A 114906-nucleotide genomic window follows, 5' to 3' on the forward strand; every position below is an offset into this window, starting at 1 on the left:
TTGCCGTATTAGCCTCTGGGCACAGCTTGGATTAGGCCGATCGGAGGTCAAGGACGTCCCTACCCGTTTGCAGCAACCGACAAAAAAAGATGCTTCCTCCTGTCATGTTTAGACAGACTTTGGAATACCATTGCTATATACTTGTCTCATTCGCAAAAAAGCATGGTGGCGGTAAAGAGAGGTGACGGAAAATGGTCGTTTATATCGATATCATTTTCCTCATCAATGTGTTGATCGACGGCACTTTGATTTGGATGACCGGGTGGTCGCGCAAGCTGCGACTACGTCCGTGGAGGCTTGTACTATCCGCCGTGATCGGCGGCAGTTATGCGGTTTTTTTGTTTTTTCCGTCGCTTGGTTTTATGTACACCTTTGTCGCCAAGATGGCGTTTTCCTTCGCGATGATGCTGACAGCGTTCGGCTTCGGAGGGATGGTGCACTTTTTACGCAACCTGGGCACGTTTTATGTAATCAATTTCGTAGCGGCCGGATGCGTCGTCGGATGCATGTATGTGCTGCAGTCGTCGCACGACATCTTGAACGGGGTCATGTTCGGTCGCGGATTGACGGGAACGCTTCCGCCCCTCATTATCGCGATTCCGCTAGCCATGTGGATCTACAAGCGGGTCGTGCTGGCGTTAAAGCAAAAGCAAGAAATCGCTTCCTTCATGGCTAAAGTGGATGTGTACATTGATGCGATCGCCTCCAGCTGCACCGGTCTGATCGACACGGGCAATCAACTGTACGACCCGCTGACGAAGACGCCGGTGATGGTGATGGAAGCCTCGCAGTGGGGGGAGTGGATCCCCGAGACGTGGATGGCCAAAATCAGGCGGGCTGAAGTCGACCAGATCGTAGGCGCCATCGGTACCGAACCTTTCATCTGGCAGGACCGGCTGCGGCTGGTGCCTTACCGGGGCGTGAATCGAAGCACGCAGTTTATGCTGGCGCTCAAACCTGACAAAGTGGTCATTACGACGGAAAGCGGACAAATCGAAACGATCAAGGTGCTCATCGGACTTGACGGCGGGCGCTTAAGCTCGGATAACGCTTACCAGGCCATTATTCACCCTTCATTGGTGCAAAGCCACAGCGGTTAGCGTCAAACCAACAGCGGTCAACATACCGGAATAGGAGGTAGTCGAACATGTTAGTCAAGTGGAAGCTAATGCTGCAAATCATGTATTTTCGTCTTTTGCTGCTGCTCGGGCTTAAGGGAGAAGAGATTTATTACATCGGAGGAAGCGAAGCGCTGCCGCCCCCGCTCACCCGCGAAGAGGAAGAATATTTGCTGGAGAAGCTTCCGTCGGGCGATGCGGCCATCCGGGGGATGCTGATCGAACGAAATCTCAGATTAGTCGTATACATTGCGCGTAAATTTGAGAATACCGGCATCAATATCGAGGATCTGGTGTCGATCGGAGCAATCGGTCTTATTAAAGCGGTGAACACCTTCGATCCGGAGAAAAAGATCAAGCTTGCCACGTACGCTTCCCGCTGCATTGAGAACGAAATATTAATGTATTTACGCCGAAACAGCAAAATCCGTACGGAAGTCTCGTTCGATGAGCCGCTTAATATCGATTGGGACGGCAACGAGCTGCTGCTGTCGGATGTTCTCGGCACGGAGAACGATACGATATACCGGAACATTGAGGAGCAGGTGGACCGGAAGCTGCTGCATAAGGCTTTAGATAAATTGTCCGAACGCGAGCGCATCATCATGGAACTGCGTTTCGGGCTGCGGAACGGCGAAGAGAAGACGCAAAAAGATGTGGCCGACATGCTCGGTATTTCGCAATCGTACATCTCCCGCTTAGAGAAGCGAATTATTAAGCGGCTTCGCAAAGAATTTAACAAGATGGTGTAAAATCCGGAGGGTGAAGAAAAAAGCTGCAGTTCGTTCTGTAGCTTTTCCGCGTTCCAGCAGGCCATTCGCGGGTGCTGCGGCGAGTTGGAAAAAAACGCATAAAAAAAATGTCCAGGGGGATAATGTACATTAATGTTTCTCCTTGGGAGGTAATCACGAATGACCCGAAACAAAGTCGAAATTTGCGGCGTCGATACGGCAAAGCTACCGGTTTTGACCAATGCGGAAATGCGTGAACTGTTCGTCGGTTTGCAAACGAAGAATGAACGATCTGCAAGAGAGAAATTAGTAAACGGCAACCTCCGGCTGGTGCTATCCGTTATTCAACGCTTTAACAACCGGGGGGAATACGTGGACGATCTGTTTCAAGTCGGTTGTATCGGACTGATGAAAGCCATTGATAATTTTGATTTAAGCCAAAATGTAAAGTTTTCGACGTACGCCGTTCCGATGATTATCGGGGAAATTCGCAGGTACCTGCGGGATAACAACCCGATTCGGGTATCGCGTTCGCTGCGGGACATCGCTTATAAGGCGCTCCAGGTCCGCGACCAACTGACGAACCAAAACTCGCGCGAGCCCACGATTTACGAAATTTCCGAAGCGCTGAACGTTCCTAGGGAAGATGTCGTATTCGCGCTCGATGCGATCCAGGATCCGGTGTCGCTGTTCGAGCCGATTTATCACGACGGGGGCGACCCGATTTACGTAATGGATCAAATTAGCGACGATCGCAACAAGGATGTGTCGTGGATCGAAGGAATCGCCTTGCGGGAAGCGATGCGCAAGCTGAACGACCGGGAGAAAATGATTTTATCCATGCGGTTTTTTGACGGAAAAACGCAAATGGAAGTCGCCGATGAGATCGGCATTTCGCAAGCGCAAGTCTCTCGTCTGGAAAAATCGGCCATCTCGCAAATGCAAAAGCACGTAAAAAACTGAAACAGCCGCACCTCAACCGTGAAAATCCGACCCGAACCGCAGGCCAAGCCCGTGGGAAAGGTCTTTTTTTATATGGAAAACGGTACACGCATGGACATTTTGCCCAACTTTCACATACACATAAAGTATCAACTAAAGCTCGGTGGTGAGGGCAGCTTGAAAATATCCGATTTTCAAACGAAGGACGTCATCAATATCGTGGACGGCAAGAAGCTGGGGCAAATCAGCGATCTGGAGCTCGACCTGCGGAACGGGCGAATCGAGGCGATTGTCGTTCCGAACTCGCCGCGTTTCTTCGGATTGTTCGGGGGCGCGACGGACGTTATTATCCCATGGCGCAATATTGTGAAGATCGGGATGGACGTCGTGCTTGTGAAAATCGAAGATATGCGCAGCGTCCGGCAGGAGGAGACCGAGGTCTCCTACGAATACAACCGCAATTACCGCGAAGGGAATTAAGCGCCGAATGGGGTGTTCTTTTCAGGCGTATCGTGTATACTGAATGGTAAACGATGACAGGGGGCGCAAGGGGAATGGAACCTTTTGTTCTCGAGAAAGCCGATAACGGCTGCGAGTTGTTAGCCTTGGCGCCTTTCACGCGCGCCTATCCGCAGCTGTCCGCCGGATTTACGACACGGCTTGGCGGCGTTAGTCGAGGCGATTTCAGCAGCTTGAACTGCGGGCTTCACGTTGCGGACGAACCCGGCGATGTCGTGCGCAACCGGCGTCTGTTGGCCGAGGCGCTGGAGTTTCCGTTCGACGCCTGTACGTATGCCGAACAGGTGCACGGCAACGAGATTCAAGTGGTAACGAAAGCATGGCGCGGAGCGGGCAACGACTCGCGCGAGAAGGCGCTGCAGGCGAAGGACGGGTTCGTGACGAACGAACGCGGGGTTTACTTGCATGCGCTGTTCGCGGACTGCGTGCCGCTTTACTTTTACGATCCGATCCGTCAAGCGGTCGGGCTGGCGCATGCCGGCTGGAAGGGCACCGCACTCCAAATCGCCAAGGCGCTGCTGGAGACGATGAGCGCCGCGTACGGCACGAAGCCGCGCGATGTGAGAGCGGCGATCGGGCCTTCGATCGGTGCCTGCTGTTACGAGGTGGACGACACCGTCATCGGGCGGATCGACCGGGCGCTTCGCGAGGCGGATGAGGAAGCAACCGTTCAACCGGTCGACGTACTGTGTTACGAGCAGCAGCCGAACGGCAAATATAAGTTAAACTTGCAACAAGTCAACCGACAAATTATGATAAAAGCAGGAATATTGCCGTCTCATATCGAAATAACAGGTTTATGCACAAGCTGTCATACGGATCTGTTCTTTTCGCATCGGAAGGAAGGCGGCAGGACGGGCCGAATGGCAGCTTGGATCGGGCTCCGGGAAGCGTAGAGGCTTCCCGCGTTAGAAGCCGTTCGCTGTCTCGAACGCGGTCGATCGTAAATGGGGTGAATAATGAAGTTGAACAATCAATTGGCAGATCGCATACAGCACGTGCAGGAACGAGTGGCAGCCGCTTGCGCCCGCTCGGGCCGCGACCCGAAAGAGGTGCGGACGATTGCCGTTACGAAATACGTTTCGCTGGTGAAGACCGGACAAGTTCTCGAAGCCGGACTTACGCATATCGGCGAGAACCGCTGGCAGGATGCGGCGGCCAAGTGGGAAGCGTTCGGATCGAAGGGCACGTGGCATTTTATCGGACATTTGCAAACGAACAAAGTAAAGGACGTCATCGGCAAGTTCGCCTATATTCATTCCTTGGACAGGCTGTCGCTCGCCAAGGAGATTGAGAAGAAAGCTTCCGGGCTGCAGCTGCAGGTGCCTTGCTTCATCCAGCTGAACGTATCCGGTGAGGAGTCGAAATACGGATTGGAGCCGGAATCGCTGATCTCGTTCGTTAGAGAAATACGGGGAATGGATTCGATTCGGATTGCCGGGTTGATGACCATGGCGCCGTACGAAGCGGAAGCTGAGGAAACCAGGCCTGTATTTCGGGGGCTTCGGGAGTGGCGCGACCGCTTGAACGACGCCGGCGTACTTGATTACGAAGTGTCGGAATTGTCCATGGGCATGTCGAACGATTACGAAGTGGCAATCGAGGAAGGCGCGACTTGGGTGAGGCTCGGCTCTATTTTGGTGGGTAAAGAATAAAGCGTCACCAAACAAAAGGAGGGAACGGATATGGGCGTTTATAACAAGTTTATGAATTTGATCGGCCTGCAGGAAGAGGAAGAGCTCGTCGAGCGCGAGCGCAGCTTGGAGCAGCATGAAGAAAATGAAACTCCGGCGCAGGAAGTGCGTAAAACTAAAGGGAACATTGTGAGCATTCATTCGCAAAAAAATATTCGGGTCGTCCTGCACGAGCCGCGTTCTTACGAGGAAACGCAGGAAATCGCCGATCATCTGCGTTCCCGCCGCCCGGTTGTCGTCAACCTGCACCGCGTTCGTACCGATCAGGCGACGCGGATCGTCGATTTCCTGAGCGGTACGGTGTACGCTTTGAACGGCTCGATCTCCAAGATAGGTCCGAATATTTTTCTGTGCACGCCGGATACGGTTGAAATTCACGGTTCCATCTCGGAATTGCTCAACCAGGATGAACAAGCTTGACTACAAAAACGAGGTGAACGTATTTGAGCTCTATTGAAGGTTTCATATCCACACTCGTCAACATTTATCAATACGTGCTTATCGCTTACGTGCTGCTTTCCTGGCTGCCTAACGCGAGGGAGAGCTTCATCGGCGAAATACTGGCTAAGCTGTGCGAGCCGTATTTGGGTCTGTTTCGCCGCTTCATCCCGCCGATCGGAGGCATGATCGACATTTCGCCGATCGTCGCCTTAATTGCGCTACGTTTTATCGGCATGGGATTGGCCGTCGTCATCGGCTACATCATCCCTTAATTGAAGGTGATTTCAACTGACGCAGGATAACATTTACGCTCACTTTCACCCGGATGAGCATCGTTTCGTCGATCAAGCCGCCGAATGGGTGGCCAGGGCCGAGCAGCATGAAGTGAAACGGACCGATTTTTTAGACCCAAGACAAGCGTTCATCTTAACGAGTCTCGTGAATCGAAGCGCAGACGTGCAGGTTCGCTTCGAGGGAGGTCACCCGAACGCCGAGCGGAAGCGGGCGATTGTCGCCCCGGATTACCGCGTACTGGATGATGAAGAGATGGGCATCCGGCTAATCGAAGTGTCTTCCACAGACGACAGCCTGGGCGATTTGGACCATGGCGACTATATGGGCGCAATACTCGGTTTGGGCATTAAACGGGATAAAGTCGGCGACATCTATGTGCTGCCGACCGGATGCCACTTTCTTGCCGCCGCAGAGATCGCCGATTATATCGTGCTTCACTTGAACCAGGTGCATCGTGTGCACGTGCATACGGGCACGCTGCCGCTGGACAAGCTGCAGGCCACGGAAACGAAGCTCGACGACATGAACTTGACCGTCGCTTCCCTCCGCTTGGACGGGATTGTCAGCGACGTGTACCGGCTCAGCCGCGCGAAGGTGCTTGTTCCGATCAAAGCGGGCCGCTGCAAAGTGAATTGGAAGCAGGAAGAGGATCCGAGCAAGCCGCTGAAGCAGGGTGACGTCGTGTCGCTGAAGGGGTTCGGCAGGTTCAAAGTGTTGGAAGTCGAAGGGCTGACCAAAAAAGGCAGGTATCGCATTCGAATCGGCAAATATGCATAAATTGCCGATTTTTTTGATTTATGCAGGCAGGAAAAATCTAAGTATTGTCGAAATATACCAATACGCATGGATGTCGAACATCATCGGCGCACGTTGCTCAAATATGCAGGAGGTGCAAGAATGGCTTTAACACCGCTCGATATACATAATAAGGAATTTAGTCGTTCGTTCCGAGGATATGACGAGGATCAGGTCAATGAATTTTTGGATCAGGTTATTAAAGACTACGAGGCGTTAATTCGTGAAAATAAAGAGATGCAAAATCAATTGATTACGATTCAAGAGCGGCTGGATCACTTTGCAAACATTGAGGAAACGCTGAGCAAGACGATCATCGTCGCTCAGGAAGCTGCGGATGAGGTAAAAACGAACGCGAAGAAAGAAGCACAGCTCATCATCAAGGAAGCGGAGAAAAACGCTGATCGGATTATTAACGAATCGCTTTCGAAGGCGCGCAAAATCTCGGTTGAGATCGAGGAGCTGAAGAAACAGGCATCGATCTACCGTACCCGTTTCCGGACGTTAATCGAAGCGCAGCTCGAACTGCTCAGCAAGGAAGATTGGAACTCGCTTGAGCGCACGGAAGTGGAGCAGCCGTAAACCGGACAAGCCCGGATATTCATACAAGCCGTGTCAGTTGACGATGCGCGCAATTTTCGATATACTCCTGTTAAGTTACCATATGTGAAAGCGAAGACTGGGACGAGTACTTGGCGTACGGCTGAAGCAAGCGATTCGGGGGTTGGTGCGAGCCCGGACTTCGGCGGCTTAGGAATATCACCCAGGAGCGTCTCTTGAACCGATGCGTAAGTAAAGAGCAACGGATGATCCCGTTATCGATCATGGAGCGAAGATTATAAGCCAATTGATTCATCCGGTCGGGCGTCAGCCGCGGATGGGGTTGGCTATTGTCTTAATCAGGGTGGTACCGCGAGACTTCTCGTCCCTATGGGATGCGAGGTCTTTTTTTTGTTTGGTTTGAATCAAGTCAGGAGCGTGGGTAAATATGTCAAACGTAGATTATGGAAAAACGTTAAACCTGCTGCAAACCGAGTTTCCGATGCGCGGGAACTTGCCGCAGGCCGAACCGAAAATGCAGCAGCACTGGGAAGAGATTGACATCTACCGTCTCGTGCAAGAAAGCCGCAAAGGCAAGCCGAAATTTATACTGCATGACGGTCCTCCGTATGCAAACGGGGATATTCATATCGGCCATGCGCTGAACAAAGTATTGAAAGATATTATCGTCCGCTTCAAAACGATGCAGGGCTACGACGCCCCGTACGTGCCGGGCTGGGATACGCACGGCTTGCCGATCGAGCAGGCCATCGCCAACGGCGGCAAGGTCGACCGTAAAAAAATGAGCGTTCCGGAATTCCGCGATTACTGTAAAGCCTACGCCCTCGAGTGGGTCGAGAAACAAAAGAAACAGTTCAAGCGGCTAGGTATCCGCGGCGATTGGGAGAACCCGTACGTAACCCTGCAGCCAAAATACGAAGCCCAGCAAATCCGCGTGTTCGGCGGCATGGTGAACAAAGGTTACATCTACAAAGGGCTGAAGCCGGTCTATTGGTCTCCGTCCTCGGAGAGCGCGCTGGCCGAAGCGGAAATCGAATATAAAGACAAAACTTCAACCTCGATCTATGTGGCGTTTCAAGTGAAAGACGGAAAAGGCAAGCTGCCCGAGGATGCCGCGATCGTCATCTGGACGACGACGCCTTGGACGCTTCCTGCCAACCTCGGGATCAGTCTGCATCCGGAATTTGACTACCTGCTGGTAGAGGCGGCCGGCCGCAAGTTTGTGCTTGCGCAAGGGCTGCTCGAAGCGGCGGCGAAGGAAATCGGCTGGACAGACGTGAAGGTGCTGTCTGCCTACAAAGGCGCCGAGCTGGAGCATGTGCTCTGCCAGCATCCGTTCTACGACCGCACGTCCCTCGTGATGGTCGGCGAGCATGTCACGCTGGAAGCGGGTACGGGCTGCGTTCATACCGCGCCGGGTCACGGGGAAGATGACTTTGTCATCGGGCAACGTTATAACATCGGCGTGTTGTGTCCGGTGGACGATCAGGGGCATTTTACGGCGGAAGCGCCGGGCTTTGAAGGCATGTTCTACGATAAGGGAAACAAGGTGATCACGGAGATGCTGCAAGCTTCCGGCCACCTGCTGCATATGAACACGATCCAGCATCAATACCCGCATGACTGGCGGACGAAGAAGCCCGTTATCTTCCGTGCGACCGAGCAATGGTTCGCTTCCGTCGATAAATTCCGTCAAGCGATGCTGGACGAAATCAAACGCATCGACTGGACGCCGGAGTGGGGCGAGACCCGTCTGCACAACATGATCGCCGAGCGCGGCGACTGGTGTATTTCCCGGCAACGGGCATGGGGCGTTCCGATTCCGATCTTCTATTGCCGCAGCTGCAACGAGCCGCTCGTGAATGAGTCGACGATCGAGCATGTTGCGGGCATCTTCGAGCAGGAGGGCTCGAATGCATGGTTCTTGAAGGATGAGAAAGAGCTGCTGCCGGCAGGTACCGTGTGCCCGTCCTGCGGACACGACCATTTCCGCAAAGAAACGGATATTATGGACGTATGGTTCGATTCCGGCTCCAGCCATGTAGCGGTATTGGAGACGCGCGAGGAACTGCAATGGCCGGCTGACTTGTATTTGGAAGGATCGGACCAATATCGCGGCTGGTTCAACTCCTCGTTGATCACGGGTGTTGCGGTGAAGGGGCAAGCGCCTTACAAAGGTATCCTGTCCCACGGCTTCACGCTGGACGGCGAAGGACGGAAAATGTCCAAGTCACTCGGCAATACGATCGATCCGAAGCAAGTGGCAGACAAGCTGGGCGCTGAAATTTTGCGTCTGTGGGTGTCCTCAACCGACTTTCAGGCGGATCAACGCATCTCGGATAACATCTTGACCCAAACGTCCGAGGGTTACCGGAAGATCCGCAACACGCTGCGCTTCCTGCTCGGCAACCTGTCGGATTTCGACCCGGCTCGCGATCGCGTCGACGTGTCTGCCCTGAACGAGCTTGACCGATTCGCCATGATTCGTCTGCACCGGATGGCCGACAAAGTAATTAAAGCTTACGACAAGTATGAGTTCCATGTCGTTTATCAAGCGGTGCATCATTATTGCGCCGTCGAAATGAGCGCGTTCTACCTGGATATTCTGAAAGATCGGCTGTACGCCAGCGCGGCGGCGGATCCGGAGCGAAAAGCGGCACAAACCGTATTGTACGACACGCTAACGGTTATAACTAAACTGATCGCGCCGATCCTGCCGCATACCGCGGACGAAGTGTGGAAATATATCCCGGGCACAGAACTGGCCAGCGTGCAGCTCGCCTATTTGCCGGAAGTGAATGCGGACTTGTTCGATGAAGCGTTGGAGCAGAAGTGGGAATCGTTCATCTCGCTGCGTGACGATGTGCTGAAGGCGCTGGAAGAAGCGCGCAAGGAGAAGCTCATCGGGAACTCGCTCAGCGCTTGCGTGCATCTGTATCCGAATGCGGAAGCCGCGAAGCTGCTTGCCGGCTTTGACAGGCTAGATCTGCTCTTCATCGTGTCGGGTGTCGTCGTGCACGAAGCGGGAGAGACGGTGCCTGCCGGGGCGCATGCATTCAAGGAAATGGCGGTGTCCATCGCTGTAGCAGACGGTGAGAAGTGCGAGCGCTGCTGGATCGTCACGCCGGAGGTTGGACACGATCCGGAGCATCCTACGTTGTGCAAACGGTGCTCAGGCGTCTTGAAAGAAGGCGCTGCGGTTTAACCCGGTGTATCCGCGCAAACAAGTAACGAGCGATCTCCGGCTGAGGCCGGAACGCTCGTTACTTGTTGCGTTGATTCCGTATTCCGCACGCAACGTTCAGTCGTAGCTGTCCTCCACGGAAGATTCTTGTTCCAGTAAGCCGTAGCCTTCGCCATTGCGCATATAATCGCGGTAAGCCTGGTTGCGGACGACGGTGACCTGTTGGCCGTACAGATCGGTCGCGACGAAGCTTTCGAACGATTCGACGTAACCGACATTCTCTTCGGCTTCGATCTCCATATCGTTGTAGTTGTTGGATATATCCGGATCTTCCGCCATCGCCGGGGAATTGGATGTGCCCCAGCTCTCCACGATTTGCCAAGCGTCTTCGCCGTCAAATTGATTTTGATCGGGGAGCTCGTCCAAGCTCGTACGTCCGAATGGCGGAGCCAGCAGCTGCTCTTCCACAGGTCTGCGCTCCGATTCGTTGGGGTCGGGCACATGCTTGACGCAGTACGCCGCGGTAGGCATAGCTTGCAGCCGTTCGAACGGTATCGGTTGCCCGCAAGCGCGGCACGTTCCGTATGCACCCGTTTCGATGCGTGCGAGCGCTTCGTTGATGTCGGTTAAGTGACGTTCCGCATTTTCAAGCAAAGCGATGTCTTTAGCCCGCTCGAACATTTCGCTGCCGAGGTCGGCCGGATGGTTGTCGTAAGCGGATAGTTCACCGGTTTGATCGCGGAGCGAATTTTCCAGGCCTTCGTGCTCTCGGTCGGTCAAGTGCGCTTGAAGCCACTGCTGCTCTTCCTGAAGCTTAGCGCTCAGCTCCTGCAGCTGTGCCCCGGATAACGCGTGATCCCGGGATGGAACGTTCGTCAAGATGATCGCCTCCTCGAGGTGGTTGCCTACCGTTAGTTTAAGCGGACCGGAATTTTTTTAGCTAGGTAAATCCTTGTAATGTCAGCTCGAATAAGGGGTTGTTCCATTGAAATATTTACAATACTACGTGTACGCCGTCATCGTGCTGCTTGTCGACCAAGCGACGAAATGGGTGATTGTCAACCGCTTGGTGATTGGAGAATCGCGTTCCGTTATCGGCGAGTTTTTCCAAATTACGTCACACCGGAATAAAGGAGCGGCCTTCGGCATCCTGCAAAACCAACGATGGTTTTTCATCGTTATCACGATCTTTGTCGTGATCGGTATCATCTGGTATTTGAAAAAGACGTTGGACGAAGGCAAGAAGCTGCTGCCGTTTGCGTTAAGCTTGCTGCTGGGCGGAGCGCTCGGCAATTTCATCGACCGGGCGAGAACGGGCGAGGTGGTTGACTTCTTCCAATTTACATTCGATTTCAGCTGGCTGCAGACGCCTTATATTTTCCCCATTTTCAATGTGGCGGATTCCGCAATCGTCTCCGGCGTCGCTTTGATCTTCCTGGACGCGTTAATCAGTTGGCGCCGCGAGGCGAAGCAGAACGTCAAGACCGGATCGGAAAGCGGGGATTTGCAGCCATGAGCGGAGTGCAGCAAGAAGTCTCCGGGGATTTGGATTCCCGCCAGGAATGGGTCATTGAAGCGACGGAAGCGGGCGAACGCATCGACAAGTTTCTAACCGAGGCGCTGGATGAGGAGGTGTCGCGGACGCAGGTGCAGCAATGGATCAAGGAAGGCCATGCAACTATCGACGGCCGCGTGGTCAAGCCGAACTACAAGCTGAACGAGGGCGAAACGCTGGCGCTGATCATCCCCGAGCCGCAGGAGCTGGAAGTGGCCGCGGAGCCGATTCCGCTCGATGTCGTCTACGAGGACTCGGACGTGATTGTCATCAATAAACCGCGCGGCCTTGTCGTGCACCCGGCGCCCGGCCATTACAGCGGCACGCTCGTGAACGGGCTGATGTACCACTGCCAGGACTTGTCCGGCATTAATGGGGTGATGCGTCCCGGCATCGTGCACCGGATCGACAAGGATACTTCGGGACTGCTGATGGCTGCGAAGAACGACCTGGCCCACAGCGGGCTGGCCGCGCAGCTGAAGGCGCACACGGTCAACCGCAAGTATATCGCCCTTGTGCACGGCAACGTGCCGCACGACAACGGAACGATCGATGCGCCGATCGGCCGCGATCCGAAGGACCGCAAGCTGTACACGGTCACAGAGAAGAACAGCAAGCGTGCCGTCACGCATTTTCTCGTATTGGAACGATTCGGCGACTACACGTTAGTCGAGCTGAAGCTGGAAACGGGACGAACGCACCAGATTCGCGTCCACATGAAGTTTATCGGGCATCCGCTGGTCGGCGACCCGGCCTACGGCCTGTCGAAGAGCAGGGGCGTCGTCATGGAAGGGCAAGCCTTGCATGCCGCCGTCCTCGGCTTCGAACACCCGCGCTCCGGAAAGTGGCTGGAGTTTGAAGCGCCGCTGCCGGACGATATGCTGCGATTGTTGGACGTACTAAAAACGCGATAAGGAATGAAAGCCGGACATGGAACAATTGGAGAGGCTCATTAATCCGCGGGTCAAAGACATTCAAATTTCAGGCATCCGTAAAATTTCGAATCTGGTCAGCGGATATAAGGATGCGATTACACTGACCATCGGGCAGCCGGATTTTCCGACGCCTGAACATATTTTGCACGCGGCGGAGCAGGCCATCGCCGACCACCGCACGACCTACACGCCGAATCCGGGGCTGCCGGAACTGCGGTCGGCCATCTCACAGTTCGTGAAGGGGAAGTACGGACTGGAGTATGCCGCAGCGGACGAAATCATCGTGACGACTGGCGCAAGCCAGGCGCTCGATATTACGCTGCGGACGCTGCTGACCGAAGGCAGCGAGGTTATTTTACCGGGTCCGATCTATCCCGGCTATGAGCCGCTTGTCCGATTGTGCGGAGGCGTACCGGTCTATGTGGATACGCGATCCAATGGCTTCAAGCTGACTGCAGAACTGCTTGAGCCGCATCTGACGGACCGGACCCGCTGCGTCGTTCTCTGTTACCCGTCAAACCCGACCGGTCGCGTCCTGGCGTCGGAAGAGCTGGCGGAGATCGGACAATTGCTGGCCGATCGGGAAGTGTTCGTCATCGCCGACGAAATTTACAGCGAGCTTATCTACGATGCGCCGCACCGCTCTTTCGCGGCCGTGCCGGGCATGCGTGAGCAAACGATCGTCATTAACGGCTTGTCGAAATCCCATTCCATGACAGGCTGGCGGATCGGCTTCACGCTTGCGCCCGCCTACTTGTCCCAGCATATGGTCAAGGTTCATCAGTACAACGTGACCTGCGCAAGCTCGATCAGTCAATATGCGGCGATTGAAGCGCTGACAGCGGGCGTGGATGACGCTGCCCCCATGAAAGCCGAGTACCGCAAGCGCCGCGATTTCGTATACGACCGGTTGACCGGCATGGGCTTTACGCTGGAGAAACCGGAAGGGGCGTTCTATATGTTCCCTTCGATCGAGCGGTTCGGGTTGACGTCGATGGAGTTCACGATGCGTCTGCTCGAGGAGCACCGCGTCGCGGTTGTTCCGGGGGATGCCTTCTCGCATTTCGGGGAAGGGTACGTGCGGCTTTCGTATGCATACGGGATGGATGTGCTGGAAGCCGGGATGGACCGGCTGGAGGCGTTCGTGAAGAAGCTGCCCCACCGTTGAATTTGGCGCCATGTTATCGAATTTTAACTGCGCAAACAGCCGTTCGGAATGATCCGGACGGCTGTTTGCATATCATTTCAGGCTATTGCTCCGACTTCCAGGTCAGAAAGCGGGTCATGAGGCCGATGGCCGTATCGATGGCCGCTTCGTCCGGCTCGATCTTCGCATGATGCAGCCCGTACGGGGTATTGACGCCGAGCCAGAACATGAAGCCGGGAATCGATTCGAGGAAATATCCGAAATCTTCGCCGGTCATCGCTTCCGTACATTCATGAAGCTTCACGCCGAACTCCGCCTGCGATTCGCTGAGCCAGCTCATAAACTCCGCGGTCACGGACTTTTCGTTATACACCTGCATGTAATTTGAACCGTAATCGATCTCGGCTTTACAGGCGAACGAAGCCTCTATGCCGTTCACGATCGCTTCTATGCGCGATTTAACGAGCTTCATCGTATCGGCGGATAAAGTGCGGATCGTTCCTTCGAGGCGCGCCCGCTCCGCGATGATGTTCTGCTTCGTGCCGCCGTCGATCTTGCCGATCGTGATCACGGCGGAGTCGAGCGGGTTCACATTGCGCGCGATGACGGTTTGCAGCTGGCCGACAAGCTGACAAGCGGCGACGACCATATCGTTGGCGTTGTGCGGGAAGGCGGCGTGCCCCCCGGTGCCCACAAGGTCGATAAAGAGCTCGGACGTGTTGGCGAACAGGATGCCGGGCTTCGTCGCAATCGTGCCGACCGGATATTCCGGGGCGATATGCAGCGCGAAGATCTCGTCCGGACGCCAAGCCTGAAACTCTTCGCTTTCGAGCATCGGAAGCGCGCCGCCCGGACCTTCCTCCGCCGGTTGAAAAATAAACGTCAAATCGTCGCGGATCGGATGAGAGGCAAAATGGGCCAAAATCCCGAGCCCGATGCTCATATGCAAATCGTGGCCGCACGCGTGCATGAAACCGGGATGCGTCGATTTGAACTCGTAACCGGTGTCCTCCTGAATGGGCAAGCCGTCCATATCGGCACGGTAGCCATACCTGCGCTTCGGCGCGGTTCCGCGAACGTTCACGAGAAGACCGGTCCGCCATTTGCGAACTTCGATGCGGTCCTGCGGCAGACGGGAAATAAAGTCAAGCAAATAAGCTTGCGTTTTGAATTCCTGGAAGCCCGGTTCGGGGATTTGGTGCAGCTCGCGGCGCACCTGAACGAACGGGCTGGGAATGACGGTTTTGCTCATAAGCGAACCAGAGCCTCCTATAAGAAAGCAATTTGGGCCGTGCACGGTTAACAGAAAGGCCCGGCGCCAGGCGCCGAGCCGCATCCATGCGCTATTTACAGGGTGCGCAGGTCTTTCAAAATTTCCGTTTTGGACTTTGTCTTGTCGTCCACTTTCTTGATCACGCGTGCTGGCGTACCCGCCACAACACTGAAAGGAGGCACATCTTCCACGACGACCGCGCCGGCCGCCACGACGGAACCTTCCCCTACGCGCACGCCTTCCAGAATAACTGCGTTCGCGCCGACGAGCACATCGTCTTCGATCACGACCGGCTGCGCCGAAGGCGGCTCGATGACACCCGCGAGGACGGAGCCTGCGCCGATGTGGCACATTTTACCGACTTTCACGCGGCCGCCGATGACGACGCCCATATCGATCATGGTGCCTTCGCCGATGGAAGCGCCGATGTTGATGACGGCACCCATCATAATGATGGCGTTGTCGCCGATGCCGACCATATCGCGGATGATGGCGCCCGGCTCGATGCGGGCGTTGATGCCTTTCAGGTCGAGCAGCGGAATGGCGGAGTTGCGGCGGTCGTTCTCGACGACGTAGTCTTCGATTTTCGCGCTTTGCTCGTCAAGCACCGCTTTAATATCGGTCCATTCGCCGAACAGGACGCCGCTTTTGCCGGATACGAACGCTTGGATCGTATCGCCGAAAGCGATGGATTCCAAATCGCCTTTTACATATACTTTCACCGGGGTTTTCTTTTTGCTTGTTTTGATAAGATTAATGACTTCTTCGGTATTCATTTCGATCGACATAATGTTTCACTTCCACTCCTTATGTAAGGTTGCCGCTCGGACAAGCGGACACGAACTACATCTTTTATAGCACAATCCACCGTTTCTAGCAATGTTTAAGACCCCGCATGCCGCAAAAGGAGACCGGGCCCGAACGCGATAACGCAACTGGCGGCCCTGACAGGAAAGGCAATGCCGATTCATCGTCCGCTTGTTCGGTTCGAACGATGAAGGCACCTCGACGTCTATTGACATCCGCTGTCGAACGTGGGATAATGCTCGTAACTGAAAAGCACCTTTAAAATGCAGTCCCGTGAGGCTGACAAGGTGAACGACGAATTGAACGGTCTACCCGGAACGGAACGACTTGGGTTGGTTATGTCCAGCTCATCTCGGTTCCTGCGGGCAGGTTCTATTTTCGCGCACGCTAACCTTGTCCACACGGCAAGGTTTTTTTATGTCTTGCGCAGTCGATCGCTTTGTGATGAAGGAATACAACGGTGAGGAGGTTCCGGTGTTCATGCAGCAAACCGAGCTTGTGCTAATGGACGATACGGCCATACGACGAGCATTGACGCGTATCGCCCATGAAATATTGGAACGAAACAAAGGCTTTGAAGATTGCGTACTCATCGGGATCCGCACCCGGGGCATTCATCTGGCCCGGCGGGTCGCTGAGAAAATTGTCGAAATCGAGGGAGCTAACGTACCGATCGGGGAAGTGGACGTCACGCGATATCGCGACGACAGGACCATCTCCGCACCCCCGCACGTAACCGCCTTGAGCGAAGAGGCGGCTGCGCTCGAAGCCGGACGGCAAAGCCTCGTGGTTCATAAGAAGAAAGTGATTTTGTTCGATGACGTATTGTACACGGGACGAACGGTGAGGGCGGCGATGGATGCGCTGATGGATCTCGGGCGGCCGCAATCGATACAACTGGCCGTGCTCGTCGACCGCGGACACCGGGAGCTGCCGATCCGGCCGGATTACGTGGGGAAGAACGTTCCGACCTCGCGAATGGAGAGCATTGAGGTGCACTTAACGGAATCGGACGGCGCGGACCAAGTGCTCATCACAGGACAGAGGAGGCAAGGCGAATGACACGAACTCAGCTTTTATCCGATAAACATCTGCTCGGAACGAAAGGGCTTAGCGCCGAAGAGCTGACATCCATTTTGGACCGCGCCGCTTACTGGGAGCAATATCCGGTGAAGGTGACCGGTCATTTGCAAGGCCGCTTCGTGGCCAACATGTTTTTTGAGAACAGTACGAGAACGAGATTTTCCTTTGAGGTTGCGGAAAAGCGGCTTGGCGCTGAAGTGCTCAATTTCACAGCCGCCGTATCCAGCGTTCAAAAAGGCGAATCGATTTACGATACGGTACGAACGCTGGAGTCCATGGGCATCGACGCCGGCGTCATCCGCATGAAGCCGAACGGTCTCTTGCCCGAGCTGGTGCAAAAAATCAAGGTGCCGCTGATCAACGCCGGCGACGGCAACAACGAGCACCCGACGCAGGCGCTGCTCGATCTGTATACGATCCGCCAAACATTCGGCGGCTTCAAAGGGCTGCACGTCGCCATCATCGGCGACATCCAGCACAGCCGGGTCGCCCGCTCGAACTTGTGGGCGCTGCAAACGCTTGGCGCGAGGGTCAGCTTCTGCGCGCCGCAAGGCATGCGTGCGGATGAGCTGGGCGAGCACGCGCCTTATGTTACGATCGACGAGGCGCTGTCGGCCGACGTCGTCATGATGCTGCGGGTGCAGCTGGAACGCCACGAAGGCACGCTGTTCGGGTCGGCGGAGGAATACCGCGCCGCCTACGGGCTGACGTCGGAGCGGGCTGCGCGAATGGCGCCGCACGCGATCATCATGCACCCGGCCCCGTTCAACCGGAACGTCGAAATCGACGACGAGCTGATCGAGTGCGAGAAGTCGAAAATTTTTACGCAAATGAGCAACGGCGTGCCGATTCGGATGGCCGTGATCGAGCGCGCGTTGAGCTAAGCGAAGGGGATTGCGCGAAACATTTTAACCATATGTGGAGGTTTTCATGGGAATTTGGATCTTGAACGCCCGCGTTGTCAGCGCAGGGAATGAAACACAAGCGAAGCACGTGCTGGTGGAGGGCGGTCTCGTGGCCCGTATTGCAGATGCGGACGGCACGTCGCCGGATATCGGCGGACATGAAGTGATCGATGCCAAGGGCAAGCTGCTGACACCGGGATTGATCGACATGCACGTGCACCTGCGCGAACCGGGCTTTGAACATAAAGAAACGATTGCGACCGGTACACGCTCGGCTGCCCGCGGAGGTTTCACAACCATCGCCTGCATGCCGAACACGAGGCCGGTCATCGACACGGTCGAGACCGTGAAGTACGTGCTGGACAAAGCGGAAACCGAAGGCGTCGTCCGCGTGCTTCCGTACGGCTGTATTACGAAAAACGAGCTCGGCCGCGAGCTGACCGACTTCGAAGCACTGAAGGAAGCGGGCGTAATCGGGTATACGGATGACGGGGTCGGCGTGCAAAGCGCTCAGATGATGAAAGACGCGATGGCTAAAGCGGCCTCGATCGGCATGCCGGTTATCGCGCACTGCGAAGACAACACGCTGGTAGAGGGCGCCGCCTTCTCGGAAGGCTCTTTCGCTCGCAAGCACGGGCTGAAGGGCATTCCGAACGAGTCGGAAGCGATTCATGTGGGCCGCGATATTTTGCTGGCTGAAGCGACGGGCGTCCATTATCATGTGTGCCACGTCAGCACGGAGCAATCGGTCCGGCTGATCCGGCAGGCGAAACAGATCGGCATCAAGGTGACGGCGGAGGTATGTCCGCACCATCTGCTGCTCTCGGACGAAGATATTCCCGGACTCGACGCCAACTGGAAAATGAATCCGCCGCTGCGCACGCCGCGAGACGTGCAGGCTTGTATCGAAGGTCTCATGGACGGTACGATTGATATCATCGTAACGGACCACGCGCCGCACAGCGAGGAAGAGAAGGCGCGCGGCGTACAGCTCGCTCCGTTCGGCATCGTCGGCTTCGAGACGGCCTTCCCGCTTCTGTACACGAAGTTCGTGGAAACGGGGGCCTGGAGTCTGGAGTTTCTGATCGACAAGATGACGAAGCTGCCGGCCGAAGTGTTCGGACTGCCGTGGGGAACGATAACTGAAGGTAAACCGGCGGATTTAACCTTGATCGACCTGGAGTCGGAGAAAGCGGTCGATCCGGCGGAATTCGCTTCGAAGGGACGCAACACCCCGTTTACAGGCTGGGTGCTTAAGGGCTGGCCGACGCTGACGATGGTGGAAGGCAAGGTTGTTTGGTCGGTATGATGTAAAGCTTGAAAACAACATTACATAAGGAGTGAGCATCGATGCAGGCAAGATTGTTGTTGGAAGACGGTACGTTGTTTACCGGCAAGGCGTTCGGAAGCACCGGCGACTCGGTGGGTGAGATCGTTTTTAATACAGGTATCACAGGTTATCAGGAGGTTCTCTCGGACCCGTCTTACTGCGGGCAAATCGTCACGATGACGTATCCGCTGATCGGCAACTACGGCATTGCGCGCGACGATTTCGAATCGATCCGTCCGTTCATTCACGGCTTTGTCGTGCGCGAGCACGAGATCGTGCCGAGCAACTGGAGAGCCGAGTATTCGCTGGACAACCTGTTGAAAGAATACGGCATTATCGGGATCAGCGGCATCGATACGCGGATGTTGACCCGCCGCATCCGCCATCTTGGCGTCATGAAAGGCATCTTGACCACATCGGATAAGCGCGTCGAAGAGCTGCTCGAGCAGTTGAACGGGACGCCGCTCATGACGGACCAAGTGTCCCGCGTCTCGACGAAAAGCGTGTTTAGCGCGCCGGGGACGAAAGAGCGCGTCGTGCTTGTCGATTACGGTTCCAAAAGCGGCATTCTGCGCGACCTGACGAAGCGCGGTTGTGATGTGGTCGTCGTTCCGCAGGATGCGACGGCCGAGCAAATCCGCCGCCTCTCGCCGGACGGCATTCTGCTGTCCAACGGCCCCGGGGATCCGAAAGACGTGCCGCATGCGGCGAAGATGATCGCCGAGCTGCTCGGCGAATTCCCGATCTTCGGCATCTGCCTCGGCCATCAATTGTTCGCCTTGGCGAGCGGAGCCGACACCGAGAAGCTGAAATTCGGTCATCGCGGAGGCAATCATCCGGTGAAAGAACTGAAATCCGGCCGCTGCTACATCACGTCCCAGAACCATGGGTACACCGTTAAGGAAGAATCGATCGCCGGCACGGAGCTGGAAGTGACGCACATCAACAACAACGACCGTACGATCGAAGGCTTGCGCCATAAGAAATACCCGGCTTTCTCCGTACAATATCATCCGGAGGCCGCACCGGGACCGTTCGATTCGAGCTATTTGTTCGACGAATTTCTGACCATGATCCGCGACCATCAAAAAAATACGCCGAAGATTTCGCGCCAAGCGCAACTCGCAGCGGCTTACGAACAGCAGGCGAACGGCGCCGCAGGATCCGTTTCGAAAGGGGAATTGACCTATGCCAAAAAATAATACACTTAAAAAGATTCTCGTTATCGGTTCGGGTCCGATCGTCATCGGCCAAGCGGCGGAATTTGACTACGCCGGGACGCAAGCTTGCCAAGCTTTGAAAGAAGAAGGCTACGAGGTCGTTCTGATCAACAGCAACCCGGCTACGATCATGACCGACACGAACATGGCTGATAAAGTATATATCGAGCCGATCACCCTGGATTTCGTCACGCAAATTATTCGTCAAGAACGTCCGGACGGCTTGCTGCCGACGCTCGGCGGTCAAACCGGTCTGAATATGGCCGTGGAGCTCGCTCGCGCGGGCGTGCTCGAACGCGAGAACGTGAAGCTGCTCGGTACGCAGCTGACCGCGATCGAGAAGGCGGAAGACCGCGACTTGTTCCGCGATCTGATGCGCGAATTGGAGCAGCCGGTGCCGGACAGCACGATCGTGACGACGGTACAGGAAGCGGTTGATTTTGCGAATGAGATCGGTTATCCGATCATCGTGCGTCCGGCCTATACGCTGGGCGGAACGGGCGGCGGGATTTGCGCAGACGAAGAAGAGCTGCTCGAAACGGTCGCATCCGGGATTCGTTACAGCCCGATTAACCAATGCTTGATCGAGAAAAGCATTGCCGGCATGAAGGAAGTCGAGTACGAGGTCATGCGCGATGCGAACGATAACTGTATCGTCGTCTGCAACATGGAGAACTTCGATCCGGTAGGCGTCCACACGGGCGATTCGATCGTCGTCGCTCCGAGCCAGACGCTGTCCGACCGCGAGTACCAAATGTTGCGTTCGGCCTCCTTAAAAATTATTCGCGCGTTGAATATCGAGGGCGGCTGCAACGTTCAGTTCGCGCTTGATCCGCACAGCTTCCAATACTACGTGATCGAGGTTAACCCTCGGGTGAGCCGTTCTTCCGCGCTGGCGTCCAAGGCTACAGGTTACCCGATCGCCAAAATGGCTGCAAAAATCGCGATCGGCTACACGCTTGACGAAATCGTCAACCCGGTCACGGGTCAAACATACGCCTGCTTCGAGCCGACGCTCGACTACATCGTGTCGAAAATTCCGCGCTGGCCGTTCGATAAATTCACCTCGGCCAACCGGAAGCTCGGGACGCAAATGAAGGCGACCGGCGAAGTCATGGCGATCGGCCGTACGTTCGAGGAATCGATCCATAAAGCGATCCGTTCGCTTGAAATCGGCGTCCACCGTCTGTTCTTGAAAGAAACCGATTTGCTGGACCAAGCGACGCTGGAGCAGCGTCTGGTGAAGCCGGACGACGAGCGGATGTTCCTGATCGCCGAAGCTTTGCGCCGCGGCTACACGGTGCAGCAGCTGCAGGACTTGACGAAGGTGGACTGGTGGTTCCTGCACAAGCTCGAGGGCATGATTAGATTCGAAGCCGAGCTCCAGCAGCCGGAACTGACGCCGGAATTGTTATATGAAGCGAAGCGCAAAGGGTTTACGGACCGCGCTATCGCCGAAATTCGCCAGTCGGCCGACAAAGGGCTGAACATGACGAAAGAAGCGGACGTTCGCGCTTACCGCCTCGGCCTGAACCTGAAGCCGGTGTACAAAATGGTCGACACGTGCGCAGCCGAATTCGAAGCTTCGACGCCTTACTATTACTCGACCTACGAAACCGAAGATGAAGTGAAAGAGACGACGAAACAGAAGGTCGTCGTGCTCGGTTCCGGACCGATCCGGATCGGACAAGGCATCGAGTTCGATTACTCGACCGTTCATGCGGTGTGGGCGATTCAGGCCGCCGGTTACGAAGCGGTCATCATCAACAACAACCCGGAAACCGTGTCGACGGACTTCAATACGTCCGACCGTCTGTACTTCGAGCCGTTGTTCTTCGAGGACGTCATGAACGTCATCGAGCGTGAGCAGCCGATCGGCGTCATCGTGCAGTTCGGCGGCCAAACGGCGATCAACCTGGCGGCACCGCTGTCCCAAGCCGGCGTACGCATTCTCGGTACGGATCTGGAGAACATCGATGCGGCCGAAGACCGCAAGAAGTTCGAAGCGCTGCTGCGCTCGCTCGATATCGCTCAGCCGCCGGGCGGCACCGTCACTTCGGTCGATCAAGCCGTTGGCATGGCTTCGAAGTTCGGTTATCCGGTGCTCGTGCGCCCGTCCTACGTATTGGGCGGCCGGGCGATGGAAATCGTCTACTCCGACGAAGAGCTGCTCAGCTACATGGAATACGCAGTGAAAATCAATCCGGAGCATCCGGTCCTGATCGACCGTTACATGCTCGGCAAAGAAGTTGAAGTCGACGCCATTTGCGACAAAGAAACCGTATTGATTCCGGGCATTATGGAACATATCGAGCGGGCGGGCGTTCACTCCGGCGACTCGATCGCGGTGTATCCGACGCAAACCGTATCGGAAGAGCTGAAGCAAAAAATTATCGACATCACGACGAAAATCGCCCGCGGCTTGCAAGTGGTCGGCCTCGTCAACATCCAGTTCGTCATTTATCAAGACGAAGTGTACGTGATCGAAGTCAATCCGCGTTCTTCCCGGACGGTTCCGTTCTTGAGCAAAGTCACGAAAATCCCGATGGCTAACGTGGCGACACGCGTCATCATGGGTGAGACGCTTGCGGATATGGGTTATGAGAACGGCTTGTGGCCGGAAGACAACTACGTTTCCGTTAAAGTGCCGGTGTTCTCCTTCGCCAAGCTGCGCCGCGTCGACACGACGCTCGGACCGGAGATGAAATCGACGGGCGAAGTCATGGGCCGCGATAAAACGTTCGCGAAGGCGCTCTACAAAGGCTTGATCGGCTCCGGCATGAAAGTGCCGCCGACCGGCGCCATCATCGCGACGATTGCGGACAAAGACAAGGCGGAAGCGACGGAAATTTTCCGCGGCTTCGACCGGTTGGGCTACCGCATCGTAGCGACAGGCGGTACGGCGGCGGCGCTTGAAAAAGCCGGGCTGAACGTAACCCGCGTCAACAAGCTGAGCGAAGGCTCGCCGAACATTCTGGATCTGATTCGCAACGGCGAAGCGCATTTCGTCGTCAACACGCTCACTAAAGGCAAAATGCCGGAGCGCGACGGCTTCCGGATTCGCCGCGAAGCGGTCGAGAACGGCGTCGTGTGCATGACCTCGCTCGATACCGTCAGCGCGCTGCTGCACGTGCTGGAATCGATTTACTTCCAATCGACGCCGATGCCTGCGCATCAAGCGTAACTATAAGCAGCAAACCCGAATTAGCACAGTGTCTCCGGCTTGACTGAGGAGCGCTGTGCTAATCCCTTGATGGGGCCCGAATGAGAAGGAAACGAGAAGGAGACGGACGAATGACAAAGAACGGCAGGTTGGCGGCGGAACGCATCATGGTAGCCTTGGACTACGCTTGCGAGGAGCAGGCGGAGACGCTTGTGAAGTCGCTCGAAGGCATTCCTTGTTACATGAAGGTGGGAATGCAGCTTTTCTACAGCGCAGGTTCCGCGTTCGTAGCGAGGCTGAAGGACAAGGGCTACAACGTTTTCCTGGATTTGAAGATGCACGATATCCCGAATACGGTTAAGGGCGGGGCCGAGAGCATCACGCGGCTCGGCGTGGACATGTTCAACGTGCATGCCGCGGGCGGAGTCCGGATGATGGAAGCGGCTCGGGAAGGCGTCGATAAAGCTGTGACCGGAGCGGGACAAGGCAGCAAGCCGCTGCTTATCGCCGTGACCCAATTGACAAGCACGAACCAGGCGACGCTGAACGACGAGATCGGTATTGCCGGCAGCGTGGAGGATGCGGTCATCCGGTATGCGAAGCTGGCGCGGCTTGCGGGCATGGCCGGCGTCGTCGCTTCGCCGCATGAAGTCGCGGGCATCAAAGAGGCATGCGGCACCGGCTTTGTCACCGTGACGCCGGGCATTCGTCCGGCGGGGGCCGACATCGGCGATCAATCGCGCGTCATGACGCCGCCTGAGGCGTTTGCGCAAGGCACCGATTATGTCGTCATCGGGCGTCCCATCACGGCTGCGCCGGACCCGAGAGCGGCGCTGGAAGCGATTATCGCTTCCGTCGAAACGGGCAGCTAAGCTGGAGCTGGCATGTAACCAGCCTGTAACTGGAATGGAGCACGAGCTTTTCAACCGATAATCCCCATAAAAGGAGCATACCCTAATGAGCGCCACAACGATTCGTACCAACCCGCAGCTTGCGGAACAAATCGCAGCCGATTTGCTGTCCATCGGCGCGGTCGCCCTGCGGCCGCAGCAGCCTTTTACCTGGACGTCGGGCTTGAAATCACCGATTTATTGCGACAACCGGCTGACCATCTCGTACCCGGAAGTCCGCGAACGGATCGCGGAAGGGTTCGTTTCGATCATCCGCGAATATTTTCCGGATGCCGAAGTGATTGCCGGAGCGGCGACGGGCGGTATTCCGCACGCGGCTTGGGTCGCGCAGAAACTTGGCCTGCCTATGGTATACGTACGCGATAAAGCGAAAGGCCACGGCAAAGAAAACCTGATCGAAGGCACGATCCGCCCGGGGCAGAAGACCGTCGTCATCGAGGATCTGATTTCCACCGGAGGCAGCTCGCTGAAGGTTGCGCTTGCCGTGAACGAAGCGGGTGCCGCTGCGCTTGGCGTACTGGGCATCTTCTCGTACCAGTTCGATAAGGCGAAAGAAGCGTTCGACGGCGCAGGCGTCCCGTTCGAGACGTTGACCAACTACACCACGCTGCTGCAGGTTGCCCTTGCGAAGGGCAGCATCCAGGAGCAGGATTTGGCTGCGCTGCAGGCATGGCGTGCGAACCCGAGCGAATACGGGAAATAAGTCGAGCAAGGCTTTTAGTTCCGATCGATTTGGAAGGTCAATATATGGAGAAAGCCCTCTGTCACCGTGTGACAGAGGGCTTTCTAATGGTACGCCCAGCATGGGCGTCATCTCTACGATGTAAGGTAAGTCCGCAACACGGGCCGGCAAGCGCCCTGCTTATTTCTTCAATACAGCAAGCCTATAGGCGTATTCGAACAAAAACTCGAATGCCTCCAGATGGCGCTTCGCCTCGAATGCATTGGCGCCCCAGGCGCAAATGCCGTGTTTGCGAATGAGGATGCCGGGAATGCGCGGGAGAATCGATCGTTCCACGAGCTCGGCGATTCGCGGAATGTCCGCATAGTTGGGCACAATCGGAATCTCAATCTGCGCTTCCTCGTCCCAGATATTGAACGCCTTGATGAGCTCCACGCCGTCGATCGGCACGCTGCCGCGTTCGGCGTACCACTCCGAGATCACATTGTTGAATACCGTATGCACATGGAAAATGGCGCCTGCTCCGGTTGCCCGATAAATCTCGCAGTGGATCAGCGTTTCCGCCGACGGCTTCAAGCTCGTCGCTTCGATCGCTTTCCCGTTCTGGTCGACGAGCAGGAAGTCGGACGGGGTATTGACCGATTTGTCCTTGCCGCTCGCCGTCACGGCGAAAGCGAACTGCTCGGGGGCGAACCCGCCCACGCGGATCGACAGGTTGCCGCTTGTTCCCGGGAACCATCCCCGTGAGGACAGCAAGGTTTTGATTTCCCGCAGCTCGGCGAACGCCTGCTGTTTCTCTTCTAGCGTAATGGCGCTGAAGCTCACCTTACGTTCAACTCCTCTATATGCTGGATCACATCATAAAAGTTTTCGAACGGCTTATAATTCAAGCCGAGTTCCTTGCACAAATCGATGAGGTGCGCGCGCGCATAAACCGTATCCACAAGCTTGGCCCCCTCGAAGTCGGTCACGCTGTCGCCGATCAGGATACGTTCGTATTCATCTGCGGGATAGGCGCGAATGATCGTCGTTTTGCACATCCCGCAATCGTTATGACAATGCTCGTCGCACGCGTGCGGCCACAAGATACGGAAATGCGAGCCGCTGAAATCGCTGGCGTTGCAGTATATATTGTCGCTCGGAATCGGGAACGCCGACAGTACGGGATACACGAAGAAGTCGATTCCCCCGCTGGTGACGAGAAACGTAATGCCTTCACGCTTGCAATAGTCGAGCAGCTCGGCGAACCCCGCACGAATCGTCACATTGCGGATCGCAAAGTCGATCACTTCCTCCTTGCGGGAGGTGGGAAGGAGGGCGAACATGCGTCCGACCCCTTCGCGAATCGTGATTTCTTTGTTAATCACCTGATCCACAAGCTTATCCCAGCCTTCCGGCTGAAAATGCTTCATAATGGCAACGATGTTGTCGTTGACGGTAATCGTGCCGTCGAAATCGCAAAAAATAACGCGCCGCTTGCTCATTCTTTAATCCCCCAAGCTTGAATTGCCGCCTGCAGTTCCGGGTGGGTTTCCGCATACGTTCTTAGCGGAATGCCGCTCAAGCAGCCGTCGATCGCTTGACGGAACGCGCGTCCTCCGGCCGCTGCGCCCATCGGGTGACCATGGACGCCGCCGCCGGCGTTCACCACGACGTCATGTCCGAAGTCGCGCAAGATCCACGGCACAAGTCCCGGATGAATGCCGGCGGACGGCACCGGGAAGCTGGTCCGCAGCGACAGCTGGTCCGCAGCGCGGCCGCCCGTCACATAGCCGGACGCTTCGGTTGTTAGGAGAGCATCCTTGATGGCCATGTTTTCCTCCAGCGGCATGACGACCGATCCGTACGGGGAAGGGAACAGAACGAGATCCGCGCCGGCCAGGCGCATCAGCTTGCCGAGCAGGACGTTAGCCGAAATGCCGTGGTACGCCGAGGGGTAGAAGGCGCCGGCGAGCGCCGGGTGCGCCATAATCGGCACGTTCACGTCGGGATGACGGCTCAGCTCGGCAAGCGCGTCGAATCCGTAGGCCAGCACGTTAAACAGCAGCGCATTGGCGCCGGCTCCGATGGCGCGCCTGGCTTGCTCAACCAAACCGAACGTCGGACCTGTCAGGTTAGCGGCATACAGCAGCTTTTGACCTGTTTCGCGTCCGGCCTGCTCCGCTGCCTCCATGCACACCTCAACGCGTCGTTCGATCGGCGTCAGCGGGTTCTCGAACAAGATCTCATCGTCCTTGATCAAATCGACGCCGCCAAGAGCCTGTTGGTAGAACTGCTCGCGCAGCGCCGGCAAATCGTGGCCGATTACCGATTTGAAGATGCTCATCAGCAGCGGTCTGTCTTGCACGCCGAGCAGGTCGCGTACGCCCTGCAGACCGAAACGAGGACCCGGGAAGGCGTCCAGGAACGAAGGCGAGAAGGTGAGATCGGTCAATTTAATACGGCCGTCCATCGACAGCTTGCCGAATACGGTGACCAGCAGCGCCGGAATGTCGCGGCTGAAGTTGACGTCCGGATAGGCGATCCGAATGTCGGCGTACCGTTCGCCGAGCGATTCGCCGGCAGCGGGTTCATGGACGTCGACGGAGACGACCCGGCCGAGGTGTTTCTCCATCTCGGCCTTCCGCGCTTCGGGCAAATCCGTCCAGCTGCCGACGGTCAGACCGACGGCGATACCGGTTGCTTTCTTATGAAAATCCGCTTTCTCGTCATAACAGCGGTATGTCGCTATGCAATAAGAAGCTGGCAAGGGCAAACTCACGATAATCCACCTCCTTTATTTGTTTTGGGACGTAACGGAATCGCTGATGGCGGCTCCGATTTCGGAAGCGCGCTCAGCCGAGCGAAGCACGGCTTGCGTGACCGTCTCGCTGAAGCCGCGACCGGCCATCAGCTCGAGCGCGGCTTGTGTCGTGCCGTTCGGCGACGTTACTTTGCGGCGCAGCTCGGCCGGCTCCTCGCCGGTCGTCTCAACCATGCGGGCGGCGCCAAGTACGGTTTGCACGGTCAGCCGGCGCGCTTCCTCGCGGTTGAGGCCGCCTTGGACGCCCCCCTCAATCATCGCTTCCATCATGAAATAGATGTAAGCGGGGCCGCTTCCCGACAGGCCGGTGACCGTATCGAGCAGCGGCTCGTCGACGATGCTGACGATGCCGGTCGACCGAAACATGTCGGTCGCGATTTGCCGCTGTTCGGCGTTGACGGCTGCGGAGAAGCTGATACCGGTTGCGCCGAGACCGATCGTGCTGGACGTGTTGGGCATCGTGCGCACAACCGGCATGCGCGGGTTCTCCAGCAGCCCGGATATCGTTTCAATGGATAGCCCGGCAATGACGGAGACGAGCAGCTGGCGCTCGTTCAACAGCCCGCGGAGAAGCCGCACGCCCTCTGCGGCATCCTTCGGCTTAAAGGCGATGACGACGACGTCCGCTTGGCGGATCGCCTGTTCTTTGGCGGCTTCGTCTTGCGTGTAACGAATGCCGTACGTCTGCTGAAGCTCCTGCAATCGAGCCGCATTCGAGCGGTTCGCGACGAAGATGCGCTCGCCTTGGACGCCCCCCTTGTCGATCAGGCCGCGAATGACGGCTTCGGCCATCGAGCCTGCGCCGATAAAGGCGATATTTATTGAAGCTAAAGTGTTGGACACGTTGAAGGACTCCTTTATATGTTCGTTATCCCCGGATTTGGCCGTTGCCGACGACACGGTATTTGCTCGATGTCAAGGCAGGCAGGCCCATCGGTCCGCGGACGTGAAGCTTTTGCGTGCTGATGCCGATTTCCGCCCCGAAGCCGAATTCGAACCCGTCGGTAAAACGGGTGGAGGCGTTGTGGTAAACGGCGGCGGCGTCGACTTCATTCAAGAAACGGGCGGCATGGTCGGCATTTTCGGTTACGATGCATTCGGAATGCATCGTCCCGTGAGCGGCGATATGCGCCAGCGCTTCGTCCAACCCATCCACGATACGTACGTTGAGAATGTAATCGTTATACTCGGTATCCCAATCCTGATCGGTGGCTTCATTCATGCCGGGGAAGATGCGGCGGGCCTGTTCGTCGCCGCGCAGTTCAACGTTCTGCTGTGCGAACTGGTGCAGGATCATCTCGAGATGCCGTTCGGCAAACGACTTGTGCACGAGCAGCGTTTCCATCGAGTTGCAGACGGAGGGGCGCTGCACTTTGGCGTTGATGGCGATTTGCAGCGCCATCTCCGGCTTCGCCGAATCATCGATGAACGTATGGCAAATGCCGGAGCCGGTTTCGATGACCGGTACGGAAGCGTTCTTCACGACATTCTGGATGAGCGAAGCGCCGCCGCGCGGAATGAGCACGTCAAGCAGGCCGTTCAGCTTGAGCATTTCTTGGGCCGAGGCGCGGCTCGGATCCAGCACGAGCTGCAGCGCATCGACGGGAACGTCGGTTTCGCGAAGCGCTTCGTGCAGTACCTCTACGATGCGTTTGTTCGATTCAAGAGCGGACGATCCGCCGCGCAGGACGACGGCGTTGCCGGTTTTCAAACACAGTCCGGCCGCATCGACCGTAACGTTCGGGCGGGCTTCGTAGATCATGCCGATCACGCCGAGCGGGACGCGCACCTTGCGGATCGACAGCCCGTTAGGCCGGTCGAACGCTTCGAGCACATCGCCGATCGGATCTGGCAGCTCCACGACTTGGCGCAAGCCTTCGGCCATCGCCGCGATGCGGGACTCGTTTAACGCGAGCCGGTCGAGCAGCGAGACCGAGATGCCGTTCTCGCGGCCGCGCTGCAGGTCGAGCGCGTTAGCGGCGATAATCGAAGAGGCTTCCTGAACCAGCGCTTCAGCCATGCGGAGCAGGGCGGCGTTCTTCTGCCCGGTGGAGAGCAAGCTAAGCTTCGGCGAGGCCGCTTTAGCCAGCTTCGCCTTTATCGTCACTTCAGAAGTATGGGTATCGTAAACAGTCGTCATTCGCCTGTTCCTCCTTTAAGTAAGTAAGCTGATCTTACAAATTTGCGCTATCTCTTGCTTTCGCCGTCGCGGCGAGGGTAATCCATTCGTCGCGGTGTATGACTTCGAGCCGCGGCACCTCGATGCGCTTCAGCACTTCGTCGGTGCTTAACCCGGCAACGGCTTGAAGCTGCCACGCCGCATAATTGACGACGCCCCGGCCGACCGTCTGCCCGCTCGCGTTCACAACCTCGATGACGTCGCCCGGGTGAAAGTCGCCGGAAACTTCCTTCACGCCGGCCGGCAGCAGACTTTTGCCGCCCTCGATGAGCGCCCGTTCCGCGCCGTCGTCGACGACGGCGCGGCCTTGCGGCTGTGAGTGGAAGCCGAGCCACTGCTTCTTCATCGGCAAATTGTGTTCGCTCGTATCGAAATACGTGCCTTTGCCGGAGCCGTCCACCGCAAGCGTCAAGTCGCCGGGTTCCATAACCCGGCCGACGAAGACGGGAATGCCGCCGCGCATCGCGATGCGGGCCGCTTCAACCTTGGAGCGCATGCCGCCGGTGCCGACGGAAGAGCCCGAGCCTCCGGCGATCCGGTAGAGCTCTTCGTCGATTTCGTTCACGCGGTCGATCCGTTTCGCTTCGGCGTTTTTCCGCGGATCTTCCGTGTAGAGCCCGTCGGTATCGGTCAGGATGACCAGCTTGCGCGCCCGTACCAGATTAGCGACCAGGGCGGATAACGTATCGTTGTCGCCGAATTTCAGCTCGTCGACCGAGACGGTGTCGTTCTCGTTAATGATCGGCACCATGCGCCTTCGAAGCAGCTCCTCCAGCGTCATCTGCGCGTTATGGATGCGTTTGCGGTTGGAAAAGTCGGAGCGGGTAAGCAAAATTTGACCGACGCCGACACCGTGGCGTCCGAATGCATCATGGTACGCCTGCATCAGCAGCGCTTGCCCGACGGACGCCGAAGCTTGCTTCTCATGCAGCGCTTTGGGACGGGATGCATAGCCGAGCTCGCGAAACCCGGCCGCGACCGCGCCGGAGGTGACGAGCAGCACCGGATAACCGGCGCGGTGCAGAGAAGCCAGTTCCGAGGCGAAGAACACGATTTTATCGCGGTTCAGCCCCCCTTCATCCGACGTGAGCGAGCTGCTTCCGATTTTGACGACAATGGCTTGCGACATATACTTCACTCTTTTCCGTTACGATTGGAGGAGGGTCCCGGTAAATGCAAAAAGGCCCCGTCCTCTAAGGACGAAAGCCATAACTTCCGCGGTACCACCTTACTTGATGAGCGTGCTCATCCGTCTTGATCCCTCATAACGGCGGGGAACGCCGTCCAACTCGTCGTTGGCCGTTCAGGGGCGGGTTCGGTAAGTCTTCACGGTAAATTCTCTCAGCCGTCGGAATTTACTCTCTGAGCGTGCAGGGGCTTCCTACTATTCCCATCATTACGTTTGGTTTCTTGTTTAGCATAGCACGCCCGGACGCGGTTTGTAAAGGAGAGGGCGCCGTCCGATACGGGTTGGATTTAGAGCTAGCCTGCGCAGGCGGTTCGGTTTTTGCCGGAATGTTTGGCCTCGTACAGCAGCATATCCGCTTTCTCGAACAATCGCTCTTTGTCTTCGTTGGCGCGATGCGCATACAGGCCGATACTGACTGTCACCGAGCTGCCGTCCAACTCAGGGTGCCGCATATTCGCAATGACGGTGCGAATGTCCTCAAGCATCGCATACGCTTCCTTGAACGACTTCTCGGTCATAATGACGGCGAATTCCTCACCGCCGTAACGGGCGGCGAAATCGTTAGGGGTAAGGGCTTCCTGGATGGCGGTTGCGACTGCCCGCAGCACGATGTCGCCGGCGCGGTGTCCGTACGTGTCGTTCACGGTCTTAAAATTATCAATGTCGAGAACGGCGAGGCAAAGCGGGAACGGCTGATGATTCCACAGCTCGAGCAATTTGTCCAAGTATTCGTGAAACGTCCGGTGATTGTAAAGTCCGGTAAGCGCGTCGGTTTTGATCAGCTTGTCCAACACGACATTTTGCACCAGAAGCTCCTGTTTGGCGTCGATGACCGATTGCAAATAGCGGGCCAATTGCCGTCCGCGGGCCACGATCGTTAAGGCGATCAGGAGCACGGCGACTAGCAACAGATGTATCAGGATGATTTGATCCCGGGTTGTCTGTACGCGAATCGCTTCGTTGGCGAACGTCGTGACGTAAAAGCAGGATAAGTTCAGGCCGAAGGCATAGAACGCGATTTGGCGCCGCATGTAGATAACCGAAATCAGCAACGGCAGCACAAACAGCGATTGGATAAACGTGATCATCGAGATCGAGGAGACGAGCACGGCACACATGGCGGTCGCGGTCGTGATCATGAAGAAATCTTGATAAGCCTTCATTCTCGGCAGCGTCAACTCAGCGACGATGGCGACTGCAGACAAGCCCGCCGTCGGAAACAGGATACATGGGTACAAGGCGCTCTCTTCGCTTACGGAGCGAAACGGGTACCCGACGCATGCCACCGCTAACGACAGAACGATCATGCACCAATACGCATTTAAATAGATACGATGCCAACGATTCATTTGCAGGCTGGAGATCGTGTCGTAGTCCATAGGCATCACCTTAAACGGTAGAATAAGACTTCGGAATGATGGATGCAATGAGCTTATTCTACCATAGTCCTAAGGTTTGGTATATATGAATGATCCCCTTGGCGGTCTTAAAATAAACCGAGCGCTTCAACCCGGCGCACCGCTTCCTGCAGTCTCGATTCCGGACTTAGCAAGCCGAGCCGTACGTAACCTTCGCCGTGCTCCCCGAAGCCGATACCGGGCGCAACGACGATTTTGGCTTCGTTCAGCAGCCGATCGGCCAGCGTTTCGGAGGTGTATCCCTTCGGAACCGGCAGCCATGTAAAGAAAGAGCCTTGCGACCGTTTCGCTTGCCAGCCGATCCGGTCCAGCTCGGTAAACAGCGCATGACGGCGGGATTGATAAACCGCGACAAGCTCGTCCACGCACGATTGCGGTCCGGTGAGCGCTACCGCCGCCGCCGCTTGAATGCCTCCGAACAGGCTGCAGTAATAATGATCCTGTATCAGGTTGATCATGCGCACAACTTCTTTATTTCCGAGGCAAAAGCCGACCCGCCATCCGGCCATATTGTACGTTTTGGACAGCGTGTAAAATTCGACGCCGACTTCCTTGGCGCCCGGCACCTGCAAGAAGCTGACGGGCTTCGTCTCTTCGAACCCGATTGCGCCGTAAGCGAAATCGCTGGCGACGACGATGCCGTGCTTGGCGGCGAACCGCACGGTTTCCTCGTAGAAGGAGTAAGGAGCCGAGACAGCGGTCGGGTTGTTCGGGTAGTTCATGAACATCAGCTTCGCTTTGTTGAGATCGTCGGCCGCCAGTGAGTCGTAATCCGGCAGGAACGCATTCGACTCCCGCAGCGGCATGAACGCCATGCGGGCTCCGGACAATGCGACGCCGGACCAATAATCCGGATAGCCCGGATCCGGGACGAGGCACACGTCGCCCGGATTGAGCAGACATTGGGCGATTTCGACGAGCCCGGTTTTGCCGCCGAACAAGATGGCGACCTCCGTTTCGGGATCGAGCTCGACGCCGTAATCTTCACGATACCGCTGGGCGACCGCTTCCTTCAGGAACATATAGCCGTTGAACGGCGGATATCTGTGGTATTGGGGGTTCTCCGCCGCTTCCTGCAGCGCCTGTACGATATGCGGCGGCGTCGGACGGTCCGGGTTGCCTTGGCCGAGATTGATGACATCGTGTCCGGCAGCGATTTGCTCGTTCGCTTTGCGCACGAGTTTGGCGAAAAATTGGGTAGGCAGCTCCTGCAGGCGCTGCGCGGGCTGAATGGGAAAAGCGCTGACGGCGCTGGGCGAAGTTGGGTTCATGTTCGTCTCACTCCATTGCTTAGTATCGGTATGCGGGCTGATGCCGCTTTAGTTGAATACGATTAATGTAACATGAATTCCGACCTGTGTACATGGGAATGGCTTTCGCATGGAGGATCCGTTGAAGTTGTCGGCCTCATGCTCTATAGTTAAGGAAATGTCGATTTTACGAAGTAAAGGATGGGGAACATGACACAAGGCACCTGGAACGTCGCGCTGCTGCAGATGGACATAGCCATCGGCGAGCCGGAGCGCAATTACGCCAAGTTGGAAGAAATGCTGAATGAAGCGGTCACGAATGAAGTGAAGCCGGATGTGATCGTCATTCCGGAGATGTGGAACACCGGGTATGCGCTGGACCGCATTCAGGAATTGGCCGACCCGGCCGGAGAACGGACGCGGGCGCTGCTGTCCGGGTTTAGCCGGGAACACGGGGTGAACGTCGTGGGCGGATCGATCGCGGAGAAGCGGGAAGGCGGGGTTTTCAATACGATCTATGCGTTCGATCGTGAAGGGAACGAAGCCGGCGACTATTCGAAAATTCATCTGTTCCGGTTGATGGACGAGGAGAAGTTTTTGCAAAGCGGAGACAAGCTGGGAAGGCTTGAGCTCGACGGCGTTCCGGCGGGGATGATGATTTGTTACGACATCCGCTTCCCGGAATTGTCGCGCAAGCTGGCGCTCGGCGGCGCCCAGGTGCTGTTCGTGCCGGCGGAATGGCCGAATCCGCGCCTGCACCATTGGCGAACGCTGCTGATGGCGCGCGCGATTGAGAATCAGATGTTCGTCATTTCGTGCAACCGTGTCGGCATAAGCGGAACGACGGAATTTTTCGGTCATTCCATGGTCATCGACCCGTGGGGCGAGGTGCTCGCGGAAGGGGACGAAAGCGAGCGCATCGTGCGGGCCACGATCGATCTCGGGCTTGTGAAGGACGTTCGCCGGCGCATTCCGATCTTCGAGGATCGACGTCCGTCGTTGTACGCGGAATAAGCGGGGCTATCCCCGCGCCATGCCGTCATCGCATGGCGAAGGGACACCATTAATGGCAGGCTGGAGTCAGGTCGGCGTGCGCATGACGTCGCGGAACGTCTCCATGAACGCTTCGACCGCCTTGGACAAGTAGCGTCCTTTGCGGTAAGCGACTACGAGCGTTCGCGTCGGACGGCTTTGCAGCGGCAGGTAGGCAGGCGCCAGCTTGCTCCAGCGGCCGCGGGATACCATGTGCGGCACGAAGGCGATGCCCATGCCGGCGGCGACGAGCGACTGCACCGTCTCGATGTTGCTGCTTTCGAACACAATGTTCGGCGAGAAGCCTGCGCTGCCGCACAGCTCGATGGCGATTTGCCGGAAGCCCTGGCCCTTCTTCAGCGCGATGAACGGCTCGTTCCGCAGCAGCCCGATGTCGACCGGCTGCACCGAGCGGTCTGCGCCTGATAGCGGACGGAGCGGATCCGTCCACGCATCGCCTCCTTCACCGGGGGCCGCTTCTGCGGCCTTGGCGGCGAGCGGATGCTGCGGCGGCACCGCCAGCACGATTTCTTCCTCGATCACCGGCTCGTAAGCGAGCGCGTCGTCAAACAGCGGCAGCGACAGCAGCGATATGTCCGCCTGGCCGCTGGCGGTCAAATGCTCGAGGTTCCTCGTCGTCTCCTCGACAAGCACGACGTCGATCTCGGGGTAGCGCTCCTGAAAAACGGGAAGCACGAGCGGCAGGACGTGCGCGCCGGTGATCGGCAGGCTGCCGACGACAAGCCGGCCCTTGCGCATCTGTGAAATATCTTCCATTTCCTTCTTCAGCTGCTCGACGGTGTCGAGTATTTTTTGTGCCTTCTCCACGAAGAGCGACCCGGCATACGTGACCTCCACCGAGTTTGTCGTGCGTTGAAACAAGAGTACGCCGATTTCTTTCTCCAGCTTGGACAGCTGCTGGCTGAGGGAGGGCTGGGCGATGTGCAGCTTTTCTGCGGCGCGGGAAAAGTTTTTGTCGATAGCGATTTGCAAAGCGTATTGCAGCTGACGCAGTTCCATGATCGTTCAAACGGCTCCTTTGGTTCATAATTGATTTATGATGCATTATTATCGAAACCTATCAATGTTATAGCTATTATATCTTGGAACAATGAAGTTGAACATGGTACGATGTAACACATAGAGCAGTACATTCCAAGGATTCATTCATACACAACCCGAGGTGGAACCGATGGCAAAAACAATGTTTGAGAAAATTTGGGATAACCATGTCATTCAATCCGAAGCAGGCAAACCGAGCATCATCTATATCGACCTGCATTTGGTGCATGAAGTGACAAGCCCGCAAGCTTTCGAAGGACTTCGCTTGAGCGGCCGCAAAGTGCGCCGTCCGGACCTGACGTTCGCGACGATGGATCACAACGTGCCGACGAAAGACCGTTTCAACATCACCGATCCGATTTCGAAGCAGCAGATCGATACGCTTTCGAAAAACTGCGCTGACTTCGGGATCAAGCTGTTTGACCTGGACAGCATCGACCAAGGTGTCGTGCACGTTATGGGACCGGAAGTCGGCTTGACGCATCCGGGCAAAACGATCGTCTGCGGCGACAGCCACACGTCGACTCACGGCGCTTTCGGCGCATTGGCGTTCGGCATCGGGACGAGCGAAGTCGAGCACGTGCTCGCGACGCAATGCTTGCAGCAATCCAAAGCCAAAACGCTTGAAGTGCGCATCAACGGCCGCTTGCAGCCGGGCGTCACGGCGAAAGACTTGATCCTCGGCGTGATCGCGAAATACGGTACGGATTTCGCCACCGGTTACGTCATCGAGTATACGGGCGAAGCGATCCGCAACTTGTCGATGGAAGAGCGCATGACCGTATGTAACATGTCGATCGAAGCGGGCGCAAGAGCCGGTTTGATCGCGCCTGACCAAACGACATTCGATTACTTGCGCGGACGCGAGTATGTGCCGCAAGGCGAAGCGTTCGACAGAGCGGTAGCCGAATGGAGCAAGCTGACGACAGACGAAGGCGCTGTATACGACCGTGTGGTTGAATTCGACGCCGAGAGCCTGATCCCGCAAGTGACCTGGGGCACGAGCCCGGGCATGGGTACCGACATTACCGGCGTTGTGCCGAATCCGGCGGACTTCACGACCGAGAACGAGCGCAAAGCTGCTGAGAAAGCCCTGGAGTACATGGGCTTGACGCCGGGAACGCCGATGTCCGAAATCGCGATCGATTATGTGTTTATCGGTTCCTGTACGAACGGCCGGATCGAAGACCTGCGCGCCGCCGCAGCTGTCGCTCAAGGTCATAAAGTGGCTCCGAACGTCACGGCGATTGTCGTACCGGGATCGGGCCGCGTGAAGATCCAGGCCGAGAAGGAAGGTCTGGACAAAATCTTCACCGAAGCCGGATTCGAATGGCGCGACGCGGGCTGCTCGATGTGTCTGGCAATGAACCCGGACGTGCTCCAACCGGGACAACGCTGTGCGTCGACGTCCAACCGGAACTTCGAAGGCCGTCAAGGCCGCGACGGACGCACGCATCTCGTATCGCCGGCGATGGCTGCCGCTGCAGCGGTCAAAGGGCGTTTTACAGATGTGCGCGATTGGGAATTTAAAGTGAAGCAGGAAGCTTAAGCATACACCACATGAGAAATAAGGAGTAGAACGACATGGAAGCCTTTAAAAAGCATACCGGCATCGTCGGCCCGGTCGACCGCGTGAACGTCGATACGGACGCCATCATCCCTAAACAATTCCTGAAACGCATCGAGCGTTCCGGCTTCGGCCAGTTCCTCTTCTTCGAATGGCGATTTGACCCGAAAGGGAACGTCATTCCCGAGTTCAGCTTGAACCAGCCGCGTTACCAAGGCGCTTCGGTGCTGATCTCCCGCGCCAACTTCGGCTGCGGTTCATCCCGCGAGCACGCGCCATGGGCGATTCAAGACTACGGCTTCCGCGTCGTCATTGCGCCGTCGTTCGCCGACATTTTCTACAATAACTGCTTCAAGAACGGCATCCTGCCGATCACGCTCAGCGAAGAGCAAGTGGAAGAACTGTTCCAGCGCACAGCCGCTCAAGAAGGCTATAAGCTGACCGTCGATCTCGAGAACAATACGATCACCGACGACCAAGGGCTGAACATCGTGTTTAACCTCGACGAGCATCGCCGTCAATTTCTGCTGCTCGGTCTTGACGATATCGGCTTAACGCTGCAGCATGAAGACAAAATTGCCGCGTACGAAGCGGCTCATGAAGCCCGCCTTGCCAACAAATAAGCTTGTGTCAAAGTCCGCCGCCCGATAAACCGGGTTTGGCGGACTTTTTTTGCGAAAAGTGTGACAAATGATTTATGAAAATTTCTTCCGCTTGTGTATAATATCACTGGATCGATATGGAGGGGGGACGCCATCATGGTATTTAACAAAATAGGAGTCGTCGGAGCGGGCACAATGGGCCAAGGCATCGCGGAAATGTTAGCCTCCCGCGGGCTTGAGGTGCTGCTGATCGAACGAACGCCGGAGCGTCTGGACCAGGCTTGGGAACAAATGGAGATTAGCCTAGACAAGCAGATCGAGAAATGGGCGATTACGATCCCGGAGAAAAAATTGATTTTATCGCGTATTCATAAGATGACGGACTGGAGCCGGTTGTCCGAGTGCGACATGGTGATCGAATCGATCAGCGAAGATCTGGATTTGAAAAAACAAGTGTTCGCGCGGCTTGACGACCTGTGCCCGCCCCCGATCATTCTCGCAAGCAATACGTCGACGCTCAGCTTAACCGAGATAGCGGCCGCAACGAAGGTGCCGGAGCGGGTGATCGGGCTGCATTTTTTGTACCCGGTATCGAAAATTCATCTCGTGGAAATTATTCGGGCGGTTAAAACGAGCGAGGATACGTTCGAACAAACGCGCCGTTTCGTGGAACAAACGATTCAAAAACGCGGCATTCAAGTGTACGAATCACCGGGCTTCGTGACGACGCGGTTGATCTGCATCCTGATTAACGAAGCGATGCATGCGCTTTCCGAACGGGTGGCGACGGCCGACGATATCGATAGCGCGATGCGGATCGGGTACGATTTTCGTTACGGACCGCTGGAGATGGCTGACCGGTTCGGACTCGATTCGGTGCTGGCGGCGATGGAGCGAATGTTCCGCGAGTTCGGCGAGCTGAAGTACCGGCCTTCGTTCCTGCTCAAACAAATGGTTCGGGCGGGGCATCTCGGGACGAAAACGGGACAAGGCTTTTTTACCTACGATAAGGACGGTGACCGACTATGATTATTCTCGTCATCAACGCCGGGAGCTCGTCATTGAAATTTCAACTGTATCAAATGACGGATGAATCGGTGCTGGCCAAAGGCAAGGTGGAGCGGATCGGCATGGAATCGGCGATTCTCACTTACGAACCGGAAGGGAAGCAGGACATTCGCGAGGTGCGGGAAATTTTGGAGCATACGACGGCGATTCGCCGGGTGCTCGATATGCTGGTCCATCCGGAATTCGGCGTGCTGCAATCCGCAGCGCAAATCGAAGCCGTCGGGCACCGGGTCGTGCATGGCGGCGAGTCGTTCTCCAGCTCGGTGAGGGTGAACGAAGAGGTGAAGCGCGAGATCAAGCGGCTGTTCGACCTTGCGCCGCTGCACAACCCGGCACATATGCTGGGCATTCAAGCGGTCGAGGCGAACATGCCGAATACGCCGCAGGCGGTCGTATTTGATACGGCGTTCCACCAGACGATGCCCGAGACGTCCTATTTATACCCCATTCCGATGGTGCTCTACAAAAAGCACAAAATTCGCCGTTACGGGTTTCACGGCATGTCGCACGCTTATGTCAGCGAGCGGGCGGCTTCGTTTCTCGGCAGGCCGCTTTCGGAGCTGAAGCTGGTGACGTGCCATATCGGCAACGGCGCCAGCTGCGCAGCGGTGCTGCACGGCCAGTCGCTCGACACGAGCATGGGCTTAACGCCGCTGGAAGGGCTGATGATGGGGACGCGCAGCGGGGACATCGATCCGGCGATCGTTCCGTTCACGATGGGCAAGGAAGACCTGACACTGTCGGAGGTCAACTCCATGCTGAACAAGCACAGCGGGCTGATGGCGATCTCCGGCATCAGCAGCGACATGCGGGAGATTACGCAGGCGATGGAGGCGGGCGACCGGAACGCGACGCTCGCGTTCAAGATGTATGAATACCGGCTGCGCAAATACATCGGCGCTTACGCCGCCGCCATGAACGGCATCGATGCTATCGTGTTTACCGCCGGCGTAGGGGAAAACTCGGCCGTGCTGCGCGACGCCGTCTGCCGTAACCTGACGTTCCTCGGCCTAGAGCTCGACGAAGCGGCCAATATGCGCCGCGACGGCGGGGAACGGGTCATCACCAAGCCCGGTTCGCGCGTTCAGGCGCTCGTCATTCCGACGAATGAGGAGCTGGTCATCGCGCGGGATACGCACCGTTTGATTTTCAAATCCAATCATGTAGAATAAGGATAAAGAGCGCCGGTCGAACATCTGTTCACCGGCGTCCCGGATTCGATCAAGCAAGGAGGATGGCTGATGAATCGCAATTTGGTTACGATTCGCCAAGCGGGCGGGCACGTGGAACAAACGGTTACCATCGGTTGTTGGTTACATAATATCCGCTCGAGCGGAAAAATAAGGTTTTTGCAGCTGCGGGACGGTTCCGGATTTATGCAGGGCGTCGTTGTGAAAAGCGAAGTTTCCGAGCAAGTGTGGGAGGACGCAGGCAAGCTGACGCAGGAAAGCTCCTTATACGTTACGGGCGTCGTACGTGAGGATTCGCGAAGCAAGGGCGGCTTCGAGCTCACGGTCACAGGCATCGAGATCATTCAGCTCGCGACCGATTATCCGATTACACCGAAGGAGCACGGCGTCGATTATTTGATGGATCACCGTCACTTGTGGATTCGTACGCCGCGGCAGCGGGCAATTTTGGTCATTCGTTCGCAAATCATCCGGGCGATTCAGCAGTTTTTTGACGAACGCGGATTTCATTTGGTAGATCCGCCAATCTTGACGCCTTCTTCCTGCGAAGGGACGACCAATCTGTTCCATACGAAATATTTTGACGAGGACGCTTACTTGACGCAAAGCGGACAGCTTTACATGGAAGCGGCGGCGATGGCGCTCGGCCGGGTGTATTCGTTCGGGCCGACGTTCCGCGCCGAGAAGTCGAAGACGCGCCGTCACTTGATCGAGTTTTGGATGATTGAGCCGGAGATGGCTTTCGTCACGCATGAAGAGAATCTGGAAGTACAGGAGCAGTTCGTTTCGTATGTCGTGCAGTCGGTGCTGGCGAACTGCCGCAAGGAGCTTGAGGTGCTGGAACGGGATGTGACGAAGCTGGAGCGCATTCAAGCCCCGTTTCCGCGCATTACGTACGACGAAGCGGTCAAGTTTCTGCAGGACAACGGGCACGAGTTTGAGTGGGGCGAAGATTTCGGCGCTCCTCACGAGACGGCGATCGCGGAAAGCTATGACAAGCCGGTGTTCATCACGCATTACCCGACGGAAATCAAAGCGTTCTATATGAAGCCGGATCCGTCTCGTCCGGAAGTCGTGCTGTGTGCGGATATGATTGCGCCCGAAGGGTACGGCGAAATTATCGGGGGCAGCCAGCGCATCGACGATCCGGAGCTGATGGAGGAACGCTTCAAGGAGCACGAGCTATCGAAGGAAGCGTACCAGTGGTATCTGGATCTGCGCAAATACGGCTCCGTGCCGCATTCGGGCTTCGGTCTGGGGCTGGAGCGGACGGTCGCCTGGATTTGCGGCCTTGACCACGTCCGGGAGACGATTCCGTTCCCGCGTTTGCTCTATCGTTTGTATCCGTAAGGCCGGCCGGCGGTTCAGTTGCTCGGGTAAGGATACGTTACGGAAAGAGGGGTTGGCATGAGGGGGAACGGGCAAGAAGCGGGGGACTTTGCTGCCTTGCTGCTGGAAGGACTGCAAAGCGGCAGCGTCGAGGTGCCGTACTGGCTGCTGCAATATTATCCCCAGCTGCGTTTAGGGGAACATGAAGTGATGCTGCTGATTCATCTCATGGCGTTCAAGCAGAAGGAAGGCAAGGACTTTCCGACGCCTGAGGAGCTGTGCGCGCGGATGTCGATTGCACAAGACAAAGTGATCACAGTGCTGCAGAAGCTGATGCGGGAAGGATTCCTGCTGATCGATGAAACGAAGGATCCGGTGACGGGGGTACACAGCGAAGCCTACAACTGGTCGCCGCTGCTCAACAGGCTCGCGGCGATTCGCGCGGACGAATGGGAGGCTGCGCGCAGAGCGCAGATCGTTTCGGAGAGCGCGCGCGGGGAGCGGAAAGATATTTTTTCGATTTTCGAGAAGGAGTTCGGCCGGCCGTTGACCCCGATGGAGTTCGAATCGATCACAGGCTGGTTAGACAAGGACGGCCATCCGGAGGCATTGATCTTGGCCGGCTTGAAGGAAGCGGTGTTCGCCGGGAAAGTGCATTTCCGCTACATTGACCGCATTCTGCTCGAATGGCAGCGTAACCGGATTACATCGGTGGAACAGGCGAAGGAACATTCGCAGAAGTTCCGATCCCGGTAAGCTTTATGCAAGAAGTGCACTATCGTACAGATTCCGGTCGAGTTCAACGTGGAATTTGCGAAATATCGAGACATTCGTCCCCGGGGCGAATGTCTTTTTTCGCTTCTCGCCAAAAACACCATGGAGCCCGCCCCGAAGTACCCCTAACCTCCTTCAAGCCGTTTTGCGCCCTAACTTGCGCCCTAACCCCTCCCCGGCTTCTTAACGATTTCTTCATATTATCTTCATATCATTTATAATTTTGTCCGGCATCATGAATGAGATATTGCCGTTTTGCGGCGCTCGCAACCCGTGGAACCCGTGCCGCAGAAACCGGAAACATGGATTGTTAATTTGGTAAATATTTTTATTTTGTTGCTGCGTGATGTGTAACCTTTTTTCCAGTTCTGTCGTCTATTTCATGTGTTCCATCAATTCTGACCGGTGGTCGAAATTGTAAAAAAAAGGAGGGTCAACATGTTTCCAGGCTTGCGCAGAAACAAAAAACAAGCGCAGAAGCCAAGTCCCGGCGTGCCGGAGGAACCGCAATTCGGCGTCTCCTCCGAAGGCGAGCAAGTTCCCGAAGCGGCGTCCGCAGCCGAACTGGCTGCGCTAGAGCAATCGCTGCCTGCGGCGATCGATACAAGCAAGCCCTTGCTGACGGTGACCGGCGTCGAAAGGTCGTTTCCGGTTGGCGGTCAGCAGCTTCATGTCCTGAAAGGGATTGATATGTCGTTGTATCCGCTGCAGCTTGTAATGCTGAAAGGCCGGTCCGGTTCCGGCAAAACGACGCTGCTGAATTTGATCGGCGGCTTGGATCAGCCGAACCGTGGCGAGATCCGGTTCAAGGAACATCTGTTTCACCAATGCGGTGACGATGAGCGCACCTACATACGAAGAAAAGAAATCGGTTTTATATTCCAATCCTTTGCTCTAATGCCGCTCTTGTCCGCTTGGGAAAATGTGGAACTTTCCTTGCGCATGGCCGGGGTTCCCCGGGCTCAGTGGAAACCTCGCGTGACGCATTGCCTGGAGCTGGTCGGGCTTGTCAGACGGATGCACCACCGTCCCTTCGAACTGTCCGGGGGCGAGCAGCAGCGGGTGGCGATCGCCAAGGCGATTGCGCATAAGCCGAGCTTGCTGCTGGCCGACGAACCGACCGCCGAGCTGGATTCCCAGATGGGCGCTCAAGTCATGAACGTGTTCCGGGATATTATCCGCACCGAACGCATGACGATCTGCATGACCACGCACGATCCGACAATAATGGAGGTAGCCGACCGTGTTTTCGAAATGGTGGATGGGAAATTTATTAATGCTTAAAAAGGCGGCCAAGCCGGCGGCCATCGCCTGCCTCGCCGTATCGCTAGCCGTTACGGCGGGCTGCTCGGTGCTTCCGAAAGAGGAGGAAGAAGAAACGCTGCCTGCCATCCAGCCGCCGAAGCTGTCGAAGAAGCCGGAGTACGTCGTCAAGACCGATACGCTTGAAACGAAGGTTCGCGGCTCCGGAAAGCTGATGGCGACGGTGGAGGAGGACTTATATTTTACTGATGAAACGAGCCGCCGCATTAAAAATCTGTATGTCAAAACCGGTGACACGGTAGAAAAAGGTCAAATCATCGCCGAGCTCGACGTCACCGAGCAGGAGAGCCAGCTCAAGAAGACAAGGCTGCAGACGCGCAAGGATGAGCTGGTCATGATCGAGACGCTGCGCAATGCCGACGGCAAGAGCGCCGAAGAGGTCGAGCAGGCGAAGATCGATTTCGAGCTGAAGCGCGAGGAATTGAATAAGCTGGAGAGCACGATTGCCAATGCGAAGCTGACGGCCCCATTCTCCGGTACGATTGTGTCGGTGTATGTGAAGAAGGGCGATACGGCGAAGGCGTATGATGCGATCGTCACCATCGCCGATCTGTCACAGCTCACCGTTGCCGCAACGCTCAGCCAGGACGACCTGAAGAAGGTCGCCGTCGGGATGGAGGTTGTGGTCGACGTCAACGCGGCCGGACAGTATAAAGGGACGGTGCAGCAGCTGCCGAATCCGAAAGATCCGAACAGCGGGGGTGGCGGCAGCGGATTCCCCGGCGAAGGGCAGAAACAGCCTGACTCTATCGAAAATTACATGATTGTCAAGCTCGATCCGTTTCCGGAGGGGCTGAACCGGGGCACGATGTTAGGCGTCTCGGTCATTACGCAGCGCAAAGAGAATGCGGTGATCATTCCGCTGGCGGCGCTTCGTTCGTATTCGGGACGCAACTATGTGCAGGTCGTAGACGATAAAGGCAACAAGCGCGAGGTGGACGTGGAGCTCGGCCAGCAAACCTCCACCGATGTGGAAATTGTGAAAGGCTTGACGCCGGGACAGAAAGTAGTGGGTCGCTGATGCTGATGTTCCGTTTCTTGTTTCGCAAAATGTGGAACACCCGCTGGCTGACGTTAAGCACGTTGATCGGCTTGATCATGGCGGTCGCCTTCACGACCAGCATCCCGATGTACGCGGACGGTTCGCTGAAGCGCGTCGTCGCCAAATCGCTGGAAGAAAAAAGCGGCGGTTTGCCGGCAGGCTCGGTCATGATCCGTTATCAAGCGAGCGGCAGCGACCGTGCCGAGCTTAGCGATTTGAACGGTGTCGATGCGTTTATTCGGGAGGACCTGCCGAAGGACATCGCGTTTCCGCACCAGGCTTTCGTACGGACGTATTCGATTCGCGGCTCGCAGGTGTCGCCCGACGATCCGTCGAAGGTCGATCCGAGCAAGCGCAGACAGCTGACGCTGATGGCGCAGACCGGACTGAAGGAGCAGGTGGAGCTGACGCAAGGCACGTGGTTTGCGGAGCAGCCCCAAGGCGGGGCGGTCGAAGTCGTCATGTTCGAGGAGGCGCTCTACCGGGGCGATATGCATGTGGGGGACGTCTTCACATACCCGATCTCCGGAGGGCTCGGCATCGCTCCGCTCAAGATTAAGATCGTCGGCGCGTTCAAACCGCTCTCCGGCTCTGATCCCTACTGGTACCAAGGACTGGAAGGCTTGCTCAGCTCCACGTTCATGAGCGAAGCTGGTTTTCAGGATTATATATTGAACAATAAAAAGATTCCGCTGAACTTGGCGAACTGGTATTATGCGTTCGATTTACGCGACATCCAAACGAGCCAGCTGGCGGGTTTGGAGCGGAAGCTGGAGCGTCTTGACATCACGCTGTTCCAGATGCTCAAAAACACGAGAGTGGACATCTCGTTCATCCCGCTGCTGCAGGAATTTAAAGTGCAGAGCTTGCAGCTGCAAATCTTGCTGTTCACGCTGGCGGCGCCCATGATCGCCATGGTGTTCTATTACATCGTCATGAACGCGAGGCAGTCGCTCGACCGGCAGCGAACCGTAATCGCGGTCATTCGCAGCCGGGGCGGCAGCACAGGGCAAATTATATGGATCTATTTGCTGGAAGGACTGCTTCTCGGCGCAGCCGCTCTGCTTCTTGGACCGCTGCTCGGCTGGTTGATGGCCAAGAGCATCGGCTCCTCCAGCGGTTTTCTCACGTTCGTCGACCGCAAGGCCGTGCCGGTCGGCGTCTCGATGGAAGCGCTGCTGTACGGTGCGGCGGCCGTCGTCATTGCGATACTGGCCAGCGTTATACCGGCCATCGTGTTTGCACGGGCGTCGATCGTCAGCTATAAGCAGAAGCTGGCGCGCTCCGATCGGCGGCCGTTTTGGCAAAAGTGGTTTCTCGACGTGCTGCTGCTTGGTCTTGTGGGCTACGGCTACTACTTGTTCGGGCAGAGGCAGGATTTGTTCAGCCGCACGGGCATGACCACCGATCAGCTGCAGGTGCATCCGCTGTTGTTTTTTATCCCGGCTTTGTCGATTATTGCGCTCGGTCTGTTTTTCCTGCGCCTCTTCCCGTGGCTGCTGCGCTTCGGCAATTGGCTGGGCAAACGGGTACTGCCGGTTCCCGTCTACTTGACGCTGACGCAGCTGTCCCGCTCGTCGACGGCCTATTACCCGTTAATGATCTTGCTTATTCTTACCCTTGGACTCGGCGTGTATAACGCCTCGGCTGCGCGAACGATCGACTTGAACTCGACCGACCGCATCTTGTACGCCTACGGTACCGATGTCGTCATGCGCGCCGATTGGCAGGCCGTCTCCGACGAGCTGCCGAGTCCGCAGCAAGGAGGCGGTCAAGGCGGTCAAGGCCAGGGCGGTCAGGGCCAAGGCCAGGGCGGTCAGGGTCAGGGCCAAGGCCAGGGCGGTCAAGGGCAGGGCCAAGGCGGCCAAGGACAGCCCGGCGCACCAGGCAGCGGCAATGAGCCCCCTCCGAAGCTGCGCTACATCGAGCCTCCTTTCGAAGTGTTCCGCGAGCTGGAGGGCGTCGAGCATGCGGCTCGGGTCTTGACGGCCAAGAGCAACGTCGTCGTTTCCGGCAAGTCGCTCGGCCAAGGCATGCTCATGGGCATCGACAATGTAGACTTCGCCCATGTCGGCTGGTTCCGTAAAGATTTGTTCCCGATTCATCAAAATCTGTATTTAAACCTGCTCGGTCAGTATGAACAGGCAGTGATCATCCCGACTTCGTTCGCCGAGAAGCATCACATCAAACCCGGCGACCTGATGAATATTACCGTTTCCGGCCAACCGGTCGAATTCGTCGTCGTTGCGGCCGTCCCTTACTGGCCGAGTCAATATCCGGATGAAATGCCATTCTTTATCGCCAATCTGGAATACGTATACGATCAGGCGCCGATTACGCCGTACGACGTGTGGCTGAAGATGAAGGACGGGGCGAAGGTGGCTCCGCTGCTCGAGTCGCTGGCGGCGAAGAACGTCGATATCGCAACCGTGAAGGATGTGCGCAACGAACTGATCACCCAGAAGAAGCATCCGGCAAGGGGCGGGGTATTCGGCATATTGAGCCTTGGGTTTCTCGTGTCCGTGTTCGTTTCCTTGATCGGGTACATTCTTTACTGGTTCTTCAACCTATCGAGCCGTGTTGTCCAGTTCGGCGTGCTGCGCGCGATGGGGCTGTCCCGCAGGCAGTTAACCGGGATGCTGCTGCTGGAGCAGGCGTTTACGGCAGGTCTGGCGATTGCGCTCGGTTTCGGCATCGGCAAGCTGACGAGTTATTTGTTCCTGCCTTTTCTGCAAACCGCTGAGAACGTCAAGACGCAAGTTCCGCCGTTTCGCGTTATCTTCGATTCGCGCGATACAGGCCAGCTGTACGTCGTCGTCGGCGTCATGATGCTGACGGGTGCGGCGCTGCTGTTCCTGCACATCCGGCGTTTGCGTGTGCATCAAGCCGTGAAGCTCGGAGAGGAGAAGTGAGGCTGCAGTGATTCATTGCGAAGGACTCGTCAAAATCTACAAGACCGACGATCTCGAGGTCGTCGCCCTGCAAGGCTTGAATATCGAGGTCGCTCCGGGCGAGATGATGGCGATTATCGGCAACAGCGGAAGCGGGAAATCGACGCTGCTCAACATATTGGGCGGCTTGGACCGTCCTTCCGCGGGACAGGTGAGGGTCGGCGAATGGAATTTGCTGAAAATTACCGATGACGAGCTTGTGAAGTACAAGCGGAAAACGGTTGGTTTCATCTGGCAAAACAATGCGCGCAATTTGATTCCGTACTTAACCGCGCTGGAGAACGTAGAGATGCCGATGATGCTGAGCGGTACCTACGACCGCGCTTACGCGCGTCAGCTGCTCGAGTGGGTCGGCTTGAAGGAACGCATTCATAACAAGCTGCAGCAGCTTTCCGGCGGAGAACAGCAGCGGGTGGCGATCGCCATAGCGTTGGCGAACCGGCCGTCGCTGCTGCTTGCGGACGAACCGACCGGTTCTGTCGATACGCGAACGTCCGATATGATCATGGATATTTTTCGCCGGCTGAATACGGAGCTTGGGGTCACCATTGTGATCGTCACGCACGATATGACGCTGGCGGGTAAAGTGGACCGTGTCGTGGCGATTCGCGACGGCATGACGAGCACCGAGTTTATTAAACGCAACCCGGACCTCGATCGGGCGGGAGCGGAGTCGGCTGCCTCGCTGGGGGGCGTACATGAGGAGTATGTCGTGCTCGACCGCGCGGGCCGGCTGCAAATTCCCGCCTCGTACTTGAAGTCGCTTGGGATCGAGGGCAAAGCGTCTATGGAATTCGATGGAGAGAAAATCATTATCAAAACGCCGAAGCTGCTGGATGATGTTCAGGCACCGTCAAACTTCGGAGAGAAGAAACCAATCGGAGGGGTAAAACGATGAATAAACGACTGAAACAAACGATGCTGCTTTCGCTCGGCGTCGGCTTAATGGTACCGATGCTGCAGGCTTGTACGAAAGCGGGCGGCTCCGACGACAATACGGAGAAGGTGCTGCGCATCGCGACGACGATGTACAGCGGGCCGGACGGCGAATATTTCCGCCAGCGGTTTACCGAGCTTTACGAATTCGCCAACAAGAACGTCAAAATCGAAGTGATTCCGACCTACGATGAGAAGTACATGTATGGGTATGTCCAGCCTGACCCGAAAGAAAAGCCGGAGGACCCGTTAGCCAAGCTAAAGGAGCTTATGCAGGGCGACAATCCGCCGGACGTCGTCGTGTTCGGCTACGAGCAGCTGGAAGACTTGATAGCCGACAACCTGCTTACGCAGCTTGACCCGATGATAACGAAGGACAAATTCGACACGAGCGACATCGTGCCTGCTGTTATTGACGGCATCAAGAAGCTTGGCGACGGTAAAATTTACGGCTTGTCCCCGACGTTCAACTCTTCGGCGGTCATCTACAACAAGAAGATATTCGACGAAGCGGGTGTCGAGTACCCGACGGACAAGATGACCTGGCAGCAAATGTTTGACCTGTCCCGCCGGGTAGCCAAAGGCGAAGGCGCGGACCGCAAATACGGCTTCTCGTTCTCGACCTACAACATGGGCGGTGATATGACCTACGCGACGCAAATGTACACGGCTCCGCTGCAGCTGCGCATGTTCGACGAGCAGGGCGAGAAGATGACGGTGAACACCGACCAATGGGAGAACGTCTGGAAAACGATGCTGCAGCTCAAAACCGAGAAGCTCCTGCCGGAGCAGCTCGATATGTCGCAAATGAGACAGATGGATCAGCAGCAAACGTATAATCCGTTCCAGCACGACGACTTTTTATCCGGCCGTGTAGCGATGTCGATCATCAACTACGGCGAACTGGATCGCGTCATCAATGCGATGAAGAACGCGGAGGGCATTAAAGGCTTTACTCCGTTCGATTGGGACGTGGTAACGCTGCCGGTGCATGAAGAGGCGCCGGACGTCGGCGGGTTCATGGGTATGGAAGGCGTCATGGCGATCAATTCGAAGGCGCAAAATGCAGCCGAAGCCTGGAAGTTCATCCAGTTCGTGAACGGCGAAGACTGGGCCAAGTTGAAAGCAAGCAGCAATCATAATATCGTCTCCCGTCAGAAGTACATTAAGAAGAAAGACGGCATCGAATTTAACCTGAAGGCGTTCACGACGCTGACGCCGGCGCTGATGCTTGACAACAAGCTGTACCGCGAGCGACAAAACCTGTATCGCGTGAACGAAATCGGCTCCCGCCTGCTCCAGGAAGTCTCGCAGGGCAAACTGCAGGTTCGTGACGCGTTAAAGCAATGGGAGACGGAAGGCAACCAGCTGCTGCAAAAAATTAAAGAAAACCCGAACGGTCCGATCGACATGCCGATGCCGATGGCGGGGTGAGGGTTTTATTGGGCAAGCGACTTCACCTTAGAGGAGGAAAGCAACGAACATGAATCAAAGACGTAAACGTGTCAACAGGGCTTGCTTGTGGTTTCTAGCTTCCGCCTTGACGCTGGGCAGCGCCGTTCCCGCTTTTGCGGCGGACGGCCCGGCCGGCGGAACATCCAGCTCCACCGTGCTTTCGACGGGCAATGCGCCGTCGATCGGGCAAGTGAGCGTGAACGGCAACAGCACGTTCGAGGTGAAAAACTTATCGATGCTGCCGGAACAGGGCAGCAAGACTGTCATTTTCACCTTAACGGTCCATAACAACGGGACGAGCGACTTGCAGTTCATCGATTATTGGGTCCGGCTGCGTACGGCTTCCGGCAACCAGATTACGGTGAAGGTGCTCCCGCAGGATAAGGACAAAAACCGGATTACCCCGAAATCGAGTCAGGATATCGGGTTTTATGCGACGGTCAATGAAACGACACAGTTGAATGACCTTATTTTTGAGATTATCCAATGGGATTTCAGTCAAGCGAACTTCGAACGCAAGCTTGGGGAGGTGCAGGTGCCGGACGACTACAGCATCGTGACCCCGGCAGGCGCTCCTCGAACGATTCAAATGAACGGAAACCCGGTCAAGACGCAAATTGAGAAAGTGTATGTCGGAAAAAACGAGAAAAACTACACGCCGACGATCGTGCTGAATATGGCCAATACAGGCAGTCGAAGCGTGGCCGTGCCGACCTATCAATATTTAATTCGAACGAGCGAAGGCTACATGTACCCGCTGAATCCGAAGGGCGCGAAAGAGCTGACCATCCTTCCGCAGACGGATAAGGATATCGAACTGACGGGATCGGTGCCTGTTTCCTTATCGAAGGAAGGGTGGCAGCTGGTGATCGTCCAGAATGCGGCCGATCTCAAGCTGAACCTTCCTGTCGCGTATTACACGCTACCTGCCGTATCGGAACCCGACAGCGTCGGTACGGGCGTCGCGTACGATTTCACCAACAAGGACGGTACGTATTCGGCGGAGCTGAATGCGGTTCAAAGAATGCCGTGGGAAGATCAGGACATTCTGGCAGCGAAGCTGCTGCTCGGCAACAAAGGAACGGAATCGCTGCCATTACCGGACCTAACCGGGTATTTTATGCTGGACGACAACATCAAAGTGGAAGCCAAGCTGATTCGTACGGATAAGGTCATTGGTCTGGCGGCCGGCGGGAGTGCGCAGTACCAGTTTATCGGGAAAATTCCGTACACGTACGAGTTCGCAAAAGCGAAGCTCGTTCTCCAGGAAAAGGCTGCAGTCGGCGGCGGCTCCGGGGGAACCGGCGGCACGGACGGGGGCGGCTCGACGGACAGCGCGAGCTCGGAGGATTTGCTCGAATTCGAGCACAGCTCGGAGCTGATGAGCATCCCGCTTAACAACGTCGGCGAAACGTACAAAGTGACGAGCGTTGGGCGCAGCGCCAGCTACAAGGTGCGCAAGCTGACGACATACACCGGCGACACGGCCGATACGATCGCCGTCCAGCTGGAAGCGGTCAATGAAGAGAAGCGGTATAACAGCGTGTCGAAGCTGGTCGGATACTTCAAAACAGCGGACGGCACCGTTCTCCCGGCGACCTTCGGCGAGATCAAGAACAAGATCAGCCCGGGAGGAACGGCCCTGCTGCTCATGTCGAGCGTCATTCCGAAAGGGATGGATACGAATGGGCTGCAGCTGATGATCGGCGATGCGGTCACGCAAGACAAGCTGACCGAAGGCGAGAACAAGCCGGACGCTTACGTGAACGCCGCGTCGTTCTGGCTGCCGGCCGAGCAGAAGGAAGTGCAGCCGAAGCTGCTGAACATCGATCTGGCGCCGTATAAGCTGTCGATGAGTAAGATTCATACGCGCGGAGACCAAGAGGGCATTCACTTGTTTTTCGATTATGAGCTGAGCAAGAACCTGCTGAACGAAACGAACGTCGAGGGGCGCAAACTCGTTATTTCCTTGGAAGATCGTGAAGATCGCGTTAAGTTCAGCTGGGATTTCGATTTTAAAGACTTTGAGAATTCGGATACGTCGAATGGCAGCGACCCTTCGCAAAATATAACAGGCAAACTGCTGCTCGGCAAGAAAGAAAAGTTTAGATTGGATAAAAATGACAGTAATTTCATTTATTTGGTCTCGTACCTCAAAGATTACGATCTGAAGGTATACGAATCGATCAACGGTCATAAGAAGCTGCTAGCCTCTCAAAAAATTACCTGGTTTGAAACGACGGACTAATTCATCGTAACCGTGCTTGCTCAGTTTCGTATAACTGACAGGCGCGGTTTTTTTAACATAATGCTCACAGAATTGAACACTTGGTTAATTTTATGTGGAACATATTGACAGAGGGGGTTGTTGCACAGTAAGTTATTATCGTTAACAATTTTGTTAACGGCGGAAACATACATAACCCTGAGGAGTCTATGTAAGATGAATTCACCACCTGTTTCGTTCTCAGACCTGAAGCGTTCGGAAAGCAACGTGATGTCTCTATCCTTCGAATCTGAGGGCTATAGTCCGCTGGTCGGTAAAATTTTCTCGCTGCTGCTGTTCGCATCCGAGCCGGTCAGTCTGCAGGAAATGGCCGATCAATTGGGTGTGACGAAAGCGGCCGTCAGCGTGCAGGTGCGCACCCTGGAGAAAAACGCGCTATGCACCAAGCTTGCCACCAGCAGCGACCGTAAAGATTATTACTACATCTCAGATGACGTCAACATCATCACGCTTCGAGGGACGAGGCAAAAGATTGAAATTTATAATCGCCACGTTCAAACGACGCTGGAGACGATGGAAACCATCGGGGATCTCCCGCCCGAAGAACGCGCCTCCTACGAGGCTGCCAAGCGGAGGTACAAGGAAGCAGTGGCGATGTATCAGCTTATTTTATCGCGGCTGGAAGGCATCGAAGAGGAGTGGCAGCTCGTGAAACAAAAGCTTGAAGAAGAAGCTTGACGAAAAAGTTTGACGAAGGATCGCCTTCTAGCCGAAAAACATTTTCAAAAAAATGAAGGGGACCCTCCGAAAGCTGCGTCTAAGTTGTCAGCATTTCTAATGGAGGAGTAGAGAGATGAATCAATTAACAAGTTTTTCCATGAAGAACATCACGGCCGTTATCATCATTGTTCTTCTCTTATTCGGAGGCGGGGCCTACGCGGCGACGACGCTGAAAGTAGAAAGCATGCCGGATATCTCGTTTCCGGTCGTCCTCGTCAACACGCAATATACGGCGCCCCCGAAGGACGTGCTCGAAGACGTCACGAAACCGCTGGAGAAGGCGGTCGCGAGTCTCGAAGGGATTAAAAATTTGAAGTCCACGTCCAGCGATAATTTTTCGCAAATCGTGATCGAGCTTGAACAGAGCATCAAGGCAGACGACGCCAAGAAGGACGTAGAGAGCTTGATCGCCAACGTCAAGCTGCCTTCCGCCTCGGAAAAGCCGAAAGTGCAAACGTTTGGTTTCGCTTCTGAGCCCGTATACTACTTGTCGGTTTACGCCAAGAACGGGATGAGTCAGCAAGAGCTTGACAAAGTGTACAAAGACGTCATTTTGCCGGGCTTCAACGCCATGAAAGGGATCGACCACGTAGATTCGATCGGCAACCAGGAATCCGTGCTGACGATGAAGCTGAACGCGAACGCGATCCAGAACTATGGCCTGACCCCGTCGCAGGTGTCGCAAAACATTCGGGCCGCTTTGATGACGAGTCCTGCGGGAACGGTCGACTTTAACGGGAACGAGCAGATGGTTCGCGTGAAGAGCGATTTGAACACGATTTACAATTTGGAGAATATGAAAATTACCGCCCCTGCCGGTACGACCTTGCTGCTGAAGGATATCGCGAAAGTGGAAGCAATCACGGAATCCACCTTCTTGTCCCGTCTTAACGGTCAACCGGCGATCGGCGTGCGCTTGTTCAAGACGAAAAATGCCAATGCCGTCGAGTTTGGCAACGAAGCCGATAAGCTGATGGAAGGCTGGAAGAAGGATTACCCGAACATCACCTTCCAAGCGATCTACAACGGCGCGCTTGACATTAAAGAGTCGATCAACGGGATGTTGAAGGAGGGAGCGCTCGGTGCGATTTTGGCTTCGGTCATGATCCTGCTCTTCCTTAGAAATGTTCGGATGACCATTATCGTTTTAGTCTCAATCCCGTTATCAACTTTAATTACATTGCTTATCATGGCGCCGCTCGGCATCTCGTTGAACATTATGACACTGGGCGGCATGGCGATCGCCATCGGCCGGGTCGTCGACGACAGTATCGTCGTTATCGAGAATATATACAGCCAGCTGCAAAAGGCGCAGGAGCGAAACGAGTCGGTCATCAAGCTGGCCACCGCCCAAGTTTCGTCGGCCATTACCTCGTCGACGATTACGACGGTAGGGGTATTCGGACCGATCGCATTCGTCAGCGGCGTACTGGGCGAAGTGTTCCGCCCGTTCGCGATTACGCTGTCCGTGGCGCTGTTGTCCTCGCTCTTGGTTGCGGTCACCGTAATCCCGATGCTGGCTAAGCTGCTTGTGCTCGGCAGCAAGAACATCAAAGCTCACGACGAGGCTCCCGTCGGCAAACTAACGCTTACATATAAGAAGGCTTTGACCTGGTCGCTTCGCAACCGGATCAAGACGCTGCTCATCGCCATGCTGGCGCTCGTCATATCCGTCGCCGGTACGGTGCCTTTCCTGGCTTCGGGCTTCATGCCGGAGAGCGAATCGGATAAGATGCTGATGTTGACGATCAAAATGCCTCGCGAAACGACAATCGAAACGATGAACGAGAAAGTGAAGGAAATCGAGAAGATGATGTTCGAATCGAAGGATTCGGCGGGTCAGCCGACGTTCGATTATGTGGAATCGTCCATCGGCTACAACGGGGGATCGGACCGGATCGCCTACCGTTCTTCGTTCTTTGCGGTCGCTTCCGCGAACTCTAATGCGAAGGATGTCGTTCAGGATTTTAAGAAGAACATCGAATACTTGCTGCCGAAAGGCTCCGAGGTTGACGGTTCGGTGCTTTCCATGGGAGGACCTCCTTCCGGCGGCGCTGACTTCAACTATGTGTTGAAAGGGGACGATCTGAACTATTTGCGTGAGGCCGCGCAATTGGTCCGCGACAAAATGAAAGAGTTCCCGGAAATGATTGATATTAAAGACAGCTTGAGCGAGTCGAAGCAAGAAATCGAAATTAGCGTCGATCAAAACAAAGCCAGATTGTTCGGCCTCTCTTCGGCGCAAATTATGGAAGGCGTGCACTCCTGGCTGGCAGAGGAAAAAATCGGCGATTTGAAATTCGACAACGCAACGTTTGAAACGAAGGTCATGCTCGATCCTAGCTTCAAAAACTCGGTCGATAAAATCGGCAGCTTTACGATCATTACGCCTTCCGGCTCCAAGGTTGCGCTGAATGAGGTGGCGAAAGTGCGCCAGATTGAGGCTCCGGTCTCCATCACGCGAGAGCAGCAGGAGCAGTATGTGAACGTAACGGCCAGGATCGATTCGATCGACAAAGGCGGCGTCAGCGCGAAAATTTCGGCAGCGCTTGATACATTAGAGCTGCCTCCGGGCGTACGGACGCAGGTAAAGGGCGTGACGGACGACATTCAAACGAGCTTTAACCAAATGTTTATTGCGATGATTGCTTCCGTCTTCATTGTGTATCTGATCATGGTACTTGCCTTCGGCAACGGCACCGCGCCGCTCGCCATCCTGTTCTCGCTTCCGCTTGCGGCTATCGGGGGGCTGATTGCCTTGCTGATTACAGGCGAATCCATCAATATTACGTCGCTGATCGGCTTCCTTATGCTGATCGGGGTCGTCGTAACGAACGCCATCGTTCTCGTCGACCGGGTACAGCAGCTGCGCGAAGAAGGATACGAAGTCCGCGAAGCGTTAATTGAAGCAGGCCTGACGCGTCTTCGTCCGATCATTATGACGGCCGGCGCTACCATTATCGCCTTGATGCCGCTGGCTCTCGGACTGTCCAAGGGGGCGCTGATTTCCAAAGGTCTTGCTGTCGTCGTTATCGGCGGGTTGACGACTTCTACGCTCCTGACACTCGTTGTCGTACCGGTCGCTTACGATTTAATTAACGGAGTTGTCCGCCGCTTGTTCCGCAAAAAAAATAAAGCTGTCGACGTCACTGCGACAACGGCTGCTCATTAAACCTGAATCAGGGTTTGTTGATTGACAGAGAGGGAAAAGGAGAATCGGTCCATGAATTCGACAATGAAGTCTACGTTGAAACACAGCACCAAAGTGGCGGGAGCCGTTGTGATCTGCACGGCGCTCATCGCGGGCTGTTCCGCACAACCGGCAGCTCAGCCGACGGCTGCCAATGCTGCCGAATCGCAATTGAAGGTCGTGAAAGTCTCACCGGTGGAGAAGAAGAAAATCGGGGATCCGCTTGAGCAAGTGGCCGATGTCGTCGCCTCCGTCCAAATGGATGTAATCACGAAAGTGAACGGCGATGTGCTCGAAATTTTGAAAAAACGCGGCGATGTGGTCGAGAAGGGCGATGTGCTGTTCCGCCTTGATCCGACGGATTTGCAAATTTCCAAAGAGAAGGCGCAAATCGCATTGAACGGCAGCCAGCAGCAATTGGCCAAAACCCGTAAGGATTTGGCTGACGGCAAACAAGATATGGTGAACGGCATCGCAAAGCTGGAAGCCGCGGTCCGGGATACCGAGAAAACCTATAACAAAATGCGCAACGATTATGACCTTGGTCTTGTGACCAAATTTCAGCTGGAGCAGCTTGAAACCCAACTGAACAACTTGAAGCTGGATCTTGAAAGCTCCCGCCAAAAGCTGAAAACGTTCGAGTCTACGAATCAACTCGCCCAGCTGGAGCAAGGCGTGCAGACGGCCGATGTGACGGTTCGCGAATTGGAGCGCAGCCTGAACAACACGGAGGTGAAAGCGACGGCCAGTGGGGTATTGACGGATTTGCCTGTGGAAATCGGGATGACGCTTAGTCCGGGCTTCAAGGGAGCGACGATTCAACAGCTCGACCCGGTGAAAATTAAGGCGGAGTTAACCGAAGAGGCGGCTCAACTGATCCGCGGCAAGCAGGAGCTCGAATTCTACGTTTCGGGCGAAACGGAGCGGGCGAAGGCGAAAGTCGTTTATTTGGCGGATGTCATGGGCGCACAATCCAAATCGTACGCTCTGGAGCTGGAAGTGGCGAATGCTGATCGGAAATTAAAACCGGGCATGAAGGCGCAAGTGTTGTTGACCGATGACAACGATCAAGTCGTGGTGACGGTTCCTACGCTTAGCGTCGTGCGGGAAGGAAGCGAAACGTTCGTCTTCGTCCTGGTCGGCGACACGGCGGAGAAGCGCAAAGTGGAGCTCGGCCGTTTGAACGAGACCATTCAAGAGATTATCTCGGGCGTTAAGGAAGGCGAGCAGTTGATCGTTTCCGGCCAAAACCAACTCAAAGATAAAGAAAAAGTGCAGCTGGCGAAGTAAGGCCAGAGCGGACTTGACAGGAGGAAAACAAGTGAACAACAAACTGAAATTATCTGTAGCATCCGTCGTAATTTCTGTCTCCCTTCTCGGTACCGGCTATTCGGCTCTTGCGGCCGATTCGGCCGCTGCCGGAGCGCCGGCTGTCGTTTCCTATAAGTTGACTGATTTGCTGGACGTTGAAGTGAAGGGTGTATTGAACGAGCGTGTCGATGCGGGTACGCGGATCGGCGTAGTCGTGAGATTGAAAAATAACGGCAGCGCCATTACGCGCGTACCGGACTACGAACTGCGCGTTAGAACGAACGAAGGCATCGAGTATACGCTGCAGGGCAGCGCCGCCAATGCCAAATCGCTTCAACCGAAAGCGACGACGGAATTAAGCTACATGACGACGATCGACCGGACGGACGAGGTCGTCTTGTCTCAAGTGAACTGGACGGATGTCGATTATTACGTGTATCCGAAGAAAGAGACGCTGATCGTCGGCATACCGGTTCAGGGTGTCTCTTGGCAAGGCAGCGACACGACGATCACGGATCCGGCGGCGTTGAAGAAATGGTCGGAATCGTTTACGATCCCGGGACTGATCTCGCCGCTGCAATACACACCGGTTTCTTTGAACAAGGAATCGACTGAACAGGGCACCGTGATTGTCGTTCAATTGCTGGCTTACAACCCGACGGGCAAGCGGGAAACGATCCCGGCCTTCGGAATCGACGGCAAGAGCGCCAGCAAGGTTTACGAAGGTTCCCGTGTAGAGCAGCGCAGCCTCGTACTGGAACCGAAGGAAGAGAAATATATTCATTATGCGATTCCAGTCGATCAGGATACAACGATCGAAAGCTTTAACGTGCTGACCCGGGAGTCGTTCGCGCAAGCGGGCGGCGTTACGAATTTCAATGTCGGCCGACTGAATATCATACTGCCTTCGAACGCAGTAACGACAGGCGTTGCCGCGTATAAGATCGGGACGCCGATTGCGTTCGACAAGCTGAGCGAGCTGATTCATCCGGATATGCAAGTGTCGGTTGTCGAGTTTGTGATGGACGAGAACGAAGAGGCCGGCAACAAACATGTAACGGCCAAATTTAAATTGACGAATAACTCCAGCAAACCGGTTGCGCTGCCAACGTTCCAAGCGGATCTGGTTAGCACGGACGGTTACGAATATGCCGGAAGCCGTCAGAACGTCGTTACGCGGACGGTCATGCCGAACTCTTCGCTGACGGTCAGCTACAGCTTCACAGTGCCGGTATCGGAGAAAGGCAATGGGCTTGTCATGAAGATCCAGGATACGACGTCCGCTGCCCCTTACAAATCGACGGTTGCCGTGTTCTCGACGGAGCTTCAAGCTCCTGAGAAAGGCAAATTCAGCCTATATCCGTTCGATGTGAAGGTGAAGGATTGGCATCTCGTTTCCGATTACGGCCCGACGACGCAATACCGTTATGCGTACCGTCTGAAGCTGGATCTGGCGATTCAGCGCGATGAGCAGGTTCAGTTAGACCCGAACTTCTCGAATCTGTTCTTCGAGCTGTACGATTCCTCCGACCGCCTTGTCGGCTCGGCAAGCGGAAGCCTGTACGGAACCGGGCGTCTGGTGAACGGGGAGAACAACATCACGATTAACGGAGCTTCGGAAACGTTTGATCCAAGAATGAAAGTTCGCATTTATGAAACGTTCCAAACGCCTGCGGGCGAAGCGAAACGGTTACTCGCCGAGTTTAAGCAATAATTCCGCTCATTCCTATAAGACGCAACAAAGCCGACCTTCTCGAGGTCGGCTTTGTTGTTTAGCTGCTTGCGGTTACGTGAACTTCGAGGCGATCCAAGCCTTGATCAGGGCGACGAGCCATTCCGCAAAGCCCGCTTCTTCGTGCACTTCAGCGGTTGTCGATGCTTGTGCTTCGGCCGTTGCGGCGGCAACGGCCGTCACCGGGCTCGCGATCACCGGACCTTCCGAAGCCGATTTGGCAGCCGGCGCTTCCAGCGGCTGCAAGCTGTCTGTATAGATCCCATGCACGCCCAATCGGCGAAGACGTTCTTCATCCTTCGGATCATTCACAGTATGGGCGTATACCTTGACGCCTTCTTGCTCGAGACGTCGAATCCAAGCTGCATCGACTCGTTCGACCGGCATGGCAATTGTATCGATACCGAACGATTTCACGACCCGGATCACTTCCCTATGACTGAGGGACGATAAATACAACGAATAGATGATGGACGGGAACGGATAAATTTGCCGCACTTGGCGAATCATTTCGGGGGTATACAACTCGGGTACGATCCGGTCTAGCAGCGCCGGATCTAACGCGTTCGCCGCGTCTATAATTTGCTGGAACTGCTTCTTTACCAGTTTCGGATCGGTTTCCTTCGTGTCCGTGATTAAGTAGGCGCCCGGATGCAGTTGAAGCAGGTAAAGGAGTTCTTTGATCTCCAGCGGTTTATATTTTTCAAGGATTAGACGTTCTTTGAATTGGTTGATTGTCATCGCTTGATCGCGGGTTTGTTCGGAGGCAACCGGTTGCTTGAGCAGGCGGGACAAATAGTCAGACCAGTCGTGTCTGGCTACGAGTCTGTCGTCGGACGTTAGGATCAGGTCGGCTTCGAATACGCGAAAGCCCTTGTCGTAATTGCGAATTAAAGCGTCGCCGGCGTTCGCAGCCGCAGTACCGTCGAGCTCTCCCAGTCCGTGCGCGATATACGTATGCTCTGTCCAAGCCGATGCCGCGTGAGCTGTTGTTCCGAAGAGGAAGCCGAAGATCAGGATGGCACTGAGGAGTGCCGAGATGGCAGGTGGACGTAGGGACATGGATTCCACTCCTTATGTCTGTTTGTCATTTATTAAACCAACAGCCAAGGAGTGTAACACGTTTTTGGAACAATGGGCGAACGACCAAGAGCCGTTTTTGAAAATTCCGAAAAACACCTGCGTACAAGCGGTTACATCCCATGGTATAATGAAATCACTTCATGTAAAGGGGCGATATTCATGAATCGTCAAGTTCATAGCAAGGAAGTCAAGGCCGCCGTCTACCGGAAGCTCCAGGAGCGCGGCGTCACCATAGAGGATATAGCCCTGATCGTCCGGGAGATGCAATTGCCCTACAACGCGGCGCTCACGATAGATCAATGCGTGGAAGCGGTCCATGCGGTACTGCAGAAGCGCGAGCTTCAGCATGCGATTCTCGTAGGTATAGAGCTCGATGTGTTGGCTGAAAAGGGCCTGTTGTCTGAGCCGATTCAATCGATTATCGCTTCGGATGAAGGCTTGTTCGGCTGCGATGAAACATTGGCGCTCGGGTCAGTTTTCGGTTACGGCAGCATCGCAGTTACGACCTTCGGCCATTTAGATAAACAGAAAATCGGCATCATCAAGCAGTTGGACACGAAGAACGGCCGAGGCGTGCATACGTTTCTGGACGACCTGGTGGCCAGTATTGCATCGTCCGCTGCCAGCCGCATCGCTCACCATCAGCGCGACCAGCAAGAGCGGGAGGAGCAGGATAACGTCGTTGTTCCCATCGTGCCGGATTTGGAGACGCCGGAGAAGAACGCAGGGTGATGCCCGCTCGGTGAGGATATAGATTTTCCTGAAATTGTACAATTATGCGAAAGCATCCTTAGAAATAAGGGTGCTTTTATTGGGTTACACTACAAGCATTGCTTCCTCTTCATTATGGAACCAGGCGGGGTGAGGACTGTTGAGATGGGTCTATTGGGTAAAATTATATGAGAGCAAGTTTCAAGCAGGCTGCTTAGCTAAACGGATGGAAGAAGATTGGTGGATTTACGGGTACGAATGCCCTTCTGAGGTTGAAGTTTTTCGCTCCAGAAAAGGGCGCTTTGGAGTTCGGTATACCGTTTAAATTTGTGCTTGACTGCGAGGATTTATTTGGTGTATATTTATTTTTGTCGCTGTCGACAGAACAATGGCGCGGGGTGGAGCAGCCCGGTAGCTCGTCGGGCTCATAACCCGAAGGCCGCAGGTTCAAATCCTGCCCCCGCAACCAAACTCCAGGGCCCTTAGCTCAGTTGGTTAGAGCGGTCGGCTCATAACCGATTGGTCGGGGGTTCGAGTCCCTCAGGGCCCATACGAAGAAAACCCTTGCCGAACAAGGGTTTTTCTTTATTTGTGGATGACATCATAGAAAGAACTCCCTACGGCTGAAGAAGCTGGAGCGCACGATTTATTGCACCGATGCAGAAAGGCGATACCGCACCAAGCAGTTCGCCTTTTTTTGCTGCCTCCTCCTTTCGGATGTCCTATTGATTGACATATTCGGGCAGTTATTATTTATGGATAGGAAGAGGAAATCTAACATGAATTCATCAAAAAACCAAGCTCCATTGCCGCAAAAGAAGGACCGTTTCCCGTTATCCCTCTTATGTCTCACCATTGGAGCCTTCGCCATCGGCATGACCGAGTTTATTATTATGGGTCTTCTGCCTAACGTCGCCGACGATCTGCACGTTACGATTCCGCAAGCCGGGCAGCTTATTACGAGCTACGCACTCGGTGTCGCCGTAGGCGCTCCCGTGCTCACCGTGATTACCCACCGCATGCAGCAAAAAAAATTGCTCGTTCTGCTCATGTGTATCTTCATTGCCGGCAACGCCTTGTCAGCGGTGGCTCCTACCTACTATTTGCTTATTGCCGCGCGAATTATGACGGCCTTTGCTCACGGATCATTCCTGGGCGTCGGGTCGCTTATAGCAGCCCGTCTCGTACGACCCGGGAAGCGGGCGGGTGCCGTATCCATGGTACTAGCCGGAATAACCGTGGCCAACATTATCGGCGTACCGTTCGGAACTTTCATTGGTCAACAGCTTGGGTGGAGATCTTCGTTCGGAGCGATTACCTTACTGGGGATCCTTTCTCTTATCGGCATTATTCGATTCATCCCCATCATCCGCCAAGATCAACCGTCCAGTTTGGCCCAAGAGTTCCGCAGTCTGGTGAACCCGCAAGTGCTGCTGATGCTGATTACGGGTGCATTGGGATGCGCGAGCCTGTTCTCCGTCTTTACGTACATTACACCGATGCTGGAATCGATTAGCGGCTTTGCCGAACACAGTGTGACCTGGATTCTAGTGTTGTTCGGTTTCGGAGTGACCATCGGGAATATAGTAGGCGGCAAGCTGGCGGACTGGAAGCTTATGCCTTCGGTCATGGTTAACTTTGCTGTACTGGCGGTCATTCTTTCCTTGTTGACCGTAACACTCCGTTATCCCGTTCTTGCCGTCATCACCGTCTTTTGCTGGGGAATCGCAGCCTTCGGCATCATGCCCGGCATCCAAGTACGCATCATGAATTTGGCGCATGAAGCGCCGCTGCTCGCAGCGACCTCCAGCCATTCTGCCTTGAACCTGGGCAACGCTTCAGGCGCTTATCTCGGTGGCCTGACCATTACGTATGCCGGTCTGACTTCCGTACCGTGGCTGGCAGCGATCCTTACCATTCTCGGCCTCGCCGGGGCATTGCTTAGCTATGGAGTCGAGCGGAAGCTAAGCCAACAGGTTTTAGTCAATAATTCGGTATAAAATGTGAGGAATATCGACAGGTAGAATAAAAATATATAAAAACAAGGGAAAAATTACCTAATTAGGAATTCCAAAAAAACCTAAATTCATACAAACGATGCATTGCAATCCTCTTCAAGTTAGATATAATTTGATTGATATCAACCGCATGTACGACGATCATGGCAAAACCATTGAAAAATGGTGACGCAAAGCTATAGGGACTTCGTTGGAATCTCCAATATGTCAGCCAGCTGCCGTAATATAGCCTCCGTTATGTCATGCGGGACAAGAGGAGGTTGATGATGAATGATACAAGAGTTTAAGATGGCCTGGCATCGCTTTCTGGCCAGACATTACGAACTAATGATGGAAGACTGTCTTTGTCCCAGGGAAAAAATGAGATTGGCGGCCAAAGCCAGATACCACTTTGGTAAACGCGTTAATACGATGGATTCTACCTTATAAGAGCCTGAACTTTGTGTCCCGAGTCGATCGGGGCTATTTTTTTGCCCGGAAGGCGAGGGAAGTTAGCGATGACCTGCCGCCGTTTACTTAATCAATCGCCTTGACCGGCGCCATACTTTAATCCATTTATTCCCATCCCCATCCTAATAGAAGCGAATGCCGATCCATTTAAGGGGTGTCCAAATTTCAGTGAATTGATAATAGGGCAAGGCACAGCACCTCCTGGTGTTTTATATATGAATTATAAAAGAAGTTGGTTAAAAAGGATGATGAACGGTGTTGTCGAATCAACGTTTTTCTTGATACCTTATCTGATTAGAAATAAATCGAAACGGGGGTGGGTATTCTAGATGTTAATGGATGAAATAAAGCGAAGAAATGAGGGAAAGTCTTGTTGGCAGAACAAAGTAAACAACTTGAACAAATCAACAGGATGCAAGAAAATCTTAGCCTGCTTTGGTTTAACTATTGGCAACAATATTCGAATTTAAGCACATGGCAATTTTGGTTTTATGCGGCTCTGCTCATCGTGCCTCTGATTGTGCTTTACGTATTCATCGACAAACGAAGAGCACTGCAAATCGGTTTCTTTGGGTTTAATGTCCATGTATGGTTTACCTATATCGATGCCTATGGCATCAAGAATGGGTTATGGAGTTATCCTTATCAAGCAATACCGTCAACCATAACCAGTATCGCATTGGACGCCTCATTTATTCCTGTCGTATACATGTTCGTGTATCAATGGACGCTCCATAAACATAAAAATTATTATTTATATGCGACCGCTTTAAGCGTGCTGCTTTCGTTCTTGTTTAAACCCGCTTTATCGGCCTTCGGCTTATTTCAATTATATAAGGGAGCCAATTACTTTTATTTACTTCTAGGTTATTTAACGATCATGCTGATATCCAAATGGATCACAAACCTTTTCGTAATTTTCAGAACGAAGCCCCAAAAGATACGGTCGTCACGAAAAAGCTCAGCCTGCAAAGATGGTTCCCGAACAAAGCCAAAGCCAAATAACCCCCTGGGTCCGGACACGTTTGACCCCTATGACAAAAACCCTTGCTCAGCAAGGGTTTTTGTCATGTCAAGAACGCTTCGTACCTGTCTCTACGGTTTTCATCCGGTCGAACGACGCAGATGTACCGATTATGAAACCAATCTCCGGTTTCAAAGTAGTATAACGTATAGCGGGAAACGAGGAGGAGGGTAAGACATGAAACGTTATTTGCTGCTATTGGCGCTCGTTATCGGGATACTGCCGGGTTGTTCGGCGCTTAACGAAGTGAACCATACGCTCGATTACATCAATGAAGCGACGAGTTTTGTGAATCGGGCGAGCGGTTTTGCCGAGCAGGTGCCGGTCTTGGCTCAGCAAGCGCTGCTGGATCCTGCGTCCAGAACGGCGCTTCAACAGGAGCTGGAGAGCATGAGGGACGGCATCGTGCGATTTAACGGTCTGGAAGTTCCCAAAGTGGCTCAAGACCTTCATAAGCAGTTGGTCGCGCATAATGAAGCTTTAATGAAAGAATTGACATTGCATTTGGAGCAGATGAATCAGAACGTGATCGATTTCAAAGCGCTTGCGGACTCCCCGATGCTGCAAACGATCAATAAAATCACTCAAACGTTAACGAGCATCCGGGAGCTCACTCCCTAAGCTCCGGCACCGCGGCCATACTGCCGCCGGAGGGATTTCAAGTATTCTCTTCGTTTGTTGATTCCTGAACGTAGCGGTCGTAACGATCGTCAATTTCTTGGGCCAACCGCCGGTAAAGTTCCGTTTCTTCAGTGACGGGATCGAACGGGGCCTGGATGCGGATTTCGGTCTTGGCGGGCAGCCGGCGGCGTGCCGTTTCCCTGATTTCGGGTTCTTCCATGCCGGCTTCCAGCAGCGCTTTGGCGAGTTCTTGTTCATAGGGTTGTTGACTCATCGGGCTGGCTCCCTTCTTGATCTAAGGATCTTATACGCAGAAAATTCCCCGCCGGGATAAACCGGGCGGGGACTTATGTGTTACAAACCATCCTTATGTCTGAGGAGGATTCGTTGGAAAGCCATTTTCGCGATCATCGCTTTCCGAAAGCTTGTCCGGACAGCTGCTGCTCCGCGATTTGTACCAGTCTGCGGGTGATGTGACCGCCGATAGCGCCTGTATCGCGCGTAGCCATATAGCCGTAGTACCCGTCTTGCGGAACCTGAATGCCTAATTCTTGCGCTACTTCATACTTCAATTGCTCTAATGCAGACGCCGCTTGCTGAACGACCAGTTGATTATTGGAACGACTTCTTCCTGTAGCCATGCCTGAAATCCCTCCTGGATTGAATGTTCATTGGCTTTTGTCTGCCAATGTAAGGATATGATTTCCGGTATGCTGCCGATTTATCCATGCCCAGGTGGAAAATTTCAATTGATTTTTCCCCGGATCGTGGATATAATAAAAAAAGTCGGGATTTTTCGACGTTACCATAAGCCGGAGTGGCGGAATAGGCAGACGCACAGGACTTAAAATCCTGCGGTAGGTGACTACCGTACCGGTTCGACCCCGGTCTTCGGCAGTACGACAAGTCAACTCTTTGGATGAACGGATGCGCTAGGCATCGGGACAACCAGGGAGTTTTTTTCATTTGCCTTCTGCACAGACGAACCCGTGCCTTTAGCTTAGATCGCTTGCTGAAAGTCGGGATGTTTCGCTGAACGTCGTCATATACTTTACAACACACAAGGGAAGAGGAGGGACGACATGCCTTCAATCATACTGGCCCCGATCAAAATTACCGGCAATGAAGGTGATCTGGTGTTTGGCGACGTGCTGCAAATTAATCCGAAAACAACCTCTAAATTTTACTCAGGTTCAGGCGGCAGTAATACGGGCGATTTCAGCGCGACCTTTACACTGATCAGCTTTACCAATACACTGGACCCTGATATCGCCGACAGCAACAATGCCGCCAACAATTAACGAAGCAACGAACAGAAAAGAGCACACCACTCATGTCTCCGTGCGGAGCGAGTCAGGTGTGCTTTCCTTTGCCGCGCATCCTCACGTAAAACGGACGTCAATTTCGTAGAATGGATTTTCCGTCGTTTGTTTACGCATATGAAGCTGCAGTATGCCGTTCTTATAGACCGCTTTGCAGCTGCTTGGGACGATGAAGCCGGGAAGCCCGATCGTTTGCGTCTTGTCGTCCGGAAGGCCTTCCAGCCTCAGTTGGTCGGTATTCAGCAGCACCCGGATTTTTCGCGCTTGCGCACGGTCGGGGATATGCACCTTGACGATGACGTTATTATGGGTATCGAACACTTCCGAGTGAAAATGATGATTCAACGTCTGCACTTCCATCTGCGGAATCGTTTTTTTTAACACGTCCTTAATGTACCCGTCCACCCAAGACAAATCTCCGGCTGCGGCAGCCGGTCCCGTATCCCCTGAACCCGGTTGTGGCGGAAACGGCATTTTGCCTCCGAAAAATTGTTCGAACTGCTTCCAGTTCATGTCGAAATAAGGATTCGGATTCGATCCGCTCATATAGCCTCACTCCTTCCTTCTACACTATATGACCGTGCGGCCTTCGACATGAGTGTTAAGGCGAAAAGCAAAACATACTTTCGCCGTTCTTCTCATATAATGAACCAAATCCATGACAGGTAGGGTGCTGCATAATGCCGGCCATAGTGGGCGTGATCAAAATCAGCAGTGTTGGTACGGGCTCCATTGTGCATATCGGCGACTCCATCCAGCTGGCGCCGCGTTCGACGGCGAAAACGTTCGCAGGCGCCGGATCGTTCAACACCGGAGACTTTTTGCGTACATATAACTATGTGAGCACGACCAATACGATTGACAAGGAAGTTGCGGATACCAACAATGCACTCAACAACTAAGGCAGGTGTCGCACGCCATGACGAATTGCACCGTCCATCAAAATATCGTGATCCATCAGCTTAAAGTCGGCTCGATCAATAACTCGTCCATTCTGCAAATCGGAACCGCGGGCACGATTCGAGCACTTTCCAATTTATATAACACCGGAGGGTTTACCGGGCCTGCGCCTGCGCTTGGGCAGGTAGGAGGGCCCGAAGGAGCTTCTCCGTTTCCGTTGGTGCCGCTGCCTTCCCCTACCATTTAAACGGAGGAATATGCCATGTACGCCGAATATGCGTCCTATTTCCAGAAGCTGAACGACTATTTGAAGTGGCAAACTGAGCGTATCCGTTACTTGGAGAGCCGGATCGACGGCCTAGAGCAGGAGCTGGACAAGGTCAAGTCGCAAGATCGCATACGGATCGATAAGATCGAGTACAATTTCGATCAGCTGAAGGTGGAGAAGCTGGACGGCACGCTGAATGTCGGTATTGCGCCCGCGGGGCTGGGGGCTCAGAACATCGACGACCTGGCGGTCGGCGGCAAGACGGTCTACACGAATACGGCCCGTTCTGAGTCGTTCGAGCGCATTCAGAAGCGAGTCGATGACTTCCTGCTGCAAGCCGCGCCTGCCGAGATGGAGAAACTGCAGGACCGGTATCAGCTCCACTTGAGCGAAGAATTTCAAGATTTCATGATCGGCGACCTGCAAGGGCAAACCGGGCAGCGGATCGAGTATTATATGCAATCGATCGGAGGAAACGGGCAGACGCTTCTTCTTACACAAGAGCAGGAGGAAGCGATCGCATCTAAAGTCATTGATGATGTAAGATCCGGGCTTGAGCAGTATTTGATGAAGCAGAAGGACGAGGGGGGAAAGTCGGATGATTCGAATGAATTTGCAGGTGGAAAATAGATCGTTATGCGTCGGCGATATCAAAGTGGTCGGGGTTGCGAGCGCCTCCGTTCTGCTGATAGGAGACACTCAGTCGATCTCGCTGTCATCGGTGTTCGACACGCCGCCGGAATCGTTGATCATCGGCCCGACAATGATTGTTCCAACGGGAGAGGAATAAGTGTGCCGATACCGAACGAACGTACAAGCACGGTGCAGTCGGTCAAGGTTAACGATATCGGGTATGCCTCCTCGCTGTTCGTAGGCGATTTGCGTTATTTTGCTCCGGTAAGCTTGGTATTTGCCGTGCAGAGGGAAATCTCGCGTTTCTCGGGCAGTGAGGGCGATTTGTCAAAATTCTCGACGTTCTGGAGGCCGATTCCAGAGCTGCTGCCGGACGAGGATGTCCGGATGCGTGTTGTCAATGTTGATCCTGTTATTCGAGCTGGCACGGTGCGGGTCACGTCGATCTCCAGCTCCTCGCTCGTGCAGTTCGGGGAGCTGCGCGGCATTTGCGCCGAATCGCGGGTAAAAAATATCAGGGAGATACTAACAGGATTGCCTCCGAAATAGGAGATGATTGTTAGAAAGCCGGACAAGCGAGCTGATCCTATACGCTCCTCGTCCGTTTTTGTGAATGAGGAGGAGCGGATCTAGCAGCCTGAGCTTCGCCGGACCGGCGGACTCGTGCTGCTTTTTGCCTTTCGCGGCTGTGAAGCGCGAAGGCATGTGATATAATGGACAGGGATGATGAATCTGGAGAAATAAACGGCGAGGGAGAGGGATACAGTGGCACGCAAAAAAATCGAGCATGTCGGTGTTATGGTGAAAGACATCGATGCGTCGGTACGTTTTTATAAGGAAGTCGTAGGGTTGGAGCTGAAGGGGCGGTTAGATCATCCGAACGGCGTTATCCAGCTTGCTTTCTTAGGCTTCGGGCAACAGGCGGAAACGGAGCTGGAATTGATTCAGGGCTACAATGAAGGCTTGCCGGCGGAAGGCAAAGTGCATCACATTGCGTTTACCGTGGACGACATTGAAGAAGAATTTGCTCGGATTAAAGAGCTTGACGTAAGGCTCATCGATCAGGAAATTACGACGCTGCCGAACGGCTCGAGGTACTTTTTCTTCTACGGCCCGGACGGCGAGTGGATCGAATTTTTCCAATCGACTCGGTAAGGGAAGCGATGAGACAGGCTGCAAACCAATCGCAACCATCTTCGACAACACGGATCAATTGTTACAAATGCAAGCATTTCTATGTCACGTGGGATCCGAGTTTTCCTCGGGGCTGCCGTTCTTACGGCATTAAAACGAGCGAATTGCCTTCAAGCCTGATCAGGCGCTCGTCCGGCAAACCATGCTTAACCTTCGAGGAGAAGTAAGCCTTAATCCATTAACGGCAGGTGAAATAGCCCATGCTGTTCAGCAAGCAACAAAAAAAGTTGATGCTCGAAATTTTGCTCAAAGAAAGACGCCGGCTGTTCTCGAAACATAAAGGCGAGCTGCTTGACAAGACGATTGCTGATCTATCGCAAATGATACGAAATGAAGAGATCAACATAACAGAGCCGAAAGATAATATCATCGATTGGAATTCGCGAAAAAAACGATAATCCCGATGCGAACAGCGGCCCCCTGGTGCGTATTTCGTCGCTTTTCCGGACCATGAAACCGGTTGGGCGCGCATAACGCGCCTTTTTGCTCCGTTTATTACGGTCATTACTGTTGTCGTGGAACAATCCCTGCAGCGATTTCGTCTAACGATAGACGGGATGATCATCGATGAGAGAGGGATACAACTATGTTACGTCTAGGACAACGTATACGGAAAGTGCGCTTCGTATGGGGGCGACGGAGAAGAGGGCTGGCGACCGTGCTGTTCGCCATGACGATCGGGGGACTTGACCTTATGACACTGCCCTCGTTTGCTTGCGCATGCGAAGGGGCGGAACCCCGTGCGCACTGGATGAGCTGGCTTGTGATGGGGTTCGGCGTGTTCGTAGGCTTGGCGATGCTCGTATTTTCCGTCGTGATTGCGGTTAAGGCTTGGAGACGGCGCTATTGACAAGCCGTATCGAGCTTCATGCCGCAGCCCTTCTTTTTCTGTGCTAGGCCGAAGCGCTTGATAACTCTTGCTGCAACGATTGGGAAACGAGACAAAGTCCCGCAGGGTAACGGGTGACGTCGACAATATGGAATCCTGTCTTAAAGACGATTTGGGCGGGCACGTCGTTCAACCGGTGCAATTTACGGCATGCGATACAATAGTACATAGTGTGTCTCCTTTACTCGAGTGATTTTGCACTATCATGTTATGCGCGTTTTCGCGGAAAAATGACAGGGAATCGACCGGACTGGAATCGGAATTGATGATTATTGTTGAGTATACGAAGTTAGGGGCGTAACAAGCGGATGAGTGCGGATAAGATCGAAGCCTGGAGAGACCTGATACGACAGCTGGACGGAGACGGTGCCGAGCCGCAGACGGAAGCCGGACGTATCGTCCATGGTCTATTGGAGGAAGTGGAGCGGCTAAGGGCGGAGAATAAACGGTTGAAGACAGCGCTGCTGAAGGCGGCGACAGCGCAGAAGCCGTCGATGTCGACAAAGCTCAGCGAAGCGCTGAGGGAGTAAGCTCAGATGGGTATGCAGGTTCGGCTGTCCCTGCTTTTTTTGTAATCGAAATGTAATATTTTCGCCCGCATGAAACGACATCAATTTCATATGCCTCTATCGTATACTAAGGGTACGTCTAGGTAACCTAGGCGAACATTGGGAGGGATTACATATGGGAGAAGACGAGAAAGTACGGTCTGAAGAAGAAGTTGTGGAAGAAGTAGTTGTGGAACAAGCTGAAGAGGCCGCTTCGGAAGAAGAGGCTGTTGAAGAAGCCGCATCCGGCGAAGTGACGGAAGAAGTATTGTCCGAGGAAGTATCGGAAGAAACCGAATAGTTTGACCCCAATCCCTTATCCTCCTTACCCTGAATAACAAACAAGGACCTGTTCTGAATGGAACAGGTCTTTTTATTGATGGATCGGCTTTATCCGGCCCGGAAGCACCGCTTCTAAGCGGCTGACAGTCGAATAGACTAGAAGAGAAGAGATGCTTATGGTTTAAGGAGGTGTTTCCGCTTGAAGCGACAAACCGCCCAACGGATCGGGCTGGGCTTGTTTGCCGGCCTCTTGGTCTCAATAGCCGGAGTTCTTTATGTACAGGTTCAAGGATTATTGATGCCTGGACTGGTGTTGGTCGGCGGGATGTTCTTGCTTTGTATGGGCTTGCTGTGGGTTTCGGAAGCGGAAGACGACGCTAAAGCGGCCGAAGAGAAGAGCAAGAATATACGCAAAGTGCGCAGGCATGGAGGTTAAGACGCGAGAAAAGCCGTGTGGTGGACTTGGCCACAACGGCTTTTTTTGCAGACAGTTTCTTCACAGTACCCGTTAGCGGCCGCACGGGCTGGAAAAGCTTCCGGCTGACGGGCCGCTAGACGCGTGGAAAGGTTTGCGGCCGCGCCGCTCGCTTCGTCTGTTGGGCATCCGGGCCTGGGTCAAGTCGAGGTTTGTTTAAATTGTATTTTCACAACCGGTGTCGTTCTTCGTTGGATCGGCACCAAATCAAGCGACATGGATGGCATGTAAGGGGTCGTATCCTCCTTGTATTCAAATCCGAATTTGATCCAAAACCGTGCGGCTCTTTCACTTTCTGCACGCAATACGATTAGCTCGAACTTGGTGTCTTGGATACGATCCAGCAGCTTGAAGATGAGTTGTGTTCCGAGCCCCTGTCCGATCGGGTGGACGAACAATTCATGAATTTGAATGACGGGGCGATCAAGCTCGAAATCGCTTGTCAGGTATTCCTTCATCGACGGGTCGTGCAGGCTTATATAGAAGCGAAATAAGCCTTCGCCGGAAGGGTTGTAAAAAATCATCCATCTTTCCTTTTCTTTCACAATGGATACTTTAACCGGGGAGCCAATAATTGCCGAGAAGTCTTTCGCTAACTCCTGAAACAAGTTTTCGTCGGTATTTTTAAGAACATGCGTCAGTTTCGGCTGCCGGATTTCCCATTGCTCCATGTCCCATTCCCCCGAAATGTCGTTTGTTGATTGTATGCTGTTTATGCGCGCTTTAATACTCGTCTATCGGCTGCGGGAACGCATAAAACCACCGGCCAACACGATCCGGTGGTTTCCTATGCTGTTATAATGGAGAGACCCGGTCTAGCTGACCAATAACGGTCTAATTTCCGTAATCACTCTTTGTAATTTACGGGAACACTGTTCATACATCTGTTTCGTCGTCTCGTCTTTCGTTGTAAGCCCATATAATTCAAGATCCGCTTCACATTTCTTGAGGGTGGCGAGCAGCGTAGCCTTAAGCTGGGGCTGCGGAACCTTGAGCTGGTCGTCATATAGGTCGACGTACAATTGACCATAGGAATCAACTTGCCCTACGAACACATTCTCAAGGGTAGCGCCGATCTTCTCCAGCTCGGTGTATAACCACTCCCGGCTTAATCCGATCGTCGCCAGCGGCTCATCCAACATTTTCCCGTCCATAATAACCGTCTGCGGTTCCTGTTCGGGACCTACTTTAATACCGAGATGCTTGGGGGTTAAAGGTTGGTTTTCTTTGGTTGCCAGCACATTAATTTCGCCGCTGGGCTCCATGACCGCAAACTCAACATCAGCCGCTTTAAATATATTTTTCTTACGCAGCTGCTCCAGCAGTTCATCGGTTGTGAGACGTTCTTTCTTTAGATTGTCCTCCATTATTTTCCCATCCTTGATGAGAATGGTTCCTTTTCCGTCAACCCAGTCCCGGAACACTTTGCTTTTCATCTGTAATATTTCAATAAGAAACGACACCAATACCCAAACGACCAGTGAAATTAAACCTAGATGCCACATCGAATCTAAATCCATTGAAACGTAGGCAGCCAGGCTTCCGATCGTAATGCCCGTAATGTATTCAAAAAAAGAAAGCTGGGATATTTGCCGTTTGCCAAGCAGCTTCGTTAACAAAAAAAGCACAAGAACCGCAAGAAGCGTTCGTAAAGCAACTTCAATCGATTGTGACATAGGTTTATTTGCCTCCAGTTCAATTAATCAACAATATATTTATTTACCGCATGCCTGGTTTTTATGAATGAATCACCAGACGGTAGGGGTTTAGCCCGATCCCCTATTTAGGAAACCATGCTGATGGATGTAATGGTCCACGGTTCCAGCAGAGATCCCCGGATCATTTGGAACGTAAAAGTTGCTTTGTCGACGCGGTTGTTTTCCCGGTACATGTTGACTTCAAGTGGAAATTCCAAAGCTAGTACACCGGAGAACGGTTTGTCAACGTGACTGGATCTTTTGCGAATGCCTTTGAGCCGGTCCTTTTCTTTCAGAAAATAATCAAGCTGCGGATCCTTGGCGTCTGCAAAGCTCATTTTCAAGATTTGCGGTTCCTTCAGGTTTAATGCGATCAAAAAGGCGTCCGCAATTTGATAAGGGGAAGCTTCATTGAAATAATCAACTAATTTTCCGGCAGCCTTATATACCATCAACTGATGTTCAGGATCAACGTTTCCGGAGCCGTGGGTAGAGCTTCCTGTAAAATGGATACAAAAATGGCCCGAAAAATCATTATCCGGAATGCCGTCGCCGCCATGCGGCATGCCGTGCATGGATGCGGCAAGCCGCTGATCCTCGGTTTGAACAATAATTGCTTTTCGCCGCCAGCTCCAGGCTCCGTTGTAGATTTGTTTCATGATGGCGGTATCTTCTTTGGTCAAAGGTTGTACATCCGCGTGTTTGCTTCCCGCTCTTCTCTGCACGTTAAACGAGAGGCCGGTTTCCAGGTCGACGACTTTGAACTTCGCTTGCTTCGGGATCAAGGTTGAAGCATTATCCCACTCGATCATTTGGCCATAGTGTTTGGAGCGCAAGCTATGGACGTAATTCCTGAGTTCCGATTTTATGTGCTCTTGAAGATAAATAATTTCAAGGGTCTTCTCATCGTATAAGTTGCCTGCCTGGTCAACCAGAAAGGTGAGATGCTCTCCATTACGATTTAGGGTCAAGTAAGTATCCAGAACGGGGATGTTTTGGACAGATTTACGCTGACCGTGCTTCAGGAAGCGTTCGAAGTTATTCGTCAGCTCCAGGTTTGTCTCGAGTTCGGAATCAAGGGAAGTTTTCACGGTTAAAACGGCTTTATGAGCCGGTTCCGCTAATGCCCCTTGCCCAACCCACACCAAAGTACAAGCAATAAAAATCGCCAAGGCATGTACGGACTCGGTTCATGATCCATTTCCCCCAGATGAATTGTTCGCATTCATTTTCTGCTTTTACTTGCGAAACAAGTACAGGAAAATAAAGTCATGAATGGGCCAGTTATTATTTTAATGGTTTTCGTCAAAATCTCACAATTTTGTGAACATCGTTCGAGCCCTTTTTTCAGCTCACATCCAGTATAATTTCCATACTCATACTAAATGGGCAAGCGGAGGGATGGCTATGTATATTAACCATGTTAACTATGCCAATGAAATTGGAAACGTGTATTGCTGCTTACGAAATAAAGTGGTTGAATTAAACCAATTCCAAATAGACAACTTTTGCTCAGGATGTAAAATGTTCAAGGGGGGGAATGAAGGAAGAGTGCTGTGTTACTGGAAAGATCTCAGACAAATAAGCGATCCTCATATCGTTTATGATCCGAGAACTGAATATTTAAGCATGCAGAAAAAGAAATTAGACGCGATGTAAAAGAAACACAGCTGCTCATTGCTGCGGATCCAGGTTTCTTCATATAAAAAAGGAGGCTTAATAGCCTCCTTTTTATGCGTATACCTTTGTTTGAAGGGCGGGCTTGCCGGTTGCAAAATGAGTTAGTTCCGGCATCGAAAAAAACTCGGCCAGCCGTTTGAGTCTCATGTAGATGACCCGTAAAATCACAGAATCTAATTCCGTTATCATGCTTTCATTAGCGATGTAATCCTGCACGCTTACTTTGATCAGAAACCGGCTGTCTCGCAAATTTACTGAATTTTGTCTGGTTTGATTATAACCGTTTTGCAAAATATATTTAGTCTGCTCGACAGCGCTTTGAAAAAGCTCAACGCACTTTCGTGTCACGGGAATTTTTCGTTCGATGTCATAAGCATCCTTTAGGGTGAGCATACGGTTGGTTATATCCAGAGAATCCTTGGTCAAATATACTAACTCGTGAACTCCTACACCCTCCATAAGTAAACGAATAATAATTGCATCTTGAGGATTGACGCTTTGACTTTCAACAAAAAGTAATTTTTCAACAAATAAGACAGTCATAGTTATTCAAGATCATCCTTTCCTGCATCTATATTTAACTGACTGGAATAATATAACATTATATTGGCAAATAAATATACGGTGTTAAAATAAGAGGTTTTGTCATTTTTTGCTTGAAAACGATACACTTTTGACAAATATATGAACTCAACCCGTATATGAAAATGTTAGTTTGCCTTTTCTTTTTTTTCTATCCATTTTATGAGGAGCGGCGTTTTCTCATGATACCCCATCCATTTGGTTACACGGACCGTGAAAGAGGCTGTCCCGTTGGTTGGCGAATTCGCCGGGAAGACAGGTGCATGGTCTTGTTGGACTTTGTTTGCAGCTTCTGCAGACCTGATGAAGCGAAGATGCCACGGAAGGAATACATGAAAGAACAAAAAATAAAATGGAATCGAATACCAAACATGCCAGCCTTTTTGAATGAGAAATCCCGCTTTAACTAACAAATACTCCGATAGTAAGGAACAAGATAAACGGATGGAGAAGATGGCGAGGAATATGAGAGACTAGTTCAATGTGCTGGAAATCGGAGGGAATGTAAAAAAAAGCATCCGCCAACCAAGTTGGCGCGATGCTTGATGAGGCGGGCTACTGCTTGTTCTTATCTTCAGTTCTTCTCGCAAACCAGGTGGCCAGCATCGAACCCGACAAGTTGTGCCACACGCTGAACAAGGCGCTAGGCACAGCTGCCAGCGGGCTGAAATGTGCGGCAGCCAAAGCAGCTCCCAGACCCGAGTTCTGCATCCCTGTTTCCAGAGTAACTGCCTTACGCTTGGCCAAATCCATGCCGAACAGCTTGGCAAAGAAATAACCGAGCAGGTAGCCAAGCAAATTGTGGAGGATGACAGCCGCGAAAATGAGCAGTCCGTTGGACATGATTTTCGGCTGGTTCAAGCCTACGACGATGGCGACAATGAGCACGATCGCAATCGTGGAAATGAGCGGCAGCGCTTTGACGCTGGCTTCGGCTTGCTTGCGGAATATAGCTTTCGCAATAATGCCCAGCACGATCGGTAAAATGACGACCTGCAAGATGTCCATAAATAAAGACTTCGCATTAATATCCATCCATTTGCCGGCCAAAAGCGAGATCAAGGCGGGAGTGGCAAATGGCGCGATGATCGTAGAAACCGAAGCGATCGATACGCCAAGCGCTACATCGCCCTTGGCAACGTCATGACGTTGGAGGCGGTACCGCTCGGGCAGCAGCCGACCAAGATGACGCCAACCGCAATTTCCGGAGGAAGGTTCAAGCCGATGGCCAACAAATAGGCGATGGAAGGCATGATCAGGTAGTGTCCGATGACACCGATGGCGACATCCTTAGGCCGGCGAAACACTTCGCGAAAGTCGGCAGCGGAAAGCGTGAGCCCCATACCGAACATGACGATGCCGAGAAGCGGTGAAATCAAGGATTTGTAGCCGGTGAACAGATGTGGAGCAAAGAATCCTAGACATGCAAACAAGATAACCCAAAGCGAAAACGTTTTACCTACAAAATTGCTGACTTTTTCTACTGCGTTCATGCTGTTCTCTCTCCTATTTATTCATGCTGTTAACAAATAGTCATTTTACTACGGTAAGATTCAAATGACAATGAAATAAATAGGCCCGCACGGGTGGTGTGGGCTTATATTACAATGTATGTCCAGCAAGGGGCGACGCGGGCAGACAGATGACGTTCTTATCTGGAGAGGCCTTCGGAACATGCGACTTGATCCCTTATTGAGTTCAATATTTATCGTACCTTCCATGACAATCTCCATTAATGCCCAAAATAATTCAGACAAGGAACGTTTCAGAGCTGGTCTATAATTAATTTAAATACATTTACATATATTCGGCCCCCAAATAGCCCCCAGCTTGTCCAAATAAAGAATGAATGAAGTTCGATAAAAAGCAAAAAACCCTTGCTACACAAGGGTTTTTCCGTATGACCTGTAGTGGGCTCGAACCACTGACCCCCACCCTGTCAAGATGGTGCTCTCCCAGCTGAGCTAACAAGTCATGGATAAAGTTATTTCCTTTTTCTTTCGTGTCTCTCAAGGGGACGATTATTATATTATCAAGATCTTAATATTTTGTCAACACGTCATCCCCATTTTTTTAGAACGTTTAGGATTAGGCCTCGATTAAAGCATATGGCTTACAGGTCTCCTGTCGTATTTTCTCAAAGAGCGGTATGTTATAATATGAACGAGGAGTATGGCCAACGAAAGAGGGGACAATCATGAAGGATTTGCCATGGATGATGCAGTCGCAGTTCGGCGGCGGAGATACTGCGGCAATCGAGAACGAAAGCTTGGACTGGGGAGAGCACGAGTACGGAACTCATCGTTACCATGTGCGCCGTTTGGTGGAGGACTCCATCAGTCTGCTGGCGAAGCCCGAGAAAGCGGTAGTGCTTGGAGCGGGGAATCACGGTGATGTGGATTTGCCGGGGCTGGCGGTGCATTTTCAACAAGTGACCGTGCTCGATACGGAAGATAATATGCTGGAGGAATGGCTGGACAAGACGGGGGGATTGGCACAGAGCCGGCTTCGATCATTGACGCGAGTCGATTATACGTGCCTGGATCAAATTTCGTTCTATGAAAAATTTGAGGAACTGCTGCTGAATGAGTCGTCGGCCGCGGACATCGCCGGATTTTTGCGCGATGCCAGCTTCCAGGTTAACCGCCACGAGGTCGTGCCGCACCTCAAGAAATCGTTCTCGTTTGTCATGTCTTCGGGTGTACATACGCCGTTGTTTTATCCGGATGCGCTGCTGCAGTTCCATGGTTACATGGACCGGTACAACGAAGCGGATATTCGCTCCATCTTAGAAGCGCTTGCCTACTTGCGAAACTCATTGATCACAGGGTACAACAGGCTGCTGCTGTCGTTGGTGAAGCCGGATGGACGGGTGGCGATGTGGACCGATATGATTGTTCTGGATGAGGAGCGGAAGTGGATCGCGGACGAATTGTACGAGGATAGGACGGACGAGGAACGGACGCGCTTCCTGTTCGAGGCGTTTGGCAAGTACGGGCTGGAAGCCGCTGTGTTGGGGCTCAAGGAGCTTCATGACAAACTAAAACCCGACCAGCTGCTGTTTCGCAGTTGGATCGGGCACGCGGATTCGGGGAAACGGTATTTGACAGTCGGTTTATCCGGTAAAGCACGCTAAAAATGCTCAAATTCCGCCGTTTCCTCCGGAGTCAGGAAACTGCAGCCAGGTACGTTAGGGGTTCGGCGGAGCTTGATTGCAAGCTGATTTAACATCCTGGTTAACGCCGATGTGTCGGTGTCGTCCAAGGAAAATTGGATGCAGTACTCATAATGGCCGGGCTCCGGCAAAATGGAGCGCACGATCGGGCCGTACGGCCGGTATTCATGGCCCAGACACATAAACCGGAGTTCGGTCAGCAGACCGGGCTTATCCGGTAAGGGCGCCTGAGTAAAGAAGCGTGCGCCTCCTGCGCTTAAATCGACAAGCGCGGCTTTATATAGCTTGGTTTCCGGATCTAAATCGCCCATTCCGAAGATTTTCACATCGGCGCCGAGCGGAACTGTAAACGTTAGGCGAAAGAAATTTCGCTTGTTATTCGTGCTCATAAGCAGACATTCCTTTGCAAATAAAAATATAGTTACTATCGACTCCTCTAGTATATCGTAGCGTGCTTGTCCATGAATATCCGTCTTAAGCAGTAAAAAGCCGCTCTAATAGAGCGGCAATTCGATACATTGATTCACATGCTTCTTATGCAAAACGGCGTTGTTTCCGATAATTTCAATTCGATCGATTTGATTAAAGTCCGAGGTGCCGGCAGCCGAGGAATGGGATGAATTGCGCTCCAATATGTTGATCAGTTGCGGTATCGCTTTTTGATCGCTGGAAATAAAGCTAACCGGAATTTTTTGGTTCATAAATAACAATTCCGTATTCATAACTTCAAATTCCTCCTTCCTTCTATCGGGTAACTTATTATACCACTTTGCTTCGTTATTTTCGATAAATACTTTGTTACATGGCTTGACAGGATGAGCGATGAATAGACAAAGCTTCGACACAATGAATGGGATTCAGGATAAATGTCTTGGGTCTTTCGGAGGGGATATGCCAAATGAAAAAATTATACAGCCAGATGAGTAGAGAAGAACTGCTGGAAGAAATCCGCTGGATTCAATCTGAAAAGGAGAACGCCGAATTCCCCAGTCAACGTGCGGTTGCCGAACGTAAGCTGTATACGGCACAGGCGTACCTGTTGAATCCGGCTGACTTTCCGCCTGGTTTATACAAGGTCGAGGGGATCCAGCTGCCTTTTGAAGTGGCGTATGTCAACGGAATTATGGCTTGGGGCAAACTGGATAACGATCCGGAGGCAAGTTTTCCGATTTCAATGCTTACACGGTTTTAACTACGGTCTGCCGATTTATTCACGGCTTTCGTTCGCATAGAAAGATACGTCGCGTCTCATCCTAGTGAAGAGGTGATGCGTATGAACCGGGCGTTATGGACGTCCATTGTAGGGGTTGGAGCGGCGCAGCTGTTGAAAATACCTGCGCATTTGCAGGAACGCAGGAGCTGGTCTTGGTCGGATTTGTTTCGGACGGGAGGCATGCCAAGCTCACATGCGGCAGGGGTCGTATCACTTGCCAGCTATCTCGGATTGAAGAAGGGCTTTAGCAGCGATTCGTTCGCTCTGGCAACCCTGCTGAGCTTGATTGTGATGTTCGATGCGATGGGCATTCGCCGCCAGGCCGGCCTGATCGCAATGGAAGTGAACGAGCTCGAAGATACGGTATTCAAGCTGACGCAAGAACACCCCCATCATGCCCACCGAAGACGTGATGCCGAATTGGAAGAGCGCCTCGGTCATATGCCTGCGGAAGTGCTGGGGGGTGCTGTATTGGGAGCCGTTATCGGTTTTCTTAGTTATGTAAGCGAGCCTAGCCGAAATCCCTTCACGGCAGGGCTGGCGTTCACACGGAAATGGTGGTCAGCTCTACGTTAGCTTGGGGGTTTCGCGGCTCATCCGTTTCCGCGGTCGGCAGCGTAATGGTAAACTTTGTTCCCGTCCCGATCAAACTCTCAACCTCAATCGTACCGTCATGATCCTGTACAATTTTATGACAGATGGAAAGCCCGAGGCCCGTGCCTGAATCTTTGGTGGTATAGAACGGAATGAATATTTTGTCCAGCTCGGCCTCGGGGATCCCTTTGCCAGTATCGGCAATTTCGATGACTGCGTAATTTTGCTGCTTATACAGCCGAATAAAGATGTCTCCCTGATCCACCATGGCTTCGAGCGCGTTCTTCATTAAGTTGAGCAGCAGCTGCAGCATTTTGTCCTGATCCATTAGCATGCGAATATCCATTGGATCATATTCGAAGTGAATCTGATGTCCCAACCTGGTCGTTTCCGAGTCGAGCAGCGAGATGACCCGCTCGATGCAGCTTCGGATCGATTGTACGCGGTATTGGGTAACATGGGGCTTGGAAAATTGCAAAAACTCCGCCGTCAGCATGCTCATCCGGGTTATTTCGTCCATAATTAAATCGTACCACGGCTCCACGTTGTAATTCCCCGCTTTGGATAACTGCAAGAAGCCTTTGATCGTCGTCAGAGGATTGCGAATTTCGTGCGCCATCCCGGACGCTAACTCGCCCACTACGCGCAGCTTCTCGCTTCGCAGCATATGCTCCTCGCGCTTTAGCCAGCTTTCCCGTTTCATCATATAGAGATGATGTTCAGCGAAGGACATCAAATCGTCCTTATTCAAGCCGTCTTGCGGATAGCAGGCCATCCCGAAGTTAATTTCGATACCGGTCAATTTCGGAAATTCCGAAGCGAGCAATTGTGTAATCGTATTGATCGTTTGGCGGGTATTGGTATATTCCATCACGATCGCGAATTCATCGCCGCCGTAACGGCTGATTAATGAACTTTCGGGGAACATGATGCGCAGCAGCTGGGCCGCTTCCTTCAAAATGTCGTTGACTCCTTGAAATCCGTTCGTCGTATTGAGTGACTTCAAGTCTTTACAGTCGGCAAGCACAAGAACGATCGGTTTCTTCTGTTTAACGATCATTTCCATTTGATGGTGAAATTCCTGGAAATTATAAAGGCCAGTCAACGGGTCATGCGTGCTGAGATGTTTCTTCTCGTAGGCCAGCAGCTGCTTCTGCAGCTCCATTTCCTTAATGAGCCTTCCGAATATATAAGCCAAAATGAGACAGCTGACCGCTTGAAAAGCGATATCCGTCAAATGGGCAGCAATGAGCGGTCGGTAGGTTAACGAGACGATTACGTAAGCTCCCATCAAGGCGACGTTGAAGAGAAGCGCTGTCGAAAATTTCGAGACCCGATAATACATCTGGCTCATGTGCAGCAAGTAAAGCGGAAGACACCAGCTTGTCGCGCTGATGGCATGTAGAGCGACCAATAACAATAACTGAATGGAAGTGTTTCCGTAATAAGGACGTTTTATGAAGAAGGTCAGCATGTACAGCAGCGTTACCAGGATTAGCAGTGGGATGCTTGCCGTTAGCCCGTAGCCGATCGACCAAGTGCATACAAGAATCGAGTAAATCAGGAAGATCGCATTACCTTTCATTGCGGTACTCCAACTCCCAAATTTTCGCAGATTTTGTTCGTATTAATTGAAATTCTGTATAATTCGATGAAATCCTTCTAAGCGCTGTCAAAATTCAAGTAAAAAAATGACAAGCCGAGAAAAATTCGGCTTGTCGCGGTTGTCCAGTAGTTAGAAGCCGGGCAAGTTGTCCAGGTTGTTGGTCGGGTCTCCGTCAGCGTTCGAACGCAGATGCTCGTCTCCGTCGCGGCCCCGGAAAACGTTGACGCCCGAGATTTGCCCGTTCTTGGCCATGTACTGGGCTTCCTCGTAATCGACGACCTGGCCCGAGGACAATTTCATTTCTACGATATCGCCGTCGCCGTTCTTGCGAACAGCTACGACGTGTTGAGTGGGTTCTTCCATCTATATCGCCTCCTTATGACTAGGATGCTTCAACCAGAGGGAAATTATGCCGAAAAAGGGGAGGACATGCCCGGAGCGAAGCAAACCGATACGCTGGCGCGGTTCGTTTATCGCTTAGAACGTATAACGCTTGAACGGTTCGATAAATCTCATATGTCCCGTTTTCCCTATATAATCTGGCATTTGATCGGAATAATGCATCAGCCAGGTTTTCTGCTGCAAGTCGACCGGCAGCGTGAGCAGCTCCTCCAAACTGGCGTGGACGTGACCCGGCGAATGCAGCTGGCAGTCATGCAGAAAATGATCGCAACCCTTGATGTGCAAGCTCATCAGCAGCTCAAGGTCGAACCTGGCGTCCGCGCTGTAGAACAGACGATCGTTCAGAAGCAGCGAATAGCTTTTCTTCCCGCGAATATGATCGGTCGGAAGCAGCCGGACGGTCAAGTCCGGACGAATGGAGATCGGCGTGTTCTCGGCAAGCGGAATGACATCGAAATAATCGTTCAAGCTCGAAATGCCCTCGTCTTTGTTCTCAAGACCTCCGCGGAGGGAGTGATCCCACAACATATGCTCGATAGAGAAGGGGACGAGAAGCTTGATTCGCCGCTTGAACGTATACAAGCATTGAAAAGCGAGTTCTTCGAGGCCGCCGACATGATCGGCATGGATATGCGTGATCAGGACCGCATCGATTTGATCGAGCGAGATGCCAAGCTCAAACAAGGCTCTTGGTGCGGTGTAGCCGCAATCGATCAATAACGTGAAGTCGTTCAAATAAATCAGCGCATTATTATTATAGAATGTTTTGGCAAACGCGCTTCCTGTGCCTATCATTTGCAGTTGCAGGCTCAATGACGTTCCTCCGCTCAGCTTTTGGCGTTGCAGCCGATATTTTCTATAATCTATCACGCTTTTCAATACGGATTCAAGATAGTTTCGTCACATTTTGCTTAAATTTAACGGTTTGGCTGTCGGTTCTTGACTATTAATAAATTTGGCACAATCTCCGCAACTCTTGCCGGTCTGTAGAGTATAACTTAGCAAATGCACAATAACGATGGAGGTTACTTGCAATGAAGGTACCGCGATTACTGACGATGGTGCTCTCGCTTTCTTTGTTCGGTACGGCAGGAGCTTTCGCCAGTTCCATGTGGGGAGATTTTGAAGGGTATTCGAAAGTGAGATTGATGGTAAATGACAAGGAGAGGTCGTTTGGTTCGGACGAGACACCCTCTTTTTTAATGAAAGGAAGCGCCGTCGTTCCTGCCCGGATCTTGTCTGACACGCTTCAATCGATTGTGAAATGGGATAACGGCAGCCGTACCGTCTCGGTTTACAAGCCCAATGTACATATGTTTGTCGCCAAGAAGGTGGAAGACGATTATTCCATCAAGCAGCCTTTCGGCGGCGTGAAGAAAGGCGATCGCCTTGATTTTGCGGTTTTTTCACAAATTGACAACCTGGATACGTCCATTTACTCCTTCCGCATTTCCATCGTATCGCCGGGCGGCGAACAGGTGAAGGCGCGCGAAGAAGTGGTGGACGGACAGAAGAGCAGCTTTTGGTACACGTGGCCGTTTAACGTGACGTTCACTGAAGCCGGCCAGTATACCGTTCGATTCTCGATCAAACCGAATGCGGACAGCGACTACGTGGTCGTCTCCGAGAAAGCGATTCTATCCGAATAAATATGGCGGTTTTGGACATGCCTTGTTCATTGACTTGGGATCCGAATGCGTGGTACGATACGTGGGAGCAATCAATACAATGAAGAAATGAGGTCTTCCCATGAGCGATCACATTCATGACGCTTCCTGCGACCATGATCACGAGGATGAGATTTTTATCGTGACGGACCAAGACGGTGTCGAACATGAGATGGTAATGGTGTACACCTTTGAAGCCAAAGAACAGGCTTATGCGGTACTTCTCGATCGCAATGATATGGAAGCCGACGGTGTTATATTCCGAATTGAAGAAGAGAACGGCGAGGCGTTCCTTGCCAGTATCGAAGACGAAGAGGAATGGGATCGCGTTGTTGCGATTTACAACGAGATCGTTGAAGAGCAAGAATAATAAATCTTGAACGAAAAACCCTTCTTGTCAGCAAGAAGGGTTTTTCGTTCGGTCCATCATTTGCGAGGGTTGAAGTACATCGTACGTCCGTTAAACAATTGCAGTTCGGCTTTCCACAGCTTGCCCAAGTATTTGCTGAATTCATTGCCCTTGGATTTGTCACCGTGGGTGCAGCCATCCGGCAGCACCATCTGTACGAAGTGTCGTTCGGCATCGCCGTTTTTCTCGGTTCCGACGCCCATCACGATATATTTGTAGAGGGGGTTGGTCCCTTTCAAAAAAAACCATTTGCCTTCGGCTTCCGGTTTTGATTCGATCGTATACGGAAATCCGGCATCGTCGTACTCCCAGCCGAGCTGTTTGCCGGTCAGTGCAAGCTGCTCCCGGTAATGCTCCAGCTGCTGCTTGAGCTCATCCAGAGTTAACGAGGAAATGGACGAGCCTTCCACGAATTTGATATATGCGCTTTGCGCCATGACCCATGCACCTGCCTACTTAATGAACTGGAACGATTTGACTTTTGTCATGCACCATGATCATCATAGCATTAAGAAAAACCAAATACAATACTTGTGACGTGAGCGAAAGTCGCCGCGTAAACAAAGAACAGAGAGGGATTTCCCGTGGATAGGAAGAGGTTTGAAGGTTATTTGCTCGTCACGGATATGGACGGAACGCTGCTGAATGCGCAGAAGGAAATCAGTAAAGAAAACTTGGCCGCCATTGAGCGTTTCGTCGCCCAAGGCGGATTGTTTACGGTAGCGACGGGGCGTATTGTCGAACCGGCGGGTTATTTCGTCAAGCAGCTCCCGGTCAACACGCCCGCGATTTTATATAACGGAGCGGTTATCTACGATTATAGCCGGGAGGAAGCGATTTGGCAGTCCAAGCTGCCGGATGCGGGGAAAGCGGCGCTGCAGCAAGTCGTTGAGGCGTTCCCCGGCATCGGCGCGGAAATTTATGTGCAGGGGGAGCCTTACCCGTATGTGCTGCGCGAGAATGAGTGGACGGCGCGGCATCGACAAATCGAGCGGTTTCCGTACCAGCCGATCGACGATGTGACGAAGGTGCCGCCGGATTGGCTGAAAGTATTATTCGCTTGGGAGCCGGAGCGGCTCGATCAGACGAGCGAGGCGATCGTTCGGCTGACCGAAGCTGCGCAGATCGAATGGGTGCGATCCGACGACCGATATTTTGAGATGCTGGCCAGAGGGGCGACTAAAGGCCACGCATTGGAGCTGTTAACGGATAAAATAGGGATAGCGATGGAACGATGCGTGGCGATCGGCGACCATTTGAACGACTTGGAAATGATCCGCAGGGCAGGGATCGGCGTTGCGGTTGAGAACGCGCACCCGCTGCTTATTGAAGCGGCGAACCGGAAGGGGAAGCATCACCAGGAGCATGCGGTGGCCGATGTGATCGAATGGCTCGAAGCGCAGGCCGAAGCGGAAGCTCGATCGTAAGGCTGTAACCATAAAAAAACGCTTGCCGCGGATCAACCGAAGGCAAGCGTTTTTGACCTGGTCTTTAGAAAATAGCAGGGGTTTCCACGATCACTTTGACGAATTCGATGCTGCGGTCCTCGGGACCTTTAACGGGAAGACCGACCTCGATATGCTCGGTGATATAGTCGATCAAATCCTGCGAAATGACTTCCCCCGGCAGCAAGATCGGGATACCCGGCGGGTACACGTAAATGAACTCGGCGATGATCCGATCGGCCGACTCCTTGAACGGAATAAGCTCCGTATCGCCGTAGAAGGCGTCGCGGGGCGAAAGGGTCAGCTGCGGAATCTTTGGAATTTTGATCACCAGCTCGTTAGCTTGCCGGATGTTGTAATTCTCGGCCGACAAGCGGCGCAGCGCCGCAAGCAGCGTGTCGATGTTCTCCTGGGTATCGCCCGGCGTCACCAGGCACAGGATATTGTACATGTCGCTGAGCTCGACTTCGATGTTGTACTGCTCGCGCAGCCAGTTTTCGGCGTCGTAGCCGGTAATGCCCAGGTGACGGACATGAATATTGACTTTGGTCGGATCGCAGTCGAAGGTTGCTTCACTGCCCAAAATTTCCCGGCCGAAGCAGGAAAGTCCCGGAATCTCGTTGATTTGATTGCGCGCGTACTCCGCAAGCTCAATGGCGCGGTCCGCCATCGCTTCGCCGTTCAACGCCAAATTGCGGCGTGCGCTGTCCAGCGACGCGAGCAGGATGTAGGACGTCGACGTAGTCGTCAGCATGCTGATGATGGTCTTCGCGCGGCGGACATTGACGCGGCCTTCGCGAATGTTCAGCACGGAGCTTTGCGTCATCGAACCGCCGAGCTTGTGCACGCTCGTAGCGGCCATATCGGCGCCGGCCTGCATGGCCGACATCGGGAGCTTGTCGTTGAAGTGGATGAGCACGCCGTGTGCTTCGTCCACCAGCACCGGAATGTTGTAGCCGTGGACGATGTCCACGATTTCTTTCAGGTTCGCGCAGACGCCGTAATAAGTCGGATTGATCACGAGCACCGCTTTGGCGTCGGGATGGCGCTCGAGCGCCCGTCTGACCGACGAGGTCGTCACGCCGTGATCGATGCCCAGATTTTCGTCACGCACCGGCTTTAAGAAAACCGGCTTGGCGCCTGCGAAAATAATGGCCGCCATGATCGACTTGTGCACGTTGCGCGGCACGATAATTTTATCGCCCTGGGAGCAGACGGTAAGAATCATCGTCATGATCGCCCCGCTTGTCCCTTGTACGGAGAAGAACGTATGGTCGGCGCCGAACGCTTCGGCCGCGAGCCTCTGCGATTGTTCGATAACGCCGGTCGGCTGATGCAAATCGTCGAGCGGCGCGATATTGATCAGGTCGATGGAGAGCGCGTTATCGCCGATAAACTCCCGGAACTCAGGGTCCATCCCCACGCCTTTTTTATGTCCTGGAATATGAAATTGCACCGGATTGCGCGCAGCGTGTTCTTTCAACGCAGTGAACAGGGGAGTTTTCGTCTGATCCACGGTCATCCCTACCCTTCATGAATAAGTTATGGTGGCCTGCTTGAAAAAAGCAAACAAATCGAGTATAGCAAAATGCGACACGGATGCAAGCGGTTTTTGTAAAACCTTTGTGAAGTTTGCAGGTTTGTCGATTTTGTTAACCTTGCGTACAATATTTCCATCGTCAAAAAAGATATGGTACAGTTAGATTACTTACTATAAATCGGAAGGAAACGTCACACCTATGGACAAAAGGCTTCTCGTAATCATGGTGCTGATCATGACGATTTTTATCGGCTTTGGCATCATTATTCCCGTGCTCCCCGAGGTTGTAACCGGATCGGGCGCCGAAAGCTTTCATCTGGGCATGCTGCTCTCCGTGTACTCGCTCGTTTCGTTCCTCATGTCGCCGTTTTGGGGAGCTTGGTCAGACCGGATCGGCAGACGTCCGATCATTATGATCGGCACATTGGGGTTCAGCGTAAGCTTCTTCATTTTCGGCATTGCCGGAGACCATCTGGTCCTTATGTATATTTCGCGTATTTTGGGCGGCTTGTTCTCCGGGGCAGTTACGGCCTGTGCGGTCGCTTACGTTGCGGACATTACATCTGAAGAAAACCGGACGAAAGGGATGGGGCTGGTCGGCATGTCGATCGGACTCGGGTTTATTTTCGGCCCGGCGGTCGGCGGCTTGTTAAGCGGCTTCGGTTACCATGTGCCGTTCTTCGCTGCCGCGCTGCTGGCGCTGCTCATGTTCGTATTCGCTTATTTCATGCTGCAGGAATCGGTGTCCGCGGAAGCCCGCCAGCAGACGCGGGATTCGAAACAGTCGCGCTGGACGGCCTTCGTCGGCTCGCTGAAATATTTGTACGTCTTGTCGTTCTTCGTCTCCTTCTCGCTGGCCGGTCTCGAGGCGACGCTGCTGCTGTTCCAACGGGATCAGATCGGAGCTACTCCGCAGCAGCTCGGCATCATGTTCGCCGTCAGCGGCATCGTCGGCGCCTTGATTCAGGGCGGAGTTGTACGCCGTCTTATCAAGCGGGGACAGGAGTCCCGTGTTATCGGCATCGGTTTGTTATTGTCGGCGGCGGGCTTCGTGCTTATTTTGTTTTCCAGCAGCCTGCTCACCGCTTCGATTTACTTAAGCGTATTTGCGGCCGGGAATGCGTTGATCCGGCCCTGTGTAACCTCGCTGATCACGCAGAAGACCAAGGTCGGGCAGGGGGTCGCATCCGGCTTGAGCTCGTCGATGGACAGCCTGGGCCGCATCGCGGGACCGCTGCTCGGAGCCGGCATTTACGATTACAGCCACAGCCTGCCGTTCCTGATCGGCGCGGTGTTGTCGGTCGGAGCGCTCTATTTGTTGTACCGCTTTATAGTATTGGATCGGATCGGCACCAGAACATCAAGTCAGCCGCTCTGACCAAATAAGAAAGCTGCCGTAGGCGATACTCCCGCTGCGGCAGCTTTTTTATAATATCAAAATTTATAAGTTTGATCCGGAGGATCACGATTCTGATATTTCAAGAAAAACTTCCTCTAAAACACGAATGTATCTTCATCGAAAAGGCTTCGATCAGAAGCTTTTCTTACACCTCTTCCGTCTGTTCTTCCCTTCCTCCATGGCGATGGCGCAGATCGCTTTCATACGCAGCACCGCTGTGCCATACCTTCAAAACGCAGACCGTTTTTCTCCACAACCCGGATGGATGCCCATTCTGACTTGAGGAATGTCTCTTTCGTTTATTTCGCACGCGTTCCTGTTTCGTGGACACCAAATGTAGAGACGGTGATGCCGTCTTCGGTTCGCGTTACGGTCCAATCCCAGCCGCTCTTGTAACCGGAGAGCAGCAGCTTGCCCGTTGCTTGATCTAACGTCCATGTGCCGGTCTGCGGTCCGTTCCAATAGAAGGAGATGGTGCCGTCCGCAGCAATCGTCAAGGTTCCGCCGCTCGCTCCATCGCGGCCTGCCGGGACCCACATGTTCCATTTGCCGATAAAGTAATCAGCTGGGTCTGAGGTTGACAGCGAATTGTCATCGCTGGCTTCTGCTGCGTCTTTACTGACGATGAGAATGGTTCGTGTTTCATCGTTAAAGGTGATTTTTTGGTTTAACTGCTCGCTCACGAATCGCACAGGAACCATGGTGGTGTTGTTATAGATCATGGCCGGGACGTCCATCATGACGGTCTTGCCGTTCACTCTCGCTGCAGATTGACCGATAACCAGCACGATTGTATCCTGCCCTACAGTCAATGTAATGCTGCGCTGCTCGCCGTTCCATTTCACTTGAGCGCCGAGCGCCTCACTGATAAAACGGAGAGGGACGAGAGTTCTGCCGTCGTAGATGAAAGGCGCCGTTTCCAAGGTGTGGGATTTTAAGTTAACCAAAGCCGTTGTATTATCAATTTGCAGCAAAATCCGGTTTCCTTCGTTAACGGGCGTCCGGTTTCCCTCGTTAACGGGCGCTTGAGAGGCTTTTTTTACGATGGTCACCTTGAGTGCCGATGAGATGGAAATCAGATTATCATTTCTGTCATAAGATGCGATTTTATATAGGTACGTATGTCCGGCAAACGTATAATTATCGATATATTGCGGCTCGGTCAGCTTAAAGTCGGTCATTTTCACATAAGGCTTGCCGTTGTCCGAACGGTAGATGTCCCAAGAGACATGTCCGTTTAACTGCTTCCAAGGCAGTGTAATGCTTCCATTCTCCTCAAATTCGTAAACCGCTGAAGGATTGAGAATATCCTTTTCGGGAGAACCCAAGTCCAGGGACACCGGAGGGGAAGTCCCGTTATTTTGACTGTTTGTGCTTCCGTCGTTCTCCTGTTCCGGAACCTCAAGCACATAGGAGAACGTCACTTTAGTAATCGAAAAGCCGTTATCCGGCAAAATGCGGTCGATTTTGATTTTAGAATGGCTGCCGTCATGCAGCACGACGAGATAAACAGCTCCTTGTTCTATTTCAAGCGAATTGGTGAAGCCGGTTACATTACGGTCGGTCGGTTTCGTCAGATCCTCAGAGTCCAGCTTACGAATCGCCAATGCCCCAATGTCGCCGTATTGATTGATGACAATATCTGCATCGGAGCTGCTTGTCGTGTACTTCAACTCAAGTAAATTGAGTCCCCCTCGATCAAGCACGTCACCGGACCAATTCAGCGTATAGGGGTGCAGCTTATCGTAAACGCCGCTTTGCTTATCACCCCATGTAATGGTATCGGCCGCCTGGACCGATCCGAAAAAAAGTGCGCCGGGCACAAAAATGCTCAGCATGAACAGCAACAGAATGGATGCAATCCCTTTTTTCATCTTCTTCACTCCTCGCAAGATTTGATTCATACTCAGCATTCACTATAACGAGCCTTGATTACAGGAAACTTACAAACTTGCCCAACGGAATATTGCAATGATTTTGTAAGTTATTTGCGATATCATGAGGCATCATTTTCAAGGATGGAAAACGAAAGGATGTGTGCCTGTGTCATTGTTTAAAAAGATGCTGGCTCGGGTAGGTATCGGCAGCGTGAAGGTCGATTTTCGGCTTCCGTCACATCAATTGACAGCCGGGGAAGAAATTACGGGAACGGTCAGGATTCAAGGCGGAAAAACAGAACAGGAATTACAAAGCTGCGAAATCGCCTTATTCACTGAATACACGACCTATTACACGGACTCTGAAGGGGAACACCGGACGTCTACTGCAAAAGTACTTCTGAACGCGTATACGCTTCCATGTGATTTTCACATTCAATCGTTTGAAGTCAAACAATATCCATTATCTATTGCCATTCCGCTGCACACGCCTATTACGTTATCCCGGGAAAAAATATGGTTTGAAACCCGGCTCAATATGGAGAAAGCGGTCGATTCTTTGGATAAAGACAGGATCACTGTGCTTCCCCATCCATTGATGCAGCGTATCTTGGATGCGATGAACCGCCTCGGCTTTCCGCTTGTAGAATCGTATTTGACGGAAAACGGAAACACACAGGTCAGTCCGGACCCTTTTATTCAACGAATCATTTATGGGGTATCGGATGAATACCATTTATTATTGGATGAGATTATGGCAACTCCCGTGTGGATGCCGGATAAGCTTCATTTGATTCTGGGAATCAACAGGAAAGCCGGGCTGCTTCATACGATTGCAGAAAAAGACATCATTACGGAAACGATCGAATTTCTGCCTGAGGAATGGTTAGCAAGAGACAATGATGCCTTTGCGCGGCATATTAAAGCGGTCATAGATAAGGCAACAGCAACGGAATAAGCTGAGGTGATATGAATTATTTTCGCTGAAAGGCAAGGGACGCCGCAGCGCTTTTTATGTTAAGATATAAGAAAGTATAAGATTTCAGCGGTGGATGAAATCAGCTAAGAAAAAGGCGGCGAAAAGGCTCTTGATACCGGATGAAAGCATGGATGGACTGCTGCGAAGAAATCGCTTCCGGGAAGCGGTGATGCGAATGGAATGCGCTTTGCTGGAGGAAAGGGAGGTACAGGAAGAGCTGCTTCGGCAAATTCCTGACTCCTATCTGAACGCTTCCCCGCTGCTTCTGCAAGCACTTGGGAATATATGCTATGGCAACGGTCAGCTTTCCGAGGCGAGACAGCGGTTCGAACAGGCGATGAAGGGGTTCGGAGCGATGGCCCTCCCGGCCCGTCTGTTGTCGGCGATGTGTGCATTGGTGCAAGTGCAGCTGCGGATGGGAGACTTGGCATCGGCAGAAACATTGCTCCTATTTCTTAAGACGGAATATGAGAGGACGCCTTCCGGGGAGCGGGAAGGCGGTCTTCCCCGCGCTTTGGCGGCGGGCAGCCGCTTAATCGATGCCGATGCTCAGGCAAAGATGTGGTATCTCGAAGCGGTTGTGTTGTACGAGCGGAAGCTTCAAATGGACCAGGCTGCCTGTACATTGGCTGAACTTATAACTCAATGCGGTGCCGAGCTTCATCCGAAGGAGTGGAGGGACCTGGAATGGAAGCTGAAGCGATGGTCAGCCGTGACGGAAGACGGCAGCCTCAGTGCAGACTGGATTATATCGCTTCAGAATGCGCAGCTTGAACGCTGGGAGCATGTATACTCACAGCTGAAGAGACAGGTCCATTCCCCTTTCCGGGGGAGGGGGCCGTATTATATTTTGGTCGGCGTGCAAGTGGCTTTCTTTAGGGCGGCGTTACAGGTTTGCCCCGAGGAGGCTGCCGCCTTCGCAGACAGACTAAGCGAGCTAAAGAAACAATACCCCTCCGATATGCAGCTGCAGCACGCTTTGCTGCTTGCCGAGTATGATTGGCTGTTACGCCTTGAGCTCGCTGAGGAGGCAAAAGCGGTTATGCAAGAGGCCGGTCGGATCGCCCGTCATTTGAGGCTGCCGAATTGCTCTTCTTCTCCGGATCTTGTTCAGGAGCCGGAAACGATCCGGATCGAGCAGCCAAAACCACAGGCCGGGTGGTGGATTCGCTTTTTCGGCGGTCTGACGGTCGGGCGCGGTGCCGAGGAGGTGCGCAATATCCGATGGAAACGAAGGAAGGCGCAGGAGTTGTGCGTCTATCTGTTGCTTCAGCCCAAATACACATGCGCGAAGGAGCAGCTTATAGAGATTCTTGAGCTTGGAGAAGATCCCGAGAAGGCCGCTAAATCGCTGTATGTGATTATCCATCAGTTAAAGCAAACGCTGCACGAACAGTTGTCTATTCACGAGGGAGTGTACAGTCGTGAAGGCTTGGTCATTCTCCGTGAAGACGCCTTTGAGTATGTAGATGTGGAACGGTACTTGACGCTGCTTCGGGTGGCCGACCAATTGTGGCTGAAGGACCGCCCCCTAGCCTATGAATTCTATCTGCAGGCTTACGCCCTGTACGACGAGCTGCTTCCCGAGCTTCCATATATTTCATGGCTCGAGAACATGCGGGAGTATGTTCTGGAAAAGCAGGTTGCTGTCATCCGCAAGCTGTGCCTGATGGCAGAGGAACAGCAGGAAACGGTCCTCGAGGAAATGTACTGCCGGGAGTGGATCGATCTTAAACCTTATCAGGAAGAAGCTTGTCAGCGGTTCATGCGTCTATTGATCCGCACGCACCGGCAAAGCGAAGCGGCAGAAGTTTATGAGCGGTTCGCCCAGTGGTGTCGAGACGAGTTGGGGACGGAACCGTCCGAAGAGACTTATCTTCTCTTGGGGGGAAGTACGCGTTGACAATCTTCTCTGATGTGAGGCTGCGCTTGTGTATGATTTACGTTATCCTCCTTACGGGGGCCTCGGCCGGCATGATGCTGTTTTCGAACAAGTTCATCACCGGGAATACAGCGGCTAACCATCTTCTCACGATAAAAAGCTTCTCCATCGGGAACATGATCCTGATCGTCTTGCTCTCTGTTTTCACCTATTATCGGCTGAAGTTACGGGGTGAGGCAGGTCAACCTAATCAGCCTTCGGATATGGAGCTGCAGCGATGGTTTCGGCTGACAAGCTTCCCGGGGGAATTATTCCGGTTCTTTCTGCTCAGCGGGATGTTGGTCTCGCAAATCTATCTTTTTTCAGTACTAGACCTCCCGCCGTGGCCACCGGAAATTACGCTGCAATATGGAAAGAGCACTATGTTTAACTTTACGGCCTATTTTGCGTTTGCCATGATCCACTACTGTACAGCGCGCTGGATTTTGCGGCCTTATCTTCGAGACATGCGCATCTTTCAGCAGGAGATCTTCCGGTTCAGAAGCGCTGCCGGCATGATCATTCTCATCCTGAGCTGCAGTATCGTCTATTTATTGCTGCGCATGTTCTGGTATGCGATTGACACTAGGCTAGTCGGGGAGGCTCCGAAAATCGCCGTACTGTTGGTCATTGGAGCGACGGTAACCGTGATCGCTTTTACCGCCATTTATTATACGGCTTATTATTTGTTCCGCGATTTGGAGCGAATGACTGTTAAGCTGCGCGAGTTGGCGGGAATGAAGCGCGGGCAGCTGCACAGCCGTATTCCGATCGCTTCCCCGTATGAATCCGGGGAGCTGGCCATGGCCTTTAACGCGCTGCAGTCCCGGTTCGAGAAGGAATATGCACGCATCGACAATGACATGAAGCTGGCGTTACATGTGCAGGAGCAGCTGTTTGCCCATCGGCCCGAGGAATTCAAGGAATGGCGGTTTGACGGAGCTTGCAGCTGGCCGTTGGAAGTCGGGGGAGGTTTCTATGATGTGCTGCCGTTAACGGATCATCGTGCAGCCATTGCGGCGGGCAGCGTGACAGGGAAAGGCCTGCCTTCAGCGCTGGTTATGTCAGCACTTCTCATGATGCTCCGTACGAAAGTTCAAGATGCAGCTTCAGCGGGAGAACTGTTAACGGAGTTGAATGCTTCGCTGGCCGACATTTTGCCGGACGGCCTTCACATACATATGGCCATCGGGATCATCGATAGTGAACGAGGGATGCTGGAATATGCTTTGGCCGGCAACATGTGTGCGCGGGTCGTTCAGTCGGAGCCATACCTTGAAGGAGGTCCGCATGCGGAGCCGCTGGGAAGCCGTTATCATAGGCAATACGATAACCGGCAATTTCCGTTGCAGAGGGAATGCATCGTCATGCTGCATGCGTCAGGCATGGCTGTTCCGTCAGGAGAGGATGTATACGCAGTATGGGAGCAGCGGGCTGTGCTTCGGCAAGGGTTCGTCTCTTCCAACCAAAGCATGGAGGTTCAAAGCTGTGTCATGGCATTCAGAGCCGGGAGGGACAAGCATGGCGGCACATGACAGGTCGAAAGGACTTATGCTGCGGCTGCTGGCGGCTTATATCGCTGCGTTGTTCGGAGGCTCCATTTTTATTTTTATCAACAATATCGTTATCCATGGAAGAACGATACAGAAATTGCTGGAGTTCAACGTTCCTTTCGTTCTGTTAAGCGACCTTGTGTTCACGCTTTTGCTGCTGGCGATTACATATTGGCGTTTGTATCCGGTCCTCCGATATTTCCGAGTGCAGCCCCCGCATGTTGCCAAATCCATCGTTTTCGACCGGCTTATGCGGTTTCCGCTGGAATTATTTTGGGGAATGGTGCTGCTTTCCATTGTATTCATCGTTTTGTATCATGGGTCAGAAATCATGATGGGCAGCAGAGCCTTAGCTTCGATTGACAATGCTGCCCGTTTGCTCAATAGCGTTTTATCCGAGCTAAGCCTCTCTCTCATCCTGGCCATCCTGTTGTTCAGCATTACCCGGCATCTTCTGCGTTCTTATGCTGTCCGTTTGGAGATACATTCGATTGTCCGTGAGAAACCTTATTCCGCTGTAAGCCTGATTGCTATGTCAGCAGTTGTTTGCTTTGTGATTACATTTTCAGCCGCATCGCGCGTCATTGTTCGATCGAACCCCGATGAACTTTTTAAGGTTAGTGACTTTTTGTTGATAGCCGGGGTATATGCTGCTTTCGCTATCGGAATTGTATCGCTGTATATGGTGGAGCTTCGTAAGGAACTTCGGATGCTGATTGACGGTCTGCACGCCCTGTCCGGAGGAATGAAAACAACCTTGCATCAGAAGCTTACCATCATCTCACTCGACGAAACGGGAAGGCTGGCTGATGCCTTCAATGCTCTTCAACATTGGGTGGAACGAACATACGACGAGGTTGATCGTCAGCTGAAGCTGGCGTACAAGGTTCAGCAACGGCTGCTTCCGACATCTTTTCCCGTAATGGAAGGGGTGGACATTGCGGCCTCCTGCCAACAATGTCAGGAGGTTGGCGGAGATTTTTACGATGTCATTCCACTGGGAGAACGATATTATTGTGTGGCGATCGGCGATGTGACGGGAAAAGGATTGCCGGCAGCGCTGCTTGTGTCCGCTATGATGACAGGACTTCGCACAGAGGCTGCCAAAGGAGGAACAGCCGGGGATATCATAACCAGGCTCAATCGCCATGTTTTTCATATGACGCAAGGAAAGATGTTCACGACTTTGGGGCTGGCACTGATTGACCTGTCATCCGGAACGGCACGGTTGGAATATGCCAGTGCAGGACATCTCGATCCTTACATCTTTCGAAATGGACAGGTGATGGAATTGCAATGCTCATCACTGCCGCTGGGCATTTCACCGGATACGGTTTATCAGGGGATCCTCAATACACTAGCTCCGGGAGATATATTCATTTTGTATACAGACGGCATCATCGAGAGCCGCCATGCATCGGGGGGCATGCTGGGATTCGAATGGTGGGAGCAGGAGCTCCGGCAGCTGTCGCCTTACCGGGGGCTTGAGGAACAGCTGTTAAGGCTGATCAAGCGACCGCAGCATGAGGAAGCGGAAGAGTTGGGCGATGACCGTACGCTTGTTATGGTAAGATGGAACGGATACACAAGCGTGTAAGTTTTTTGTTATAGGAATGGTGGACAATAGAAACGGATCTTATCACGCGTTAGCAGTAGGAGGGAGGATCAATGAGTGCTGCTTCGGTTTTTAAGGAATGGAACATGCCCGGCGAATATGGCTGTGAAAAGAAGATAATGCAAGAGGTTGCCTCCGTTATTGCTCGAATCAATCCGGAAGAACACCGAATTGATGATATAATGACTGTTATTGCCGAGGTATGCTTGAACGCGATCGAGCACGGGAATCTCTCGAATCCAAGCCTCCCTGTGACGCTCCAAATGATCGCGGACAACGAAAAATACAAATTTCGAGTCCTGGATCATGGAACCCGAAAGCCGGTTATTCCTTATGAGCAGCCGCTTTCGGACAAATGGAAGGAGGAACACCCGAGGGGCTGGGGGTTGTTCCTAATAAGAAGACTTTCGGACCGGTTTGAATTTGGTGAGAGGGACGGGAAAGTGTATGTGGATGTTATCTTTTATCGGTAGGAGGTTGCTATGGACAGCCAATTTCGAGCAGACATGCGGACTCATGTAAAAACCGTGATTATTGATTTATATGGCGATCTTTCAAACCAATCCGAGGAAGGCTTGCTTGGTTTACGGGAGTGGGAGCTGGGATTGGGTCAAAATAAGAGGTTTTTGATCCTGAACTTCACGCAGGTTCCTTATATTAACAGTATGGGCATTGCGGTTCTTATCCGCATTGTGAGGTCGCTCATGAAAACCGGATGTCAAACGTTCGCCTATGGGGTCACGCCGCATTATCAGAAGCTGTTTCGCATGGTCGGCTTGACCGAATATATCATGATTTACCCGGATGAGTATTCGATTCTGCAGCGCATTGAAACCATCCAGGAGTGAAAAGGAAGGGAGCAACCAGTTCACGGCAGGATGTCAGCCTACGCGTATATAGATGATGTCGCTCATCAGGAATCCTTTGTTTATCCGATCTTCTTCATCACTAGCATGCTTCCAAAACAATAGGGGACTATGGAAACAGGCGAGGGCCGGGGAGCCTTCGCCTGTGCCCATAATTATTCCGCTTTTTTGTCGCCGGCTGTATGCTTGCGGTCAACCATTTTCTCGATCCACGGCGTCATCTCATCTTTGATTTTGCTAATCAACTGTTCCTTGGTGATTCCCTTGCCTTGAGCAATCTCTGCCAACGATTTGCCGGCTTTGAGCTCCGCCTTCAATTCGTCCTCCGAGATACCTAGAATACCGGCAAGCTTCTCCTTGGCGGGCATCATGATCTGATGCTTGCCTCCGTGTCCGTGCATTCGCTTCTTTCCTTCGCCGTTCAGCTTTTGGTTCACCATGAATTTCAGGTGGTCTTCCATATTCTGCTTCAGCTTCGCCGCTTTATCCGCCGTCAGCTTGCCGGAGGCAGCGGCCTCGTCGATTTGTTTCGTCCGCTCGGCTTGAAGCTTGGCGATCAGATCAGCTTCGCTGATCTTTTTCTCGGCGGCGAGCTGCACCAGCGTCTTGTCCTTCAGCGACTGCTTCAGCGTCTCCTGATCCATGCCGAGAATGGCGGCAGCTTCCTCAAAGATCGGCATAGACTTGCCGTGCTTACCGCGTGCTTTTTCGCCTCTGTCCGACCATTCCTTGGCTCCTGCCGGTTTGTCCGCGCTGTCCTGCGGCTGAACGACGGCATCCGGCGTCTCTGCGCGAACGAATTGCTTCGTGCCGTAAAGCGTGCCGCCGCCCAGCAGCAAGGCAAGCGCTAGGGAGGAGACAATCATTTTTTTGGCATACGTTTGCTTCATAACAATGCACCATCCTTACGTAGGTTTCGGTTTTCACCAACTATAACGTATGCAAACCATATTAACCTTACTTTAAAGCAAGCTTAGTTTAAAATTAATTTTTCATACCCATAGATAAATGATATAAGGGCAGCAGATGATCGAAAGTTTCGTTAGCGAGTTCAATGAACTTTTCTCCGTCTTGCAGAACAGGGTCGTCTTTCATGATATTTCGTCCGATCAGCAGCTCCGCCTTTTTCACGTCGCGAAACCGCTCAAGGCCTTGTTTCCACTGTTCTTCATCCATGGCTGACAGACTCAGCGCATCTTTCCTCATATGATCGAACGAAATCACAACGTCGGCCGGCAGAAGTTGTTTGATCTCGGGGGCCTGCTGCAGAAACTTCTCTGCGATCTCCTTTTTATTTGGAAGCTCGTAGATGAATGCAAGCCAGATGAAAACCCGATCATCGAACAAGCCGATTTGAAAATGAGGATGCTGCTTATAGCCGCGTTTATTGTTTGCTATAGCCATCCATGTGTCTACGGGCGGATTCACTTTTCTGCGGGCATGCTTTGCAATATGCAGGAACATTTCCAGTCCGGAGCGGACGGAGAGAGACTGTAAAATATCTTCGCCGATCGTTTGGAATTTGGGCTGGATCCGGGTTTGAATGGCTTTCATCCGTTCTTCCAACCCGTTGATCGTAAACGTATCAAAATCCGCTTTTATAAATCCTTTGAATGCCGTCATTCTGCTAGCCTCCACACTTCCTTTTTCTTCAAACAATATAACACACTCTGTGACAGATGACCACGAATACACAGTGAAATTCGACGGCAATCGACACCACATCGATTTCGCCGGGGATGGTGCTTCGCACAAGATGGAGGTGCCTGCCCAAAGCTTATTGATTTCCCGGCGAAACAAACGGAGCTGCGCGCCGCGCAGCTCCGTTTCACTTTACTTGCCCTGCTTCACTTCATCCAGCAAAGAGAGATCGAGGAACTTGCTCAGATCAAGCTCTTCTTTCTTCATGTCTTTGATGTAGCCCGCCTCGATGGAGACACGCGCCATTTCTTCAATCGCTTCCTTACTGACGTCGGTCGTCAGGTTCAGATGAGAGAGCGCAGCCTTGATCAGGCCTACGTCCATCCCTTTGCCGCTGAGCTCCTTCAACCGGTTGTTGACAAGCTCATACGATTTATCGGGGTTTTGCTTGATAAATTCGATCGCTTCGGCGTTCGCTTTGATCGCCTTCTTCGCCAATTCACGGTTTTCCTTCAGGAATTTATCCCCGGCTACCAGAATGACAAGCGGATAGTTTCCTTTGTTTGGCGGAATTTGGTCCCAAGGCACGATGACTTTACCGATGCCTTCCTGCTCCATCTGCGTGCCCCATGGCTCCGGAATAAGCGTGGCGTCGATTTCCTTCTGGCGCATGGCGATGAGCGTGTCCGCCGGAGCACGGGCGATGATCTGAACGCCGCTTTTATCCGTAGTTACTTTCAAGTTGTTCTCCTGAAGCAAGAGCCGCAGCGAAATTTCGTTCGTGCTTCCCTTGGTCGGGATAGCAACCGTCTTGCCGGCCAAATCTTTCACGCTGTTAATGCCGGAATCTTTACCTGCCACGAGCACCGCGCCTCCGTTATTCGAGCCGGAGATGATGCGGAAGTTTTTGCTCTTGATATATTGGTTCGTGGACGGGCCGGGACCTACGAAGCCTAGGTCGATTTGATCCGTTGCCAGGGCGGTGGAGAAATCGGAGCCGTTATCGAAAGCCTGAACCTCGATTTTGACGTTGTCTCCCCAATGCTTTTGAAACAATCCTTGCTCCAATGCTACATAGCCCGGTGCATGCGTCACGTTCTTGAAGATGCCAAGACGCACCGTCTTCGCTGCGGCAGCGTCGCCGCCGGCATTGTTCGGAGCTTCCGTTTTGCCGCCGCAAGCCGACAGGGCAAGCGCACCGGACAGCAAGACTGCGAGTAGTACAGAACCTTTTTTCATCTCTTGTTTTCTCCTTTGCTGTGTAGCCGGATCACTAGTGGATCCTTATTTTTTGCTGCTAATCAGACCGTAACGCACCAACAATTTATCTTCCAGGCGCTTGAAGCAGAAATGGTCGGACACCGTACCGAGCACCGCGATGATAATGACGATACAGAGCATTAGCGCCGTATCCGCCAGATTGCGGCCGTCCTGCAGCAATTGCCCGAGGCCCACTCCTTTGGCGATCAGTTCGCCGGCAACAAGCGCCCGCCAAGCAAACGCCCAAGCGACGCGCACACCGGTCATCATATGCGGAAAAGCGGCGGGCACCATGACCTGATAAAACATCCGCAGCCCATCCCCGGTACCCATCGTTTGCGCTGCCTTAATGTAAATAGACGGGATGTTCTTAATCCCGGTCCGGCTTGCCATCGCCATCGTCCAGGTCGCGCCGAGCGTGGTGATGAAAATAACGGCAAAATCACCCATCCCAAACCAGATGATGGCAAACGGAAGCCAAGCAATACTTGGAATGGTCTGCAGGGCGACAACCAGAAAGCCGATGGTATCGTCAATGAGACGATAGCGGGCGAACAGAAAGCCAAGCGCCGTTCCGACGACGATGGCCAGAACGAAGGCCAGCAGAAGTCTCTTCAAGCTCTGGTAAGTGGCTTCCAGCAGCTGTCCGTGAACGAATCCGTCATAGAAAGCAAGGAACGTCTGGGTGACGGAAGGGAACTTCCAGCCCCAGTCGAAAATTCTAAATCCCGCTTCCCACGCTATCAGCAGCAGAATCAGAAAGATGCTTCTTCTTAAGGCTGTATTCATCGCCCATCTCCTCCTTTACCACTTTTTCCAGTTCATCGGCCAGCGCTTCCATGATGCTGGCTTCCACGTGGCGTAAGACGGAATCGGAGTAATCCCGAGGGCGGGCCGCTTTCACGGCGAACTCCTTCTTAATCGTACCTGGACGGGTCGACATGACGAGCACGCGGTCGGACAGGATAACGGCTTCCCTGATATTATGTGTAATAAACAAAATCGTCTTACGCGTCTTCATCCAAATTTCTTCAAGATCTTTATGCAGGATGAGCCGGGTTTGCTCGTCCAAAGCCGCGAACGGCTCGTCCATCAGCAAAATGTCTGAATCCATGGCGAGGGCCCGCGCGATCGCCGCCCGCTGCTTCATCCCTCCGGAGAGCTCGTGAGGATACCGGTCTGTAAATTTGCTCAGATGAACCGCCTTGATATGCTCCTTCGCCAACGCTTCCCGTTCCGCTTTACGGATGCCTTTCTGCTTCAAGCCGAAGGCGACGTTCTCCAGCACGGTCAGCCAAGGGAAAAGGGCGTGCTCCTGAAACACAACGACCCGGTCGGGTCCCGGACCGTCAGACGGTTTGCCGTTCACGACAATCGACCCTTTCTCCGCTTGATCCAGCCCCGCTACCAGGTTAAGCAGCGTCGATTTGCCGCAGCCGGAAGGCCCGAGCAGGGAGACGAACTCGCCCTTCTGTATTGTTAAAGACACGTCGTCAATCGCGGTGTAAGGAGCGGCACCGCGCTGCTGAAACGTCTTGCTGACGTTGCGAATTTCGATCAACACAATCACTCCTTTCAGATTCTAGTTGTAGAGGACAGATATCAAACCTATTTTATAGGAATTAGTCATCTTGTCAACTCGTTTTTTTGGCAGGAAATCGTCCGGTTTTGTCGAATCAATGGGGACGGCTATTTCATATAAGAAAGGTTTGAATATCATGAAACGTTACCAACGCGTTATGGTGGCTGCGGGCTTGCTCAGCGGCGCCTTTACGGCAGGTGTGTATGCCGAGGACGTCCTGCAGCGGGTGGACGCGTACTTGCGGCCCGACTTTCAAATCGTACTGAACGGTACCGCCGTTCAATTGGAAAGTCCGGCGCTCGTGTACAACGACACCAGCTATTTGCCTTTGAAGGAGCTTGCACAGCGGCTCGGAGCCAATATTTATTGGAAGGGCGATACGAAGACGATTTACATCAACAGCCGGATCAATCCCGAGCAGCGCCCGGACGAGCAGGACACGACGTATGAAGCGCTGGAGCTCTCCAACCCTTATTCGGCGATGATGAACTATTTGGGCTCGGATTACCCCGTCCTGCTTACGTATAACGCCAAAACGAGCAACTACGGCTTGTATTACCGGGAGAAGGATGCCAAACGGATGGGGATCGATACGAGCGGTTTGGCCAAAGCGAAGGATCGGTTGACGAATGAAACGTTCGTTCACGAGAAGGAATTGCAGAAGCGATGGCGCCAAGCGCCGAAGCAGGTATATGCGTCCGGCTACGAAGCGTATGTGATCGCCGATGAGCTGCATCCGAAGAAGCTCGGGCTGCTTCGCAGCCACATCAAAGGGATGACCCTGATCAAGTACAGCGATGTGGAGTATTATACGAAGCCGATTATGGTCGAGAAAGACATCGACAAGACGGATACTTACAAGTTCCTGTACCTGGAAACCGTTCGAATGAAAAATGTGCCGGTCCCACAAACCCGCTACAAACTGGCCGAGTTGAGATTGACGCAAGATATCCTGAATCCGGACAGTTACACGGTCAACATTACCAATACATACGACTTGCTGCTCGAAGCCGACAAACGCGAGCATCCGGAGGAGCCTTAATCCGTTCGGCCGCCATGAACAACATCGCAATCGACGACTGTTCTCGCAGCTCTTGTGCATCATGATTCCGGCGCCGAAGGACAAGATCAAGAAGGCTTGTATAAGCCCGCGGGGGATGGCTCCGCGGGCTTGGCGCGTTCGCTCGAAACGTCCCCCGCGATGGATTGGCAACGCTGTCATGCAGGCAGGCCGCCGAAAAAATAGGTGGTTTTTTCGAAAAAAAAAGTCAATAATCCAAGTTGCTAAAACATATGATTCATAATAAGATAGAACTAAGAAACAGAATAGTCAGAAAATTCACTCAAAGCGATGCGGCTGTTCTTCATTTCTGATTGTTCCATTCATCGAAGCCGACGCAGCAAGGTTCGCGCAAATCGATGAACTTTATTGACACCGTTCAAACCCAGAGGAGGGATTGCCGTGAGTAAAAGTCATGAAGTAGAATATTGCAACCTTGAGTTACGATTTGACCGTCGGCTAATCCGTAACTTCATCAAAACGCTCATTCAAGAGGGTTACTCGCTCTATTGGAATGAAAGCGATCAGCAGTTCATCGTTTCCATTCGTACCGGCCGCAAGCTGGTAAAGCTGAAATTTCAACGCATCGGAGAGCGCTATAAAATCGTCGGCAACTATTCGTTCAAAGACGAAAAACTGGCGGAACTTATGGAGAAAATGATCGGCGATACCCGAGGCCATGCGGTTGTCAAACGGTTCAAAGACCGGCAAATCTTAATTGAGAACATTATGTTCGGAGAAATCATCCGAATGGTGGAAATTTCAGGGGTGGAGCACAAAGTACTTTTTCAAAAAGAGCCGGTGGTGACCGTGGAAGAAATGATGCAAGCATTCCGCTCCAGGCGGCCCGACGAGCGGATCCCGGTATTGCGGCTGGAGCTTGATTACGAATTGGCGATGCTGCATGAGGCGCTTCAAGAAGGGGATACGCGAAAAATTTTAACTTGCAAAGAGAAGCTGAAGGAGCTGCGGCATGAAATGTTATTGCTTGAAATGTAAGACTGAATTGCAATAGGCTTCCCGTTAGACGGATCGAATCTGTCGCGCGGGAAGCCTTTTTAAGTTAGAACCGATGTTCTGCTGCCTCGCTGCATCCCGTATAAGAAATCCGATTGTTAACGTGTGCATAGCTATGATATGATAAAGAGGAGGTGGTTTCATGAGCAACGTGACGATCAAGGACATCGCTAGAATGGCCGGTGTTTCGCATACGACGGTATCCCGGGCGCTCAACGACAGCCCGCTGATCAATCCGGAAACGAAGGAGAAGATCAAATCGATCGCAGGAAGCTTGAATTATACCCCGAACTACAGCGCGAAGAGCCTGGTGCTGGACCGATCTTATAACCTGGGGCTGTTCTTTACGACCTTGCGTCAAGGGACCTCGCCCGGCTTTCTATACGAAGCGATTAAAGGGGTTAACGAGATCATCAAGGACAGGTATAATTTGATCGTGCGCGGCATCGACGACTATAAGAGCTACCACCACGTCAATCGCAAAAGCTTTGACGGCATTATGCTGATGAGTCAAAGCGCAGCGGATCAGCCGTTCATCGAATACGCCTCCGATCACGGCATCCCGTTCATCGTACTGAACCGGGAGGTCGAAATGAGCGGTGTCGTGAATTTGATTCCCGACGATCAGAGCGGCGCTTACCGGATGACGGAGTATATGCTGCGCTGCGGCCATCGGAGAATCGCCATCGTGGAAGGGAAAGCGGGCTTCAAATCGGCCCAGGCCCGTAAGGAGGGCTATCGCGAGGCGCTGCTCGCTTACGGGATCCCGCTGCAGGACGAGCTTTGCATTCGCGGGGATTACGGCTTGGAGAGCGGCTACAAAGCGATGGTGCGGCTGCTTGCGCTGCCTGAACGTCCGACGGCCGTCTTTTGCAGCAGCGACGATATGGCGCTCGGAGCGGTGAAAGCGGCGGTAGAACGGGGGCTGCGCGTGCCGGATGACGTTTCGGTGGCGGGCTTCGACGATACGGGCTATTCGGCCTTCACAACCCCTGCGCTGACGACGGTGCGACGGCCGATCGAGGAGATGAGCCGCGCGGGCGCCGAAAGACTTATGGCCCTGCTTGAGACCAAAGAAAGCGCGGAGCGCAAAACATTGTTTCATACGGAGCTCATCGTTCGCGATTCCGTCAAACGGCTGAACACGGAATGAGCCTGACACTCAAACAAAGTCATCTATGGAGGAGAATAAGTAAATGAGCATACTGAAAACACTGCTGCAAGATATCCCCCTGCCGAAAATGGTTCGCATCCGGCAAAAATTCGACGCCACCCGATTGGAAGATCCGGTCGCGGTCCTTCGCACGGAGCTGAACAAACCCGGCGCGATGGACCGGATCCGGCCGGGACAACGGGTGGCGGTCGCTGTCGGCAGCCGGGGAGTGGCACATATTGCCGACTTCACACGCGCAACGGTCGAAGCGATTCAAGCGGCAGGGGCGCATCCGTTCATCGTGCCATGCATGGGCAGTCATGGCGGCGCAACGGCGGAAGGGCAAGTGGATGTCCTGCACCATCTCGGCGTGACGGAAGAAGCGATGGGCGCGCCGATCCTCTCTTCGATGGAAGTGATCGAGATCGACCGGCTGCCGAACGGCCTTCCGGTCTATGTCGACAAGTATGCATCGGAAGCGGACGCGATCGTCGTCATCAATCGGGTGAAACCGCACACGGCTTTCCGCGGCCGGATCGAAAGCGGCATTATGAAAATGATCTCGATCGGGCTCGGGAAGCAAAAAGGCGCTGAAGCCTGCCACCAGCTCGGGTTTAAATATATGGCCGAGAACGTGCCGGCGATGGCGCGGATTATGATCGACAAGCTGCCGATCGTATTCGGCATTGCGCTGGTTGAGAACGCCTATGACGAGACGTGCATCGTCGAGGTGCTGCCGGCGGAGCAAATCGAGGAGCGGGAAGTTGTGCTGCTCGAAGCGGCCAAGGCGCGGCTGCCGAAAATATTGTTCGATCAGATTGACGTTCTTGTGATCGACTATATTGGGAAGAACATCAGCGGCGACGGCATGGATCCGAATGTCACCGGCCGTTATCCGACCCCTTATGCGCACGGCGGACCTGACGTTTCGAAGATGGTCGTGCTCGATCTGACGCCGGAGACGAAAGGTAACGCGAACGGCGTCGGAACGGCGGACTTCACGACGCAGCGTCTGGTCGACAAAGCCGATTTGGTCGCCACCTATGCCAACGGCTTGACGTCGACCGTCTGCGCCCCAACGAAAATTGCGACTACGCTCGAGAACGACGAGTATGCGATTAAAGCGGCGGTCAAAACTTGCAACATCCTCGATTACACGAAGTGCCGTTTGGTGCGCATTCAAGATACGCTGCACGTGGGGGAAATCGAAATATCGGTCAACTTGCTGGAGGAAGCGAAGCTGCATCCGGACATCGAAATATTGACCGAACCGTATGAGCTGAAGTTTAATGCGGACGGGAACTTGAGATAAAGGAGCGTTGCACGTGCTAAAGCCATATATCATCGCAGCCGATATCGGCACGACTAGTGCGAAGACGCTGCTGTTCGACCGGGAAGGACGCATTCTGGCTTCCCATGCGGTCGAATATCCGCTGCATACCCCGAAGCCGGACATGGCGGAGCAGGATCCGGAGCAAATTTATCAAGCGGTGTTGACCGGGATTCAGGCGGTCGTCCGTCAGGCTTCCGTGCTGCCGGGACAAGTGATGTGCGTGTCCTTCAGCTCTGCCATGCACAGCTTGATTGCCGTCGACGAAGCCTTGAGGCCGCTGACGCCTTGTATAACATGGGCGGATAACCGAAGCGCCGGATACGTGAAACCGGTGAAGGAGCAGTTGAACGGTCACGAGATATATATGCGGACGGGAACGCCGATTCATCCGATGAGCCCGCTGCTCAAGCTGTTGTGGTTTCGCGATCACCGCCCGGAGCTGTTTGCCGCGGCTTATAAATTTATCGGCATTAAAGAATATGTATTTGCCCGGTTGTTTGGGGAATGCGTCATCGATCATTCGCTTGCAAGCGCCACGGGGCTGTTCAATTTGCGCAGCCTCGATTGGGACTCGGAGGCGACGGCCCTCTGTGGCGTACGCCGTGAGCAGCTGTCCAGGCCGGTGCCGACGACGCATGTCATGCAAGGCTTGCGGGCTGAAGATGCCGCACGGCTCGGTCTTGCTGCGGATACCCCGTTCGTCGTCGGCGCATCGGACGGCGTGCTGGCGAATTTAGGCGCGGGCGCGTTCGAGCCGGGCATCTATTCGGTCACGATCGGTACGAGCGGCGCTGTGCGCGGCGTCGTCCGTGAGCCGGTGACCGACCCGAAGGGAAGGCTATTTTGTTATGCGCTGAAGGAAGACTTCTGGGTTGTCGGAGGCGCGATCAACAACGGAGGCATCATGTTCCGCTGGGTGCGCGATCAATTGGCGACGGCGGAAGCCGAAGAAGGCCGCCGGCGGGGGATGGACCCTTACGAATATTTGACGGCATTGGCGGCGGAAGTGCCGCACGGCTCGGACGGACTGCTCTTCCTGCCTTTGCTGGCGGGGGAACGGGCTCCCTACTGGAACGCCAACGCCCGGGGCGTATTTTTCGGACTTTCGTTGTACCATCAGAAGAAGCATATGATCCGCTCCGTGCTCGAGGGCGTCATGTACCGCATCCATACGGTGGTCGACGCGCTGGAGGAGCTGAGCGGACCCACACGCGAAATTCGCGCTTCCGGTGGCTTCGCGCGTTCGCCGTTCTGGCTGCAAATGATGTCCGACGTGCTCGGCAGTCCGGTAGCGGTACCGAATACGATCGAGGGCTCCGGCGCGGGCGCAGCGCTGCTCGGCATGTTGGCCGTCGGGGAAATTCGTGATTTCTCCAGCGTTCATAACTGGGTGCAGGTGCGCCATACGCTGCAGACGGATCTCAAAGCGTTCGAAGTGTACCGGCAGTTGACAACCATTTATAGTCGTGTGTACCATCAGTTGAAAGATGAGTTCGATGCGATTGCCGCCTTTCAACAGCAGCACACGTTATCTTAGGAGGGCATAAGCATGGCGAATTTGTTTGATTTAACGGGAAAAACGGCCGTCATCATCGGAGGAAACAGCACGCTGGGAGGCGCGATGGCCGTCGGTCTCGGCGGACACGGTGCGGATGTGGCGATCGTGGGACGAAACCAGGAGAAAGCGCATGAGGTGGCCCGGGCGGTAGAAGCGGCCGGCGGCCGGGCGCAGTGCTTCTCGGCCGACGCGACGAATGAGGGCGATTTGCAGCGGGTGCTGGACGAGGTCCTCGCCTGGACCGGGCGCTGCGACGTGCTGATGAACTGTCCCGGCAAAAACAGCACAACGCCGTTCTTCGACCTGAAGATGGACGAATGGGACGCCATCATGGACGTCAATTTAAAAAGTGTTGTGTTGGCCTGCCAGGTTTTTGGGAAATATATGGTCGAGCGGGGCGAGGGCGGCAGCATCATCAATATTTCGTCGGTCTCGTCCGAGCCGCCGTTGTCTCGCGTGTTTACGTATTCGGCGTCGAAGGCGGCGGTGAACAACGTAACGAAGTTTTTGGCCAAAGAGTTCGCTCCCTCGCGGGTTCGCGTCAATGCGATTATTCCCGGCTTTTTCCCGGCGGAGCAAAACCGGAAAATTTTATCTCCCGACCGGGTCGATGCGATCCTGCGGCATACGCCGATGAACCGGTTCGGCGAGGCGGAGGAGCTGCAGGGCGCGGCCGTATACCTCGCGTCGGAGAAAGCGTCGGGCTTTGTAACGGGCTCATTGCTGCGGGTTGACGGCGGTTTCGGAGCGATGACGATTTAAAGGGCTTGAAAATGGGGCGCGAACAATGCTATTTTTAATTGAGATTTATTTTCACAGTATATAAATTGGGATTAGGGAAGGAAGAGAACCAAACATGTCCAAACAGCAAATCGGCGTGATCGGACTTGCGGTCATGGGGAAAAACCTGGCGCTCAACATCGAGAGCCGCGGGTTTACCGTGTCCGTGTACAACCGCTCCCGGGAGAAGACGGATGCATTGCTTGCGGAAGCGCAAGGCAAACGGCTTACGGGTACATACACAATCGAAGAATTCGTGGCTTCCCTCGAGTCGCCGCGCAAAATTCTCATCATGGTCCAAGCGGGCTCCGCAACGGATGATACGATCAACCAACTGATTCCGCACCTCGATAAGGGCGATATTATTATCGACGGCGGCAACGCATACTTCCCGGATACGCAGCGCCGCAACCAAGAGCTTGAAGCGCACGGCATCCGCTTCATCGGTACCGGCGTGTCCGGCGGCGAAGAGGGCGCGTTGAAAGGACCTGCGATCATGCCTGGCGGACAGAAGGACGCTTATGAGCTGGTGGCTCCGATCCTGACGTCCATTTCCGCGAAAGTAGGCGGCGATCCTTGCTGCACCTACATCGGACCGGACGGCGCGGGCCACTACGTCAAAATGGTGCATAACGGCATCGAGTATGGCGACATGCAGCTCATCTGCGAAGCGTACCAGCTCTTGAAAGATGTGCTCGGCGTCAGCACGGAAGAGCTGCACGAAATATTCGCGGATTGGAACCGCGGCGAATTGGACAGCTACCTGATCGAAATCACGACCGACATTTTCACGAAATACGACGAAGAAACCGGCAAGCCGATGGTCGACGTTATTTTGGATTCCGCCGGACAGAAGGGCACAGGGAAATGGACGAGCCAAAGCTCGCTCGACCTCGGAGTACCGCTGTCGATCATTACGGAATCCGTCTTCTCCCGTTTCCTCTCGGCGATGAAGGAAGAGCGCGTGGCGGCAAGCAAAGTGCTGGCCGGACCGGCAACGAAGCCGTTCGACGGCGATCGTGCGGCATTCATCGAGGCAGTTCGCAAGGCGTTGTACGCCAGCAAAATTTGCTCGTACGCGCAAGGCTTCGCTCAGATGAGAGCAGCCAGCGAGGAGTACAACTGGGGATTGGATTACGGCAGTATCGCGATGATCTTCCGCGGCGGCTGCATCATCCGCGCCCGTTTCCTGCAGAACATTAAAGACGCATACGACCGTAATCCGGAATTGAAAAACTTGCTGCTGGACGAGTATTTCAAAGGCATCGTCGAAAATTATCAAGAAGCTTGGAGATCCGTGGTAGGTACAGCGGTATCGCGCGGCATTCCGGCTCCGGCGTTTGCTTCGGCGCTCGCCTACTACGACAGCTACCGGACGGAGCGTTTGCCGGCGAACCTGCTGCAAGCGCAGCGCGATTATTTTGGCGCGCATACGTTCAAGCGGCTGGACAAAGAAGGCACGTTCCATTATCAATGGATCGAAAATTAAGCGGCAGTCCGTTACGTTAGGACTTCCGGTTCGAGCGTGGCGAATATAGTCCGTGCGAAGCTTCCTGCACCCAGCGCTTCAGCCGGTCGGCCTCCTGGTCGAAGCCGTTGCGGCGCTGAATGAGCATAAGTGCGATCTCGGCGAAATAACGGAAGTTTTGAAGCAGTCGTGGCTGGGAAAGATCCATCAGGTTTGGATCTTCCTCGGCCACCTTTTTTTTAATGTATTCCAGCATCCAGACGATTTCTTCTTTGCAAAGAGGGCGCGCAGGGTCCATGATCTGCTCCAGCTTCATCTCGGTCGGATCGGTGCCAGCCGTTTGGTTCCTGAACAAGGCGCTAGGCGTCATTGCAGCATTCTCCTTTCTAAAAAATTGGTATTATTCAGTTTGATTGTTTTATCTGGTAATTATTCACAATCATCTTATGTTTTTGACAACCTTTCTATTCACGTTACTTAAGCTGTGATATGATAGGATCAGTTTAAACTTGGACTGGTCTTTGCTGCAGGGAGATATGGAGGAACGCGTGCGCACGATTAAGGAAACCGATGGGCACGCGTATGATTTGGCCGATTTAAGATCGAGACGGACGGACATACCGTCGAGGAAATCGTGAGTCTCGTCGTTAGCGGCGGCTGGTTTGCTTTGAAGAACTGGCTTGCACTAGGAGGGGTCCCATTCAAGCATGCCGCCTGTCATGTTTTTCAGGTTGGAGAAGCCTTGCGCCTGTAAATATTCAAGGGCTTTTCCGCTGCGGTTGCCGCTGCGGCATACGAGAATCGTCTCGCCGTTCTGCGGAATGTCGGACAGGCGCTCGGGAATTTGCATTAAAGGAATGTGCTTAGCGCCGGGAATCATCCCGAGGGCCACTTCCTCCGCTTCGCGGACATCGATGATGACCAGCTTTTCTCCATTCTTGAGCCGTTCTTTCACTTCGGCCGGGGTAATCGTTTGCACGAGGTAACGCCTCCTTCTGATCTGGCTGCAGGCAGCCGACTGTCCTCATCATACCTAGGAACGGGAAATCGTGTCAATCAAAGGAGGTTTGGCCGCTTTGACCTGGCTTTACGTCGGACTGGCAGGCGTCCTCGGATCGCTGGCGCGCTTCGGCCTGTCCGCGGCTTTCATCAAGTTTCCCGTCCATTTTCTGCCATGGGGAACGCTTTTGTGTAACTGGGTGGGATGTTTCCTGCTGGGCGGCCTGGCGTACTCCAGCCGTCTTTCGCGGCGGCCGAGATTGCAGACGGCTATCACAACGGGCATGATCGGCGCGTTCACGACGTTCTCCACGCTCAGCTGGGAGCTTTTTGCGCTGCTCCGCGACGGGCTGTGGGCGGCGGCCATCCTTTATGCGCTGGCGAGCTTGTGGGGCGGCTTGTGGTTGGTTCGTCTTGGAAGAAACCTGGAATTTGGGCGGGCAAAGAGGGGATCTGCAGAATGATGTCGAATAATAATATGCTGTGGAACCTGTTGTGGGTGAGCGTAGGCGGGTTCGCGGGGGCCATAGCCCGATACGGGCTGAGCGGTGGAATTGCCAAGCGTTTTCCCCGCAGATATTTGCCCTACGGCACATTGACGGTCAACGCGATCGGCAGTTTTTTGCTTGGCTTTCTATGGGGACACGGAGCCTCCGAGACGACGATGCTGCTGCTTGGGACGGGCTTCATGGGTGCGTTCACGACGTTCTCGACGTTCAAGCTTGAGGCCGAAGCGTTCTTTAGCGACGGGCGGCGGAACAATGCCTGGACTTATTTGGGCGTATCCTACACGCTTGGCATATTGCTCGCCGCTGCAGGATATGCGATTTGAATAAGCGATTTGAATAATCAAGGAGAGATACATACACAATGAAAGCCATCGTCAAACCGACGCCTCGATTGGAAGGCACGATTAACGCACTATCTTCGAAAAATTACACGACGCGTTATTTGCTGATCGGTGCGCTTGCGGACGGCACCAGCACGGTGCATTACCCGGCGCACAGCGAAGACAGCGACGCGATGCGCCGCTGCATCCGCGATTTGGGAGCCGTAATCGAAGAAGACGAAGAGAAGATGGTCATCCGCGGTTTCGGCAAATCGCCCAAGCCTGTCAGCGAGCTGAACGTCGGCAATGCGGGCGCCGTGCTCCGGTTTCTCATGTCGGTCGCCGCTTTCCTGCCGGAAGTGACGTTCGTGAACGCATATCCGGATTCCCTGGGCAAGCGGCCGCACGACGATCTGATCGATTCGCTGCAGCAGATGGGCGTCGAGGTCGAGCATCGCGAGGGCAAGCTGCCGATCACCATTCGCGGCGGCAAGCCGCGCGGCGGACAAATCACTGTTTCGGGCAACATCAGCTCGCAATTTCTCAGCTCGCTGCTGTTCGTAGCGCCGCTGCTCGAGGAAGACACGGAAATTACGGTGCTGCATGATTTGAAATCCAAAATCATCGTCGGGCAAACCCTCGAGGTTATTGAGCAGGCGGGTATTCGGATCGAAGCCTCCGAAGATCTGATGCATTATAAAATTCCGGGCAAGCAGCAATACAAGCCGCAAAATTATGTGGTCCAAGGCGATTATCCGGGTTCGGCGGCGATCTTGGCGGCCGCGGCGGTAACGCACTCTGACGTAACGGTGCTGCGACTCGCCGAACAGAGCAAGCAGGGCGAACGCGCCGTCATCGACGTGCTTCGCGCGATGGGCGTCGATTTGACGCACGAGAACGATACGGTGCATGTGCGCGGCAATCAGACGCTTAAGGCAGGCGAGTTCGACGGCGACCATTTTACCGATGCGGTGCTGGCGATGGTTGCGGCTGCCGTATTTGCCGACGGGACGTCCCGGTTTTATAATGTCGAGAACCTGCGTTACAAAGAGTGCGACCGCATTACCGATTTCGTGAACGAGCTGCGCAAAGCGGGTGCAGATGTGGAAGAGCGGCAGAGCGAAATCATCGTCCATGGACGTCCACAGGGCGTCGCTGGCGGGGTGGAAATCAATGCGCACTACGACCACCGCGTCATTATGGCGTTGACGGTTGTCGGCTTGCGTTCGGAGCAAGGACTCGTTATTAATGACGCTCATCATGTGGCTAAATCGTATCCGCAGTATTTCGAACATCTGCTGTCGCTTGGCGCGCAGATCGAATTGGTCCAGGCGTAATCGTAGTCTATCGTATCGCATCCGTTTAGGAAAACGGAAAGCTTCCCCAGACAGCTAGACGCTCCAATCAGTATGCGACAAAGGCGGTGAGCATCATGGCCGTATTATGGAAAGGCATTCAAGTCACGTTTGCATTCTTTTTGATTGCCGGTTTGTTGTTTGCCAGCGGCGTGTTCGCCGTCTTGTTATATGCGAAAGCGACAGGGCATGACGCGTGGATCACTCCGGGTCTCCGGGCGCTTGCGGCGGCTCCAGGTCTGGAAGCCGCCGCAGCCGGAACCGCCGCGGACAGTGCGGCAGCGCAGCCGGAGCCGGCTGCTGCAGTGCCGCCGCAGCCGGTCAAGCCGGCAAGCGCAATGCTCGACGCTCCGATGGTTCGCCAGCTGCCGGAGCTGCCTTCAGGCTGCGAGGTGACCAGCTTGACGATGCTGTTGAAATTCCGCGGCCTCGAGAAGTCGAAGCTGGAGCTGGCCGCGGAGATGCCGCGCGACACAACGCCGATTCGTTATAACAAGGACGGCACGATCGCCTACTGGGGCAACCCGAATACG

At 53.7% G+C, this 114906-nt stretch carries 115 protein-coding genes, 4 tRNA genes, 1 pseudogene, 1 riboswitch and 2 other annotated features (1 of these 123 only partly in view); of the genes and pseudogenes, 82 read left to right on the forward strand and 38 right to left on the reverse strand.

The window, feature by feature from the left end; all coding sequences use genetic code 11:
• The first annotated feature begins 191 nt into the window (after positions 1-191).
• The 11 genes from spoIIGA (at position 192) to ileS (ending at position 10300) form a co-directional block, all read left to right on the forward strand.
• Positions 192-1100, forward strand: a complete 909-nt coding sequence (gene spoIIGA, locus JMF85_RS13865; protein ID WP_201318396.1) for a sigma-E processing peptidase SpoIIGA — start codon at positions 192-194, stop codon at positions 1098-1100.
• A 47-nt stretch (positions 1101-1147) separates the two neighbouring features.
• Positions 1148-1870 carry an RNA polymerase sporulation sigma factor SigE gene (sigE, locus tag JMF85_RS13870; protein ID WP_054795533.1) on the forward strand — a complete coding sequence of 241 codons (723 nt, stop codon included), beginning with the start codon at positions 1148-1150 and terminating at the stop codon, positions 1868-1870.
• A gap of 159 nt (positions 1871-2029) precedes the next feature.
• A complete protein-coding gene (gene sigG, locus JMF85_RS13875; protein WP_127607235.1) occupies positions 2030-2812 on the forward strand; it encodes an RNA polymerase sporulation sigma factor SigG in 783 nt (260 codons plus the stop codon).
• Between the two features lie 156 nt (positions 2813-2968).
• The gene (locus tag JMF85_RS13880; RefSeq protein ID WP_054795534.1) at positions 2969-3271 is read left to right on the forward strand and encodes a YlmC/YmxH family sporulation protein; all 303 of its coding nucleotides are present in this window, start codon (positions 2969-2971) and stop codon (positions 3269-3271) included.
• 74 nt (positions 3272-3345) lie between these two features.
• On the forward strand, positions 3346-4206 hold the full coding sequence (gene pgeF / locus JMF85_RS13885) for a peptidoglycan editing factor PgeF (protein ID WP_201318397.1): 861 nt from the start codon (positions 3346-3348) through the stop codon (positions 4204-4206).
• Positions 4207-4269: 63 nt separating this feature from the next.
• Positions 4270-4965, forward strand: coding sequence for a YggS family pyridoxal phosphate-dependent enzyme (locus JMF85_RS13890; RefSeq protein WP_201318398.1), 696 nt, complete (start codon positions 4270-4272; stop codon positions 4963-4965).
• A gap of 30 nt (positions 4966-4995) precedes the next feature.
• Entirely contained in the window at positions 4996-5424 is a 429-nt protein-coding gene (locus JMF85_RS13895; protein ID WP_141333752.1) for a cell division protein SepF, read from the forward strand.
• Between the two features lie 23 nt (positions 5425-5447).
• Positions 5448-5717 carry a YggT family protein gene (locus JMF85_RS13900; RefSeq protein ID WP_054795537.1) on the forward strand — a complete coding sequence of 90 codons (270 nt, stop codon included), beginning with the start codon at positions 5448-5450 and terminating at the stop codon, positions 5715-5717.
• A gap of 16 nt (positions 5718-5733) precedes the next feature.
• Positions 5734-6516 (forward strand): YlmH family RNA-binding protein, encoded by a 783-nt coding sequence (locus JMF85_RS13905; protein WP_127607243.1) that lies wholly within the window; start codon positions 5734-5736, stop codon positions 6514-6516.
• Between the two features lie 120 nt (positions 6517-6636).
• Entirely contained in the window at positions 6637-7116 is a 480-nt protein-coding gene (locus tag JMF85_RS13910) for a DivIVA domain-containing protein (RefSeq protein WP_127607245.1), read from the forward strand.
• Positions 7117-7200: 84 nt separating this feature from the next.
• Positions 7201-7467: a binding site (T-box leader), on the forward strand.
• A gap of 55 nt (positions 7468-7522) precedes the next feature.
• Positions 7523-10300 (forward strand): isoleucine--tRNA ligase, encoded by a 2778-nt coding sequence (gene ileS, locus JMF85_RS13915; RefSeq protein WP_201318399.1) that lies wholly within the window; start codon positions 7523-7525, stop codon positions 10298-10300.
• Between the two features lie 96 nt (positions 10301-10396).
• Here the strand turns inward: ileS and JMF85_RS13920 are convergent, their stop codons facing one another.
• A complete protein-coding gene (locus tag JMF85_RS13920; protein ID WP_127607249.1) occupies positions 10397-11158 on the reverse strand; it encodes a TraR/DksA C4-type zinc finger protein in 762 nt (253 codons plus the stop codon).
• Between the two features lie 106 nt (positions 11159-11264).
• Between JMF85_RS13920 and lspA the strand changes: the two genes are divergently transcribed.
• Genes lspA through JMF85_RS13935 form a run of 3 tightly spaced genes read left to right on the forward strand, consistent with a single transcriptional unit; the run spans position 11265 to position 13937 of the window.
• Complete coding sequence (gene lspA, locus JMF85_RS13925; protein WP_201318400.1) at positions 11265-11795, forward strand: signal peptidase II; 531 nt, start codon at positions 11265-11267, stop codon at positions 11793-11795.
• Positions 11792-12748, forward strand: a complete 957-nt coding sequence (locus JMF85_RS13930; protein WP_054798716.1) for an RluA family pseudouridine synthase — start codon at positions 11792-11794, stop codon at positions 12746-12748. Before lspA ends, JMF85_RS13930 begins: the two co-directional genes overlap by 4 nt.
• Before the next feature lie 16 nt (positions 12749-12764).
• Positions 12765-13937: an aminotransferase A gene (locus tag JMF85_RS13935; protein WP_141333749.1), complete on the forward strand. Its 1173-nt coding sequence runs from the start codon at positions 12765-12767 to the stop codon at positions 13935-13937.
• Between the two features lie 82 nt (positions 13938-14019).
• Here JMF85_RS13935 and JMF85_RS13940 read toward each other — a convergent pair whose 3' ends face one another.
• Together JMF85_RS13940 and dapD are read right to left on the reverse strand one after the other, a co-directional pair.
• Positions 14020-15168 (reverse strand): N-acetyldiaminopimelate deacetylase, encoded by a 1149-nt coding sequence (locus tag JMF85_RS13940; RefSeq protein ID WP_054795541.1) that lies wholly within the window; start codon positions 15166-15168, stop codon positions 14020-14022.
• Between the two features lie 95 nt (positions 15169-15263).
• Positions 15264-15977, reverse strand: a complete 714-nt coding sequence (gene dapD, locus JMF85_RS13945; RefSeq protein ID WP_054798717.1) for a 2,3,4,5-tetrahydropyridine-2,6-dicarboxylate N-acetyltransferase — start codon at positions 15975-15977, stop codon at positions 15264-15266.
• 499 nt (positions 15978-16476) lie between these two features.
• Between dapD and pyrR the strand changes: the two genes are divergently transcribed.
• The 7 genes from pyrR to pyrE all read left to right on the forward strand — a co-directional run bounded on the left by pyrR (position 16477) and on the right by pyrE (position 25311).
• Positions 16477-17058, forward strand: a complete 582-nt coding sequence (gene pyrR, locus JMF85_RS13950) for a bifunctional pyr operon transcriptional regulator/uracil phosphoribosyltransferase PyrR (protein ID WP_054798759.1) — start codon at positions 16477-16479, stop codon at positions 17056-17058.
• Positions 17055-17963: an aspartate carbamoyltransferase catalytic subunit gene (locus tag JMF85_RS13955; protein ID WP_127607253.1), complete on the forward strand. Its 909-nt coding sequence runs from the start codon at positions 17055-17057 to the stop codon at positions 17961-17963. The genes pyrR and JMF85_RS13955 overlap by 4 nt, the downstream gene beginning before the upstream one ends.
• Before the next feature lie 46 nt (positions 17964-18009).
• On the forward strand, positions 18010-19293 hold the full coding sequence (locus tag JMF85_RS13960; protein WP_155615258.1) for a dihydroorotase: 1284 nt from the start codon (positions 18010-18012) through the stop codon (positions 19291-19293).
• 41 nt (positions 19294-19334) lie between these two features.
• Entirely contained in the window at positions 19335-20516 is a 1182-nt protein-coding gene (locus tag JMF85_RS13965; protein WP_201318401.1) for a glutamine-hydrolyzing carbamoyl-phosphate synthase small subunit, read from the forward strand.
• A complete protein-coding gene (carB, locus tag JMF85_RS13970; RefSeq protein WP_155615259.1) occupies positions 20503-23718 on the forward strand; it encodes a carbamoyl-phosphate synthase large subunit in 3216 nt (1071 codons plus the stop codon). Before JMF85_RS13965 ends, carB begins: the two co-directional genes overlap by 14 nt.
• A gap of 110 nt (positions 23719-23828) precedes the next feature.
• Positions 23829-24569: an orotidine-5'-phosphate decarboxylase gene (pyrF, locus tag JMF85_RS13975; RefSeq protein ID WP_201318402.1), complete on the forward strand. Its 741-nt coding sequence runs from the start codon at positions 23829-23831 to the stop codon at positions 24567-24569.
• A gap of 85 nt (positions 24570-24654) precedes the next feature.
• A complete protein-coding gene (gene pyrE, locus JMF85_RS13980; RefSeq protein ID WP_054795543.1) occupies positions 24655-25311 on the forward strand; it encodes an orotate phosphoribosyltransferase in 657 nt (218 codons plus the stop codon).
• Between the two features lie 159 nt (positions 25312-25470).
• On the opposite strand, the gene JMF85_RS13985 is transcribed toward pyrE, so the two are convergent.
• From JMF85_RS13985 to JMF85_RS14020, 8 genes are all read right to left on the reverse strand, one after another.
• Entirely contained in the window at positions 25471-26115 is a 645-nt protein-coding gene (locus JMF85_RS13985) for a methylthioribulose 1-phosphate dehydratase (RefSeq protein WP_054798718.1), read from the reverse strand.
• Positions 26112-26774 (reverse strand): 2-hydroxy-3-keto-5-methylthiopentenyl-1-phosphate phosphatase, encoded by a 663-nt coding sequence (locus JMF85_RS13990; RefSeq protein WP_127607264.1) that lies wholly within the window; start codon positions 26772-26774, stop codon positions 26112-26114. The genes JMF85_RS13985 and JMF85_RS13990 overlap by 4 nt, the downstream gene beginning before the upstream one ends.
• Positions 26771-28051: a 2,3-diketo-5-methylthiopentyl-1-phosphate enolase gene (locus tag JMF85_RS13995; RefSeq protein ID WP_201318403.1), complete on the reverse strand. Its 1281-nt coding sequence runs from the start codon at positions 28049-28051 to the stop codon at positions 26771-26773. Before JMF85_RS13995 ends, JMF85_RS13990 begins: the two co-directional genes overlap by 4 nt.
• Before the next feature lie 15 nt (positions 28052-28066).
• Positions 28067-28936 carry a pyrroline-5-carboxylate reductase gene (gene proC, locus JMF85_RS14000; protein WP_054798760.1) on the reverse strand — a complete coding sequence of 290 codons (870 nt, stop codon included), beginning with the start codon at positions 28934-28936 and terminating at the stop codon, positions 28067-28069.
• A gap of 25 nt (positions 28937-28961) precedes the next feature.
• Positions 28962-30233, reverse strand: a complete 1272-nt coding sequence (locus tag JMF85_RS14005) for a glutamate-5-semialdehyde dehydrogenase (RefSeq protein WP_127607268.1) — start codon at positions 30231-30233, stop codon at positions 28962-28964.
• A gap of 34 nt (positions 30234-30267) precedes the next feature.
• Positions 30268-31401, reverse strand: coding sequence for a glutamate 5-kinase (gene proB / locus JMF85_RS14010; protein WP_201318404.1), 1134 nt, complete (start codon positions 31399-31401; stop codon positions 30268-30270).
• Between the two features lie 63 nt (positions 31402-31464).
• Positions 31465-31678 (reverse strand) — a binding site (T-box leader).
• A gap of 76 nt (positions 31679-31754) precedes the next feature.
• Complete coding sequence (locus JMF85_RS14015) at positions 31755-32840, reverse strand: GGDEF domain-containing protein (protein WP_164751787.1); 1086 nt, start codon at positions 32838-32840, stop codon at positions 31755-31757.
• 107 nt (positions 32841-32947) lie between these two features.
• The gene (locus JMF85_RS14020) at positions 32948-34150 is read right to left on the reverse strand and encodes a pyridoxal phosphate-dependent aminotransferase (RefSeq protein ID WP_054795547.1); all 1203 of its coding nucleotides are present in this window, start codon (positions 34148-34150) and stop codon (positions 32948-32950) included.
• Between the two features lie 189 nt (positions 34151-34339).
• On the opposite strand from JMF85_RS14020, the gene JMF85_RS14025 reads away from it, so the two are divergent.
• The gene (locus JMF85_RS14025; RefSeq protein WP_127607274.1) at positions 34340-35143 is read left to right on the forward strand and encodes a carbon-nitrogen family hydrolase; all 804 of its coding nucleotides are present in this window, start codon (positions 34340-34342) and stop codon (positions 35141-35143) included.
• Positions 35144-35209: 66 nt separating this feature from the next.
• Here the strand turns inward: JMF85_RS14025 and JMF85_RS14030 are convergent, their stop codons facing one another.
• Entirely contained in the window at positions 35210-36181 is a 972-nt protein-coding gene (locus tag JMF85_RS14030; protein WP_127607276.1) for a LysR family transcriptional regulator, read from the reverse strand.
• A 172-nt stretch (positions 36182-36353) separates the two neighbouring features.
• Between JMF85_RS14030 and leuC the strand changes: the two genes are divergently transcribed.
• From leuC to JMF85_RS14110, 16 genes are all read left to right on the forward strand, one after another.
• Positions 36354-37772, forward strand: a complete 1419-nt coding sequence (leuC, locus tag JMF85_RS14035) for a 3-isopropylmalate dehydratase large subunit (protein WP_054795548.1) — start codon at positions 36354-36356, stop codon at positions 37770-37772.
• 35 nt (positions 37773-37807) lie between these two features.
• A complete protein-coding gene (leuD, locus tag JMF85_RS14040; protein WP_127607278.1) occupies positions 37808-38413 on the forward strand; it encodes a 3-isopropylmalate dehydratase small subunit in 606 nt (201 codons plus the stop codon).
• A gap of 135 nt (positions 38414-38548) precedes the next feature.
• Positions 38549-39421 (forward strand): 3-hydroxyacyl-CoA dehydrogenase family protein, encoded by an 873-nt coding sequence (locus tag JMF85_RS14045; RefSeq protein WP_127607280.1) that lies wholly within the window; start codon positions 38549-38551, stop codon positions 39419-39421.
• Positions 39418-40632, forward strand: a complete 1215-nt coding sequence (locus tag JMF85_RS14050) for an acetate kinase (RefSeq protein WP_127607282.1) — start codon at positions 39418-39420, stop codon at positions 40630-40632. The genes JMF85_RS14045 and JMF85_RS14050 overlap by 4 nt, the downstream gene beginning before the upstream one ends.
• Before the next feature lie 69 nt (positions 40633-40701).
• Positions 40702-42000 (forward strand): asparagine--tRNA ligase, encoded by a 1299-nt coding sequence (gene asnS, locus JMF85_RS14055; protein WP_127607284.1) that lies wholly within the window; start codon positions 40702-40704, stop codon positions 41998-42000.
• Between the two features lie 57 nt (positions 42001-42057).
• Entirely contained in the window at positions 42058-42735 is a 678-nt protein-coding gene (locus JMF85_RS14060; protein ID WP_127607286.1) for a DnaD domain protein, read from the forward strand.
• A 456-nt stretch (positions 42736-43191) separates the two neighbouring features.
• Positions 43192-44037 (forward strand): ABC transporter ATP-binding protein, encoded by an 846-nt coding sequence (locus JMF85_RS14065; protein WP_127607288.1) that lies wholly within the window; start codon positions 43192-43194, stop codon positions 44035-44037.
• Positions 44030-45097: an efflux RND transporter periplasmic adaptor subunit gene (locus JMF85_RS14070; protein ID WP_397375992.1), complete on the forward strand. Its 1068-nt coding sequence runs from the start codon at positions 44030-44032 to the stop codon at positions 45095-45097. The genes JMF85_RS14065 and JMF85_RS14070 overlap by 8 nt, the downstream gene beginning before the upstream one ends.
• Complete coding sequence (locus JMF85_RS14075; RefSeq protein ID WP_201318405.1) at positions 45097-48030, forward strand: ABC transporter permease; 2934 nt, start codon at positions 45097-45099, stop codon at positions 48028-48030. The genes JMF85_RS14070 and JMF85_RS14075 overlap by 1 nt, the downstream gene beginning before the upstream one ends.
• Before the next feature lie 7 nt (positions 48031-48037).
• Positions 48038-48967, forward strand: coding sequence for an ABC transporter ATP-binding protein (locus JMF85_RS14080; protein WP_127607292.1), 930 nt, complete (start codon positions 48038-48040; stop codon positions 48965-48967).
• Entirely contained in the window at positions 48964-50439 is a 1476-nt protein-coding gene (locus tag JMF85_RS14085) for an ABC transporter substrate-binding protein (protein WP_127607294.1), read from the forward strand. The genes JMF85_RS14080 and JMF85_RS14085 overlap by 4 nt, the downstream gene beginning before the upstream one ends.
• Before the next feature lie 49 nt (positions 50440-50488).
• Positions 50489-52708 (forward strand): hypothetical protein, encoded by a 2220-nt coding sequence (locus tag JMF85_RS14090; RefSeq protein WP_127607296.1) that lies wholly within the window; start codon positions 50489-50491, stop codon positions 52706-52708.
• Positions 52709-52903: 195 nt separating this feature from the next.
• Positions 52904-53425 carry a GbsR/MarR family transcriptional regulator gene (locus tag JMF85_RS14095; protein WP_054798722.1) on the forward strand — a complete coding sequence of 174 codons (522 nt, stop codon included), beginning with the start codon at positions 52904-52906 and terminating at the stop codon, positions 53423-53425.
• A 115-nt stretch (positions 53426-53540) separates the two neighbouring features.
• The gene (locus tag JMF85_RS14100) at positions 53541-56639 is read left to right on the forward strand and encodes an efflux RND transporter permease subunit (protein WP_201318406.1); all 3099 of its coding nucleotides are present in this window, start codon (positions 53541-53543) and stop codon (positions 56637-56639) included.
• A gap of 51 nt (positions 56640-56690) precedes the next feature.
• Positions 56691-57947, forward strand: a complete 1257-nt coding sequence (locus JMF85_RS14105) for an efflux RND transporter periplasmic adaptor subunit (RefSeq protein ID WP_201318407.1) — start codon at positions 56691-56693, stop codon at positions 57945-57947.
• A gap of 31 nt (positions 57948-57978) precedes the next feature.
• The gene (locus JMF85_RS14110) at positions 57979-59682 is read left to right on the forward strand and encodes a hypothetical protein (RefSeq protein ID WP_054798723.1); all 1704 of its coding nucleotides are present in this window, start codon (positions 57979-57981) and stop codon (positions 59680-59682) included.
• 72 nt (positions 59683-59754) lie between these two features.
• Here JMF85_RS14110 and JMF85_RS14115 read toward each other — a convergent pair whose 3' ends face one another.
• Positions 59755-60762 carry a phosphatidylinositol-specific phospholipase C/glycerophosphodiester phosphodiesterase family protein gene (locus JMF85_RS14115; RefSeq protein WP_141333741.1) on the reverse strand — a complete coding sequence of 336 codons (1008 nt, stop codon included), beginning with the start codon at positions 60760-60762 and terminating at the stop codon, positions 59755-59757.
• Positions 60763-60942: 180 nt separating this feature from the next.
• On the opposite strand from JMF85_RS14115, the gene JMF85_RS14120 reads away from it, so the two are divergent.
• The 6 genes from JMF85_RS14120 to JMF85_RS14145 all read left to right on the forward strand — a co-directional run bounded on the left by JMF85_RS14120 (position 60943) and on the right by JMF85_RS14145 (position 65607).
• Positions 60943-61515, forward strand: coding sequence for a phosphatidylglycerophosphatase A family protein (locus tag JMF85_RS14120; protein WP_054795552.1), 573 nt, complete (start codon positions 60943-60945; stop codon positions 61513-61515).
• 371 nt (positions 61516-61886) lie between these two features.
• Positions 61887-61963: transfer RNA gene (locus JMF85_RS14125), tRNA-Met, on the forward strand.
• Between the two features lie 7 nt (positions 61964-61970).
• Positions 61971-62044 (forward strand) — tRNA-Ile (locus JMF85_RS14130).
• Between the two features lie 229 nt (positions 62045-62273).
• The gene (locus JMF85_RS14135) at positions 62274-63494 is read left to right on the forward strand and encodes an MFS transporter (RefSeq protein ID WP_201318408.1); all 1221 of its coding nucleotides are present in this window, start codon (positions 62274-62276) and stop codon (positions 63492-63494) included.
• 153 nt (positions 63495-63647) lie between these two features.
• Positions 63648-63735: riboswitch (cyclic di-GMP riboswitch) on the forward strand.
• Positions 63736-64332: 597 nt separating this feature from the next.
• Positions 64333-65160: a CBO0543 family protein gene (locus tag JMF85_RS14140; protein WP_201318409.1), complete on the forward strand. Its 828-nt coding sequence runs from the start codon at positions 64333-64335 to the stop codon at positions 65158-65160.
• Positions 65161-65163: 3 nt separating this feature from the next.
• The gene (locus tag JMF85_RS14145) at positions 65164-65607 is read left to right on the forward strand and encodes a DUF6376 family protein (RefSeq protein WP_201318410.1); all 444 of its coding nucleotides are present in this window, start codon (positions 65164-65166) and stop codon (positions 65605-65607) included.
• A 37-nt stretch (positions 65608-65644) separates the two neighbouring features.
• Here JMF85_RS14145 and JMF85_RS14150 read toward each other — a convergent pair whose 3' ends face one another.
• Together JMF85_RS14150 and JMF85_RS14155 are read right to left on the reverse strand one after the other, a co-directional pair.
• Positions 65645-65881: a hypothetical protein gene (locus JMF85_RS14150; protein WP_127607308.1), complete on the reverse strand. Its 237-nt coding sequence runs from the start codon at positions 65879-65881 to the stop codon at positions 65645-65647.
• A gap of 133 nt (positions 65882-66014) precedes the next feature.
• Positions 66015-66248 (reverse strand): alpha/beta-type small acid-soluble spore protein, encoded by a 234-nt coding sequence (locus JMF85_RS14155; protein WP_054795556.1) that lies wholly within the window; start codon positions 66246-66248, stop codon positions 66015-66017.
• 170 nt (positions 66249-66418) lie between these two features.
• On the opposite strand from JMF85_RS14155, the gene JMF85_RS14160 reads away from it, so the two are divergent.
• Together JMF85_RS14160 and JMF85_RS14165 are read left to right on the forward strand one after the other, a co-directional pair.
• A tRNA-Leu gene (locus JMF85_RS14160) sits at positions 66419-66504 on the forward strand.
• A gap of 185 nt (positions 66505-66689) precedes the next feature.
• Positions 66690-66908, forward strand: a complete 219-nt coding sequence (locus JMF85_RS14165) for a spore germination protein (protein WP_201318411.1) — start codon at positions 66690-66692, stop codon at positions 66906-66908.
• Positions 66909-66989: 81 nt separating this feature from the next.
• On the opposite strand, the gene JMF85_RS14170 is transcribed toward JMF85_RS14165, so the two are convergent.
• On the reverse strand, positions 66990-67475 hold the full coding sequence (locus JMF85_RS14170; RefSeq protein WP_127607312.1) for an Hsp20/alpha crystallin family protein: 486 nt from the start codon (positions 67473-67475) through the stop codon (positions 66990-66992).
• 134 nt (positions 67476-67609) lie between these two features.
• On the opposite strand from JMF85_RS14170, the gene JMF85_RS14175 reads away from it, so the two are divergent.
• From JMF85_RS14175 to JMF85_RS14210, 8 genes are all read left to right on the forward strand, one after another.
• On the forward strand, positions 67610-67831 hold the full coding sequence (locus JMF85_RS14175) for a spore germination protein (protein WP_127607314.1): 222 nt from the start codon (positions 67610-67612) through the stop codon (positions 67829-67831).
• A gap of 17 nt (positions 67832-67848) precedes the next feature.
• The gene (locus JMF85_RS14180) at positions 67849-68076 is read left to right on the forward strand and encodes a spore germination protein GerPB (protein WP_141333737.1); all 228 of its coding nucleotides are present in this window, start codon (positions 67849-67851) and stop codon (positions 68074-68076) included.
• A 15-nt stretch (positions 68077-68091) separates the two neighbouring features.
• Entirely contained in the window at positions 68092-68727 is a 636-nt protein-coding gene (gene gerPC, locus JMF85_RS14185) for a spore germination protein GerPC (protein WP_201318412.1), read from the forward strand.
• On the forward strand, positions 68705-68887 hold the full coding sequence (locus tag JMF85_RS14190) for a hypothetical protein (RefSeq protein WP_054795562.1): 183 nt from the start codon (positions 68705-68707) through the stop codon (positions 68885-68887). Before gerPC ends, JMF85_RS14190 begins: the two co-directional genes overlap by 23 nt.
• A 2-nt stretch (positions 68888-68889) precedes the next feature.
• The gene (locus tag JMF85_RS14195; RefSeq protein WP_236595858.1) at positions 68890-69279 is read left to right on the forward strand and encodes a spore germination protein GerPE; all 390 of its coding nucleotides are present in this window, start codon (positions 68890-68892) and stop codon (positions 69277-69279) included.
• Positions 69280-69495: 216 nt separating this feature from the next.
• Positions 69496-69885 carry a VOC family protein gene (locus JMF85_RS14200; protein WP_201318413.1) on the forward strand — a complete coding sequence of 130 codons (390 nt, stop codon included), beginning with the start codon at positions 69496-69498 and terminating at the stop codon, positions 69883-69885.
• A gap of 239 nt (positions 69886-70124) precedes the next feature.
• The gene (locus JMF85_RS14205; RefSeq protein ID WP_127607321.1) at positions 70125-70322 is read left to right on the forward strand and encodes a hypothetical protein; all 198 of its coding nucleotides are present in this window, start codon (positions 70125-70127) and stop codon (positions 70320-70322) included.
• Positions 70323-70510: 188 nt separating this feature from the next.
• Positions 70511-70774 carry a hypothetical protein gene (locus tag JMF85_RS14210; protein ID WP_201318414.1) on the forward strand — a complete coding sequence of 88 codons (264 nt, stop codon included), beginning with the start codon at positions 70511-70513 and terminating at the stop codon, positions 70772-70774.
• Between the two features lie 43 nt (positions 70775-70817).
• Here JMF85_RS14210 and JMF85_RS14215 read toward each other — a convergent pair whose 3' ends face one another.
• Positions 70818-70982, reverse strand: coding sequence for a DUF3973 domain-containing protein (locus tag JMF85_RS14215; protein WP_201318415.1), 165 nt, complete (start codon positions 70980-70982; stop codon positions 70818-70820).
• Positions 70983-71121: 139 nt separating this feature from the next.
• Here JMF85_RS14215 and JMF85_RS14220 point away from each other — a divergent pair, with 139 nt between their 5' ends.
• The 3 genes from JMF85_RS14220 to JMF85_RS14230 all read left to right on the forward strand — a co-directional run bounded on the left by JMF85_RS14220 (position 71122) and on the right by JMF85_RS14230 (position 72079).
• Positions 71122-71343: a hypothetical protein gene (locus JMF85_RS14220; protein WP_054795565.1), complete on the forward strand. Its 222-nt coding sequence runs from the start codon at positions 71122-71124 to the stop codon at positions 71341-71343.
• 154 nt (positions 71344-71497) lie between these two features.
• Positions 71498-71662, forward strand: coding sequence for a hypothetical protein (locus JMF85_RS14225; protein ID WP_201318416.1), 165 nt, complete (start codon positions 71498-71500; stop codon positions 71660-71662).
• Between the two features lie 180 nt (positions 71663-71842).
• A complete protein-coding gene (locus JMF85_RS14230; RefSeq protein ID WP_054795566.1) occupies positions 71843-72079 on the forward strand; it encodes a hypothetical protein in 237 nt (78 codons plus the stop codon).
• Positions 72080-72258: 179 nt separating this feature from the next.
• Here the strand turns inward: JMF85_RS14230 and JMF85_RS14235 are convergent, their stop codons facing one another.
• The 6 genes and pseudogenes from JMF85_RS14235 to JMF85_RS14260 form a co-directional block, all read right to left on the reverse strand.
• On the reverse strand, positions 72259-72789 hold the full coding sequence (locus JMF85_RS14235; RefSeq protein WP_127607329.1) for a GNAT family N-acetyltransferase: 531 nt from the start codon (positions 72787-72789) through the stop codon (positions 72259-72261).
• Positions 72790-72933: 144 nt separating this feature from the next.
• A complete protein-coding gene (locus JMF85_RS14240; RefSeq protein WP_127607331.1) occupies positions 72934-73794 on the reverse strand; it encodes a DUF421 domain-containing protein in 861 nt (286 codons plus the stop codon).
• Positions 73795-73901: 107 nt separating this feature from the next.
• On the reverse strand, positions 73902-74906 hold the full coding sequence (locus JMF85_RS14245) for a hypothetical protein (protein WP_201318417.1): 1005 nt from the start codon (positions 74904-74906) through the stop codon (positions 73902-73904).
• A 640-nt stretch (positions 74907-75546) separates the two neighbouring features.
• On the reverse strand, positions 75547-76038 hold the full coding sequence (locus JMF85_RS14250; protein ID WP_201318418.1) for a phage lytic cycle repressor MrpR family protein: 492 nt from the start codon (positions 76036-76038) through the stop codon (positions 75547-75549).
• A 594-nt stretch (positions 76039-76632) separates the two neighbouring features.
• Positions 76633-77570 (reverse strand): annotated as a pseudogene (locus JMF85_RS14255) (bile acid:sodium symporter family protein).
• A 408-nt stretch (positions 77571-77978) separates the two neighbouring features.
• Positions 77979-78051 (reverse strand) — tRNA-Val (locus tag JMF85_RS14260).
• Between the two features lie 223 nt (positions 78052-78274).
• On the opposite strand from JMF85_RS14260, the gene JMF85_RS14265 reads away from it, so the two are divergent.
• Positions 78275-79213 carry a hypothetical protein gene (locus JMF85_RS14265; protein WP_174817576.1) on the forward strand — a complete coding sequence of 313 codons (939 nt, stop codon included), beginning with the start codon at positions 78275-78277 and terminating at the stop codon, positions 79211-79213.
• Here JMF85_RS14265 and JMF85_RS14270 read toward each other — a convergent pair.
• Positions 79210-79641 (reverse strand): PilZ domain-containing protein, encoded by a 432-nt coding sequence (locus tag JMF85_RS14270; RefSeq protein ID WP_054795575.1) that lies wholly within the window; start codon positions 79639-79641, stop codon positions 79210-79212. The genes JMF85_RS14265 and JMF85_RS14270 overlap by 4 nt on opposite strands.
• Before the next feature lie 105 nt (positions 79642-79746).
• Positions 79747-79974, reverse strand: coding sequence for a hypothetical protein (locus JMF85_RS14275; protein WP_127607340.1), 228 nt, complete (start codon positions 79972-79974; stop codon positions 79747-79749).
• A gap of 176 nt (positions 79975-80150) precedes the next feature.
• On the opposite strand from JMF85_RS14275, the gene JMF85_RS14280 reads away from it, so the two are divergent.
• Entirely contained in the window at positions 80151-80444 is a 294-nt protein-coding gene (locus JMF85_RS14280) for a DUF1811 family protein (RefSeq protein ID WP_127607342.1), read from the forward strand.
• An 81-nt stretch (positions 80445-80525) separates the two neighbouring features.
• On the forward strand, positions 80526-81041 hold the full coding sequence (locus tag JMF85_RS14285; protein WP_201318419.1) for a divergent PAP2 family protein: 516 nt from the start codon (positions 80526-80528) through the stop codon (positions 81039-81041).
• Here the strand turns inward: JMF85_RS14285 and JMF85_RS14290 are convergent.
• The 3 genes from JMF85_RS14290 to JMF85_RS14300 form a co-directional block, all read right to left on the reverse strand.
• Complete coding sequence (locus JMF85_RS14290) at positions 81010-82644, reverse strand: ATP-binding protein (RefSeq protein ID WP_201318420.1); 1635 nt, start codon at positions 82642-82644, stop codon at positions 81010-81012. The genes JMF85_RS14285 and JMF85_RS14290 overlap by 32 nt on opposite strands.
• A gap of 150 nt (positions 82645-82794) precedes the next feature.
• Complete coding sequence (locus JMF85_RS14295; RefSeq protein WP_141333731.1) at positions 82795-83028, reverse strand: DUF3892 domain-containing protein; 234 nt, start codon at positions 83026-83028, stop codon at positions 82795-82797.
• 114 nt (positions 83029-83142) lie between these two features.
• Complete coding sequence (locus tag JMF85_RS14300; RefSeq protein ID WP_054795608.1) at positions 83143-83880, reverse strand: MBL fold metallo-hydrolase; 738 nt, start codon at positions 83878-83880, stop codon at positions 83143-83145.
• Between the two features lie 221 nt (positions 83881-84101).
• Between JMF85_RS14300 and JMF85_RS14305 the strand changes: the two genes are divergently transcribed.
• Positions 84102-84716, forward strand: a complete 615-nt coding sequence (locus JMF85_RS14305) for a stalk domain-containing protein (protein ID WP_127607348.1) — start codon at positions 84102-84104, stop codon at positions 84714-84716.
• 100 nt (positions 84717-84816) lie between these two features.
• Complete coding sequence (locus JMF85_RS14310; RefSeq protein WP_054795580.1) at positions 84817-85104, forward strand: DUF1292 domain-containing protein; 288 nt, start codon at positions 84817-84819, stop codon at positions 85102-85104.
• A gap of 56 nt (positions 85105-85160) precedes the next feature.
• Here JMF85_RS14310 and JMF85_RS14315 read toward each other — a convergent pair whose 3' ends face one another.
• Positions 85161-85580: a DUF1885 family protein gene (locus tag JMF85_RS14315; protein ID WP_054798735.1), complete on the reverse strand. Its 420-nt coding sequence runs from the start codon at positions 85578-85580 to the stop codon at positions 85161-85163.
• 147 nt (positions 85581-85727) lie between these two features.
• Between JMF85_RS14315 and JMF85_RS14320 the strand changes: the two genes are divergently transcribed.
• Positions 85728-86570, forward strand: coding sequence for a Cof-type HAD-IIB family hydrolase (locus JMF85_RS14320; RefSeq protein WP_201318421.1), 843 nt, complete (start codon positions 85728-85730; stop codon positions 86568-86570).
• A 64-nt stretch (positions 86571-86634) separates the two neighbouring features.
• Here the strand turns inward: JMF85_RS14320 and JMF85_RS14325 are convergent, their stop codons facing one another.
• Complete coding sequence (locus JMF85_RS14325) at positions 86635-88104, reverse strand: aminotransferase class I/II-fold pyridoxal phosphate-dependent enzyme (RefSeq protein ID WP_459558714.1); 1470 nt, start codon at positions 88102-88104, stop codon at positions 86635-86637.
• A gap of 223 nt (positions 88105-88327) precedes the next feature.
• On the opposite strand from JMF85_RS14325, the gene JMF85_RS14330 reads away from it, so the two are divergent.
• Entirely contained in the window at positions 88328-89506 is a 1179-nt protein-coding gene (locus JMF85_RS14330; RefSeq protein WP_054795582.1) for an MFS transporter, read from the forward strand.
• A 320-nt stretch (positions 89507-89826) separates the two neighbouring features.
• Here JMF85_RS14330 and JMF85_RS14335 read toward each other — a convergent pair whose 3' ends face one another.
• Positions 89827-91401: a copper amine oxidase N-terminal domain-containing protein gene (locus JMF85_RS14335; RefSeq protein ID WP_164751788.1), complete on the reverse strand. Its 1575-nt coding sequence runs from the start codon at positions 91399-91401 to the stop codon at positions 89827-89829.
• A 169-nt stretch (positions 91402-91570) separates the two neighbouring features.
• Between JMF85_RS14335 and JMF85_RS14340 the strand changes: the two genes are divergently transcribed.
• The 6 genes from JMF85_RS14340 (at position 91571) to JMF85_RS14365 (ending at position 98320) form a co-directional block, all read left to right on the forward strand.
• Complete coding sequence (locus tag JMF85_RS14340) at positions 91571-92362, forward strand: sporulation protein (RefSeq protein WP_164751789.1); 792 nt, start codon at positions 91571-91573, stop codon at positions 92360-92362.
• Positions 92363-92492: 130 nt separating this feature from the next.
• Complete coding sequence (locus JMF85_RS14345; RefSeq protein WP_054795588.1) at positions 92493-94286, forward strand: AfsR/SARP family transcriptional regulator; 1794 nt, start codon at positions 92493-92495, stop codon at positions 94284-94286.
• Between the two features lie 71 nt (positions 94287-94357).
• On the forward strand, positions 94358-95839 hold the full coding sequence (locus JMF85_RS14350) for a SpoIIE family protein phosphatase (protein WP_164751790.1): 1482 nt from the start codon (positions 94358-94360) through the stop codon (positions 95837-95839).
• On the forward strand, positions 95826-97454 hold the full coding sequence (locus JMF85_RS14355; protein ID WP_164751791.1) for a PP2C family protein-serine/threonine phosphatase: 1629 nt from the start codon (positions 95826-95828) through the stop codon (positions 97452-97454). The genes JMF85_RS14350 and JMF85_RS14355 overlap by 14 nt, the downstream gene beginning before the upstream one ends.
• Before the next feature lie 71 nt (positions 97455-97525).
• Positions 97526-97945, forward strand: a complete 420-nt coding sequence (locus JMF85_RS14360) for an ATP-binding protein (RefSeq protein ID WP_127607364.1) — start codon at positions 97526-97528, stop codon at positions 97943-97945.
• A 9-nt stretch (positions 97946-97954) separates the two neighbouring features.
• Complete coding sequence (locus tag JMF85_RS14365) at positions 97955-98320, forward strand: STAS domain-containing protein (RefSeq protein ID WP_054795595.1); 366 nt, start codon at positions 97955-97957, stop codon at positions 98318-98320.
• A gap of 173 nt (positions 98321-98493) precedes the next feature.
• On the opposite strand, the gene JMF85_RS14370 is transcribed toward JMF85_RS14365, so the two are convergent.
• From JMF85_RS14370 to JMF85_RS14390, 5 genes are all read right to left on the reverse strand, one after another.
• Positions 98494-99228, reverse strand: a complete 735-nt coding sequence (locus tag JMF85_RS14370) for a hypothetical protein (protein ID WP_201318422.1) — start codon at positions 99226-99228, stop codon at positions 98494-98496.
• Between the two features lie 94 nt (positions 99229-99322).
• Entirely contained in the window at positions 99323-99961 is a 639-nt protein-coding gene (locus JMF85_RS14375) for a DUF1054 domain-containing protein (RefSeq protein ID WP_054795596.1), read from the reverse strand.
• Positions 99962-100171: 210 nt separating this feature from the next.
• Positions 100172-101218, reverse strand: coding sequence for an ABC transporter substrate-binding protein (locus JMF85_RS14380; protein ID WP_127607368.1), 1047 nt, complete (start codon positions 101216-101218; stop codon positions 100172-100174).
• A gap of 45 nt (positions 101219-101263) precedes the next feature.
• Positions 101264-102028 (reverse strand): ABC transporter permease, encoded by a 765-nt coding sequence (locus JMF85_RS14385; protein ID WP_236595859.1) that lies wholly within the window; start codon positions 102026-102028, stop codon positions 101264-101266.
• Positions 101961-102800: an ABC transporter ATP-binding protein gene (locus tag JMF85_RS14390; protein ID WP_141333729.1), complete on the reverse strand. Its 840-nt coding sequence runs from the start codon at positions 102798-102800 to the stop codon at positions 101961-101963. The genes JMF85_RS14385 and JMF85_RS14390 overlap by 68 nt, the downstream gene beginning before the upstream one ends.
• A 157-nt stretch (positions 102801-102957) precedes the next feature.
• Here JMF85_RS14390 and JMF85_RS14395 point away from each other — a divergent pair, with 157 nt between their 5' ends.
• From JMF85_RS14395 to gndA, 7 genes are all read left to right on the forward strand, one after another.
• Positions 102958-103863, forward strand: coding sequence for a stalk domain-containing protein (locus JMF85_RS14395; protein WP_054798763.1), 906 nt, complete (start codon positions 102958-102960; stop codon positions 103861-103863).
• A gap of 420 nt (positions 103864-104283) precedes the next feature.
• Complete coding sequence (locus JMF85_RS14400; RefSeq protein ID WP_054798746.1) at positions 104284-104880, forward strand: hypothetical protein; 597 nt, start codon at positions 104284-104286, stop codon at positions 104878-104880.
• 160 nt (positions 104881-105040) lie between these two features.
• On the forward strand, positions 105041-106051 hold the full coding sequence (locus JMF85_RS14405) for a LacI family DNA-binding transcriptional regulator (protein WP_054795600.1): 1011 nt from the start codon (positions 105041-105043) through the stop codon (positions 106049-106051).
• A gap of 43 nt (positions 106052-106094) precedes the next feature.
• A complete protein-coding gene (locus tag JMF85_RS14410) occupies positions 106095-107363 on the forward strand; it encodes a nickel pincer cofactor-dependent isomerase, group 22 (RefSeq protein ID WP_127607374.1) in 1269 nt (422 codons plus the stop codon).
• A gap of 13 nt (positions 107364-107376) precedes the next feature.
• Positions 107377-108921, forward strand: a complete 1545-nt coding sequence (locus JMF85_RS14415; protein WP_127607376.1) for a gluconokinase — start codon at positions 107377-107379, stop codon at positions 108919-108921.
• A gap of 12 nt (positions 108922-108933) precedes the next feature.
• Entirely contained in the window at positions 108934-109704 is a 771-nt protein-coding gene (locus JMF85_RS14420) for an SDR family oxidoreductase (RefSeq protein ID WP_127607378.1), read from the forward strand.
• 94 nt (positions 109705-109798) lie between these two features.
• Complete coding sequence (gndA, locus tag JMF85_RS14425; RefSeq protein ID WP_054795601.1) at positions 109799-111211, forward strand: NADP-dependent phosphogluconate dehydrogenase; 1413 nt, start codon at positions 109799-109801, stop codon at positions 111209-111211.
• Between the two features lie 16 nt (positions 111212-111227).
• Here the strand turns inward: gndA and JMF85_RS14430 are convergent, their stop codons facing one another.
• Entirely contained in the window at positions 111228-111560 is a 333-nt protein-coding gene (locus JMF85_RS14430; protein ID WP_127607379.1) for a hypothetical protein, read from the reverse strand.
• A 139-nt stretch (positions 111561-111699) separates the two neighbouring features.
• On the opposite strand from JMF85_RS14430, the gene JMF85_RS28400 reads away from it, so the two are divergent.
• Positions 111700-111828, forward strand: coding sequence for a hypothetical protein (locus tag JMF85_RS28400; RefSeq protein ID WP_269103368.1), 129 nt, complete (start codon positions 111700-111702; stop codon positions 111826-111828).
• Positions 111829-111875: 47 nt separating this feature from the next.
• Here JMF85_RS28400 and JMF85_RS14435 read toward each other — a convergent pair whose 3' ends face one another.
• Complete coding sequence (locus JMF85_RS14435) at positions 111876-112169, reverse strand: rhodanese-like domain-containing protein (protein WP_141333727.1); 294 nt, start codon at positions 112167-112169, stop codon at positions 111876-111878.
• Between the two features lie 70 nt (positions 112170-112239).
• Here JMF85_RS14435 and crcB point away from each other — a divergent pair, with 70 nt between their 5' ends.
• The 4 genes from crcB to JMF85_RS14455 form a co-directional block, all read left to right on the forward strand.
• Positions 112240-112653: a fluoride efflux transporter CrcB gene (gene crcB, locus JMF85_RS14440; RefSeq protein WP_236595860.1), complete on the forward strand. Its 414-nt coding sequence runs from the start codon at positions 112240-112242 to the stop codon at positions 112651-112653.
• The gene (locus JMF85_RS14445) at positions 112650-113021 is read left to right on the forward strand and encodes a fluoride efflux transporter FluC (RefSeq protein ID WP_141333726.1); all 372 of its coding nucleotides are present in this window, start codon (positions 112650-112652) and stop codon (positions 113019-113021) included. The genes crcB and JMF85_RS14445 overlap by 4 nt, the downstream gene beginning before the upstream one ends.
• Before the next feature lie 38 nt (positions 113022-113059).
• Entirely contained in the window at positions 113060-114355 is a 1296-nt protein-coding gene (aroA, locus tag JMF85_RS14450; RefSeq protein ID WP_201318423.1) for a 3-phosphoshikimate 1-carboxyvinyltransferase, read from the forward strand.
• Positions 114356-114450: 95 nt separating this feature from the next.
• A protein-coding gene (locus JMF85_RS14455; RefSeq protein ID WP_127607387.1) for a C39 family peptidase crosses the window boundary here: on the forward strand, positions 114451-114906 show its 5' portion. The gene runs 396 nt beyond the window's last position; the window shows 456 of its 852 coding nt (coding positions 1-456); it begins with the start codon at positions 114451-114453; its stop codon lies off the right edge, out of view.

It is taken from the genome of Paenibacillus sp. EPM92 (assembly GCF_016586185.1).
GTDB classification, from domain to species: Bacteria; Bacillota; Bacilli; order Paenibacillales; family NBRC-103111; genus Paenibacillus_G; species Paenibacillus_G validus.

Excerpts from the sequence above, each read along its gene's own strand:
- JMF85_RS14005 (WP_127607268.1), bottom strand. The coding sequence starts at position 30,233 with ATGACGACTGTTTACGATACCCATACTTCTGAAGTGACGATAAAGGCG.
- spoIIGA (WP_201318396.1), top strand. The coding sequence starts at position 192 with ATGGTCGTTTATATCGATATCATTTTCCTCATCAATGTGTTGATCGAC.
- proB (WP_201318404.1), bottom strand. The coding sequence starts at position 31,401 with ATGTCGCAAGCCATTGTCGTCAAAATCGGAAGCAGCTCGCTCACGTCG.
- JMF85_RS14410 (WP_127607374.1), top strand. The coding sequence starts at position 106,095 with ATGAGCATACTGAAAACACTGCTGCAAGATATCCCCCTGCCGAAAATG.
- JMF85_RS14025 (WP_127607274.1), top strand. The coding sequence starts at position 34,340 with ATGACACAAGGCACCTGGAACGTCGCGCTGCTGCAGATGGACATAGCC.
- JMF85_RS14365 (WP_054795595.1), top strand. The coding sequence starts at position 97,955 with ATGGACAGCCAATTTCGAGCAGACATGCGGACTCATGTAAAAACCGTG.
- JMF85_RS14165 (WP_201318411.1), top strand. The coding sequence starts at position 66,690 with ATGCCTTCAATCATACTGGCCCCGATCAAAATTACCGGCAATGAAGGT.
- asnS (WP_127607284.1), top strand. The coding sequence starts at position 40,702 with ATGAATCGCAATTTGGTTACGATTCGCCAAGCGGGCGGGCACGTGGAA.
- sigE (WP_054795533.1), top strand. The coding sequence starts at position 1,148 with ATGTTAGTCAAGTGGAAGCTAATGCTGCAAATCATGTATTTTCGTCTT.
- JMF85_RS14330 (WP_054795582.1), top strand. The coding sequence starts at position 88,328 with ATGGACAAAAGGCTTCTCGTAATCATGGTGCTGATCATGACGATTTTT.
- leuC (WP_054795548.1), top strand. The coding sequence starts at position 36,354 with ATGGCAAAAACAATGTTTGAGAAAATTTGGGATAACCATGTCATTCAA.
- JMF85_RS14445 (WP_141333726.1), top strand. The coding sequence starts at position 112,650 with ATGATGTCGAATAATAATATGCTGTGGAACCTGTTGTGGGTGAGCGTA.
- JMF85_RS14065 (WP_127607288.1), top strand. The coding sequence starts at position 43,192 with ATGTTTCCAGGCTTGCGCAGAAACAAAAAACAAGCGCAGAAGCCAAGT.
- JMF85_RS14380 (WP_127607368.1), bottom strand. The coding sequence starts at position 101,218 with ATGAAAAAAGGTTCTGTACTACTCGCAGTCTTGCTGTCCGGTGCGCTT.
- JMF85_RS14145 (WP_201318410.1), top strand. The coding sequence starts at position 65,164 with ATGAAACGTTATTTGCTGCTATTGGCGCTCGTTATCGGGATACTGCCG.
- JMF85_RS14240 (WP_127607331.1), bottom strand. The coding sequence starts at position 73,794 with ATGTCACAATCGATTGAAGTTGCTTTACGAACGCTTCTTGCGGTTCTT.
- JMF85_RS14370 (WP_201318422.1), bottom strand. The coding sequence starts at position 99,228 with ATGAAGCAAACGTATGCCAAAAAAATGATTGTCTCCTCCCTAGCGCTT.
- JMF85_RS14070 (WP_397375992.1), top strand. The coding sequence starts at position 44,030 with ATGCTTAAAAAGGCGGCCAAGCCGGCGGCCATCGCCTGCCTCGCCGTA.
- JMF85_RS14205 (WP_127607321.1), top strand. The coding sequence starts at position 70,125 with ATGCTGTTCAGCAAGCAACAAAAAAAGTTGATGCTCGAAATTTTGCTC.
- gndA (WP_054795601.1), top strand. The coding sequence starts at position 109,799 with ATGTCCAAACAGCAAATCGGCGTGATCGGACTTGCGGTCATGGGGAAA.
- JMF85_RS14180 (WP_141333737.1), top strand. The coding sequence starts at position 67,849 with ATGACGAATTGCACCGTCCATCAAAATATCGTGATCCATCAGCTTAAA.
- JMF85_RS14315 (WP_054798735.1), bottom strand. The coding sequence starts at position 85,580 with ATGGCGCAAAGCGCATATATCAAATTCGTGGAAGGCTCGTCCATTTCC.
- JMF85_RS14085 (WP_127607294.1), top strand. The coding sequence starts at position 48,964 with ATGAATAAACGACTGAAACAAACGATGCTGCTTTCGCTCGGCGTCGGC.
- JMF85_RS14350 (WP_164751790.1), top strand. The coding sequence starts at position 94,358 with ATGATGCTGTTTTCGAACAAGTTCATCACCGGGAATACAGCGGCTAAC.
- JMF85_RS14375 (WP_054795596.1), bottom strand. The coding sequence starts at position 99,961 with ATGACGGCATTCAAAGGATTTATAAAAGCGGATTTTGATACGTTTACG.
- pgeF (WP_201318397.1), top strand. The coding sequence starts at position 3,346 with ATGGAACCTTTTGTTCTCGAGAAAGCCGATAACGGCTGCGAGTTGTTA.
- dapD (WP_054798717.1), bottom strand. The coding sequence starts at position 15,977 with ATGTCGATCGAAATGAATACCGAAGAAGTCATTAATCTTATCAAAACA.
- JMF85_RS14310 (WP_054795580.1), top strand. The coding sequence starts at position 84,817 with ATGAGCGATCACATTCATGACGCTTCCTGCGACCATGATCACGAGGAT.
- JMF85_RS14270 (WP_054795575.1), bottom strand. The coding sequence starts at position 79,641 with ATGAGCACGAATAACAAGCGAAATTTCTTTCGCCTAACGTTTACAGTT.
- JMF85_RS14385 (WP_236595859.1), bottom strand. The coding sequence starts at position 102,028 with ATGAATACAGCCTTAAGAAGAAGCATCTTTCTGATTCTGCTGCTGATA.
- JMF85_RS14290 (WP_201318420.1), bottom strand. The coding sequence starts at position 82,644 with ATGAAAGGTAATGCGATCTTCCTGATTTACTCGATTCTTGTATGCACT.
- ileS (WP_201318399.1), top strand. The coding sequence starts at position 7,523 with ATGTCAAACGTAGATTATGGAAAAACGTTAAACCTGCTGCAAACCGAG.
- JMF85_RS14295 (WP_141333731.1), bottom strand. The coding sequence starts at position 83,028 with ATGGAAGAACCCACTCAACACGTCGTAGCTGTTCGCAAGAACGGCGAC.
- JMF85_RS14220 (WP_054795565.1), top strand. The coding sequence starts at position 71,122 with ATGAGTGCGGATAAGATCGAAGCCTGGAGAGACCTGATACGACAGCTG.
- JMF85_RS14045 (WP_127607280.1), top strand. The coding sequence starts at position 38,549 with ATGGTATTTAACAAAATAGGAGTCGTCGGAGCGGGCACAATGGGCCAA.
- JMF85_RS14175 (WP_127607314.1), top strand. The coding sequence starts at position 67,610 with ATGCCGGCCATAGTGGGCGTGATCAAAATCAGCAGTGTTGGTACGGGC.
- JMF85_RS14420 (WP_127607378.1), top strand. The coding sequence starts at position 108,934 with ATGGCGAATTTGTTTGATTTAACGGGAAAAACGGCCGTCATCATCGGA.
- JMF85_RS14360 (WP_127607364.1), top strand. The coding sequence starts at position 97,526 with ATGAGTGCTGCTTCGGTTTTTAAGGAATGGAACATGCCCGGCGAATAT.
- JMF85_RS14105 (WP_201318407.1), top strand. The coding sequence starts at position 56,691 with ATGAATTCGACAATGAAGTCTACGTTGAAACACAGCACCAAAGTGGCG.
- JMF85_RS14265 (WP_174817576.1), top strand. The coding sequence starts at position 78,275 with ATGAAGGATTTGCCATGGATGATGCAGTCGCAGTTCGGCGGCGGAGAT.
- JMF85_RS14050 (WP_127607282.1), top strand. The coding sequence starts at position 39,418 with ATGATTATTCTCGTCATCAACGCCGGGAGCTCGTCATTGAAATTTCAA.
- JMF85_RS14355 (WP_164751791.1), top strand. The coding sequence starts at position 95,826 with ATGGCGGCACATGACAGGTCGAAAGGACTTATGCTGCGGCTGCTGGCG.
- pyrR (WP_054798759.1), top strand. The coding sequence starts at position 16,477 with ATGCAGCAAACCGAGCTTGTGCTAATGGACGATACGGCCATACGACGA.
- JMF85_RS14235 (WP_127607329.1), bottom strand. The coding sequence starts at position 72,789 with ATGGAGCAATGGGAAATCCGGCAGCCGAAACTGACGCATGTTCTTAAA.
- JMF85_RS14285 (WP_201318419.1), top strand. The coding sequence starts at position 80,526 with ATGAACCGGGCGTTATGGACGTCCATTGTAGGGGTTGGAGCGGCGCAG.
- JMF85_RS13930 (WP_054798716.1), top strand. The coding sequence starts at position 11,792 with ATGAGCGGAGTGCAGCAAGAAGTCTCCGGGGATTTGGATTCCCGCCAG.
- leuD (WP_127607278.1), top strand. The coding sequence starts at position 37,808 with ATGGAAGCCTTTAAAAAGCATACCGGCATCGTCGGCCCGGTCGACCGC.
- JMF85_RS13955 (WP_127607253.1), top strand. The coding sequence starts at position 17,055 with ATGACACGAACTCAGCTTTTATCCGATAAACATCTGCTCGGAACGAAA.
- gerPC (WP_201318412.1), top strand. The coding sequence starts at position 68,092 with ATGTACGCCGAATATGCGTCCTATTTCCAGAAGCTGAACGACTATTTG.
- JMF85_RS14395 (WP_054798763.1), top strand. The coding sequence starts at position 102,958 with ATGAAACGTTACCAACGCGTTATGGTGGCTGCGGGCTTGCTCAGCGGC.
- sigG (WP_127607235.1), top strand. The coding sequence starts at position 2,030 with ATGACCCGAAACAAAGTCGAAATTTGCGGCGTCGATACGGCAAAGCTA.
- JMF85_RS14250 (WP_201318418.1), bottom strand. The coding sequence starts at position 76,038 with ATGACTGTCTTATTTGTTGAAAAATTACTTTTTGTTGAAAGTCAAAGC.
- JMF85_RS14150 (WP_127607308.1), bottom strand. The coding sequence starts at position 65,881 with ATGAGTCAACAACCCTATGAACAAGAACTCGCCAAAGCGCTGCTGGAA.
- JMF85_RS13935 (WP_141333749.1), top strand. The coding sequence starts at position 12,765 with ATGGAACAATTGGAGAGGCTCATTAATCCGCGGGTCAAAGACATTCAA.
- JMF85_RS14170 (WP_127607312.1), bottom strand. The coding sequence starts at position 67,475 with ATGAGCGGATCGAATCCGAATCCTTATTTCGACATGAACTGGAAGCAG.
- JMF85_RS14060 (WP_127607286.1), top strand. The coding sequence starts at position 42,058 with ATGAGGGGGAACGGGCAAGAAGCGGGGGACTTTGCTGCCTTGCTGCTG.
- carB (WP_155615259.1), top strand. The coding sequence starts at position 20,503 with ATGCCAAAAAATAATACACTTAAAAAGATTCTCGTTATCGGTTCGGGT.
- JMF85_RS13890 (WP_201318398.1), top strand. The coding sequence starts at position 4,270 with ATGAAGTTGAACAATCAATTGGCAGATCGCATACAGCACGTGCAGGAA.
- JMF85_RS13940 (WP_054795541.1), bottom strand. The coding sequence starts at position 15,168 with ATGAGCAAAACCGTCATTCCCAGCCCGTTCGTTCAGGTGCGCCGCGAG.
- JMF85_RS14225 (WP_201318416.1), top strand. The coding sequence starts at position 71,498 with ATGGGAGAAGACGAGAAAGTACGGTCTGAAGAAGAAGTTGTGGAAGAA.
- JMF85_RS14100 (WP_201318406.1), top strand. The coding sequence starts at position 53,541 with ATGAATCAATTAACAAGTTTTTCCATGAAGAACATCACGGCCGTTATC.
- JMF85_RS14115 (WP_141333741.1), bottom strand. The coding sequence starts at position 60,762 with ATGTCCCTACGTCCACCTGCCATCTCGGCACTCCTCAGTGCCATCCTG.
- JMF85_RS14075 (WP_201318405.1), top strand. The coding sequence starts at position 45,097 with ATGCTGATGTTCCGTTTCTTGTTTCGCAAAATGTGGAACACCCGCTGG.
- JMF85_RS13960 (WP_155615258.1), top strand. The coding sequence starts at position 18,010 with ATGGGAATTTGGATCTTGAACGCCCGCGTTGTCAGCGCAGGGAATGAA.
- pyrF (WP_201318402.1), top strand. The coding sequence starts at position 23,829 with ATGACAAAGAACGGCAGGTTGGCGGCGGAACGCATCATGGTAGCCTTG.
- JMF85_RS14120 (WP_054795552.1), top strand. The coding sequence starts at position 60,943 with ATGAATCGTCAAGTTCATAGCAAGGAAGTCAAGGCCGCCGTCTACCGG.
- JMF85_RS14335 (WP_164751788.1), bottom strand. The coding sequence starts at position 91,401 with ATGAAAAAAGGGATTGCATCCATTCTGTTGCTGTTCATGCTGAGCATT.
- JMF85_RS13990 (WP_127607264.1), bottom strand. The coding sequence starts at position 26,774 with ATGAGCAAGCGGCGCGTTATTTTTTGCGATTTCGACGGCACGATTACC.
- JMF85_RS14020 (WP_054795547.1), bottom strand. The coding sequence starts at position 34,150 with ATGAACCCAACTTCGCCCAGCGCCGTCAGCGCTTTTCCCATTCAGCCC.
- JMF85_RS14305 (WP_127607348.1), top strand. The coding sequence starts at position 84,102 with ATGAAGGTACCGCGATTACTGACGATGGTGCTCTCGCTTTCTTTGTTC.
- JMF85_RS14210 (WP_201318414.1), top strand. The coding sequence starts at position 70,511 with ATGTTACGTCTAGGACAACGTATACGGAAAGTGCGCTTCGTATGGGGG.
- aroA (WP_201318423.1), top strand. The coding sequence starts at position 113,060 with ATGAAAGCCATCGTCAAACCGACGCCTCGATTGGAAGGCACGATTAAC.
- JMF85_RS14280 (WP_127607342.1), top strand. The coding sequence starts at position 80,151 with ATGAAAAAATTATACAGCCAGATGAGTAGAGAAGAACTGCTGGAAGAA.
- JMF85_RS13910 (WP_127607245.1), top strand. The coding sequence starts at position 6,637 with ATGGCTTTAACACCGCTCGATATACATAATAAGGAATTTAGTCGTTCG.
- JMF85_RS13895 (WP_141333752.1), top strand. The coding sequence starts at position 4,996 with ATGGGCGTTTATAACAAGTTTATGAATTTGATCGGCCTGCAGGAAGAG.
- JMF85_RS14095 (WP_054798722.1), top strand. The coding sequence starts at position 52,904 with ATGAATTCACCACCTGTTTCGTTCTCAGACCTGAAGCGTTCGGAAAGC.
- JMF85_RS14135 (WP_201318408.1), top strand. The coding sequence starts at position 62,274 with ATGAATTCATCAAAAAACCAAGCTCCATTGCCGCAAAAGAAGGACCGT.
- JMF85_RS14275 (WP_127607340.1), bottom strand. The coding sequence starts at position 79,974 with ATGAATACGGAATTGTTATTTATGAACCAAAAAATTCCGGTTAGCTTT.
- pyrE (WP_054795543.1), top strand. The coding sequence starts at position 24,655 with ATGAGCGCCACAACGATTCGTACCAACCCGCAGCTTGCGGAACAAATC.
- JMF85_RS14190 (WP_054795562.1), top strand. The coding sequence starts at position 68,705 with ATGAATTTGCAGGTGGAAAATAGATCGTTATGCGTCGGCGATATCAAA.
- JMF85_RS14430 (WP_127607379.1), bottom strand. The coding sequence starts at position 111,560 with ATGACGCCTAGCGCCTTGTTCAGGAACCAAACGGCTGGCACCGATCCG.
- JMF85_RS13965 (WP_201318401.1), top strand. The coding sequence starts at position 19,335 with ATGCAGGCAAGATTGTTGTTGGAAGACGGTACGTTGTTTACCGGCAAG.
- JMF85_RS14155 (WP_054795556.1), bottom strand. The coding sequence starts at position 66,248 with ATGGCTACAGGAAGAAGTCGTTCCAATAATCAACTGGTCGTTCAGCAA.
- JMF85_RS14030 (WP_127607276.1), bottom strand. The coding sequence starts at position 36,181 with ATGGAACTGCGTCAGCTGCAATACGCTTTGCAAATCGCTATCGACAAA.
- JMF85_RS14015 (WP_164751787.1), bottom strand. The coding sequence starts at position 32,840 with ATGGACTACGACACGATCTCCAGCCTGCAAATGAATCGTTGGCATCGT.
- JMF85_RS14090 (WP_127607296.1), top strand. The coding sequence starts at position 50,489 with ATGAATCAAAGACGTAAACGTGTCAACAGGGCTTGCTTGTGGTTTCTA.
- JMF85_RS14405 (WP_054795600.1), top strand. The coding sequence starts at position 105,041 with ATGAGCAACGTGACGATCAAGGACATCGCTAGAATGGCCGGTGTTTCG.
- JMF85_RS14215 (WP_201318415.1), bottom strand. The coding sequence starts at position 70,982 with ATGTACTATTGTATCGCATGCCGTAAATTGCACCGGTTGAACGACGTG.